Here is a 115,343-nt window from a genome sequence, read left to right on the forward strand (position 1 = left end):
TGTACAAGCCACAGATATATTTTTCGGCGCCCGGCTGAAGACTGGAATTCGCCCGGCACAGGGCGCCCGCCCTGGGGGCGGAAGACTTGCGCCAGGCGCGGTGTAAAAAAAGAAGCCGGGCATTTCTGCCCGGCTCCAAACTACAACCAGACGCCCTGAAAAATCTTAGTGTCCGTTCGTAGTGGCATATTCAGGAACGGATTTCACAGTCTTGATGATGCGGGCAGCGACTTTGTACGGGTCGGCTGCCGAGTTAGGTCTTCTGTCTTCCAGCCAGCCTTTCCAGCCGTTCTCCACGGTGGCGATAGGAATGCGGATAGACGCGCCGCGGTCAGAAACACCATACGAGAACTTGTCGATCGATTGTGTTTCGTGCTTGCCTGTCAGACGCAAGTGGTTGTCGGCGCCGTATACGGCGATGTGTTCTTTTACGACAGGAGAAAATGACTGACATACCTGGTCGTATACATCTTTCGAGCCGGCATTGCGCAGCAGCCCGTTTGAGAAGTTTGCGTGCATGCCTGAGCCGTTCCAGTCGGTGGCACCCAGCGGCTTGCAGTGCCAGTTAATCGCGATGCCATATTTTTCAGCCGTACGTTCCAGCAGGTAGCGTGCTACCCATACCTGGTCGCCGGCAGCTTTCGCGCCTTTGGAAAATACCTGGAACTCCCACTGGCCAGTAGCCACTTCGGAGTTTATACCTTCTACGTTGATGCCTGCTTCAATGCAGAAGTCGAGGTGTTCTTCTACGATCTCACGGCCGAAGGCGTTCTTTGCGCCGACAGAGCAATAGTATTGGCCTTGTGGTGCCGGATATCCGTGGGTAGGGAAGCCAAGCGGCTTGTCGGTTTCAGGATTCCACAGGAAGTATTCCTGCTCAAAGCCAAACCAAAAATCATTATCGTCATCGTCGATGAGCGCGCGGCCGTTGGAAGGGTGCGGCGTACCATCGGGGCTCAATACTTCGTTCATCACCAGGTATGCATTCTTACGAGCCGGGTCGGGGAAGATGGCAACAGGCTTGAGCAAGCAGTCAGAAGAACCACCGGGTGCCTGCTCGGTGGAGCTGCCGTCGAAACACCATACCGGGCAGCTTTCCAGCTTGCCGTCGAAATCACGAACGACCTTTGTTTTGCTGCGCAGGCTTTGCGTGGGAACATATCCGTCAAGCCAGATGTACTCTAATTTAGTTTTTGACATGGGCGTATTATTTAAAATTTAACAATTAGGTTCGGTTGTAGTTTAAAGGCGCTCCCGGCAACAGGGCAATTGCCGGGAGCACCAGATTAAAATTTATAAACAGCAGCCAGGTTAATTGAAGTCATCATATCCTTGCCTTCAAGATCTTTATCGCGGAATGAATCTTCTGAAGTTTTGTCGATCCGGATCTCCGGGATGAAAGTCAGGTCACCGACTTTATAGTTTGCTGACAGCGTTGCGGCAATAACGTTGCCATCGCCGTCATCATCCAGCTCGAAGGGGCTGATATAGCCGGCTTTCACAGCAAAGTATTCTGCGCGCACGCCGATCGAGAAAGCATCCGACAAGGTAAACTTCGGATACAGCGCCACGCCCATGAAACCACGGGAGTCAGCACCGTCAGCGTCAACGATGTCACCGCCGCCATCGACTACCTCTTTTACTTTTACGGTACGATAAGAAGCATTCCAGCCTAAGTAGAAAGCGTCCGTTACGCTAAAGCCACCGGTCAGGTCTGCCTGGAAAGTACCACCATCCGAGTAACCATCCGCATCGCCGTCGCCATCGCGGTCAATATCAAAGTCTTCCAGTTTGCCGTCTTGGTCACCATACAACAGGTTCAACCACACGCCACCGTTGTCGTTGACGTAGCCTATCTGGCCACCGTACGTGTAGGAGTTGAACGCATTGTACTCTACCAGGTCTGTCGGGTTCATGACTGCCAGCTTTGCAACGTATCCGCCACCCAAATCCATGTCTAGGCGTGCACCCGTGTGGCTGAAAGGGCCCCACGAGAACAGGTACGACGTAGAGTAGTGATAGTTAAGTGTAGGTGAGATCACCTCGTAGCCCACAAACGTGTTAAACTGGCCAATATTCAGTTTTACCTTGTCTGAGAATTTATAGAATGCATAGGCCTGGTTGACTATGCCCTGGCCGCTATACATGTTGGCAAACACGGCATCTTTACCCCGCGGACCGAACACGACGTCGGCCACGAAGCCCGCTTTCGAAGTTTCGTAGCTGGCAATGAAGTTTACCATGCCTATACCGAAACCGCGCATGTTAGCAAACGATGTAGATGGATTATACTCGGTAGCAGAGAGCGGGTTTGTGGTGCCGAGGGAAGAGTGAAAGTATGCGTCGACCGAACCCGAAAACGTAAACGTTTTCGTAGAGTCCGGCTCAGCAGTCTGACTATACGTGTTGAAAGAAACGGTAAATAAAGTTATCGCTACTAAAAGGAGTACTTTTATAGATTTCATATTTTGCAATGTGTTTTATTAAACAATAAGCTAGAGTTATCCCTGCGGGAGATCTCGTACATCTTCCCGGGGATGCTTTAGTGATGAAGAAGTGTATATACTGACCGGTTCCCGGACACGCCGGTATAAAGCCTTCCGGCGCGGAATATCAGTCAGTGCCTGGGCGCACTAAGGGCTGGCAATACGGGACGTGGCGTGCTGTTGCATAGGGATTTTGGTTTGGTTAGTAATAAAAAGCAGCTATCAGCTAATGGTTCATTCGAGTTTCTATAGAAGGCCGGGTGGTTAATCCGGCCTTCCGTATTCCAGCGTTATTGTGATTAGATGACTTTCTCTTTCAGCGAGCTGAAGTCCACCGGGTATAGGTTTTCGCCGTGCTGGCTGTAATCCTGACCGATTTTCTTGTCCTCAGCGCTGACAGTAAGCCCCATGAGCAAGTCTGTGATCTTCAGTAAGGCCATCGAGCCGACAAAGGTATAGCCGATGACCACGACCAGGGCTTTCATGTGTACGATGAACAGTGCAGTCTCGCCAAAGAACAGACCGTTGCCGGTGGTGTTGGCGCCGTTTACGGCGGTGTTTGCCAGCAAGGCTGTCATCACCATGCCTACTGCTCCACCCACACCGTGGCAAGGGAACACGTCAAGTGTATCTTCCAGGGAAGTCTTGGATTTCAATGATACGACGATGTTGGAGATGATGGCAGCGAATGTACCGATGAACAAGCTTGAAGGGATGGTTACGAAACCAGCGGCCGGCGTGATGGCCACGAGACCCACGACAGCACCGATACAGAAACCGAGTGCCGAAGGCTTCTTACCACGCACAGCGTCAAACAGGATCCAGGCAAGACCTGCAGCAGCCGAAGCCGTGTTGGTCGTAGCAAAAGCCGATGCAGCCAGGGCGTTGGCACCGACGGCGCTACCGGCGTTGAAGCCGAACCAACCGAACCACAGCAAACCGGTACCCAGCAGTACGAAAGGAATGTTTGCCGGTGTAACGTGTGCTTTCGTTTCTCCTTTGCTACGGATATAGATAGACGCTGCCAAGGCAGCGAAACCAGCCGACATGTGTACTACGGTACCACCGGCGAAATCCAGTACGCCCCATTTAAAGAGGAAGCCGTCCGGGTGCCAGGTCCAGTGTGCCAGCGGCGCATAGATCACCAGTGAGAAGAGTACCAGGAACAGCAGGTAAGACTTGAATTTGATACGCTCAGCAAAAGTACCGGTCACCAGGGCAGGGGTGATGATGGCGAACTTCAACTGGAAGAAGGCGAAAAGCACCAGGGGAATGGTGGGGGCAAGTGACCAGGGTTTACCGTCCAGCACGTTCTTGAACATAAAGAACGAAGATGGGTTGCCGATGAAACCACCGATGTCATCACCAAAGGCAAGGCTGAACCCTACCAGGATCCACAGCACGCTGATCACGCCCATGGCGATGAAGCTTTGCAACATCGTGGAGATAATGTTTTTGGTATCGATCATACCGCCATAGAAATAGGCGAGGCCGGGGGTCATGAGGAGCACCATGGCTGCGGCGGCCAACATCCAGGCGGTATCGCCGGTGTCAATGCCCTCCGTGACAATGGTGGTGGGCACCGATGGCTGAAAGACAGCCAGAATGCTCACCGCGATGAGTAAGACAAGAAAAATAACGGACTTTTTCATAGTTATTTAGTTTTAGGGTTTGATGACGTGCGTCTAGCGCCTTATTGGTATAAATTTTTTAACATTAGGGTAAAAAACAAACCTGTTTTCGTGAAATATTTCCGAAAACGTTGTAGTAAGGGTCTGTTTTAAGCCAAGTCACCTTGAAAATTATAATATTTTCAATAATCCTCGTTACGCAGAATGTTGTAGTGCGATTGTGTGGAATTGATCTACTTTTATTTTGTGTGCGTGTGTCATCATGGGGTAGGTTCAATTGCGTGCTTTCAAGCACACAATTGGAATAATTCAATCATAACCGTAGGGAGCCGGACGTAAGATCTGGGGGCATGTGCTCAAATGTGCAGGGGATAGTGGCTTGAATGCCTCCAACGGATGGCATGTCTCCGAGTATTCTCCGTATGGAGTGCGAGTATAGTCCGACATAAGCCCGTGCTAAAGGGCGGAGATAAGTAAGGCTCCAGACCCACGGAACACACGTGGAGTGCAGCTTATGACTGGACGGACACAAAAAAAGGCCAGGTGTTTCCACCTGACCCTACTAAACAACCAGACGCCAAAATAGTCCGTTAAACCCGGCGTGCACTGGCAACTCTTGAATGTCGCTTTAATCCCATCGCTGGTGCTAAGGGATTGAATGAATGCTAGTGCTCATTTATCCTCCATTCCTTCATTCAGATGCCGAATGCCGCGCGTTGTGGGAACAATCTTCTCACTTATTCGTTAAAAATAGAACTGTTTTTTAATAAAAATATCAGAAATCGTTGTAGTTACGTTAAAATATCAACCTTGTTTTAAATAATTGATATGTTTTTTAGTGAAGTGGGGTGTTTTTATAACCTCAACTCAGGGCTTTAGGGCGATTTTTCTTTTTCTTACCCTTAAACACTTTCTGGTGAAGCCCGATCGTGGCCTGTCCCGTCGCTTTTAGCACTACCTGCACGTCATTTTTGGTAACAATGATCTGTAGCGGCTTCACGTCCAGTGCCGCCACCTGCAAATTGATCTTATCGCCCGAGCGGCCGTTCTCCACACCTTTCTCAATAAGCCCTGGCAGTTGGTCAATCCACGATTGCGTGTGGATGGTAAGCTTTTCGTTGACGATCTCCAGCATGTTGTCGTGCAGCAGCCAGTCGGCGGAGTTCACCAGGCTGTTTTGGGAGTCTACGTCGAAGTTGAACTTCTGTACAAAGAACACGGCCTTTACTGTATCGTACGCCAACACACCGCGCATATATACCTGGCCGTCCACGTCGCCGCGCAATTGTAGCCGTATGGCTATACCTTCCTCGGTGCCGTAGACGTCGAGGTCTTTTAGGGTAGTGGAGTAACCCTGGGCGGTAAACGTATGGTTGCCCAGCTCTTTCTTCAACAGGCTGTTGATGGTTTGGAAGGGAAGCCTGGCCAGGACGTATAGCGTCAGGCTATCGGTGTCGGTCGTTTTGGCTTTATACGGTGGCAGTACAGTGTTGGTGGCCGGCATCTCCTGCGTTTCGAGCACGGTGCGTACGTAAGCCTTTAGCTCGGTCTCGAGCACAATAAAATTGCCGCGTTGTGTCACACGCGCCTGCAAGTCTTGCGCGGTGGGCTTCAGCCACACTTCGGTGCCCTTCTTGTTGATGCGGATAGGCTTCTGGATGTCGTTCCACAGCTTCTCGATCACTGTGCGTGTAGCGAGTCGGTCGTGTAAGACCTGATCCATTTTTCCGGAAAGTGCCTCCCGATTGGACAGGATGGTTTGTTCGACAATTTTTCGCAGATTGATCCGCACCATCGCGATCTTCAGAAAAGGATCCTTGATCCAGACAATCCGTTGCAGCTCCGTTTCCGTCAGTAAATTCCAGTCCTTGTTGATGAGAACGTTTGTGGCGAGATGCAAATCCATCTCCATGGCCACCGGCGTGGCATTCTTTACTTTGAAGCCGGCCACGTGCTTGATAAACTTCCCTTTTACACTGACCGGAAAGGCAAACGCGAGTTTCTCTTTCTTCCACCGAATAACGACGGGACGGGTACGCGCAATTTCGATGTACAAGCTGTCGCCGCGTTCATTCAGACGAATCCATTGCCGGATAAACGTCCCTTTCATTTTGCTGTTGAGCGTTGCCGCGAGGCTATCCAGGTGGTAATACACGGGCAGGTTAACCGTAGAGAGCGGCAACAGCAGCTCGGTGTCGCGTGTCGTGGCGGGTGGTGGCTCGGGCTTGATGCGTTCGCATCCGGCCAGGCAGCAGGCGAACAACCATAAAAAGGGAAATACGTTTTTCATGCAGGCAGGATGGAGCTTTGCTTCTACGTATTAAAGATGTATGCCGCCCCACCGCCGGCTGTTAATGATATTTCTTCCACCACGACTGGAAGACAATCAGGCCCCAAATGCGGGCATGAACGTCGCCAGGATTGTTGGAGAAGAGCTGCTTTATGAGCTTGTCTATTTCCGGGTAATGAAAGATGCCTTGCTGCGTGATAAAGGCTTCCGACAACAGATCGTCGGTAATAAGCGACCGCATCTCGCGCCGGAACCACTTCAGCAGCGGCACCTCAAATCCCTTCTTCGGCCGGTTGTACAACTGCTCGGGTAATACATCGCGGAATGCGTCCTGTAAGATGCGCTTGCGCAAACGGTGGTCAATTTTATAGGCTTCCGGCAGGCTAAAGATGAAGTTTACAACCTGGTAGTCGAGGAATGGCACCCGTACTTCCAATCCATTGGCCATGCTCATAAGGTCCACTTTTGTGAGCATATCGTTTGGCAAGACCACGTTCATGTCGGTCAGCAGAATGTCGTTGATGTTTTCGTGCGCGGGCAACGTGTGGAGCAAGGTATTACGGCGTGGCATAAACTCCTGTAACCCGGCCTCTGTGCGTAAGGCGGGATGCAACAACGCCAGGGCTTCGTCCTGGCTGGCGAAGGATGCCCACCGCCAGTATCGGTCCTGCGCCGACAACGACGCGCCTTCGCTAAAGCGCGCCAGCTGTCGTATTTTATTGGTAAGCGCGCTGTTACGCGATTTGGGTAATATTTTCCATAGTCCCTGCAGGCCGGTTACCGCATTTTCTTTCCAGCCCGGGTGCAGCATGCGGTACGCCGCCGCGTGTTTGTTGTAGCCGGCCAGCAGCTCGTCCGCACCATCTCCCGACAGGGCCACGGTAACGTGCTTACGCGTTTCTTTACTGAGAATATATACCGCCAGGGCCGAGGAGTCAGCAAAAGGTTCGTCGGTATACTCCAGTACGGTATGTACGTGCGCGAAGAGGTCGTCGTTGGTGAGGGAGAAAACGGTGTGCCGGGTATTTAATTTTTTCGCGACGGCACGGGCATAGTCGGTCTCATCAAAAAACTTTTCGTCGCGAAACCCAATCGAGAAGGTGTGCAGGTCTGGCTTGTGTCGCACCGCCAGTGCCGAGATGATAGAAGAATCAACGCCCCCGCTCAGGAAAGAGCCCAGTGGTACATCAGACACCAGTCGACGTTGTACAGCCTCCTCCAGTAATGTTTTTAGTTTCTCTTTTGCCTGATCATACGACAGTCCACTTGCATTTTCTTTTTCACGCTCGTAGGGAATCTGATAGTATGGCTGGATATCCAGTTGCTGCCGGCGCACCGTCATATAGTGACCGGGCATTAGCTTTTTGACCGGCGCGAAGATTGTGTCGGGTGCCGGTATATAATTCAGTTGCAAGAATGAATACAGCGAACTGTAGTCCAGCGTCTTTTCAATGCCGTATTGCAGCACCGCCTTCATCTCCGAGGCAAAGATGAACTTGTCTTCATCAAAGACGTAGAGCAGGGGTTTGATGCCATACCGATCGCGTGCTACAAAAAAGCTTTGCTCTTCCTTGTCATATACACAAAACGAGAAGAAGCCGTTGAGACGCGACAAACACTTTTCACGCTGGTCGATATAAAGCTTCAGCAGTACCTCGGTGTCGGAATGTGAAAAGAACGTATAGCCCTTGGCGATCAACTCGTCGCGCAGTTCCTGATAGTTAAAAATCTCGCCGTTAAAAACAATTCCGTAGCGTTTGCTTTCATCCCACATGGGCTGGTGTGCAATCGATGCGGTGTCGATGATCGAGAGGCGACGATGGCCGAGCGCAACCCAATCGTCGAGATAAATATCCTGAAAATCAGGGCCGCGCCGATTGAGCGACATCGTGGCATTTGTAACGTGGATCTTGTTGAACTTGCCGACGAGGTTAAAGGCAAAGATGCCGGTAATGCCACACATGGAGTTGATGGTGATTGTTGTCGGAAAGTTAGTAGATTGCCCGTTATCTTTTTTAATTTTTATCATGCCGGAAAACCATCTTATTGAATTGCCGTTTACCAGTAGCCAGCAAAGGCTGTCGCTGGGGGTGGAGCTCGAGCTGCAGGTGCTCGACCAGCAGACGCTGCAGCTTACACCGCGTGCTGCCGAAATTCTCCAACAGGCCAATTCCACAACATTCACGGAAGAGTTCTTTCAAAGTACACTGGAGGTTGTCACGGGTGTGTGTGCCAATGTACAGGCGGTTGAAAAAGACCTGACCACCGCGTTGGCGCACGCCCGCCAGGTCAGTGCCGGGCTCGGACTGGCCTTGTCCTCTACCGGCACGCATCCACTGGCAGATTATCGCGACCGCCTCATCACACCCTCGCCGCGCTACAACGAGCTGATCGATCGCAACCAATGGCTTATCCGCCGCATGGCCGTGTACGGCATGCACGTACACCTCGGCATGACATCGGGCGAAGAATGTATTCGCTACAATTATTTTTTTATGAGTTTCCTGCCGCACATTCTGGCATTGTCGGCCAGCTCGCCGTTTTGGCAGGGCATGTATACCGGTCTTTCGTCCTGTCGTCCGACCACGTACGAAGCGATGCCCACGGCGGGCATGCCGTACCTGGTGGGGAATTGGTCGGAGTTTGAGAAACTCTATAATTTCCTACTGCGCTCGAAGGCCATTCAAAGCATGAAAGACCTGTGGTGGGATGTACGCCCCAGCCCCAAGCTGGGTACGTTGGAGCTGCGCTTTTGTGACGAGCCCGCATCGCTGGCCGAGGCACTCGGCATCGTGGCGTTCATACACCTGCTGGCACATTGGTTTCACGAGCACCAGGAGGAGTGGGTCAGCGCGCGTACGCCACTCAAACATTGGATCTTTCGCGAGAATAAATGGCGTGCCATACGCTATGGACTCGATGCGGAAGTAGTGGTGACGCGCAACGGTAAGACCAAGCTGTTGCGGAAAGATATTGCCGATTGGCTGAAGACGCTTCGTCCGTATGCGGCAAAGATGGGCTATGAAAAATACTTGTCCGTGATTGATGATGTTTTGAAGCGGGGCACCAGTTCCGCGCGTCAGCACGACGTATTTGTCAAGAGTAACGATCTCGGTGCTGTTACCCGGCACAATGTACAGGAGTTTGTTACCGGCGTGCCGCAGTGGTCATAAAAAATGCCGGTGGCATTACGCTACCGGCATGTATGCTATATTATTTTAATAGCTATAATGTCTTAATGCGAATGTTCCGGAACCAGGCTTCGTGGTTATGATCCTGGAAGTCGATGTGGCCAGTCTTGGCCGTGCCGTAATTCTTGGCATCGTTCCACTTGCTTTTGGCTTTGCGCTTTTTCCAGTCGGCAGAGCCCAGCTCATATTCCACCACTTTGGCGCCATTCAGCCAGTGTTCTACATGGTTGCCGTTCACGACCAGTCGTGATTCATTCCACTCGCCCACCGGTTTAGCTTTTGCATCGGGAGCGGTATGCATGTCGTAGTTGGCGCCGGCAAATTGCTCCGGCTTCAGGTCGCCGGGATAACCTTCGTTGTCGATGAGCTGAAACTCGGGGCCTGACAGGTAGGGTTGATCATTTTCCTCCGTCACGCGGAACATCACACCACTATTGCCTTGCGCCGAGATCTTCCAGTCAAAGGCCAGCTCGAAGTTGGCGTATTCATCGACTGTCATGATGTCGGCGCGCTGGTTCTCACGGCCGTCTACAAAAGGCTTGCAGTGCAGTGTGCCGTCGACAACGTCCCAACTGTCGCTGGGTTTATCTTTGAAGTACTTCCAACCGTTGAGTGTCTGGCCGTCGAATATAAGTTTGTAGCCCGCTGCAGAATCTGCTTCTGATAGTTGTGTCGCCGGCGAAGGAGCGGGCGCCACTACTTCCGGTTTTGTAGCGGTAGTGTCGGTCGCGGGTGTTTCGGTTTTTTTGGTACTGCACGCCAGCAACGAGGCTAACAAACAGGCATAGGTCATTCTCTGGATCATGGTTGTGGAATTTGATTTTATGAAATATAGCAAGGAATGCCCACACGCACGGCCTTTTTTCCGTCAATGGTAGGACCTCGTTAAGGCACGGCGCGGAAGATCCATACCCGCGTGAATGCGCCGACGCCGACGGCCTTGTTGCTGTCGTCCTGGGTCAGGCGTGTGATGGAGGCTACTTTTAGATCCGTGACGGTGACAGTCCAACCTTCGAGTGATGTGCCGTCTTTTTCGGATTTCGTGCGCACGGCGGCTTCGTGGCGTACCAGGGACGGGTTGGTGATGTAGGCCAGGGCCAGGAAGATGATGACCAGGATGAGGCGGGTGATGAACTTGAATACTTTGAAGAGGAGGTAGAAGACGAGGGCGAGTGCTGCTACTGCCAGGATGGTGATGATGAGTTCCATGGCGGAAAAATACGAATTGCCGTCTTCAGCGCCAACTGACTCCACGGCAGTCTGAAGACGGGTACCAGGGTAGGCACAAGTCTCCGCCCCGGGGCGGGGCTAAGACTTGCGCCAGCAACCATTGGTGCTTAGAATATCTTTCCAGGGTTGAGTATACCCTTGGGATCGAATGCCAGTTTGATGCCGCGCATGACGGCGAGGTTGGCTTCGCGCATGGCGATGGACATATAGGGCTTCTTGGCAATGCCGATGCCGTGCTCGCCGGACAGTGTGCCGCCGAGGCTTACGGTGAGCTTGAAAATCTCGCCGATGCCATCGACGATTTTTGTATGCCAGTCTTCGTCGCTGATGTTCTCCTTCAGCACGTTTACGTGCAGGTTGCCGTCGCCGAGGTGGCCAAAGCATACCGAGTTGAAGCCGTATTGCTTGCCGATCTCTTTGATGCCGACGATCAGCCTGGGCAGGTTGGCGCGGGGCACGACAACGTCTTCCGACTTGGTGAGGGAGTATGCGTTCACCGCGGGGGAGATGTTCTTACGGATCTTCCACAGCTCGTCCTTTTGGGCGGCGGTATCGGCGAAGAGAATCTCTCCTACCTGGAACTGCTCGGCTACATTCATCACGCGTTCGGCGTCGCGCATCAATACTTCGTCGTCGTTGCCGTCCAGCTCGCAGAGCAGGTAGGCGTCCATGTTCTCGGGGAACGACGTGGTGACCTTGGCGGCATAGATTTTTTCACAGTAGTCGATGGTCTTCATCGCCGCTTCGCGTTCGAAGAACTCCATGCCGGAAGGTTGTACACCGGCGCGGAATATTTCGGCGATGGCGCGGCACGCTTCGGCGTTGGTGACGAAGGGCAGGAGCAGCAGCACGGACTTCTGCGGGAGGCCGCGGAGCTTAAACACGATCCTGGTAATGATACCAAGCGTGCCTTCGCTGCCACACATGAGTTGCGTCAGGTTATAGCCGGTAGAGTTCTTGAGCACGTTGGCGCCGGTCCAGATGACTTCGCCATTGGGCAGGACCACTTCCAGGTTGAGGACGTAGTCGCGTGTGACGCCGTACTTCACGGCCTTGGGACCGCCGCTGTTCTGCGACACGTTGCCGCCGATAAAGCAGGTGCCGCGGCTGGCGGGATCGGGCGGGTAGAAGAGGCCCTTCGCCTTGACGGCGTTTTGAAATACTTCGGTGATCACGCCGGGTTCTACCGTGGCTTGCAGGTTGAGCTCGTCGATTTCGAGAATCTTGTCAAAGCGCTCCATGGACACCACGACGCCCTTTTCAATGGGCAGTGCCGCGCCGGCCAGACCCGTGCCACCGCCGCGCGGGGTGACCGGTAGCGAATGCTCGTTGCAGAGACGCATGATGCGGCTTACCTCATCGGTCGTGCCGGGACGCAGCACCACGTCGGGTAGGAACGAGTAGTCCTCTGTCTCGTCGTGGGAATAGTTATAGCGCTTTTCAGGGTCCACGATCACATGTTCCGCGCCTACAATTTCTTCAAACAGGCCGATGATGTCGGTAGATACTTCTGCAAATGGCATGAATCTGGTATATTTGTTGTACTTTTTAAACTCGGTATGAAGCAATTTTTTGAACTCAAAATTAATCAAAAGCAACTGCTTCCGGTCGTCCTGACGGCAACACTTTTTCTTTTATTCTCCTGTAGCGCGCACAAACAAGCGCGTGTTAGGGATGATCGGACGGACCAGGTAATTGGCGCAGCGCGCAGCTTTATAGGCACACCGTACAAGTATGGCGGCACCTCGCGCGCAGGCATGGACTGCTCGGGCTTACTCATCAACTCCTTTCGTGTGATTGATGTCAGCCTGCCCCGCAGCTCCGAAGGGCAAAGCAAGATTGGCGAGGAAGTAGACATGAAAGATCTGCAACCCGGCGACCTGGTGTTCTTTGCCACGGGCAACCGTAAACGCAAAGTTACGCACGTAGGACTGGTGACAGAACGGAAGGGCAAAGACAACATCAAGTTCATTCATGCCTCCAGCACACTGGGCGTGGTGGAGACAAACCTCTTTGCCGAGTATTACCAGAAGCGCTTTCGCGGAGGCCGTCGCGTTATTAACAACTAACGCTGCGTTTTACCGCCGGCTTCTGCCGCGGCCAGCTTCTTTTGGTAGCGCTCTAACGGGCGGGTATACATGGCGAGCTCAATGGTCTGGCCGGAGAGCTGGACCTGCCATGCCAGTGTTTTTGCCTGTTTCAATTGTTTCAGCAGCGCAGGCGTTGCCTGTATATGCAGGCGGCTATAGTTTACGGGTACCAACGTTGCGTTCTCTTTCTTTCGTGTTGTGCTGGTAGAGGTTGTTAGCGGCGCGGAGTGAAAGATCGTCGAGTGTGACCCGTCGGGGTTCACGACGAGGGTCGTGGTGGTGTTCATCTTTTGCATCTGCTTTTTCCCTTCCGGACTCACTATCGAAGAAGTTTCATCGTTTGGTAATACAGTTTGCGAGCCGTTGGGATTTACCACCAACTTGGTGTCGCCTTGATAGTGTACGGTTGAATTTGTACCATCGGGATTTACCTGAAGCGTAGGTGACGACGTGCTGGTAGCACTGTGCGCGCTTTGCGCCGTGGTATAATCCAGCGACGAATTTTCATGATCCTTCTCTACTTCGAGCGTACGTTGTTCGGTAACGACTTCGGCTGGTACCGATACCGTTCGATCGCCGAGGGAGATGCGTACCGTATCATGCAAGGTTCCTTCTTGCGGGAGGGTATACAGACAAATCCACAGGTCGGCGGTACGCCGGGTATCATACTCCAGGGAGGCAATGCGATTTTCCAGAAAATTCTCCCGGTTAGAAACGCGGGTAATTTTCAGCTGCTCCGAGGCAGTGGACCTGGACTGGCTGGATTGCTGCTGGCTGTATGCCGACTGTGCCAACAGTGCGAGCGACAGGATCGATATGTTGATAGTTGCTTTCATAACCATCTGTGTTTAAAACGGAAGGTTCAAAAACCGCGCCGTCACTTTTCGAAAACCCAGCTTCGTGCTTTCCGTATGCTTCAAATGAAGTATGTTCGCATTCGTTTTTATTGACCTTACGCTATGTTAAAATCCATCCACCCTTATGATCAGGCCGTTATTGGGGAATTCCCGCTACTATCGGCTGCCGCTTTGCAAGACAAACTCGACCACTCTGCCAGGGCTTTTAAGCAATGGAAAAAGACATCGCTTTCGTACCGGTGCGAATTGATGTTGAAGGTGGCGGCGCTGCTGCGCCAAAATAAGGAAGAGTATGCCAGCACGATTACCTGGGAAATGGGCAAGATCCTGTCCGAGTCGCTGATCGAGGTTGAAAAGTCCGCCAAAGGTTGCGAGTACTACGCTGCCAACGCCGGCAAATTCCTGGCCGACGAGGTAATACAAACCGAGTCGCGTCGCGCCCTGGTGGCCTACCAGCCCATCGGCACCGTGCTGGCCGTCATGCCCTGGAACTTTCCTTTCTGGCAGGTGTTCCGCTTTGCTATTCCTGCCCTGCTGGCCGGCAACGTCGGTGTGCTGAAACATGCCGCCAACGTGACCAAGTGTGCCATCATCATTGAGGAGATCTTCCGGGAGGCCGGTTTTCCCGAAGGGGTGTTCCAGTCGCTGTTGATCGATAGCGACATGGTCCGTGCCGTGCTCGAATCCGATATTGTACAGGGTGTAGCGTTGACCGGTAGTGAGAAGGCCGGCTCGCAAGTCGCCGCGATCGCCGGTGCGAATATCAAGAAGTCGGTGTTGGAGCTGGGTGGCAGCGATCCTTTTATTGTATTGCCCGATGCCGACCTCGACCTGACGGTAAAGATTGCGACCCAATCGCGTATGCAGAATGCCGGCCAGTCGTGTATATCAGCCAAACGTTTTATCGTATTGGAGTCGGTCAAGGATGAATTTTTAGATCGCTTTCAAAAGAGCATAGCCGCCTTGAAACAGGGCAACCCGTTTAATGCGCAAATGACCACCGGGCCGCTGGCCCGGGTAGACCTGGCGGAAGCGCTGGCCCGACAGCTGGAAGGCTCGGTGAAACAGGGTGCGCGCCTGCTAACGGGTGGCACATACTCCGGCGCCAGCTTTCAGCCAGCGTTGCTCGATAACGTGAAACCCGGTATGCCGGCATTTGATGAAGAAACTTTCGGACCGCTGGCCGCTGTCATTACCGCCAAGACGGAAGACGAGGCCATCATGCTGGCCAACAGCAGCCGCTATGGACTGGGTGCGTCGATCTGGACGCGCGACCTGGAAAAAGGCGAGCGTCTGGCGCGCGAGGTAGAGTCGGGATCGGTGTTTATCAACGCTCTGATGAAATCCGACCCACGCCTGCCGTTTGGCGGCGTAAAAAAATCGGGCTATGGCCGGGAGCTGTCCGAGCTTGGCATACACGAATTCGTCAACGCCAAGAGCATATCGATTGCCTGATCGCAAGGCACGATTATTTTTAAGGCACGCATAGGGGATGCCCGTGAATTAGTTGTCCTGGCATCAAACAAAGACAACCATGGCAAAGTATTTACACCTATGCGTGCCCGCCTTTCTGCTGGCGCTGACATTTGTAACCACTTCCTGCGAACGCGAGGATCCGGGTCCCTTACAAGACTCTGAACGCGATTATACCGAAACTGACTTCGACCGGCTGGAAATGGGTAACGCATTTCGGGTGACGGTAGAAGAATCCAGTATCTATAGTATACACATCCGTGGCGACCGCCGTAACCTCGACGACCTGGATGTACACAAAAGCGGCTCGACATTGATCATTCGCTTTGACAAAGATGGCAGCCGCAAACACGACACGCATATAGACATCACCATGCCGAAGTTGCGCGCCGCTAATTTCTCGGGCGCATCGGTGCCGATTATCAAAGGATTTAACGAACCCGAAGACGCCCTGGACCTGTTCCTGTCGGGCGCTACCAAAGCACAGCTCGATGCCACCTATAATCGTGTGAAGACCGTGTTGTCGGGCGCGTCGGAGCTGATCATGACCGGCGAAGCCGATGCCCTCGATACCGAGCTTTCGGGCGCCTCCGTGCTGAGCGCTTTTTCCTTTCCCGTGCGTACGGCAACCCTGAATGCAGCCGGGGCAAGTTCAGGCCAGGTACGCGTATCGGAAGAACTGAATGCTGTCGCCAGTGGCTCCAGCTCGATTTTATACCGGGGCGATCCGGAGGTAAATGCCGATACATCGGGCAACAGTTCGGTCAACCAGGACTGATCGGTGTTATAACATAAAGACATTCTGCCAGGCTGCCGTGAACGGGCAGCCTTTTTCTTTTGCCGTTCACAAAAAAATAACCACACAGGGCAACCATTGTTATCACATTTTCGTGAACTTTGGTTCTATCCTTACAGGCACCTTAAACGTTATCGCCGATGTACACAGTCGCTTAACGCTGCTTACGTAGCAGCTTTTTTTGCACGACCTCTTCCTGAAGGTCCTGCCTCTTTTTTTTCCTATATTTTTTTGCGGTTTAATTTTACTAACACCTTTACTATGTCATTTTCTAAAAGGCTTAAATCCTTTTTTCGTCTTCTTTGGAAGGCAATAAAAGGCAGCGAGCAAGACTATACTTCTCTGAATCTGAATCGCGCCATTTTCTTATTGTCGGTGCCGATGATCCTGGAAATGTCGATGGAGTCGATCTTTGCCCTGGTCGATATTTTCTTTGTGAGCCGGTTGAATGACGTCGACGCATTGTCAACCATTGGGCTAACGGAGTCGGTATTGGCGCTGATCTACTCTGCGGCGATGGGGCTTAGCATGGGCGCTACCGCCATGGTGGCGCGTCGCGTGGGCGAAAAGGACATTGCGGGTGCCAGGGTAGCCGGCATGCAGGCTATTTATATAGGCATTGGTTTTTCGATAGTAGTCAGCCTGATCGGTTTATTTTTTTCCGACGACATTCTACGGCTCATGGGGGGCTCTGAAATTCTTATTCAGCGCAATGTGAGCTACACGCAATGGATGCTTGGCGGTAATATTACGATCGTGCTCTTGTTCCTGATCAACGGTGTGTTTCGCGGCGCGGGGGATGCTTCGATTGCCATGAAGTCACTGATTCTATCGAACGGTCTGAACATTCTGTTGGCACCGATCTGTGTCCTAGGCTTCGGGCAGATACCGGGACTCGGTATAAAGGGGGCAGCCATCGCGACGACGGTTAGCCGAGGTTGTGGCGTGCTCTTCCAATTATATCACCTATTGAATGGAAAGAGTGTCATGAAGCTAAATCGTGCCAACATGGTCCTGCGGCTTGATATCATTGGACGGCTGTTGAATTTATCCGTTGGCAGCATTGGCCAGTTCCTGATAGGGGCCACCAGCTGGATGTTTTTGTCACGTCTTGTCAATACGTTTGGTAGTGCGACGTTTGCAGGATATACGCTTGCCATGCGGGTAATCATATTTGCTATTTTGCCTGCCTGGGGTATGGCGAATGCCGCCGCCACGTTGGTGGGGCAGAACCTCGGGGCTGGTCGTCCTGACCGTGCCGAGCAGTCAGCCTGGCGGGCAGCATTTCTGAATATGATCTTTCTGGGCGTGGTGACGATCGTGTTTTTTATACTCGCCGATAACATTCTCGGTTTTTTCACCACCGATGTCGAAGTGTTGCGCAGTGGTATACTGTGTCTGAAGGTCGTGTCGCTGGGCTACATCTTTTACGCGTATGGCATGGTCATTAATCAATCTTTCAATGGGGCAGGCGACACCCGTACACCGATCATCATTAACCTGATAGGATTCTGGGCATTTCAAATTCCGTTTGCTTATGTGATGGCCAACGTGTTGCACACAGGGCCAATAGGTGTGTATTCAGCCATTTCGATTGCTGAATCGGCTATTGCCGTCGCGGCTATTTTGGTATTCCGGCGCGGACGGTGGAAGTCCGTGAAGATTTAAAGGCGGGACGAAATACAAAAGGCTTGCCGATGGGCAAGCCTTTCTTTTAGCTTTTCTTGTTGTTGTTAAAGGCGGCCTTAAAGGCGTTGCCCAGCTCGTCGCCGGCACGCTTCAAGCTTTGCTCCACGTCCTTCCAACGGTCGTTGCTCTCGGCTTCTTTCTTGAGCTTTTCCGCCGACACCCGCAGCTCTTCAAACTTCCCTTCAAATTCCTTTTTGAGTCTTTCACCGGCCTCTTCGAATTCGACCAGGAATTCATCTACGCGCTTGCCAAAATTCTTGAAGGCCTTTTCATTTTGGCCCTGGCCCTCTTGGTTATTTTCCGTCATACAGGTAGCAATTTTGTCCAACTTACTAAACAATAACGAAAACGATGGACGTTTGGACGGAGATTGCGGTTGATTTTCGGAATAACCCGCCGAATTTTCTATTTTTACATGTCAATCAAAAAGGGATTTATTTTGAGCATCAGACTATTGAAAGTAGCGATCCTCGTATCGGCGGTGGTTTTACTGGCCGACGGCTGCGCTTCGTCGCATAAGAACAAGAAATTGAAGCCTGGTAGACCCATTCCTTGTCCTCACAAAGACTGCTGATGAACTTACGAAAAATAGTCATTGCTATAGACGGATACTCTGCCTGTGGTAAAAGCACTACGGCTAAGCTGGTGGCCGCTATCCTGGGCTATAAGTATATCGACACCGGCGCCATGTACCGGGCCGTAACGGTCTATTTTCTCGAACACCATATCTCGCTTACCAACCCGAAAGAGATTGCCCGTGCGCTGGAGCAAATACATGTATCGTTCAAAGTCAACGCGCACAACGTGTCGGAGACTTACCTGAACGGACTGAGCGTGGAGAAAGAGATTCGAAAGATGAAGATCTCCAACAACGTAAGCCAGGTCAGCGCACTGAAAGAGGTGCGGACAGCCATGGTGGAGCAGCAACGCCGCATGGGCAAGGAACGTGGTGTGGTGATGGACGGTCGCGACATCGGCACGGTGGTGTTTCCGAATGCCGAGCTGAAGCTGTTTATGACCGCCGATATGCTGGTGCGTGCCACACGCCGCCAGCAGGAGCTGATGGAGAAAGGGCAACTGGTCGAGTTGGACAAAGTGATCGAAAACATCGAACAACGCGACCTGCTGGACACCACGCGCGCCGAAAGCCCGTTGCGTAAAGCAGACGATGCCACCGTGATCGATACCACGTATGTCAGCATCGACGAGCAGGTAGACGAAGCGGTGCGACTGGCGGTCACCAAAATTCTGACGCCGGTATCAACACACACGCACGCGAAGCAACTAGTCTAATACTCACGACAAACGCCCGGCGCTTTCACTTCCGCTCTCGCTCTCACACTGTTTCGGCTGGGCGGCCTCGTAATACTGTATCCATGGATAATACTTTTCGACGCATCATCCGCTACTTTTTCAGTGGGACGGTCTTTATTGTCCCGTTGGTGGCCACGGCCTATTTCATCTTTATATCTTTTAGCTGGCTCGACAGCCTGCTCATGCTGCCGTACCCCGGTCTCGGCTTTGCCATCATCCTCGTCGCCATTACCGGCTTTGGCTACCTCACGACCAACTTCGCCTTCAAGACCCTGAGCGATTGGCTTGACCACGGCATGAATAAGATTCCGCTGGTGAAACTTATTTACTCGGCGGTGAAAGATTTGCTGGGGGCGTTTGTGGGCGACAAGAAGAAATTTAATAAGCCGGTGCTCGTGCGGATCAATAAAGATAATAATTTGTATCAGATCGGGTTTATCACGCAAAACGATTTGAGCGAGTTGGGGTTAGATGACATGGTAGTGGTATATTTTCCACATTCGTATGCCTTTTCGGGGTATCATTACTTTGTACCCAGGGAGAATATCAAGCCGTTAAATATATCCGGACCCGTGGCGATGAAGTTTATTGTGTCGGGGGGCGTTAGCGGATTTAAGGATCATTAACCGGTTCTTACCAAAAGAAAAGGCCGTCCCTGGAAAGAGACGGCCTTTTTTATGTCGTGTACTTTAACCGTTGTATTACAGTTTCAGCGTTACACCCAGTACGAGCGGGGAGAGGCCGATGCCGAGCTCGCCGTAGCCGGCGAAGTTGGGAGCGAAGTAGTAACGTGCACCCGCGTGGATACCCGTGCGGAGGCCGCCGTCATAGTCGTCATCGTCGTAGCCAGCGCCATCATAGTCGTTGCTGGAGCTTACAAAGCCCAGGAATGCACCAGCATAAGGGTCGAAATTGGGGTTGGTCACACCAAAAAGCTTTGCGAAGTGATACGAGGCACGTGCGCCGATATCGATGAAATTATAACCGATGTCGTAGCGGTTGCCAGCATAGCCCCAGTCATTCTCCCAGTGGGTGTATGCAAAGTAGCCACCAATCCCGAGTTCAGGAGTAACTGAATATTCTGCATTTATGTTTAGTGATACACCACCGGCATAATAATAGCCGAAGCCAACACCTGCGTTCAGGAGGAGGTTGCCTTTGTCAAGTTCTGCTTGTGCGCTGGCTCCCTGGTACGAGAAGGAAGCTACTAATATGGCCAGTAGTGCCAGTAAACGAGTTTCTTTTTTCATAAAGTGAGTTTTGTTTCTTCGCGAAATTAGAAAAACGTGCCAATAAAGAAGTGTTCGCCACATGAAAATGTAGCGATTCTATCGAAATATTACCTGAAAGGGTGAGGCCGTTCTCACGGTTTTCCGGTAGATTGATCAATGGTGCAACCCTCTATAGCATCTTTGCGTTTATGCGTTTTTTATTACGCAAACGATACTTTACCTGCTACTCACGAGATGCTTATGCGTTGATAACGCCCGAGCCGATCAGCTCTTCGTCTTCATACCAGGCTACGAATTGACCCGGGGTAATGCTTTTTGTTGGTTTTTCAAAAATAACATACAGCCCTTCCGCACGCTTGTACAGGGTACACTTCGCCAGGGGCTGACGGTAACGTATACGCGCCATATAGTCGCGCGATTCGCCGACAGCCAATTGCAGATCGGGACGTATCCAATGCTCGTCGGCATTGGGTACAAAGAGTCCCTGGCGGTATAGACCGGGGTGATCTTCGCCCATGCCGGTATAGATAATATTTTTATCGGTGTCGGTGCCGATGACAAACAAAGGTTCGGGAAAGCCGCCGATGTTAAGCCCCTTGCGCTGGCCGATGGTATAATAATGCGCACCGTTGTGATCGCCCACCACGTTGCCGGCTTCGGGCGCCATGGTATACGGCGTGGTCAGGGCCACGAGGTCGTCGTGCGCATAGCCATTCCGGAAGGAGGTAGCCTCCGCCGGTATATTCACCACCTTGCCTTTCCTGGGCCCCAATCGTTGTTGCAGGAATTCGGGCAGGTGCACTTTACCCACAAAGCATAATCCTTGCGAGTCCTTTTTATCCGCCGTTACCAAACCGGCTTCTTTCGCCATGGCACGCACTTCGGGCTTCAGTAACTCGCCGATGGGAAAGAGCGAGCGCGACAGTTGTTCTTGTGTCAACTGACACAGAAAATAGCTTTGGTCTTTGTTCGGATCCTTTCCGGCCAGTAACTGGTACGTTGTATGGCCGTTTGCTTCGGCCACCCCGCGCCGGCAGTAGTGACCCGTGGCGACAAAGTCGGCGCCGAGCTTGAGCGCCGCGTTCAGGAATACGTCGAACTTGATCTCGCGGTTGCAAAGCACGTCCGGGTTGGGGGTGCGGCCGCGCTGGTATTCGTTGAACATATAGTCCACGATGCGGGCCTTGTATTGCTCGCTCAGGTCGATGGCCTGAAACGGTATGCCGAGATGCTGCGCCACGATCATGGCGTCGTTGCTGTCGTCAATCCAGGGACACTCGTCACTGATCGTGACGGAGTCGTCATGCCAGTTCTTCATGAACATGCCAATCACTTCATATCCCTGCTGCAGGAGCAAATACGCGGCAACACTGGAATCTACCCCACCCGACAAACCGACAACAACACGCTTTTTCATGGAAATAAAAGGATACGTCCCCGAAAGGACTATTACCTGGAAGAAGTCAAATTCTCGCGCAAAAGTTCATTCACTGTTTCATTAAACTTCTGAATGCCTTGCTCGTAATAAATGCCCGTGCCGGGACCGGAGTAGCCAGTATGGATCTTCTTTACCTTGCCGTCGCGGCCGATAAAGATCGTCGTTGGAAACGCCACGACCTTATTCAGCATCGGCAGTGTTTCGGCCGCTTTGACCTTATCGTTCGTACCGGCTATAGCAAAATCGTATTTCACATCATACTTCGCAATCATCTTTTTTACGCGATTGCTGGCATAGTCAAAATCCGGCTTGCGCTCATACGCCAGGCCGATGATCTCCACACCGCGCGGGTGATTTTCGTTATACCACGGCACGAGAAATTTTGTCTCGTCCATGCAGTTGGGACACCAGGTGCCAAACATTTGTAGAATGACGACTTTGTTTTTATACTTCTCGTCGTCGAGGCTGATCTTCTTGCCGTTCACGTCGGGGAAGCTGAATTCAATTTTTTCATAGCCCGGTTTCAGGAAGGTGAGCGACTCGGGATCGGGCAGTGCAGCCTGCTCATTCTTCTGCGCTTCCCAGCGTTCGTTCCACGTCTTACCGGAAATGTACTCGCCGTTTAGTGCGCCGTCTTCCTTCTTCGTGGCGCGGAAGATATAGGCGTGGTTGCCGTCGAAGGTGCTGAGCTGCAGTTGACCGTCCGCTACGTTGCCTTCCAGGTAGCGGTAGTCGCCCGTGGGGGTGAGGAAGGTGCCGGTGGCACTGTCGCCTTGCTGGTGAAATATACCTACGGCGAGGGTCGTGTCGGTGTCGTTTACAAACGTGACGCTATACTTGCCGCTAAAGTCGGGTACGTTGTTGGGGTCTTTGCCTTTCTCAAAACGATGCGTCTGCCCATAGACGGCCACGAACGGTACGCGCGAGTTCTTGTCGTAGTTTTTGACGAATTCGCCGCGCAGCGTGTCGCCTGTGATGCGGGCTTTGATGTTGGCATCGAAGATGTGCAGAGCGATGTCGACGGAGTCGTTCGCGACGGTGATTTCGTCCAGCAGTAAGCGCTCGTCAGCGTTGCGCAGATAGGCGTCGACGCCGCCTTTTTTGTTGCTTACTACCTCGAAGTTAAAGGGCAACTGCTGTCCTTGCAGCTCGAGCGTAGCGCGCCAGGCGCCGGTCTTGAGCGTAGCGGGTGAATGTGACGGTGGCGTGCAGGCGGCCAGGGAAACGAGCAATGGAGCGACGGCAAGGAGCTTTTTCATGGACGTGGTCATGCTTGGGAAAACACAAAAATGCTACAAATGATTTAGAATTCGCCAATAAGTGGGATTTTTGGATGCAAAATGGAGCACTCAAACGTATGTTTCAGGATCTAAAGATCGTCGAGCTGGCCTCCGTGCTGGCAGGCCCCAGCGTGGGTCAATTTTTTGCCGAGCTGGGCGCCACCGTCGTGAAAGTCGAAAATCCCCGCCAGGGCGGCGATGTGACCCGCACCTGGAAAGCCGCGGGTGAAGCGACTGACGACCGCTCCGCCTACTTCTGCTCCGCCAACTGGGGCAAACAGTCCGTCGCGCTCGACCTGACACAGGCCCGCGACCGGCAGGTGGTCGACGGCCTTCTGCGCGAAGCCGACATCGTGATCGCGAGCTACAAACCCGGCGATGCCGAAAAGCTCGGGGTGGATTATGCCACCTTGTCACAGCGCTATCCGCGATTGATCTACGGCCAGATCACCGGCTATGGTGCTACCGACCCGCGCGTAGGCTACGACGCTGTACTGCAAGCCGAAGCAGGCTTTATGTACATGAATGGTGAGCCCGGCGGCCCGTCGCTCAAGATGCCGGTAGCCCTCGTTGACGTGCTGGCCGCGCATCATCTCAAGGAAGGATTGCTGTTGGCCTTGTTGAACCGGTATCGCACCGGGCAGGGCGCGCTGGTAGAAGTATCGTTGTGGCAGGCGGCTGTGTCATCGCTGGTGAATCAGGCAACCAACTGGCTGGTAGCGGGCAAGCTGCCGCAGAAGCAGGGTTCAGCGCATCCCAACATTGCCCCGTACGGCGATGTGTATAAGACGGCCGACGGCGAAGAGATTTTAATGGCCGTGGGCAGCGACCGGCAGTTCCGCGACCTCTGCCAGGTGCTGGACATTGCTGCGCTGGCGGATGATTCGCGCTACCGTGACAATACCGCGCGTGTGCAGAACCGTTTGACCTTAAATTCTGTTTTGCAGGCACAAATAGGCTTGCGTACAGCGCAGGCACTGATGATGCAGATAAATCAATGGAAGATCCCTGCCGGATTTATTCACACGCTGCGGCAGGTCTTTGAAGTGCCCGCAGCACAGGAATTGCTCCTGCGGGAGGGAACACTGGCCGGCGTGCGGAATGTAGCCGCCACGCTATCGTTTGTAGACCGTAGCACCATCCGCATGACGGCCCCGCCGGCACTGGGGGAGCACACGGACAGGGTGTTGGAACGATTAAATTCAAACCGCTCGTGACGGATTATTCCCGCCATTATTCATTAAACGTTAATTTCGCGTACTATTCACACAATTGAAATGATAACAGAGACACTACCCGCAGCCGTGGTTGAGGCGCTTCCGAAAAAGGGATTTCTGAATATCCCCGTAGGAAAGGATGTGGACGTCGTAGCGGAGATAAACCGCTTGCGCAAGGAAAAGAATGCTGTGATCCTGGCCCACTACTACCAGGAGGGAGCCATTCAGGATATTGCAGACTATGTGGGCGACAGTCTCGGGCTTTCGCAGCAGGCTGCCGCCACCCAGGCAGATCTGATCGTCTTTGCCGGTGTGCATTTTATGGGTGAGACTGCCAAGATTCTGAACCCCAATAAGAAAGTAGTACTGCCCGATTTGAATGCGGGTTGCTCTCTGGCCGAGTCGGCAGAGCCCAATGCCTTTCGCGCTTTTCGCGCACAGCACCCCGACCACGTCGTGGTAACATATATCAACTGCTCTGCCGAGATCAAGGCCATGAGCGATATCATCTGTACATCGGCCAACGCGGAGAAGATCGTCAACTCCATTCCAAAAGATACCCCTATCATCTTCGCGCCCGACAAAAACCTGGGCCGTTACCTGATCAAGAAGACCGGCCGCGACATGTTGTTGTGGGAAGGTGCGTGCATCGTGCACGAGGCGTTCGCCATCGACAAGCTGCTGGACCTCGCCAAGCAACATCCGCACGCGCGCATTGTAGCACACCCGGAGTCGGAAGAGCACATTCTAAAGGTGGCCCACTATATCGGGTCGACCACCGGCATGATCAACTTCGTGAAGAACGACCCCGCACAGGAATTTATCATCGCCACCGAAGCGGGCATACTGCACCAGATGGCGAAGGAAGTGCCCGGCAAGGACCTGATCCCGGCGCCTAGCCATGAGGATAACACCTGCGCGTGCAGCGAGTGTGCGTTCATGCGCATGAATACCCTGGAGAAACTTTACCTCTGCCTGAAATACGAGCTGCCCGAAATACAGGTGCCGGAAGATATCCGGCTGAAGGCGTTGGTGCCCATCCAGCGCATGCTCGAAATCTCTAAAAGCTAACCATGCCTAAAACGGACGTACTTATTATCGGCTCCGGCATTGCCGGACTGTCTTTTGCTATCAAAACCGCCAAGCGTTTTCCCCAGCAAAACATAACTGTCATTACCAAGGCCGACGACAGCGAGTCGAATACCAAGTACGCCCAGGGCGGCATTGCCGTGGTGCTGGACGAGCTGACGGACTCGTTTGAAAAACACATTGAAGATACCATGCGTGCCGGCGACGGCCTCAGCAACCGCGAGGTGGTAGAGATGGTGGTAAAAGAAGGCCCCGACCGCCTGGAAGAGATCATGCAGTGGGGCATTGAGTTCGACCAGGATGCCTCGGGTAACCTGGCACTGGGGCGCGAAGGCGGACACACGGTCAATCGTATTATACACTTCAAGGACATTACCGGCTGGCAGATCGAACAAGGCCTGCTGCGCGCTGTTGCGCAGCAACCCAACATCACGCTGCTGTCGCACCACTTCTCGATCGACCTGATCACGGAACACCATTTCAGTCACAAGATCTCGCAGCCCGAGCCGGGCATTGCGTGCTATGGCGCCTACGTCATGGACCAGCGCACTGCCCGCGTCGAGAAATATGTATCCAAGGTTACGCTGCTTGCCACGGGCGGTGCCGGCCAAATATACCGCACCACCACGAACCCGATCATCGCCACCGGCGACGGGATCGCGATGGCGTATCGCGCCATGGCCAAGGTGAAGGACATGGAGTTTGTGCAGTTCCATCCCACTGCATTTTATGCGCAGGATGAAAATCCGTCTTTCCTCATTACCGAGGCAACGCGCGGCCACGGCGCATACCTGCGCACCAAAGACGGTGAGCGGTTTATGTTCAAATACGACGACCGGGGCGAGATGGCCTCACGCGATATTGTCGCCAAAGCCATCGACCACGAGCTGATTACCCGCGGCGACGAGTTTGTGTACCTGGATTGCACGCATTTTTCCATGGATGATTTTATGACCCACTTTCCCAACATTTACGAAAAGTGTCTGGCGAAAGGCATCGACATCACCCGGCAGATGATACCGGTGGTGCCGGCGGCGCACTACCTCTGTGGTGGTATAGAGGTAGACCTCTTTGGTCGTACGTCCATTACTAATTTGTACGCTTGCGGCGAGTGCTCGTGCACCGGCCTGCACGGTGCGAATCGGTTAGCTTCTAATTCACTGTTGGAAGCGTTGGTGTATGCGCACCGTTGTTTCCTTGACGTGTCGGAGAAGCTGGATGAGATACCGATGCACGAAAGCATTCCGGAGTGGAATGCAGAGGGTACGATTGTTCCGCGCGAGCAGATTCTGATCACCCACACACGCAAGGAGCTGCGCGACCTGATGAGCGATTACGTTGCTATTGTACGTTCGAATGTGCGGTTGGAGCGCGCGCGGAAGCGGCTTGATATTCTCTATCATGAGACGGAGCTGCTGTACGAAAAGGCTGTGTTGTCGCCTCAGCTATGCGAGCTGCGTAATTTAATCACGATCGGGTTTCTTATTACCAAGCAATCGCAGGAGCGGAAGGAGAACCGCGGTGGTTTTTATAATATGGATTTGGAGGCTTGATCTATAACATTCGTGTCTTCCCGTTAAGCTTTCCTGTCCTCCAGCAGTTTCTGAATGGCCATATACTCGTCGCGTAGCTTGGCAGCTTCGATGAACTCGAGCTCTTTTGCTGCTTTCTCCATGGCTTTGCGCGTACGGTCGGCCATCTTTGTCAATTCATCTTTGCTGAGGTATGCTACCACGGGGTCTGCTGCCAGGGTTGCTTCCTCGTCCTCCACGTAATAATTCCGCGTAGATTTTTTCGAGTCGGCCACTTTGGTTTGGCCGAGAATAGCCTCTTTTGATTTAATCACCGTCGTCGGCACAATGCCGTGGATTTTATTATACTCCTGCTGCTTCAAACGACGACGATTTGTCTCCTCAATCGCAAGCTGCATCGACTCCGTCACTTTATCGGCATACATGATTACGCGGCCGCCGGCGTTCCGCGCGGCGCGGCCGATGGTCTGTACCAGCGAGCGCTGGTTGCGGAGGAAGCCTTCTTTGTCGGCATCGAGAATGGCAACGAGTGAGACCTCGGGCAGGTCAAGACCTTCCCGCAACAGGTTGACGCCGACCAGTACATCGTACACTCCCAGGCGCAGCTCGCGGAGCAGCTCCACACGCTCGAGCGTGTGTACTTCGGAGTGGATATAGCGGCACTTGATGCCGACACGATCCATGTATTTGGTCAACTCCTCGGCCATGCGTTTGGTGAGTGTCGTTACCAGCACGCGCTCGTTTTTTTTCACGCGCTCGTCAATCTCTTCGAGGAGGTCGTCGATCTGGTTCTTGCTCGGGCGCACATCAATCTCCGGATCGAGCAGGCCCGTCGGACGAATGATCTGTTCCACCACCACGCCTTCTGATTTGCGTAGCTCATATTCGGCGGGCGTCGCGCTGACATACACCACCTGGTTCATGAGCGCCTCAAACTCGTTAAACGTCAGGGGACGGTTGTCGAGTGCCGACGGCAGGCGGAAGCCGTAGTCCACCAGGTTCACTTTGCGTGACCGGTCACCGCCCCACATGGCGCGAACCTGCGGTACGGTTACGTGACTTTCGTCAATTACCAGCAGGAAATCATCCGGGAAGTAATCGATCAGACAGAAGGGGCGTGCGCCCGGGGCACGACGGTCGAAGTAACGCGAGTAGTTCTCAATGCCTGAGCAGTAGCCCAGCTCGCGCATCATCTCGAGGTCGAACTCAGTGCGCTCTTTTAGGCGCTTGGACTCCAGGAAGCGCGTGTCTGTTTCAAACAGCTTTACCTGTGCTACCATGTCGTCTTGAATCTCGCGCATAGCCTGGTGCAGTACCGACTTGCCGGTCACGAACAGGTTGGCGGGGAAGATGGTAACGACAGGTTCGTCGGATAACTTTTTGCCGGTGTCGGGATCGATGCGCTGGATCGATTCGATCTCATCACCCCAGAAGTAAACGCGAATGGCATAATCGGCGTATGCCAGGAACACGTCCACGGTGTCGCCCTTCACGCGGAAGGTGCCGCGTTTAAACTCGGCCTCGGTGCGGTGGTATAAAATGTCGACAAGGCCAAACAGCAACTTGTTACGTGCGATGACTTCGCCTGCTTTGAGCTTGATGACGTTCTTCCCAAACTCATCGGGGTTTCCGATACCGTAAATGCACGACACCGACGCCACCACAATTACATCGCGCCGGCCGGTGAGTAGTGCTGACGTTGCGCTCAGGCGCAGCTTCTCAATCTCTTCGTTAATGGAGAGATCTTTTTCGATATACACATTGGACGAAGGAATAAACGCCTCCGGCTGATAATAATCGTAGTAGGAGATGAAGTACTCCACGGCGTTTTCCGGAAAGAACTGCTTGAACTCGCCGTACAACTGTGCCGCCAGTGTTTTGTTGTGGCTCAGCACCAGCGTGGGCCGGTTTGTTTGGGCAATGACATTCGCCATCGTAAACGTCTTACCAGATCCCGTCACTCCGAGGAGGGTCTGATGTGCCTCGCCTTCGTTTACGCCTTTAACCAACTGCTTGATAGCCCCCGGCTGATCGCCGGTAGGCACATATTGACTGGTGAGTTTGAAATCCATGCCGGAAGTTAATGTTTTCTGAAAATCCCTTTGTTGTTAATCGCATTGGAGGAGAAATAGTTTCATTGCGGACACACCGGCGCTTTGCGTCCGTTGTAAAGCTGAATAAAAAAAGCCCTTGCCGGTTGGACAAGGGCCTTTATATTCAGCGAGTATGCCAGATCAGTTATTCCAGATCGTCCAGGACTTTTCGGCCTGTATGTGCAGCATCTCCAGGCCATTCTTAATGGTGGCGTTGCGCATCTCTGCTTTTTGCAGAAACAACGTACGCGCCGGATTATAGATCAGGTCGTATACATAATGATCGGCTCCAATCTGTTCAAAATCAACGGGAGGCACAGCTTCTGTCTTCGGACTCATGCCCAGGGGTGTGGTATTGACGATCAACTTGGATTGTTGCAGGATGGACGGATCCTTTTGCAAGTCTTCATAGGTAATAACACCTTTCCGGGATTCGCGCGATACGACCTGGAAGGAAACCTTCAGCTTTTTCAGGGCTTCTTGTACAGCCTTGGAAGAACCGCCGGTGCCGAGGATCACGGCGTTAAATTGTTTATCGGTGGGCAGCCACTTTTCGATGGTTTCAAAGAATGCGTCAGAGTCCGTGTTAAAGCCTTTCAGCTTGCCGTCCTGGATCTTGATCACGTTTACGGCGCCAATCTGTTTGGCAAAGCCATCGACCTCGTCGAGGTACTTCATGACTTGCTCTTTGTACGGAATCGTTACATTCAGGCCGGTAAGGCCACGGGTATCTTTCAAAAGCGCCTCCAGGGCGTTGATGTCTTCGAGCGGAAACAATTCATAGTGATAATCGCGGAGGCCTTCGCGAAAAAATTTCTCGTCAAAATAAGATTTTGAGAATGAGTGGCTAACGGTGGCTCCGATTAGTCCGAATACTTTTTCCATGTTCAGATTGTTGTTTTTAGTCCTGCTGCAATTCTTTCAATTAAAACCATCATAAATACCCCCAAGGCCATCATCAACATAGCCTGGAACACCTGAGGGTCTTTACCGGTCGTTACCAGATAATTCCATGGTAAGATACTTCTGTCTGCAACGGGTATTTGCTCACCTTTGCCAGTGATAACATATTCTTGCACTTCGCGCCAGGGCCACACTTTATTGAGTGATCCCAGCATGAAGCCAGCAAGTAAAGCTACTGTAGTGCTGAGATAATTGTCTATTATCCAGCTTAAAAATCTTGCCACGCCCAGCAAACTGATGGCGCTGCCGGCGGCAAAAAGACTCAGCACGGGCAGGCTCATTTGGCCGAAGGCCCATACCATCAGCTGGTATTTACCGATGAGCACCAGAAAAAATCCACCCGACAGTCCGGGTAGTAACATGCCCATCGCACCGGCCAGGCCGGCTACAAAGGCCCATAAAAATGTATTCGAGGTATGAAGGGGCGGAAACAGCGTGAGGCCAAATGTCGCGGCCGCGCCAAACAGGAAAAAGAGCACCGTAGAAAGGCTCCATTTCCGGATACGGCGCAGGGCGAGTGGGGCGGCCATCAGGATCACGCCAAAAAAGAATGAAAAAAGCGGAATAGGGTAGCGGCCCAGCAAATGGATCATGCCGCGCGATAGGATCAACAGACCGAAAAAGACTGCGACAGCCCACGTGGCGAGGAAATTACCGTCGATCTTGGCCCAGCAGTCCGCAAAGCGTTTATGGCCGATCAGCTCGAAGGCTTCGCGATCGATGGCCCGCAGTGCACGGACCAGGCGCTCGTGTATGCCGCCCATGAACGCCACCGTGCCTCCGGATATTCCCGGAATGATGTCCACCGCCGCCATGGTTAATCCCTTACCAAACAGGATAATATAATCCAGGGGTTTCTTCAATACTCTCCGCTTAGTCGATTTCGAACGGCGGCGCCGTGTTGGTGTTTTTTTTCTCGATGCCGAGGAAATGGAGGAAGGTATCTCCGCGCAGGCCGAGGCGAATGGTTTCCAGCGGTATTACCTCTTCTGGCGCGATGTTGCCCAGGTTGACATTGGCACCCAGCAACTTGATGAACCAGACCTGTTGTGCCTTCTGGGGGGCTTCCCAAATGATCTTTTCGAAGGGAATTTTGGTGAGGATCTCTTGTACAAGGCCAGAGCGAACTTCACCGGTGGAGCGGAAAAGGCCTACGTTGCCGCCTTCGCGGGCTTCGCCAATTACTTTCCATGCGCCGGCATCGAGCTCCTTCTGCATGAGGTCGATCCACATATAGGGCGGGATGATCTTATCTGCGTCTTTCGAACCAACTTCGGACAAGACTGTCACTTGCTCGGAAAGTTTGGCGATGTAGTCGCATTTTTTGTCGTGGTCCAGGTCGATAGAACCATCGGAAACCTCGGCAAATGACATGTCGAATTTATCCAGCAGACGACGATAGTCGTCAAATTGGTCACGGATTACGAATGCTTCGAACAGTGTTCCCCCGAAATAGGTGGGAAGGCCGGCTTCCTTAAAAACTTTCAGTTTGTCTGTCAGGCGAGGTGTGACGAAGGAAGTAGCCCACCCGAGTTTCACGATATCTACGTGGTCGGCACACATACTGACAAAATCTTCGGCTTCACGGATACTCAGGCCTTTGTCCATGGCCATAGTAAAGCCGTATTGCCTGGGCTTTGTGGTACGCTCAGGCAGGTTTTTAAGGTCGTAATTCATTAATTGTTTTCTTTTCTAAACTGCTCGACGATCTTGTACAGCGCCTTTTGAGTTTCCAGTTTGGGGAAGAAGTCAAACAGCGCAGTGTGTCCATCGAAGTCCAAAATTAAGGCATTTTCCAAATAATTAAAGGCTTCCTTAAAACGGCCTGCTTCGATGAGGTACACCGTCATGCGGTAGAAAAGTTCGGCATCGGCCGGAATGTCGCCAAAACCGACTAATAATGTGTCGATAGCCTTGTTCAGGTCGCCCTGCTCAAAGTAAATAAACGACCAGTTTAGCCAGATCTCCTTGTCCTGGGGATCGAGCTTGGCAGACTCTTCGTAGGCGTCAATGCTCGAAACGGTATTGCCGACTTTAAATTCGGCGTGGGCAACGGACTTCCAGTATTCGGGATTTTCCGGGTGAATTTTGAGTGCTTTGTTGTAGAAATGCAGGGCCTGGTACCATTTTTCCTGTTTTTCCAGGCAGGCACCGGCGCCGAACCAGGCCTCGTCATACAAGGGGTCCAGCTTGGCAGCCTTCTGGAAGTACTTCAGGCCCAGGTCGTATTGCTCCAGGCTTTCGTAGGCGGCCGCCAGGCAGCAGTATACTTCGGGGCTGGGACCTTCCAGCTCGATGGTCTTGCGAAAGGCGTCCAGCGCCTTGGTGTACTCGCCCAGGTTCATATGGGTGTTACCCATGTTGAAATAGGCCGAGGCAAAGGCGTCGTCGATAGTGATGGCATAGTCGTAAGCATGCATCGCCTCCTGGTATTTTTCCAGCTTGTTATACACGATACCCAGGTTATACCAGGCGGGTGCCGAGTACGGGTCTTCGTCGATAAACTTCTGGTAATATTCAATGCTGCTTTCCAGCTGTCCCGTTACGTCGAGGCAGAAGGCCAGCTCGTATAGCGCGCCGTCGTGGTTGATGTTGAGCTCGATGGCTTTTTTATAGACCTCGATCGCCAGGGTATAATTTTCCATACTCTGGTAGGCAAGACCGATGTTATAGTATACTTCGTCTTTGTCGTCGGCAAACAACAGGGCCTGCTCGTAGTATTCAATCGCTTCATTGTGTTTTCCCTGTAGCGATAATACCGAGCCAATGGTCAAAAATATGTCTGGGTCGTTGGGTTGAAGGGCATGTGCCTCTTCCAGCAACTCCAGGGCTTCATCGTACTCTTCTAAGTTCGAGAGGATCTGAGCTTTGATCGTGATCAGCTCGGTTGAAAACGGATATTGACTAATGGCCTGGTTTACAGCTTGCAGAGCTTTGTTATGCTTGCCTCTGAACATGTAGAAGTCAATGATCTGTTCGTAGGCGTCCAAGTCGAAAAATGCTGCCTTTTTCTTACGGAGGTGTTCTTCAAATCGCCTAATGAGCTCATTTCCTTCTTCTTCTCGTTTGCGGTATTCTCTCGGCATGGACTAAAGGTTTGTCCTAAAGTAGATAATTTATGCGGTAAAGCTACGACCTTTCACCCGATTTTTTGCCCGCCGTTTTGGTCATGTAATATTGGCAGCACCATTGCAGACTGGCATCAATCGGTTGAAATTCAAACGACAAAGTTTTGCGAATCTTGTCATTCTCAAATAAAAATTTTGTGCCTGCTTTACGGGCTGTTTCGCGGGTAATGAGGGGCTCTGAGCCCGTCAGGAATGAACGGAAACCTTCCACCCATGCAACAACGTTTAACAGCGGTTTGTTCAGTTTGACAGAAGGTGCTTTTTTGTTAAAATTCGCCGCGATTTTTTGGAATAAATTTTCGAAAGAAATGTTTCCCGCGTTGGCAATAAAACGCTCTCCTTCGATGGGTTGGTGCAACAGTCCTACAGCAATAGCGGCTACATCCCGTACGTCGACATAATTTATATACCCGTCGGTATAGAATGGCTTTTGATCCCAGATATACTTAAACACCTTTGCGCTGCTCTTGTGCCAGTCGGCCGGTGCGAGTATGACGGAAGGGTTTACAATCACCGTGCTAAGACCTTCTTCCTGACCGCGAAAAATTTCCAGCTCGGCGTAATATTTGGATTCGGCATAGCGTGAGGAGGCCGCGTCGCTTACCCACTTGTTGGACTCGTCAATGCGGTCCTGTCCCTTCTGCCGGCCCAATGCCGCCACCGAGCTGATGTGTACCAGGCGGCGTATGCCCTGGTCGAGGCAGATATTCACTACGTTGCGCGTGCCTTCGATGTTGATGTCCATCATGTTTCGGGCAAAGCGCGGACTAAACGATACGATCGCCGCGGCGTGTATCACGTGTGTAACGCCCTGCAGGGCCTCGGCCAGCGCCACTTCGTCGCGCACGTCGGCTTCGCGCCAGGTGATCTTGTCCGCCACGTCGGCGAGCAGCGACCTGTCACTATCTTTTCGGGCGATGGCTACAAATGGTTCCTGTTGCGCCAGAAGCCTCCGCACAAGGAAACTACCCAGCAGTCCGTTTGCCCCGGTAACAGCGATCATGATTTTGAGGTTAGCTAAAGTGTATGATTGAGCAGCGGTAAAGATAAGGCTTTTTGAAAGTACTTCATGCCTTGTGCGTGCGCAATCAGCTGGGCGTGCTGCATATGGTGGCAATCGCTGCCCAGGAAATGAACCCACCCTTTGTCAATCAGGCGGTTGGCCGCCTGTTGTACGTCGCGGGAGTAATAGCCTGCGATGGAGCCTATGTTGACCTGGAACAAAATGCCCCGGTCGAGATAATCTTGTAATTTGGCCTCGTCGCGCAGCAGGTACATGTATCGCTCCGGATGCGCCAGCACCGGGCGATAGCCTTTGACGGAAGCTAGGAAAATGAATTCCTTCATGTTGAAAGGCTCCGTCAGGAAGTTGGTTTCGAAGAGCAGGTAATTTTTTCCCAGCGTCAGTAACGGCATGTTGTTCTCCAGCATGTGCATCAGCTGGGCGTCCAGGTAATACTCCGCGGCACTGTGCAGCTCGATCGTCACGCCACGTTCGTGCAGGTAGCGGCGCAACTCGTCCAGCCGGGCGAGGATGCCGTCGGTGGTATTGCGATAGCTGTCGCTCATGACGTGTGGCGACGTGATGAGCTTGGTATATCCCAGGCGTTGAAACTCGCGGATGATCTGCTCGGCCTGCTCAAAGGTCTGCACACCATCGTCCAACGCCGGCAGCAAATGCGAATGCAGGTCGGTGGTGAGTGGTGTTGCGGGCGGCGTGTCCTTTTTCTTAAACCAGCGAAGCACAGTGGTATGGGAAAAGTAGTGTATTAACGTTTGAAGAGCGTACGGATCATCTCCATCTTGCTGTCGCTCTCGTCCTCATAGTAGCCGTAGCCGTTGGTGTTCTCGCCGAGCATGGGCAAGGCATTGAGCAAGGTGGTTACGTTGGTGATATGGTTGATGGTAATGATACGTTGCAGGTTCTTGATGAAATCACGTTTCGAATAATCCGCCCGGAAAATATAGATCGACATATCGGCTTTTTTCATGGCCTGAATCCCGTCGGTCACCAGCCCCACCGGGGGCGTGTCGAGCAGAATGATATCGTAGTGCTTTTTGAGATCTTCCAGGATCGAAGAGAACTCGCCGTTCAGCAACAGCTCCGACGGGTTGGGGGGAATCGGTCCGGAGGGTATATAGTCAAAGTACTCGAGGTTTGTATGCAGCACGCAATCTTGCCACCGGTCCTTGCGGATCAGGACGGTGCTCATTCCTTTTGAAGGATCGGGGATCTCGATCGGCAGATTAGCCTTTGCCTTGCGCATGTCGAGATCGATCAGTACTACCTTCTTGCGCGAGATCGCAATCGCGCCACCCAGGTTCAGCGCGACAAACGATTTGCCTTCCCCCGAGATGGTAGACGAAAGGGCCACGACACGCTGCGGCGACTCTGTCCGGAAGAAATCCAGGTTGGTACGCAGCGTACGGATCGCTTCGCTGACCACGGATTTCGGATAATTTACTACGTGCAAATTTTGAATGCCCGTATGGCGCGAAGCGGGTATCACCCCCAGCACCGGTACACCCGGCAATTTTTCCAGCTCGTGCTGCGCGGTAATTTTGTTGTTGACCAGGTATAACACACCGATCACAAAGAGAATCAGCATTAGGCTGGCCACCAGGCCGATGCCCGCAATCATCGCGCGGTTGGGCGAGATGGGGGTAGTGGGAAGCGATGCCGGCGAAAGGATTTTAAAGTCAGGGGTGGTACCGGCCTGGGCAATTTCAAAGCCTGCCTTTGACTGCATCAGTGACAGGTAGAACTCTTCGTATAGTTTGTAGAAGCGTTGGTTCTTGGAGAACTGCGTGCTCTTATCGGGCAGGTTGGCAAATTCATTTTCGAGGCTGCTCTTGCGCCGGTTCAGCTCCTGTAACCGGATCACCCACTGGTTCTTCATTTCTTGTAGCTGCTGTGAAGCCTTGCGTGTGCGGGTGTCGATCTGTTGCTGCTGCTCGCGATAGGCAAACGTCACTTCGTTATACGACAGCTTCATACGCTCCATCTCCTGCGTTAGGTCCTGAATGTGGTCGAGATTTTCATATAGATAGTCGGGTAGGGCTTGCTTGAGCGTCGGTGATAAAAATATCTCGTGGGTCTGAATGCCGTCCAGCAGCCGGTTTATATCGCGGATGCGCGTGGTCAGGTCGTAGCGTTGTGAATCAACGGTGTTAATGGACTGGATCGTTTTGGCCAGGTCCTGATCCAGGTTGTTGGTTTTGTTCTGCAGCGTAAACTTCTTGAAGTAATCTTCAAAGCCTTCCATTTTCATTTCGATCTGCTGTAGCTCTTTGTTAAGCCAGTCGATCTTCTGTGTGTTGGTCAGATTCTTTTGCTGGTGGCTGTAGCGCAGATACATCGCGTCGACGGTGTGTACAATGGCCTGAGCTTTGGCGGGCTGATTGTCCTTGAATGCTACACGGATCGTTTTTGCCGAGTAGTTCAGCGGCTCGACAATCAGGTTTGCCGTGATATAATTCAAAAGCACATCGCGGCTGTTGATGACGAAAAACAGATCGATTTCGTCGGTCGTGGAAAAGCTTGTATTCTTGGTCAGCACCAGCTCGAAGTTAGTGGAGCGAACCGGTGTGTCGTAGGTGCCTTTTACTTTGTTACCTTCTTCGCCTACATGCAGATAAAATTCATCGTCGTTGATCTTTTCAAAAAAGATCTGCTGGTTATAGGCCGTGGTACGTTTGGGATTGTAATCTACCTGAATCGGAGTGGCGGTAAAAAGCTCGTGGTTGAGCACCTCGCCCTTGCTGAAATAACTTACGTCGAGGTTGAGCGAGTCCAGCACCTGGTTCAGGAAGAGCTTGGCGCGAATCAACTCGATCTCGCCCGAGATAGGGTCGGTGGCCAGCGGGTCGTCGGCCACAAAGGTTTCGATGCCGAGCGCAGTGGCTTCGTTCTTAATGTCGAGCTTGATCTCCGACGACGACTCGTACAGATCTTTGGTATACCGGATCATGATATAGGCCGCCGCATTTATGGCTACAAAGATCAGCAGCAACCACCACAGGTTGCTCAGCACAATGACCCGCAGCTTGTGAAAGTCGATACCTTCCTGGTGGCTGGTAGTGGGGGCGATATGGGGTTTGACCGGTTCCACAGGTGAAGGTTATAATCCGACGATCACGACCACCAACGTGGCGATGCTTGTTAAGATACTCAAGATAGGGCCATAGTCACGCACGCCCTCAATAAACGGCCGCCGGATGGGCTCGACGTAAATAATGTCGTTGGGCTGGATCACCATGTTGTTCTCTAAGTACCCGGCAAAGGTGCTCAGGTCGGCGATCATAACCGTTTCCCCCCGCAACACACGAATGTTATACGCTTTAGCATCGTTGCTGACACCTTTTGCCAGTGCCAGCACTTCCGTCAGGCGGATGTTCTCATTCGTCAGCGGAATTACCTGGCCGCCCGGCGCACCCAGTACGACCACACGCTTGTTCAGATACTTTAACCGGATATACATGCCGGCATAGAATTTTGTATAGGTCTGCTGCAACCGGTCTTCTGCCTGCAGCAGTGTAAGCCCTTCCAGGCGAATAGTATCGATCATAGGGAATTTCACCACGCCATCCTGGTTGACCAGGTAACTGCGTACTTCGTCAACGCCCACCGGAGTGGTTTGTACGGGACGGTCTTTGTCGAGAAAACGATCGGGGTCTACCAGGCGTTCGCCGTTCTTGGTATAGATCTCAATGGCCAGCTGATCATTTTTCTGAATACTGTAATTCTTCTCCGCAGCGTCGGCCTGCGCCTTGACGGCGTCTTTTTGGTCGACCTGGAACATGATGTTCTGCCGGTAAGAGGCACAGGAAGAGGCCAACACGCCCAGGATCGCCAGGACACACGCTGAACGAAAAAAGGAAGTTCGTTTCAAGTTAAAAAATGCGTTAATTTCAGCTTAATATCGTGAAATTACGGATTTTCTTAACAACTCTTCCAGTGTCGGAAGATGCTGGTCCTTTTCGGACAGAATAGGGTCGTTTATTTGCCAGTTAATATTCAGCTGGGGGTCGTTCCAGCGTACACCGATTTCAGACTCGCGGTGGTAATGATGCGTGCATTTGTAAAAGAAAACGGCGTCTTCCAGCGCCGAAAAGCCGTGGGCGAACCCTTCGGGCACCAGCAGCATGTTGTTGCGACGGGCCTCTAGCAGGCAATAATACACCTTGCCAAAGGTCGGGGAACCGGCGCGCAGGTCAATGGTCACATCCAGGATCGTGCCCTGAAATACCGACACCAGCTTCGTTTGGGCGTGTGGCGCTACCTGCATGTGCAAGCCCCGTACAACACCCTTTTTAGAGAACGATTTGTTCTCCTGGACAAACTTGTCTTGTATGCCGTGTTTGGCAAAGAGGTCTTCGCGGTAAAACTCGTAGAACCACCCGCGGCTGTCTTCTAGAACAGAAGGAAAAATTTCCACCAACCCTTCTATACCGGTTTGCTTTACTTCCATGAAAAATCAATGGCCAGTTACGATGCCTTTTTGAATTCGCTGATCGTCTGCAGGTACTTGTCGATGACAACGGACTCGCTGTACTCCGTTTCCATCTTCACCCGGCCATTTTCTCCAAAAAGCTTGAGGGTGGCACTTTCCATGTCGGCCATCTCCTTCATCTTTTCAGCCAGGTCGTCTGCATCTTTCAGCCTGCAAAGAAGGCCATTAAAATTGTTTTTCACAACATGGTTGCAGCCCGGCACATCCGTGGCGATAATGGGCTTAGACGAACTGGCGGCTTCCAGCAACGTGCGTGGCGTACCTTCGCGGTACGAGGGCAACACCACGCAGTCGGCCGCGTGAATGAACTGACGCACGTCATCGGTCGTACCCAGGTATTCGATGATGCCCTGGTCGATCCATTCCTGGATCACCTCGGTCTTGATGCCGCGCTTGTGCAATGGGTCCATTGCACCCAGTACCTGGAAGCGGGCGTTCACTCCGGCCGCGCGTAATTTCTTAACGGCTTCAATGTACTCCAGCACACCCTTGTCGGTAATGAGGCGGGAGATCATTAAAAATGTAAAAGTGTCATTGCGACGGAATGCCATTGGCTGGAACTTGCGCAGGTCAATGCCCGAACCGGGCACCAGGTCCACGGCACGCTCGGGCACAAGCTTGCGGGTCACAAATAGTGTTAAGTCGTCGGGGTTCTGGAAGAAGACCTTTCGCGCAAAGCGGAAACTGATCTTGTAGAGCGCGATCGCAATAGCCGACACCAGGTTATCCTTCAGGAACACCGTGCCCAGGCCACAGACGTTATTAACGACGGGAATTTTCAGCATGGATGCCGCCAGGGTACCGTACACATTCGGCTTGATAGTGTAGTGTAAAATGACGTCGGGGCGGATTTTTTTGTAAATCGTATACAGTTCGACAATTAGAGCGGAATCCTTCACGGGATTCGCTCCCCGGCTGTCCATCCGTACCTTGTGGTGCACGCAACCGGCGGCCACAAGGAGATTTGTGTACTCATCTTCGGGTGCCACGGTGTGCACCTCATGCCCTTCTTCAAGCAGGGCGCGAACAAAGTTCATCCGGAAATTGTAAATATTCCAGGACGTGTTGAGGACGATAGCAATTCTCATTTGGGCTCTGGTTGAGAAAATTGAAATTATCCTGAATCCGGTAAAGGGTAGAAAATTCAGCTGTACGTGGGGAAATTCCAGCTTGAATTCGGGTGTTGGTGTATCATCAAAAATAGGAAAAAGTAACCTAACCTTGCAACAACCTTAAAAAATAATACGTTAAGAATTGTTCACTTTTGCAAAAGATATGAAGGAAGCAGAAAATACAGCCGTTTTAGTAGCACTTAGCAGCACCCGCACCCAGGAGGAGACCCAGGAGCATCTTGACGAGCTGGCTTTTCTAGCAGAGACGTCGGGCATCAAGACCATCCACCAGGTCGTGCAGAATTTGCCGCACCCCGACTCGCGCACCTTTCTCGGAAAAGGTAAGTTGGCGGAGCTCAAGCAGTTCGTGATGCAGCACCAGGTACGTCACATTATCTTCGACGAAGACCTCACGCCGTCGCAGCTTCGCAACCTCGAGCGTGAGTTCAATCCTAAAGAGCAAGAAGATTTTACGGTGCGCATCTACGACCGCAGCTTGTTGATCCTGGATATTTTCCTGTGGCGCGCGCAGACCGCTCAGGCCAAGACGCAAGTAGAGCTTGCCATGAACCAATACCTGTTGCCCCGACTCACCCGGATGTGGACCCACTTGGAACGCCAGCGCGGTGGTACCGGTACCCGTGGTGGTGCGGGTGAAAAGGAAATCGAGACCGACCGTCGGAACATCCGTCAGCAGATCACCGTCTTAAAAGAGCGGCTCGAAAAGATCGAAAAACAACGCGCCACCCAGCGCAAGTCACGCGGCGGCGTTGTGCGTGTAGCCCTGGTGGGTTATACCAACGTCGGCAAGTCAACGCTCATGAATTTGTTGTCCGGCTCCGGCGTACTGGCCGAAGACAAGCTCTTCGCTACAGTCGACTCCACCGTACGCAAAGTAGTGTTTGGCAACATCCCGTTCCTGCTGTCCGACACCGTAGGGTTCATTCGCAAGCTGCCCCATCACCTGATCGAGTCGTTCAAATCCACCCTCGACGAAGTGCGCGAAGCCGACCTGCTGCTCCACGTCGTAGACCTGGCACATCCGTACCACGACAACCAGATTGAGGTCGTTACCAAGACCCTGGAAGAGATTGGCGCGGCCAATATTCCAACGGTTTTGATACTGAACAAAATCGACCTCTTCCGTGAAAAAAATCCTGACGTAAACCTCGAGGAAATGAGAGGTTTTTACCGCGAGAAAGGTTTTGAGCACGTGGTGTTTGTGTCGGCGACGGGCAATGAGAATATCAATGGGCTGAAGCAGTTGCTCTTTGAGAAGGTAAAGGAGAGACATATTCAGATCTTTCCGAACTTCTTTAAGGATGGTTACGAATTTTCTCCCTGGCCGATCGAGTCGGTGTAATGGTTCAGGATCTTATGGTGACTAGGCAATAATTTCTAAATTTCTATATTTGCGCCCTTGCTCAGCGACCATGGAGGCTGTTTGTGGCAGGAATGGCCCCATAGTTCAATGGATAGAATAGGAGTTTCCTAAACTTTTGATGCAGGTTCGATTCCTGTTGGGGCTACTACTAAAAAGCCTTCTAATTGTTAAAATTGGAAGGCTTTTTTATGCCTGACTGGAAGGGAATCGAACTGCGCTATAGTATCACTATCTTTCTGTTCGATGAGAACTTCAACTTCCTCGAAGCTGCCTGGATCAGATCGCCATTGATTACGAATAGGTCCTCTATGTCGCGGTGATAGACGCGTTTGAGTTTGGCCACCAAATTATTCTTAGCGAGAATCTTAATCATCATGTGGCTTTTACGCCTGTCTAGAGGAATCCACGTTAAAATCCTCACAAATAACTTCGACAACCGAATTAGTACTAAGAGAAATGATCTTATTTGGGATAAGGTGTTATGGAGATCGCCAAAGATCTCAAAGAGCGTGGCTAGTTAGATATCACGGAATGTTTTATAGACGGGACTTTTGAAAGTGCCAAAAAAGGGGGCTTCATATTGGTGGAAAAACTAAGCGAGGCAAGGACACCAAGATCATGGCAATCACAGACGCTTCTGGCCGTCCTATCTCCCTAGGGCCACAGGAGCCAGTACACACGGAAGTGAAGCCATGGATCTGGAGATTCAAAAAAAAGTCTTTGAATACTAACGGACTTTATCGAATACGGTCTTCCAGGAACGCTCGTCGCCGGATAAGGTTATTTTTGCATTGGCCTGAACAGAAATAGTCCTGCCATCATTGCTCAACTTCCAAACCTCTGTTACGTAAACAAATTGTTGTTTCTGAGTATTTATACTAAAAGGAACGGCAGTCATCAGGCGTACAATTGAGTTAACAGTCATAGTTTGTCCACCAGCCGACATCTTTACGGTAAACTTCTTTCCTCTTCCCCGGCCATGATTAATTTCGCTTTCCTTACCGTCGAAGGCCAGTTTCTCCTGGCTTGTAGCCAGCACTGCGCCAGGAGACGGGTTTGGTACTTCTATGGTTAGAAAATCTGCCTGTTCTGCTATTTTCATTGTTTTAGAGAGCATACGATCACCCTCGTCATATAAGCAGACAATATTTCCGCCCATACTTATCGACTCTTTGGATTTCCATTCGCCAGAAAAGTTAGTTTCGGAGTTGGTGCTATCTTTTTGCAGGCTTGTTTCGTTTTGTTCGTTACAGGAGGTGCAAAAAATAAATATAAAGAGCAAACCAGATGTGTATTTCATCATTTTATCATTTTAGTTTCAATTCCAACAAACCTACAAGTCTTTGTGCTCGGCTTTGTAAAGCGCTTGTAAAAAGATGTAAACGAAATGTAAAAGTTGCTTGGATGACAAAATGTGAATGCTAAATACTGACAATCCTGCATAATCATTAGTGATTCTTTGAAAGCAACTGTGTTTGAAAACAAGAGAGATTTGGGATTCGCCATCATCTGAATCATAAAAAATAGTGACAATTAGCTCGCCCATGTCAAAAGATACCGAAATTCAATTTTCGCCATATCCCGGAAGAAATTCCTTCCTTCAAGCCGCGTTTAAAGAGATAGCCTCGATTATGACGGAATGACAGATTGTCATTTTTTCAAGTCAGCAACCCTTAAGAAATCTTGGCTCAGCAAGCACCAATGCAACGCACTCCGGTCTACATTTTCGATTTAAGAGCAAACTTTTCGGAGTTTGCTTTTTTGTTTTCAGTATTTTCGATTTTTTACCTCTAAACCACAACAGTAATGTGTAAGAAGATGCTGTTTACCGCCTTGGCTGTAATGCTGAGCGTAAGCGTAGTTGTTTGTCAGGATTTGCTGGACGTCGATAAAGTTAAAGACTCAGAGTTATTTGTTGTTAAGAAGGGCTACGACGTTCAGCAACGGCTTAAAGAGATTGAGTCCATCGTCGGAAAAGACGTGACAGTATATGAGGTGTCGGGCAAGCAGAATAAAATAAAGGCCGTTTATACTGGAAAGGCTGAAATGGCCAGCCATCCGAAATTTTCAGACAGGGATAAAGCATCGTTGATAGTTGTTCGGACATTCGAAAATGGAGTAATGCGTGCATATTTTCCATTGACGAATAACAACAAGTACAGAATTTATTTAAAGGAGGCAGTGAAATGATCTACTGGACGAGATTCAATCGAACGGGCAATTCCTTGAATTTGGTAAAATTTCTATAATTTCGTTCGATAATCGTAGTTTACAGTCTACTACTAAAAAGCCTTCTAATTGTTGAAATTGGAAGGCTTTTTTGTGTCCGACTGAAGAGGAATTGAGATGCGCATACGATACAGCCTATGCCACATCTCATTGCAGTTAAATACTAGTATGCAAAGTGTCAGACTGCCTCTTTTGTAATACCCTAATTGTTTGAATGAAAATTTCTCTCAATCTGAAGTGAAAGGCAATCTGTCGCGCACGAGTCGAAAACGCAAAAGACTAAAAAGGGATATAGCAAAGTTTGTGCACCTGTGGCCTATTATTGGCTTTCGAATGAAGTTAGATCGGAATAAAACGCTAATCTATGAGTAAGTTCTCTGAAGGTAAAATTGTAGGATGGACACAATCAAAATACGAAGATATCTACATTTGGGAATCAGGAACATTGGCCTCCTTTCGGGGACGAATGAAGCTAGCGTTTGAACTCGCCGCTCATTTTGACGATGCTAACAGAGGTGATTTGCAAAATGCTGCGCGGCGGAACGCAGTAGTAAATATGGTGAGTTCATTAGAAGTTTATTTTAGAGATTTAATTGTTGCGAGGACTGGAGATTGGGAGATGGATGGTTTTTCCGAGCTATTGAAAGATAAAATGTCTTTAAATGACGCTTATGATTATTTTAAAGGTACGACCGTTACGAAAGAAGCGCTTGTGGCTAATCATTATTCCTTTCAAAGCATTGAATCAATAGCATTCGTATTTGATCGACTGACAGGATGTGATTTTTTAAAATGTATCGATAATGCGGAATACGTTGATTTTGTTGGAGACTCGCCGATAGGGTATTGTACCTTTCGTGGACATTTCCCTGAATGGAGAAAACTTCTTGCGGATGTGTTTAACACCCGGCATAAGATAGTTCATGAAGCTAAATTAGATTATACTCTAATAGAGGAAGATTGGATTGACTATCATGGTCTATTGAACACGCTTCCATATGCGGTTGAATGGGCACTCGGTGAATTATACACAGAACGTTGCTATAATAAATTCAGGCATGACACGGAAAACCCGGACGACCTGCCATTCTGATATGATTTCTTGAAAGCTATAAATTAGACTCAGTAATCCCGACATGCAGATTCCTAAAAATGGATACGGAGCTGCTTGCTAAATTCCAACTTCTCGTTAGGCTTCATAAAACATATCTCAATGCTTTCTCCTTTTCGCACTGGGGTGAAAAGGAGAAAGAAGCCATCAGAAGCAATTTCACGTATCATTCAACAAAAATTGAAGGCCTTACGCTGACTTACGGGGAGACAATAAAATTCTTGAAAGATAATATCGTAAGAACCGGAATGAAGATGAAGGACGTCTACGATCTCAAAAATCACCGTGATGTTCTTAATAAGATTTTTTCCGCTTTTGAAGAAACAAGCCTGAGCGAACAGACAATCAGAAGCCTTCATGGGGAACTGATGAAGGATGATGCGCAGTGGGAGGTTCAGGATGCTTTGCTTGCTCCGGCAGGCCATTATAAAACCGAAGATAATTTTACGTTGCGTCCCAATGGCCAGTATTACATGTACTTGGAGTACCAAAGGTACAAGGGGCTGTTCGAACGTTGGTGGAGGAGACTCAGCAGCAACTGAATGAACGACATGCGTGGGAAGCCGAGCAAGACTATTTCAAACATCCACTTTCGGTCACTGCCGGTTTTCACTACAGTTTTTTACAGATTCATCCGTTTTCCGATGGAAACGGACGGCTGACAACCCTTCTCCTATTAAAGCACCAGCTGCCTCCTTTTATCATCCGGGAGGAGGAAAGAGGGGTTTATTTTCAGGCACTCATCGATTCAGAAAATGATTCGCGGCATATGCCGATTATTGAATTTTTCGTAAACAAGGCGATCGATCTAATGAAACAGCGGATCGCATTAGCAGAACACCGTGATACCTCTGCACCTGATTTTCACGAACCGTCTGTTTAGCCCAAAAAGGCGGTTCATTTTAACAATTTATTATTTACCCGTATCGACTCACACCTCTCAGGAGTGATTCGGAGAATGGTTTGGTCTTTATTTCTGTCGGAATGGTGAGAGTTCGGCCGACTTTCGGAGATTAAGTTGATGGTTATAGTTTTATTACAAGCAGGCATCACCACGCTAGGTCTAATCCTGGCGGTCGCCGCCATCATCTATATCATCTATATCTTCTTCTCTTCCGGCCAGTCTATCCATCGTATGCCTGTTCGTACGAGGTTTCATTAGGGGATTGCAAATGATTTGGATATATTCGAATTACTGTCTTCCCTAAGCATATGAAGTTTCGTTTTTTGCTCAGCCTGTTCTGTTGTTTTTCGATTGTATTTGCCTTGCGCGCCCAGACCGCCAAGGTGAAGGAGATGCAGCAGGTTTTTGTAGCCGACTTCTGCGAATGCCTGGAGGAGAAACTTAGTCTCGATCCCAAAATAATTTTATACAACCAATCGGAAACGTGCATCCGTGGCATCCTCGCGAAGCGCGCGGAGTTGTTTATGGAGGCCCTCGTAAGCGATACCGTTGGCGCGGGATTGCCGGACTATGAACGAGGTCGTGCGTTTGGTAAATACCTCATCATAAATACAATTGAAGACCTGGTAGTGAAATGTGCCTATTACCGTCAGGCGATGCAGGAACTTAAAGTCATGCTGGCGCGGCAGGGCGGTGTCGAGCCAGGCACGGCAACGCGCGAGCGGGTGCAAAAGGCTGTAGCAGAATTGCATACCCGCGAAGTGGAAGTGCCTGACGTAAAGCAGCGCGCTATGATGTATTGTATTTTGGCCGTGGCCTGGGAATTTGCCGGCGATAAAATCGAAGCCATGGCGTGGTACGAAAAGTCGCTGAAGTTGCACCCAACCACCGCGGCAAAGGGGCTGCTAAAATTGTTGCAGATTAGCTGATACAGACTGCCCGAAACCTACTCACAGCTCACAACCGTCTTTGGAAGAACAGCACAGTTTTACGATGCGCTTCCCAAAATCAATTTGAACGTGTAGCCACACTTTCTGAACGATTACCTATCGTTCCGGCCGCTTCTTCACCACTACTTTTGATCCATCATCAAAACAAAGAAGAAGATTATGGCAAAGAATTATCTCATACAGATAGCGAACTACAATCATTGGGCGGATAATAAGATCATGGAATGGCTCCGTCAAATCAGTGACGAGCAATGGGAGCAAGTAATCGTCAGCAGTTTCAATAGTGTCAGTCAAACGGCAACTCATATCGTTAGTGCAGAGAAGTATTGGGTCGATCTTTGGACGCAGATTCCCGAGCCAATATTTTTATCTGCGCAATTCAATGGCACTAGAGATGGACTAATTGAGATTTGGAAAAAGTCCTCGGCCGATATCAGCACGCTTGTGAATAGTTTTCCAGAAGGGAATTATTCGCAAAGTATCATTTTCAAATACCCAAGGACCGGTCGTATAGGTCAAATGCCGTTTTGGGAAACAGTGGCACATGTCATTAACCATTCTACCTACCATCGGGGGCAATTGGTGACGCTTCTACGCCAGGCAGGCTATATAAACTTGTCTTCTATTGACATGGCCACTTATTTTCAAATGAATAAAATCTGAGATCAGCATCTGAGTACCATGTAGTTAGTAGTATTACAAACGTTTGCATGATTAGCGGGTGTTAAAATAAAATCATGGCCGCCTCGTCCTTTATAGTTGACAACCTAATCCTGAGGTGATGGACCCAATAAACGGCGACAACCAGTCAGTACGAACACATACATTTTCGGAGTTACTCATCATTCTAGGTCAACCCAGACAGATCGATGGACTTCAGGTGACTGTTACAGAGAACGAAAGAAAAGCAATTCCGATTTTCTATCCATTTCGATTCGACCAATATTTTTTAATGATGGTTAGCGCAGGAGAATTGTCATTAAAGCTGAATCTGGTAAATCATGTCATACGCGAAGGTGAATTTGTTTTAATTGAACCGGGAACGATTTGTCAATTCACCGGTTCTTCGGAATTTATCTCGAGTGCATGTATCTCTTTCTCAAACGACTTTTTATTGAAGGCAGGTATCTATCAGAAATATACTTCTGCCTTTAAGTTGCTGGGGCCGAATCTGAGCACCCACCTGGTGTTGGAAAAGGAAGAGATCGCATTGTTGTCGGGCGTTCTTAAAATGCTTTATGCCAATATCGTTACCCGCGAAAAGAATGAGTTCTCACAAGAGATTATTCAGCACAATTTTAGCCTTGTGATCTATGAATTGATAAATGTTTTCTATCATCATCATCGGGAATTAAAATCAAAACCTACGCGCAAACAGGATATTACTGCGAGCTTTATGAAGCTGCTAATAAAGCGTTACAAGGAAGAACGAAGTGTCCAGTTTTATGCCGGCCAGCTTGCGATCACTCCCCGATACTTAACACAAACGGTGAAGGAGGTGGCAGGCAAAACAGCGGGTGACTTAATTGACGAGATGGTTATCACGGAAGCGATGATTCTGCTCAATGATCCGGTTTGCTCCATCGGACAGGTTGCTGTTTTATTGCAGTTCAGTGATCAGTTTTTCTTCAGTAAGTTTTTTAAGAATAAGACGGGTCTTACACCATCCGAATATCGCAAGAGCAAACAACACACGTTTGTTATAAAGGAAGAATTGTCCGTCCCTTCTCAAGAACGAATACTTTCAGACATAACTTAAGTACATTTCAACATTCTTTACACGTTACGTGTACTCCATTTTTGTATTGCCATCCTGGGGGATGGCAATCACAATGGACAGGTCATCAAAAAACATTGTTTCAATCGTTGCAGGCCTTACGCAGCCCCTGGAGATTGCTATTATTCGGCAGTTACTTCAGCGTGATGCGCTGGTAATTGTTCCGGCATCCAATGCCGATACCATTCTTCAAATTAAAAGTGAAGTAGCTGATATTTCCACGGGTTCATTAGTGACACTGGTCACTGACCCGATGGACTATGAAAGATCAAAGGAGATCACGGATCACATTCAATCCAATTACGGAAGAATAGACCTGGTCATTATCCTATCCTGCACTACCTATCCTACCCTACCACTTACCGAGCTGGATTATGTCACATGGGACACGATGCAATGCGACAGCATGTCCTATTGGTTTATGTCCGCAAGACTTGTGCTCCCATTGATGAAACGTCATAGACGTGGCACCTTCATCCAGATCTGTAATGACCCCGTTCAAAAAATGGGTGCGCCATCACCCCTGGGCAGGATTGCAAGCCTGCTACAAATGGAGCTATCAAAGGAACTTGATCGTGAAGTAGGTGTATACGGCGTGTACTACTACCATATATTCTCGCATCCTGAAGATGAGGACGTAGACAGAGCGAAGGAAGCGGCCTACATTCTTGGACTCTATCAGGACAACGTTAACCAGACAAGGTCACTGTTTCATACAGCATCCAACCACCTACTCACGAACACTATATACTAAACCCTACATGGTTTAGTATCCATACCCAATTAAAAAAAACAAAACGACTAATTTTTATGAATGCACTTAAACAATTGTCCTTATTAAGCCTGGCAGTCATCCTGCTGGCAAGTTGTGCTAAAAAAGAGGACAACGAGGTAGCTGTTCCGACGTTGAAAGTCAGTACACGGCAATTAACAGCCAATGGAATTGCGGAGACACTTTCCTATAGTGGATCAATAGAAGCTGATAATTTGGTTGCACTGGGATTTCTGGTTCCCGGAAGAGTAACGGCTGTATATGTGGAAGAGGGGCAACACGTCAAGGAAGGACAATTGCTGGCTTCAATAGAAACCATCGAGTATCAAAACAACGTACTTCTCGCAGAAGCCTCACTTGAGCAAGCACAGGATAATTTCAACCGACTTGATGAGCTCTATGTAAAGGGGAGCTTGCCTGCCCGCGAGCATCTGACGGCCAAGGTTGCACTGTCACAAGCGAAAGCAAACAAGAGTATTGCTGCGAAGCGACTAACGGACACGAAACTGTACGCTCCATTCGCTGGCATTGTTACAGCAAAAGAAATTGAAAAGGGTGCTATCGCTTCCAGCGGTATCATGGCCTTCACAATTGTGAAGACCGATTTGGTCTATGCAAAAATCTCAGTCTCAGAAAGTGAAATCAGTAAGCTCGCGATCGGTACGGGGGCAACCGTCACCATTCCTGCTATCAACGATACAAGGAGTGGAAAAATCAGCATCCTCAACCCACAAGCGGATGCTTCTACACGAAGCTTTGAAGTGAAAGTGCGCCTGGCAAACGGGAACGGAAAACTTCTTCCCGGAATGTTGGCGAACATAAACATCTCAACTGATCACAAGCGCGACGTGTTGACCGTACCCGCTGATGCCGTAGTACGAGATCCGGAAGAGCTCACCTACGTTTTTATTGTAGACGATAAAAACAGGGCAATTAAAAAGAGAATTGTAATCGATGGCTTGTCGATGAATGAGATCATTGTTTCTGAAGGACTTCACATTGGCGACCGCGTAATCATCCGAGGGCAGAGCCAGCTGAAAGACGGCCAAACCGTAGCACTTTGAACTGCCTTGTATTTACAATGATTAGATAAGCAGATATAAATGAAAAAACGCAGAATAAATATTATTGAGGCTTCGATGAAGTATAGCCAGCTATCGTTGCTGATTGCCGGGTTACTGGTCGTTGTTGGTATCGTGGCATTGATCACCATGCCCCGAAGCGAAGATCCGCGAATTACCGTGCGACAAGGTATAGTCTTTGCACTTTATCCGGGTGCGGATGAGCTCCAGGTCGAAAAGCAAGTGACCGATAAAATAGAGCAATTCCTCTTCAGTTTTGAGGAAATCAAAAAAGCAAAGACACGCTCGGAAACCAAGGAAGGACAGGTCGTCATTATCGCAGAGTTAAACGATAATGTAAAAGATCCCAAGAAGTTTTGGAGTACGCTGCAGCATGGATTGAACAGTACCTTGCGTCCTACACTTCCGCCGGGTGTGCAAGGTCCGATTGTCAACAGTGAGTTCGGTGACGTGGTGGCACAAATGATCACCGTAAGTGCGCCTGGCAGAAGCTATGCTGAAATGGAAAGCTACCTGGACAAATTGGAGGACGGCATTAAGACTATTCCCGAGGTGTCCAAGATCAATCGATATGGCGGGCAACGTCAACAGATCTACATCGTTGTAGACGATGAAAAGATGCAGCAATATGGATTTGATTTTGCCTCGTTATCTGCCGTACTGCAAGCACAGAACGTGACGAACCATACCGGCGACATTACGCTCTCGGCCAGCAATGTTCCCATCTTTGCAAACAGTCGGTATAAAGATGAGGCCGCTATTGGTAACCAGATTATTTTCAGTACTCCGGACGGCAAAGTGGTTCGTCTGAAAGATGTAGCACGTATTGAAAGACGCTATGAAGAACTGAATAGTTTTATAAAAGTTGGGAGTGACAAGGTAATGATGCTGACAGTGCAGATGCAGCCGGGGAATAATATTGTTTATCTGGGAGATGATCTGAAAGAACGAATTGATGAAGTAAAGAAGACGTTACCCGCAGATGTCGGTATCAACACCATCGTTGATCAGCCGGAGGTAGTGCGGGAACGGGTAAGTCACTTTATGGTGGAATTTGGAATCGCCATCGCTGCTGTTATTGTGGTGGTCATGTTACTGCTCCCATTCCGCGTTGCTTCGATATCTGCGATTGCAGCACCGGTGTCTATTGCCATAACCTTTGCCATCCTTAATTTAGTGGGGATAGAAATCCACCAGGTATCACTGGCTGCGCTCATTGTTGTACTGGGCATGGTGGTGGATGATGCGATTGTAATCGTAGATAATTACATTGAAAAACTCGACGAGGGTGTTGCAAACTGGACGGCAGCATGGCAAAGCGCCACGCAGTTAATGGTGCCCGTGTTCACGGCAACCGCAGCTATAATTTTTGCCTTCATGCCTCTGGCCTTTGTGCTTCGAGGACTTCCCAAAGAGTTCATTGTGTCCCTACCAATCGCGGTGTCTATTGCGTTATTCGCTTCATTTTTAGTTGCCCTGTTGCTGACACCATACATGTGCTATGTCTTTTTGAAAAAGGGACTTAAGCATCATGTGGCAGACCGCCCTGTAAAGAAGAACGTACTGGATTATTTACAAGAGGGATTTAACCAGGCGGTAGAGTTCTGTTTCCGCTGGCCAAAGTTAACCATGTTCACGGGACTGTTCTCTGTCTTCCTTGCTATGGTTATTGGTGGAAACGTGCAAGAAGAGCTATTTCCGATGGCGGAGCGAAATCAATTTAATCTTGAGTTGTGGATGCAAAACGGAACTGACGTATCAGAAACAGCCAGGGCCGTAGAGAAGGTAGAAGCAGCAATAAAAGGTGATCCTCGCATTGTAACCACAGCCAGCTTTGTGGGGACTTCCTCTCCACGATTCCATGCTACGTATGCGCCGGAAACACCACGGGAGAATTTCGCGCAAATATTTATTAACACAACCAGTGAGCAAGCTACTGTTGACCTTATCGAAGAATACTTGCCGAAGTTCCAAAACTTTCTGCCCAACGGTTTCGTGCGGGTAAGACAGTTGTCAAATAAAGAAACTCCGGCCCCGGTTGAAATTCGTGTTGTAGGAGATAATCTTAAAGATCAGAAAAAAGTCGCTGCACAAGTAGCGGCCATTGTCGAGAAGGCAAAAGGAACCAATTGGATCCGCACCGATTATCAGGATGACTACTTTGGTGTGCGCGCCATTATTAAGGAAGATGCTGCGAGCCGCCTGGGTGTGAGCCATGCTGCGATTACACAAACATTAGGCGGTGAGATAAAAGGAAACATCGTATCCACATTATGGGAAGATGATAAATCCATCGACATCGTTCTGCGACTGGACGGGAAAAACCGGGACAGCTTGAACAAGCTTCAAAACATCTACGTCACTTCGCAATACAATACAAAGGTACCACTCAAAGATGTAGTAGAGCTTCAACCCGCATGGCATACGGGGGTTATTGCTCACCGTAATGGACTTCGCACACTCACGGTGCGATCCGAGGCACAGTTGGGAGTCACGGCAACTACGATTGTCAATGAAGTCAAGCCGAAAATTGCAGCCCTTACTTTGCCCGAAGGTATTTCGATCAACTACGGAGGTGAAGTGGAGTCTTCCGGAGAAACATCGCCCGATATGGGCAAGTCATTACTGATTAGTCTGATGCTTATTTTCCTTACGTTGTTATTTCAATTCAAAAGCATTGGTAAGGTGTTGATTGTGCTGGCCGCATTTCCGCTGAGCTTGCTGGGTGCCATGCTGGGACTTTTTTTAACAGGCAACCCGATGGGTTTCACTGCTTTTATTGGCATTATAAGTCTGATGGGAATTGTGGTGCGTAACGGAATCATCCTGGTTGATTATGCCGATGAATTGATTCGCGAACATGGATATGCGCTGAAGGCTGCAGCAATTGCATCCGCAAAACGAAGAATGAGACCAATTTTTCTAACCTCTTCTGCCGCGGCAATCGGCGTTGTTCCGATGATCTTAAGCAAATCTCCATTGTGGTCACCGCTGGGAAGTGTGTTGGCGTTAGGACTTGTCTTCTCTATGGTGATGACATTGTTTGTAGTACCCGTGCTTTACTTCTGGTTTATAAAACCCCAGACTGTCCACCAGGAAATCAACCAGCCCGATGCAGATGAACACATTCAGTATAAGCCGGAGGTCATTTGATCTTCCACTACACGGAAAGTATTCTCGTAAGTCTTAATCGAAATAATATCATAAACAACATCAAATGAAGTTGACATTCAAAGGGAGTCTTTCCGGATTCCTTATTATAGTATCGCTACTCACCTCTTCGTTAGCGGTAGCGCAGCGCAACATCACATTGGAGGAATTCAGACAGCTTGCCATTCGTCAGAATAACAATGTAAAAGCCGCGGATCAGAATATTCTGGTAGCGGAAGCCCAGAAAAAACAGGCTGACGCTAACGGAAAATTTACACTTGACGGTTCTGTTACGGGTTTCTACTTTGGTAAACCGCTGAATACGCTATTACCCGAATATGGAGTAAGTCCGGGAATTAATTTTAATCAGTCGATCTATTCGGGCGGCAAAAATCAATTGGGACGAAAAACAGCCGCGATCACTGTAAATATTCAAACAGAACGTAAGACCCAGACCACCTCCGATGTATTATACAATACAGAAGTAGCGTATTGGCAAGTGGTTTCGGCAAAAGAACAAATCAAGTTGGCAGAACAAAGTCATAAGCAACTAACCGCGCTGGTTACAGACATCAACAACCAATACATAGCGGGGCTGACGTATAAGAATGACCTCCTGCGTGCGCGCGTACAGCAAAATCAAAATGAATTGAGCTTGAGACAAGGGAACGACGCCCTGACGTTAGCGAAACTGAATTTAGCGCAACTTACCGGTCTTAGTGATAGCGTTGAGTTCACTGTGACCGATAGTATCACTGGAACGTTTGATTCGCTTCAAACGTCGGACCTGGCAATACGTGCACAAAGTCTTCGATCAGAAATCCTCATTCAGGAAAAGACGCTAGAATCGGCCCGACTCCAGGAACGGATTTACAAGGGTGATCTCTTACCCAGTGTATCCCTCGCGATAAGTGGCGTTAGCGCATTTGGCAAGCAAGGCGTAAACCCGGAAAACAACAGCAATTCAATGGCAAGTTATTATGGCTTGCTTACGGTCAACGTACCCATCTTCGGGTGGGGTAGGCGAACAGAAAAAGTGAAAGAACAACAATACCGCATTCAATCACAGGAATATTTACTGAAGGAGAGCAGACAAGTCATTTCCGTGCAGGTACAGCAATCCATCTTACAAGTGAATCAAAGTGCCCGAAGTGTTACGCTGGCGGAGCTCTCTTTACTACAAGCAGAGGAAAATTTGCGGCTTAGCAGAGATCGGTTGAAAGCGGGAACTATTGTAGGAAAAGACGTCCTGGATGCGCAAACCATCTGGCAACAAGCGTATAGCAACGTTATCGAATCGAAAGTGGGCTATAAAATTGCAGAGACAAATCTGAAGAGAACATTGGGAGAATTAGGCCGATAAGTGTCGCGTCTCAGAACGTTTTGAACCGCTCAGTCTATGTTTACGATTACACATTAGTAAATGAACTCACATAAACGTTAATGCGTCATATTCCAGCGTTTGATAGGTTGAGCATAGACCTATTGGTGACTAAGTTTGTAGCGTAATAATTATTAAACCCTTAAAAACGTTGAGCCTATGAAAAACACAAAACGATCAGGATTTGTGCTCAAATCCTCTGCTGCTGCACTATGCCTTGCGCTATTTGCCTTCTCCTGCGATCAGGAAAGTAGCGACCAGGAAGTCGTGCCAACGCTAACCGCGGAGACTACACTTGATAAGTACTACACATTCCTCGAAGAAGCTTCGGGTGTCGGACGTGGCGATATCGCCTACGACAAGTCGACCGATCAGTTTACAGTTAGCCATGACATGATCGTTGACCGTAACACGATCGATCAATACATTGACACAGACGAATCGGCCAATGGCAGAACAGAGCAACGCATGCACAACATTCTGTTGACAAATGCCCAGGCTATAAACTTTAAATACTACATACAGCCCGCGCTTACGCAAGGATGGCGTGATGCTGTAGTGGGAGCCATCGCACAATGGAATGGCGTAGGGGGCTCAAAGCTTCGCCTTGTACAGGTAGGTACACAGGCAGAGGCCAATATCAATGTATTCGTGGGCGCATATGACGCGGCAAACTGGGTGGCCCGGGCAACGCTGCCCTCCGGCAGCGGAAAGGGTACCCTCGAAATCAACCCACGCTTCAACGACATGGCCGCCAATCAAAAGCTGTTCGCCATGGCACACGAAATGGGGCATAATATAGGTTTCTGGCACACAGACCAAACCACCGGCACGATCGTACCCGGTACACCGGCAACTGATCCTAATTCAGTAATGAACTCATTTGTATTGCCCTGGAACGGCTTTACCAACTACGATCTTGTCGCTGTACGTTACATGTACCCCGCTACCAGTGGTTCCTTCACTACTACAATACAAGCCGAAAATTATTCAGCGATGGCTGGCATACAGGTGGAAGCGTGTACAGATTCGGGCGGAGGCTCAAATGTAGGGTATATAGAAACAGCAGACTGGCTGGCTTACAACAGCATCAACATACCCACATCCGGTACATATCGGGTTGAATACAGAGTAGCCAGCGCCAGCGGCGGCGGTCGCCTCTCGCTCGATCTCAATGCCGGCACTACGGTGCTGGGAGCAGTCAATATCCCTTCAACCGGTGGCTGGCAAACCTGGACAACCGTGTCACACAACGTAACCATCAATGCTGGCACATACAATTTCGGCATCTATGCCCAGGCCGGCGGTTGGAACATCAACTGGTTCCGCGTTACTAAAATCTAACCCGATCCGGCATACGGAGCATACCCCAACCCCACGTCTTCAAGGCGTGGGGTTAATTATATGTCCCCACGGCGAGCTTATTGCTTTAAACGCTAATTTCTGTCTCAGTCTCTCTGCCAGGAAAGGCTGGTTCGTGATTATTCTTTCAGTATTAAATAGTCAACGGGGACGTCTAAAAACTCTTGATAGCTCGCGCTATTTGCCGGGCCTTCATTTATTGGACTGTGTTCGGCTATTCTAATCGTAATGACCCCTTTGGTTTTTCCAGAGCTCACGACAACGTCACCGATTTTAAAGCATTTTTCAGCCACACCTACGACTCCTCCGACAGTTACCTGGGTACAATACTCTTTTACAAAAGTATAATCCTGCTTTTCTTTTGCGTCATCTTTGCAACCCCAGGTTACAAAGAGTAATGCTGTGATCGCTACTGTATTGACGGTTTTCACAATTCTGGGTTTTGTATCGTTAGACACAATTTAATCGAATGAAGTTGTAAGGGAAGTGAGAACCTTTTCAGAGCTGGTCTGTTGCATCCGTCTGGCTTGTAGCTTCGTCTATTCTGACTTCAAACTCTTTACAGGATTCATTAACGCTGTTCTAATCGACTGGTGGCTCACCGTGATCAACGTAACCGCCACCATCGCTGCCGTAGTAAAAACAAATGTCCACCACGAGATTTCAGCATGATATGTAAACTTCTGAAGCCATGCCGAAAGAAGATAGTACGCCAGGGGTGAGCCAATGAGGCAGGCGCCGAGGACCACCCACAGAAATTCCGTCGAAAGAAGTTGCCATACATGGATCACAGAAGCACCCAAAACTTTCCGGATGCCGATCTCTTTCGTTCGCTGCTCCGCTACAAAGGAAGCAAGTCCTAATAGGCCCAGACAACTGATAGCAATGGCGATTCCTGCAAAGATGCCGGCGAGATTTCCGATGCGTTCTTCCTTTCCGAATTTCATTGCGTATTCCGTGTCGGCGAAGGTATACTCGAACGGTGCCGATGGAATTATTTTTTTAAATACGGCTTCAATCTTCGGCAGTGCTTCTGACATGCTTACCTGGGGGTTTACACGCAGATTGATCCAATTCGGATTCCCATTGAATCCCTTCACGTAGAAAATCGTTGGCTCCGCCGGTGCATACGGAGATGCCATGACCATATCGCGTACAACGCCGATGATCTTATAATTCATCACACGACCATCGCGCCGCCACGTCCAGGTTACAGGTTCGCCGAGCGGGTGGGTGAGTTTCATCAATGCAAGCGCCGACTCATTGATTACGATCGCGGAGGAATCGCTGGCTGCCGCAATATCGAAATCACGACCCTGTAAAAATTGCCAGCCAACGGTTTGCCCGTGCATGTGTGATACAGGGAGTGTAGCAAAACTTTTGTCCACAGCGGGATCGTGGCCCTTCCAATCCCAGCCGTTATTTCCGGATGCTACCTCGGTCATGGAACCCATTGACTCTGAAATTTCCAGCACAGCGCCTGTATTCTTCAATTCATTACGAAGTACATCGTAGTTGTTGTTAAAGTCGGCTGATTTTTTCCGGATCATGATCAATCCTTCACGTTCGTATCCTACCGGCCGATCTTTTACAAATTGAATTTGCTGGTAGACAATCATCGTTCCGATGACGAGAATGACCGAGATCGAAAACTGAAATACAACCAGTACTCTTCGCGGCACCGCGTGAAACCTTCCGAGCTTGAATGAACCTTTCAACGCGCGCACAGGGTTGAAGGAAGAGAGATACATCGCGGGCCAGCTTCCCGCCAGTAAGCCGGTGATCAGGACAAAAGAAATTCCTCCAAACCAGAACCACAGCTTTGTCCAGGGTATTTGGATATTTTTTGCGGCAATCAGATTAAAGTAAGGCAAACAGAGCGTGGCGAGGATCAATGCCATCACAAATGCAAAGAATACAAGGAGCAATGACTCACTGAAGAATTGCTGGATGAGCTGTGTCCGCATCGAGCCGATGGTTTTGCGAATGCCGACCTCTTTTGCGCGTTTCTCCGAACGCGCGGTGCTCAGGTTCACAAAGTTAATGCACGCCAGTAAGAGGATAAAAACACCGACAGCCCCTACAAGCTTCAGCATGAAGATTGGCTCGTATTGCCCTTGCTTGACGTTGGTGGGATACAAATGCCAACGGCTCATCGGGTACAACTCCAGTCGTTGGTCTGACTTTTTTGCTTGCTCGGCATCTTCGGGCGCAAATTGAAGCGCTCGTTGTATGTTGTTGGCTGTTGCATCAAACGACGCCCCTTTCGGTAATTCAACATATATCTGTAGAAAATGGTTACGCCAGTCGGTGAGCGCACGTTCCTCTATCCATCTGTAGTCTGCGAGAAATAGTTCCCACGGCAGAAAGAATTGCGTCCCGGTCCATTTCGTGTTGTCGGGGAAATCTTCGAAGACACCGCCCACTTTTACATCCATTTTATTACTAATCGTGATCACCTTGTTGATCGGATCTTCTCCGGCAAACAAAGCATTGGCTAACGATGCTGATATGAGAACAGCCGTTGGATTTGTCAATGCGGCTCTATGGCCGGCAATCATTCTAAATGAAAACACCTCGGGGAACGATTGGTCTACATAAAATCCTTTAGCCGACAATTTAGTCTCGCCAGCGGCCAGAATATTGTCAATGCCCCAGGATACACGGGTTACCCGTTCGAAATGTTGTCCGTAAGTTGTTGTCAACTCCGTACCGAGCGGATATGTCATGGTATTTCCTGTCCAGCGGCCTCCGCGTTCTTCATCGATGCCGCTTTCTGTTACCTGCGCTACGTGCTTGTAGTTGTCAAAATACTTATTGTACGACAACTCATGCCAGATCCAAAGGCCATTGAGTATGGCAGCAGCCATGCCGATGGCAAGGCCTGAGATATTTATGATCGAATATCTTTTCTGATGTAACAGCGTGCGCCAGCCAATTTTAAAATAGCTCTTATACATACCGTAGGTGTTTACGTTTTGATATCCTTCGGCTGGACGAATAATGCCAGGACGAAAGAGGAAAATAATGTCGAGTAATAATTTTACAGCAGCAACGTGTTTACCCGATTGCTTCAATCGAATATTGTATACTTCTATCAAGTCGCCTTCGATGTGACGGTGAAGTCGCGGGTGACAGTACGCTTGAAAGAAACGCAATAAAATCTTCGGCGGCATTTTGTGTTCAGAGCGCATGGCATTCTATTTTATGTCGAGCGAAAATTTTGGTATGGCACGCCAGAGTTCATTACGTGTATCACGCGAATACTCCATGGCTTTTTTTCCTAACGCGGTAATCTGAAAATATTTCTTTGGTCTTCCCATGCGGTCATCGGTGGCTTCACCCTCGTGCGATCGAATGTAGCCTTTGTCTTCTAAGCGTACGAGCGCGGTGTGCATTGCGCCCATGCTGACATTTCGCGAAAGGCGCTCTTCTATTTCTGTTTTGATGGATACGCCGTAAGCATTTTTGTAGAGGATAGCGATCGTTAATATCACAATCTCTTCGAATTCTCCGAGCTGGAACTTTTTCACGGAAATACTATTTTCCTAAATGTAGGAATAAAAATGATGCCAGGATTAAAATGCTTTGAGGAATGGGTAAGCTATGCCTTATTAACTAGGCACATGGTCGGTTGTGAAACAAGAAGTGTCCGTTTTCGGGCTTGTTTTAATTTTTGCCCCATCCATAGGGGTTCGCAGCACGTTCGTTGTCATACTGGCAAATAGCAAGAATATGAAGAAGCATTTTACAATCATGCTGCTGTTAGCAGCAGCCGGGAATCTTTTTGCGCAGCAAGAGACGGCAGAACAGCAACCCCAGACAGTATTTTCTTTCAAGTCCATTCGGTCGTCCGGATTTTACGGCGCATTAACCAACGCCTCGACTTCAATAAACGGTGAATATGCAAACCTCGGCGGCCTTTACTTCGGTTATTTCATCAACCAAAAACTGCTTATCGGCGTAGGCGGCGCAGCGACCAACACCGCGCTACGTGTACCCGAGGCTAACAAAACTATATCCGGTGCGGACCTGCGTTACCAATACGGTCATTTCGGACTAATGACGGAATACGTCATGAATTCCAATAAAAAAGTACACTTCGCCTTTAACCTCCTGTCAGGCGCCGGCTTCACCGCGCAATACCTCGATAGTGATAGAGATGAAAAACGGTATAAAGACTACAGTCACGATACCGATTTCTTCGTGGTGCTGGAGCCCGGCGCGCAGGTTGAAATAAATCTCACCAAATGGATGCGCCTTAGCCCTGGTATATCATATCGCCAAACCATCGGCAGTGATGCAAAGGGCCTTGACGATAGCGACTTAAGTAACGTGTCAGGAAACGTCGCCCTGAAATTTGGTCGCTTCTAATGCAAATTGTGTAAATTTCAAGGTGCCTCGGCTGCCCCTTTGCATCGTGAAATCATGGAAAAAACAACGGTAGAAACCTTTTGCCCGACAAGTCATAAAGATTGGAGACAATGGCTGCGTAAGAACCATAAGACGAAAGAATCTGTCTGGCTTGTTCTCTATAAAAAGAAAGCGAATATGCCATCCATCGACTGGGATGACGCTGTGGAGCAGGCATTATGCTTTGGATGGATTGATGGGAAAAGACTTTCTGTATCCGATGACCAATTCAAGCAATTCTTCAGTAAAAGAAAAGCAAAGGGCACATGGTCTAAAATAAACAAAGAAAGAGTTGAACGGTTAATTCAACAGCGGCAAATGACAAAGGCCGGGCATGAGGCAATCGAAGTGTCCAAGAAGAATGGGGCTTGGACCATTTTAGATGATGTAGAGAAACTGGTCATTCCAAAGGACCTGGAAGAAGCTTTTAAGAAAACGCCTGAAGCGAAAAAGAACTTCCATTTATTGGCGAAATCGATAAAAAAGCTCATGCTAATGAATCTGAAATTTGCCAAACGTCCGCAGACGCGCACGGCTAGAATTGCTGAGATCATTGCTCGCTCCATGCAAAAAAAAACGAAGTAACGCTACGGGTTGTCATAGATCCGCAGGCGTTTGCGTCAGCAACGAAAAGATATCCGTCCTGGAGAGTGTCGACAGGTCGCCGTCCGCAGGCACCAGGTTCTTCCCAATGGCATCTTTAGCGTGCTTCAAGGTCATGATTTTTTCTTCGATCGTGTCCTTGCAGACGAGTCGTACGGCCACTACATTTTTTGTCTGGCCAATGCGGTAGAGCCGGTCGATCGCCTGGTTTTCCACGGCGGAATTCCACCACGGGTCAACGATAAAAACATAGTCGGCAGATGTTAAATTCAGACCGGTTCCTCCCGCCTTGAGGCTGATGAGGAATACCCGAATGGAGTCGTCTGTCTGAAAGTTGCTGATAATTTTTTCGCGCTTAACGCTTTTGCCGGTGAGCATTGTAGACGTAATGTTTTCCGTTTCCAACCTTTCCCGGATGAGGTCCAGCATTGAGACGAATTGCGAAAACACTAAGATCTTGTGGTTTTTATGGAGGCTCGAGATTCGCTCGATCAATGTATCAAGCTTGCCGGAGGTTTCTTCGGAGGCGCCTTCGTCTTTGGCCAGCGCCGGTGAATTGCAGAGCAGGCGCAGCCGTGTTAACCCTTTCAGGATGTTTAACGCATGCTTCGGAATGTCGTCGTCAGTGTACGCGGAAATTCTATCCCGAAACTTCCGTTCCTCCTGACTGTATAACGCCCGTTGTCCGGCGCTCATCGTACAGTAGAGTACCATCTCGGTTTTTTCCGGAAGCTCCTGCGAAACTTCTTGTTTGGTTCTCCGGAGAATGAACGGGGCTATTTTTTTACTGAGGGCATCGATGGCACGTTTACTTTTAAATTTGCCAATGGGAATCGCGAAAATATCGCGGAAGTATTGTCGGCTCCCCAGTAAGCCAGGACACGCAAACGCGAATTGGGCATAGAGGTCCCATACGTTGTTTTCGAAGGGCGTTCCTGATAGCGTGATCTTATTCCTCGCGTGGAGGAGCTGCGCCGCTTTAAAGCGTTGCGAGGAGGGGTTTTTAATGTTCTGGGACTCGTCCAGGAAAATATAGTCAAACGTAAAGGCTGTTAGCGAAACGATGTCCGATACCATGTTGCCATACGATGTCAGGATAATATCATAGGCGTCGAACGCTGTCGTTGAAATTTTAGAAGGGCCGTGTTGGATGTGCGTAGCGAGTGTAGGCGCGAATTTGGCGCATTCGTCTTTCCAGGCCACGAGCAGCGTGGTGGGCACGACGATCAAATGCGTCTGTTTACCTTTCTTCTTTTTCAGGAGAAGTATAAAGGCGATTACCTGGAGCGATTTTCCCAGGCCCATGTCGTCGGCAAGACAGCCGCCAAACCCCATGTCGTCCAGAAGATTCAACCACGACAAGCCGTGCGCCTGGTACGGCCGCAGCTCGGCCAGGAGCGCAGTCGGTGCGGCGACAGCCGTAATGGATGCCAGCTGCCTGAACTTTTCTTCTATGCCGGCTATTTCGTCTTTCACCGCCGGCATCAGCTCATGTGCATGGTAGAGCTCGTCGAGGGCGGTGTAGTTCACTTTGCTTAGCCGCAGGGTGTTATCATTTTCAATTTCGCTGATGCGGAAATAGTTTTTAAATTTTTCAACCCATTCTTCCGGAAGAATCCCCATTGTCCCATCATCCAGCGAAATGTAATGGCTCCTGTTTTTTAGCGCCCGTTGTACCTGGTGCAGCGATACCGTTGTATTGCCGAAACGAATATCGAACTGACTGTTGAACCAATGCAAGCCGCTGATCACATCCACGTGTACATGGATCCGGTGGGGCGTAAATTTGTTGCCGGTCAGCTCACGGAAACCAAAAACCTGGATGTTGCGCCGGGTCCACTCTTCCATCAGCGCGAGGAACCAGTGAAGGTCCAGAAAGGCGTGCCGTGACACATAGAAATATAAAAGAGGATTGTCGAACTGCTCCATGAAATGATTGCCTTGTCTGAGCAGCAGCCCCATAAATTCATCTTCCAAAGCACCGTCTCGTGCAATGTGTATTTCCTTTCCATTTTGGTCGCGCGTATAGACCTGCCTTTGTGAACGTATCGGTATTTCGGTGTCGCCGTATTGAATTACTGGAGTGATCGTGACGTATTGCTGCAGGTCGGAGAGGTAAATTTTCAGTTGCACCTCCAGCTTCGGTTGGAGCAGACCGGCAGGGGGTGTTGTTATGTGCTCATAGATAACGGGTAGATACAGGTCGATCTGTGCTAATACATGTTGTCGGAAGCTTTCAAAGTCAGGCCTGGCGATACGAATCACGGGACCATGCGTTTTAAAATAAGCCAATACGTTGACTACCTGCGGATCGCCCGGTAAATACCATTGGTTATCGACCACCACAAAGTAGTCAAATAGAATGGTGAGGGCTTCGATGTCGTACGCATGCTCGCCGACCGTGACGTCGCACGTTACCTTCGTCAACTGGCCCTCGTGCCGGACGACGACGGATGCCTTCAGGTTGACGTTCGTGACCTTCACGTGACGAAGCGATCGCGCCGTGATCTTTTCGGAAACCCGACTGTCGTGAAAATAGAGCTCGTACTGCGCGGGGTTCTGCACCAGTGCCTGGAGGCTTTCGAGATCGTGCGCTGACTTTTGGTATACGGTCTGGAACTTCGTGACCGCAAGGTAAAACCGGAGAAGGTCCGGGTTGGTTTCTTTCCAGGCGTGTTGCAGCGGATTGATCGGGACAAATGGACCTTTGAGGGTGGCACGCGACGTATTGGCGCAGCGGGTGAGTTGTACGTTGAAAAGATTGTAGTATTTGTGTTTGCCCAAGACCACGATGATTTGCCCCCCACCATTGTCCAGGTTGTCGGGCGGAAGCATGGTGACGGCACCGTTGGTATCGAAAGGAGGAAATGACATCGCGGCCTAAATTTTAGCCTTTTTTCTGACATTACCTGAGTTCCTTTTTAAGGACTTTTCCAGGTATCTTGCCGATGAATCAATTGCCCCGATCATGGTGGATTTTTTTGACATAAATTCATGCATCCGAAATTAAAAGAACATATTGAAAAGATCGTAGCGCTCACGGAGGACGAGTTCGCTTTCGTAAGCAAGCACTTCATTCGAAAAAGTTTCAAAAAGCATCAGTTCATGGTGCAACGAGGGGAGATGGTGCCGTATAATTATTTTCTTCTGTCAGGACTTACGAAACTGGTGTATACAGACGATGCTGAAAAGCAGCACATACTGGCATTCGCCATGGAGGATTGGTGGGACAGCGATTTTCAAGCCTACTACACCCAGACGAAGGCCACGTTGTCCATGGAATGTTTGGCGGATACAGAGGTACTTTGTTTGTCGCGTGATGATTATCGTGCGCTGTGTGCTGGCCTGCCCAAAATAGAACATTTTTTCCTGGAGAAGACGATCTTTGGATTCCTGGCGGCCCAGCGTCGCATTCTGTCGTTGATGACCGCCAGCACGCAGGAGCGATATGAGCAGTTGATCAGGCAACATCCGTCGCTGTTGCAACGCGTGCCCAAAACGCAGTTAGCGGCTTATTTAGGCGTTACGCGCGAGACGCTAAGTCGACTGAGCACACAGGCGTGATCTGTCGCACACCATAAACGTGCGGTAGATCACGGTCTCGATACACATGCTGTTTATAGCTTTGCAAAAGATAAACCATAGAGGAATATGGTTACATGAATCTAAAGCAAAAAACAAAATGGAAACGAGAGTAATCAATCCCTGGAAATGGCAAGACGAACGTCATTATGTTCAGGCCGTAGAAGTAAAACAAGCGCAAAGCACCTTATATTGTGCAGGGCAGGCAGCCGTACACGCAGACGGCACATCGAGCTCGGCAGACATGAAAACACAATTGCTGCTGGCCATCCAGAACCTGGAGCAAGTGATTAGCGAGGCAGGGTATGAATGTAAGAACATCGTTCGCCTGAATGTTTACACTACCTCGCACGAAGAATTTTTCCCTTGCTTTGATCTGTTTGGCGAATGGATTACTAAAAATAGAATCAAGCAAGCCGCTACCTTCTTTGAAGTGAAAACACTTTTTGAAACATTGAAAATAGAACTCGAAGCGACCGTTGTGAAGTAGAACGTTGCAGCTGTTGCCTATGGGAGGGAGATAGGATATTTCGTTACTATTTTAGTCAACTCCCAGGGACCCATATCTTCGATATTGTTGAGAAATCTAAACCATGGCGTCCATGTCCGCGTGGTTGTTGAAATGCTTGAGCCCGGGATATTTCTTTGCAAATCCTTTAATGCTGAATTTATAACAAGTCTATTATCTTTTTCGATGCTTCTGCGGAGGGCTATAATCAGTCCTTCTCTTAAAAAATCGATATTTTCATACTGATATAAGCGGATGTAAACATCCGGCGATGGCGTGCTCCCGTTAAACGTTGTCCAATCGGGAGCCCATATTTCGGTATTAAAGAAAGTCAGTTTTTTCCCGGGCACAGCATTTTTACGATGTTTGGTAGTCCACTTATGATTGTTCTCCTCGCTCCACTTCATTCGTCCGAATCCCAAAAGTCGATTCTCAGTCTCATAACTCTGAGCCGTCCGGATAAATGCGGGCTTCACGGATAGGTTGACAATGGCATCAACGAAAGGTAATAACGTCTTCCATTTTTCCCAGGTATATAGTAAAGCCTCCGATGGCGTGTTAATTACCCAAATCTGATATCTCCTGAAGAACATAGCGATGAGTTGACGGCAAAATAATGAAAATTTAAATACGTGACACCAGGGTTGCCCTAGTTCATGCTTCTAAATTCAATCGGTGTCTTCCCTGTTTTTTGCTTGAACAGCTTATTAAAATATTGAGGATACTCGAATCCCAAGGAGTAGGCTATTTCACCCACGGACTTATCGGTGCTTAACAGAATGCTTTTGGCTTCTTCCATCAAATAAAAATGAATATGGTCCTGAGCGTTTTTGCCAGTCTCCTTTTTAAGCAGGTCGCTTAGATAACTCGGCGATAGGTGCACTTGTTCGGCTAAGTACTTTACGGTCGGCAAGCCCAATTCATGGATGTCACTTTGTTTAAAATACTCACGTAACAATCTTTCTACCTGCGCCACAACGGAATTGTGCGTGCTTTTTCGGGTAATGAATTGTCTTCCATAAAACCGTGTGCAATAGTTCAGCAACAATTCAATAGTTGAGACTATGATATTCTGGCTGTGGGGGTCGATATTCTCTTGTAATTCGCTTTCAATTTTTAGGATACAATCGTATAGCGTAGCTTTTTCCTTCTCCGATAGATGAAGCGCTTCCGATACTTCGTACGAAAAGAAATTATAGTCCTTCATTTTGTCGTTCAACGAAGTAGCGCGGATCAAATCCGGGTGAAAAAACAAACCCCATCCACGCAGCTCGGGAGCCTCTTCCGTTTCGTTATCCATTTCCAGGGCCTGGTTGGGTGCCAGGCAGATTAAACTGCCGTCTTGAAAGTCAACCGGTTTGCGGCCGTACTTTACATTAGTGCGGTTATAGTTCTTACAGATCAGGGAATAAAAATCGGTGGAGACTTTTGTCGCACCGTATACTTGCTCGTTCACCTGGCTGAAATCAACCACGGCAATGAGGGGATGCAGGATAGGACGATCCAATTGAAAGAATTTGAATAGATCGGAGATCGTCTGCATGTGGATATAGACACTCATAAAAATGGGGCTAGATAAAAAGTATAGAGCCGTTGCATACGCGACGACTCTATACTTAAAGATAAATAACTTTCTTCCATGTAGTTTATCATGGGATGTTGGCCGTGAAATTAAAGTGCGAATTGCGTCTTGATGCCTTTAATAAACGATTCATCATCAGTTTGTTGGCGGCTGGCGATGATCGCTTTGGCATCTTCTCCCGCAGTATAACGCAGTTGACGGGTGCCATCGGTTGCGGCTTCATAGATAACCTCGGCCACCACGCTGGCGGGGGAGGCGTTGGCAAAGAACGCCGGCATGCCTGTGAGTACGTTTCCAACAATACGTTGATATTCCGTATGAGTTTCGTCGTGGCTGAAATCCAGGGAACGGCTGGAGAAATCAGTCGCGATTGCTCCGGGCTCAATGATCTTCACTTTGCCGCCAAACTCTTCCACTTCATAGCTCAAGGCTTCGGAGATACCTTCTACCGCGAACTTTGTTCCGTGGTACAATGCGCCCAGCGGGAAGGTCATCTTACCACCAATAGACGAAATGTTAATGATCACGCCACCTTTGTTTTGACGAAAATGGGGGAGCAATGCCTTGGTAACATCCAACAGCCCGATCACATTGGTATCAAACTGACGAACGATTTTCTCCCGGCTAAAAGATTCAATCGTACCAAAAGCACCATAGCCGGCGTTGTTTAACACCGCGTCGATTTTCCCAAACTTCTGGATGCCTGCAGCCACGGCGTTATGGATGGAATCCAGGTCCAGTACGTCAAGTTGGGCCAGCAACACATTCGGCAATCCCTTTAGTTCCGTATCGGCATCCGGCTTCCGCATCGTAGCGATGACATTCCATCCTTTTGATTGAAACAGTTGGGCCGTTGCTTTTCCAATACCACTGCTTGCACCGGTAATTAAGATTGTCTTGTTCATTTTCTTTTGCGATTAATGATAATGCAAAGTTGGCGTGCGTGTGCCACCTGCAGATAATACGAATTCGGGGAAGTTGTATGCTTTTTCCGGATTCCGGGAATAACCCGACAAAAGTCAGGTCAAAGGCTGAGCGGCGTCATGCGCAATCCGGCGTATGGATGGTTAATTTAAGTATTAAATCAATTCGCCATGAAAACGATTGTAGTTGCTACAGATTATTCCGCTACCGCCAATAATGCGCTTCAATTTGGAGCCAGCCTGGCCCGTGCATTTGGTGCTGAACTGGTGCTGTTGAATGTTTATCACCCCAATATTCATGTTAGTAACTCGCTCGCGCCACCCGATGCCATCGACCAGATCGTTCGAAATAATGAAAATCGTCTGCGTGAGTTGGCGCTGGTTACGGCATTCCAATACCAGGTACAGGTAAGCGGCGTGAGCAAAACGGCTGATACCGTCGAAGCATTGGAGGAATACGTGGCCAGCCGTCCCGTAGATTTAGTCGTCATGGGCATGGATAGCAGCCTCCTGGAATACAAACTGTTTGGAAACACCACCACCGCCGCGATCCGAAGCCTGAAGTTCCCATTGCTGGTCGTACCGAATGACATTCGGTTCCAGGGTATCAAAAGGATTCTGTATGCATGCGAGCACAGCTACCTGAGCGAGAACAGTCAGCTGGCGCTACTGAAAGAGATCACCCGGAAATTCGACGCCAAACTTCAGATACTTCACGTCGAGACGAAAAAAGAGCCCGCGTTGGCCGCGGTCGGCGATCAGATTCTGGCCGTGGACATGCTCCTGGAAGATGTAGGACATACATATAGTGTGATCGACAATCCCAGCGTCGGAAACGGCATCGTGCAAGGTATAAAGGCGTGGAACGCCGACTTGCTGGTGATGGTGCCCCATAAGGCAGGCTTCTGGGAATTGTTCCTGAAGGGTAGCGCTACGCGTGAGATGGCATTACGGACTCGTGTGCCGTTGCTGGTATTGCCAAACGTTAATTAAGACGTGCACTCACTGCTACGACCAATGCGTTATCGGATCGACCCTCGCTAATGTAAGCATGGGTGGTGCAGTTATACTGAAGTCAAGAGGCCCGAAGCGTAGTGTTGTGGATGGGCTTCATATTTATTGCCATACAATGGTCGCTTTCGGAAACGCCTTGATAATATTTTCTTTCACGGAATCCGGAAACTTGTTGTATTGCAGGTCGATAAACTCCAGGTTCTTCAGTTGAAAGAATTCCTCGGACAGCCAGGTAAGATGATTAAACGAAAGGTCGAGGTTTTTCAGTTTCTCCAATTTATATATATCCTGCAGCTCTTCAGGTTTCATACCCGGAGTAACAAGATATGAAAAGCGGCCATCAGGCTCTGCTTATTGGCAATTGGGGGAGTCTTGTTGCTTATAGAATTGTGCTCCTTTGTGCCGGAAGAATTTGGCCGTGCGTCTAAATACTTACTGATCGAAAGACGTAACCTGATGCCTTTGGCGGAGGTTTGATTTTATTACCTTTGCCAAATGACTACAGGCACGGTATCGAAAGGTGCAGGACTGCACGCGTCGGACTTAAACGTAAAGGGATTTAAAGTCTACAGGTTTTCCGGCGCCGGCAGCCCGCAGCAGTCTCATAGCCGACGTGATTTTTATAAGATCGTGTTCGTCACAGGCAGTATGACCATGTCCTACGGCGGCCAAACGATCGAGGTGAACGACACGTGCCTCATCCTCATCAACCCGCGGGTGCCTCATTCGGTCATTCACCACGCGGAGCGCAAAGGCTACGCCTGTGTTTTTTCCGAAACCTTTATGGTCGGCCGGGAACGCAAGCGATTATTACAAAGGTCACCGCTCATGCGCTTCGACGCCATGCCCGTGGTATACCTGAATGCCGAGCAGGCTGCGTTTATGACAAGCCTGTACCAACGCATGCTGACCGTCTACCGCGGCGACTATACACAAAAAGCAGAGTTGCTCAAGACCTGCATCGAGCTGATTGTACACGAGGCGCTAGCGATTCAGCCACTGCCAGCCGAACCCACGCAGGAAAATGCCGCTGCGCGCATCACCCATTTGTTTATGGAGCTGTTAGAACGGCAATTCCCGATTGAAAGCGCCGATGCCCCGCTCAGGCTACGCGCACCACAAGGTTTTGCCGAAAGCCTGTCCGTGCACGTCAACTACCTGAATCGCGCGGTCAAAGCAGTAACAGGCAAGCCGACCTCCGTAGTCATCGCCGAACGGATCATGGCAGAAGCCAGGGCGCTTTTACAACACACCGACTCCAGCATCGCCGACATTGCCTACAGCCTGGGCTTTGAATACCCCACCTATTTTAACAACTATTTCAAACGCATGACCGGCATCACGCCCAAAGGCTACCGTACCGGCAAGGTTTGAAAATCATACTTCTTGGTTTGATTGTCTTTACCGGTGATCCTTCTTTTCGTGAGAGCTTTGTACGCATAATCATTACTACAAAGAATATGAAGAAGAGAAAATTAAACGGGCTGGAAGTATCGGCCATTGGTTACGGCTGCATGGGTCTCAGCATGGGCTACGGCACCGCGCCGGATAAAGACGAGGCCATCCGCCTGATCCATCGCGTCTATGACCTGGGGTGCACATTCTTTGACACCGCCGAGCTATACGGCATGGGCGCCAATGAGCAGCTAGTGGGCGAGGCGCTGAAAGATCGTCGCGACAAGGTTGTGATTGCAACAAAATTCTTGCTGACAGAAAAAGGCACCGAATACAATACGACGGGACGATTGATGCAGGGATTGAGAAGTCGCCTGGAGAACTCGCTGAAGAGATTGGACACAGACCACGTCGCGTTGTATTATCAACACCGCGTAAACAAAGACATTCCCGTGGAAGACATCGCCTACTGCATGGGCGAGTTCATCAAAGAAGGAAAGATAGCGGGCTGGGGGCAGTCGCAGGCAACCGTGGAAGAAATACGACGCGCACATGCCATAACACCATTAACGGCTATACAAAGTGAGTACTCCATCATGGAACGCACGTTTGAAAAGGATGTACTGCCTGTATGTGAAGCGCTCGGCATCGGATTCGTACCGTTCTCGCCGTTGGCCAATGGATTTTTATCGGGTAAGGTCAATCCCGAAACAAATTATACCGGCATGGACGCCCGGCGCGTGATCACCCGGTTTGATAAGGACAATATGCTGGCAAATCAGCCGCTGCTGGATGTGATCCGTCAATTTGCTACGGCCAGGCATGCCACCCCGGCACAGATCTCGCTGGCGTGGATGCTGCACAAGAAAGATTTCATCGTGCCCATTCCCGGCTCACGAAATGCAGAACGTATCGAAGAGAATCTTGATGCAGCAGCCGTTACGTTGACGGACGCCGAATATACCGCCATCGAAGCGGAGCTGGCAAAGATCGAAGTTCACGGCAATCGAACCGATGAAGATATTGCCAGGCTGAGATCGCTCAAGTAAGGTTGTAGAGAGCATGAACCTATCGATAAAAAAAGCCCGGGGTCTTCACGATCCCGGGCTTCTATGCTTAAATAGATTTTTCTATTCCTTGTCAAACCATAACCGCGTGATCAATGCGTCCGTGCCCTGGGCATTCACCGCATCGCGATAACTGTTTCCGTTCAGCGATTGCTCGCTACCCGGGTAAATAAACCGCAATGGAATCTTTCCATTCAGTACACCGGCTGCCGCAGGCGTTAGCTGCGGATAATCCAGGCGGCGCCATTCGCTAAAAGCTTCGGGACCCTGGCCAAACAACGAAATCCACTTCTGCGTGCCGATAGATTCGCGGAAATTCGTCGCGTTGTATTGTACCGCCGGTTGAGCCAGGTAATCGGCAATGACGGTTGCGTCGGTAATACCGAACTGCTGTAGCGATGCGGTAATCGCTTTTTCATACAATGCTTCAGCATCGCCGGTGACAATTCCGCGTGCTACTGCTTCGGCCTGGTTGAACAATACTTCAGCATAGGTCAACACTACACCGGGTGCTTCCGGTCGTAAGAAATAGGCACCCGGCTTTGATGTTTTGGAAAAGCCAATGGCGCTGGCGTCTGAGGGCAACAAACCGTTCGGCAGACCGACATAGACTTCGTTTGTCACTTCTGCCGTCGGGGCGGCAAATACCGGCAAACGCGGATCGTTCAGCGTGCGCAGGGTCTCTACGATGGAGCGGCTGACGCGATAGTCGTCACGCGTTTCAAAGTTCGCGGCAATGGGGTTCTGGTTCGGAGAGCTGAGATATACCAGGCGGGCATGCTCAGCATTGCTGCTAATGATCGGTTCATCCTGCAGGTCGATGATCACCTCGTCTGCCTTGTCTTCCGCCTGATCGACGATGCGCAGGGCGTATCGCAGGCGCAAGGCATTGCCAAACTTAATCCAGTTGGTAATATTGTTACCGTATAGAATGTCACCCGCAATGGCGGGGCCATTCGGATCAAGCAGATCGACCGCAGTTTTCAGATCGTCCAGAATACCGGGGTACACAACGTCCTGGCCATCGTACGCCGGTGTGAGGGTAGACCCGATCTGCGCGGCCTGCCGGTATGGAACCGCGCCGTACAGGTCCGTGAGGTTGGCAAACAGCCACGAACGCAGGATCAGCGCCACGCCCTTGTAGTTAGTGTTACCCGACTGTTCCGCCACCCGGATAATCTCTGTCAGGTCCTGGATACCGACAGAGTAGTAGGTTTTCCAGGCCGTTTCAAAACTGGTGTTTGTGAACCGGTACCGATCCTCGTCCGTATACTGAACCTTGGCGAAATGCTGTACAAAAAGCAACGTGCTGTTTTCATTGTTTTCAACGCCCCAGTACGTGTCGACCGACGACTTGATCACGTTTGTCAGCAAGTAGTCGGGTTGGGCAGTCGATGCTTCGTTGGGATTGATATTGGTATCCTCCAGACTGTCGCCACACGCCACGGCGAGTGCCGCAACGATAACAAGGGATACAATTTTTTTGATATAGCGCGTATTCATAGTGAGCGTCAATTAAAAATTCAACGTAATGTTAAAGCCATAGCTGCGGGTAGTCGGCAGCGTTAGGGACTCCAGGCCCTGCGCATTGCCGGTGCTAAGCGCTGTTTCCGGATCGATGTGGGGCACGTCTTTGTGAATGATCCACAGGTTACGGCCCACGAGCGCCACCGTGGCCGACTGGAAGCCTATACGCCGCGTAAGCGAAGAAGGTATGGCATAGCCAAGCTTTATCTCGCGCAGCTTGACAAAAGTGGCATCAAAGGTATTGTGCTCGCCAATGTCAGACAGTGTTTTATAATATGTCGGCGCCGAGGCAATCGTTGTGTTGGGGCTGCCGTCGGCATTCACGCCGTTGAATAAGATCCCATCGTGATACACGGTGGAGCCATCGGGTGCAGAAGCATTGTGGTCGGGCAGCGGCGCAGTCCGGGTGACCTGGTTTCCATCTTTGTACAGGTAGTATGGAAGTCCGCCGTGATCAGCATCACGTCCTTCCAGTGTTTCGATCAATACACCGGTTTCGAGACCCGTCGAGCGTGTGCCGGAGTATATCTGGCCGCCCATGCGCACATCAATCAGGAAGCTCAGGCTAACACCTTTGTACGACACGGCATTGTTAATGCCGCCGATCCAATCCGGCGTAAACCGACCCAGAATCTTGTTACTGGGATCGCGCGCCGGCGTGCCATCCTCGTTCACCACGATCTGACCTTTGTCGTTCCGCAAGAAGGCCGATCCAAACAGCACACCGTAGGGCTCGCCTACACCGGCGCGTACTTCTACGCCGCCGGTGCCCAGAAGATACGATTTCAGTTCTCCCGCTTTATCCAGCTCTACCACCTTGCTCACGTTCTTCGCCCAGTTCGCGCTCACCTCCCAGCGGAAGCCGCCAGGTGTAAGGACCGGCACACCGGTAAGCTGTAATTCAACACCGCGGTTTTCAATCTCGCCCGCATTCACGAGCGCGGATGTATACCCGGTGCTGGGGCTCACGCCCACACTCAGGATTTGATTTTTACTACGTGTAAAATAATAGCTGGCATCTACACTGATACGGTCGTTGAGGAAGCTCGCTTCCACACCGGCTTCTGTGGAAGTGGTGGTCTCAGGCTTCAGGTTAGGGTTTAAGTAACTGTCGGAAGTCGTCAGGCGGGGATTGGCTATTGAATTGACAGTTAAGGGAGCACTAAACGGATAGGTGTTCACAAGTTTATACGGCTCGGCATCCTTTCCAACTTTAGACCAGCCGCCGCGTACTTTAACAAACGGCACCGCATTGCCGGCAAAACCCAGCGCTTCAGACAATACCACACTGGCGTTAACAGAAGGGTAGAAATACGAGTTGCTGCCCGAAGGCAACGTACTGGACCAGTCGTTGCGTGCTGTCAGGTTCAGGAAGGCATAGTTGCGGAATCCTACCTGACCGGAAGCAAACAAGCTATAGATTTTTTGACGACTCAGCGTATTGCTGGACTGCAGCGGGTCGCGTGAGTTGGTCAGTGTATACAAATCCCGCACCGCCAGTCGATTGGCCAACTGGTTGTTCTCTTCCTGGAATCGATATTGATAGTTGGCACCCCCTAACACGTCGATGTTAAAGTCCGGGGTAACGTCTTTCTTATAGTTCAGTGTAAACTGCGTGTTGTTTTCGTTTATCGTATAGCCGATCTCCTGGTACGAGCCAAACGGCGTGCCGTTGGTACCATAGGCTATTCTGATCTTACGCCGGTCATTGTAGTAGTCGTTTCCCGTGCGGAAGTTGGCTGTCAGGCCTTCCACAATCTTATAGCTCAGGTTTACGTTGCCAAAGAAACGATCACGGCGTTGGCTCGTTGTATTTTTGTAGGCGACCCAGTACGGATTGCTGTAAAAACTGTGGTTCCAGTTGATGTCGTTGCCATTTTCGTCTTCGTAATCTTTCAGACGTTTGGTGTCCACCTGGCGTCCAAACCAGGTAAACTGCAACATGGTGCTGCTGGCGCGTCTTCCGAAAGTACCCGGAAGATTGTCCGACTCTGTTCGTATAAAGTTAGCGCTGGTAGACAACACTACTTTCGGATGCAGGGTATAGGTAGTATTGATGCTGAATGAATTTTTTGTCTGGTCGCTGTTGGGAACAACACCCTTTTGCTTCGAGTTGTTATACGAGAAGCGGTAGTCGAAACCTTCTTTCGCACCAGAAATGGCAATGCCATTGTTGAGCGTGTGGCCCGTTACAAAGAAGTCCTTTACGTTATCCGGATGTGGCAGAAAAGGCACAGCCTCACCGTTGGAATAGAATTGTGGAATGAGTCTGCCGTCCATCTTCGGCCCCCAGCTTTCATCAACCCCGTCGTTGATGCCTCCGTTTCTTCCGTCGACATACGAGAACTCTCCACCCGCTCCCTGACCGTACACGTTCTGGTAATCGGGCAACACCAGCAGGTTCTCAAAGGTAGCACCCGACGTGACCTGGATACCCAGGCCATGTTTGCCGCCACGGCCTTTTTTGGTGTTGATAATAATAACACCGTTCGCCGCACGCGAGCCATAGAGGGCCGCAGCATTAGGACCTTTCAATACACTGATAGACTCGATGTCTTCCGTGTTGATGTCGGAGATGGCGTTGGGGAAATCGCGCGAAGCGTCAGACTTTGTCAGTTGCGAGTTGTCCACGGGCAGACCATCCACCACAAACAAAGGCTGGTTGTTACCGGCAATAGAAGTCTCGCCGCGAATCACAATGCGCGACGAGCCCATGTTGCCCTGGCTATTGGTAACGCGCACGCCAGCAACCTTACCCGACAGCGCGTTCACGAGATTGTTCTCGCGCGCCTCGCTCAGTTGGTTTGACTTTACTTCCTGCACCGTATACCCCAGGGACTTTTTCTCCTTGGTGATACCCAGCGCGGTGACAACAATTTCTTCGAGCTTACCCTCGTCGTCTTGTAGTGTGACGCTAAACGTGGTCTGATTCCCAACCGGCACTTCGATATTTTTGAAGCCGATATAGGTGATCAACAACACATCTGTCGATGCAGCTTGCAGAACGAACTTACCGTTGGCGTCTGTTTGCACACCACGGGTAGTACCCTTCACAATAACGTTAGCACCGGGCAACGGCGTGCCGTCGGTGCCAATAACAGTCCCTTCTACCGTCTTGTCTTGTGCCCAGGCGTAGGTCGTGACCAGTAAAAAAAAGACAATACAAATCCTTCGTACAAATTTTTCCATTGCACTTGCTTTAGTAATGAGTGTTAAGTTTTAAAAAATAGGTTAGGAGCCCAGGTGGTGGGTAAATGGGTGAGACAAAAGTATTACATTTCTAATGCCTACCAAACTTATGGATTAATAAATAAGGAGACATCATCTCCGGAGCATTGACAGTCAACGAGATGAATCATGAAAAAAAATATCAGACGTGCACGCGCACGAGTCAGAATATTATGGTTGGCGCGAGTCGATCTCCCCCAGAATGGAGTAGCTATCAGACTCGCGCCAGAGTATAGATTAAATTACCATCAACGATCCCATTCCTTCACTACTCGAATAGAATAATCTGACACGCACAACATACTCGCGTCCTTTAATCAGTCGTAAGTGAAGCTTGGAGTTTAAGTTTGTTCCGCTATCGTCGTCTCCTGCAATATAAACTTCTTCGCCTCCGGTCCGCTCGAACAGCACCATCACAGTATCCAGGGCACCAAACGTTTGGATTTTATACCTCCTGTTGACCGTGGGTTTAAAAATGAAGTTTTTCTGTTCACCGGGCTTGATATCGAGCGGTGCAGATTTGGCAACCGTCAACTTTGTATAGTCCGCCGGTGCCAGGGGTGGGTAAAACTTCCTGACGAACTCCTTATCCTTCGCAGACAGACCACCTGCCGGGAAAATTCCATTTTTGAAAGCAGCCGGTTCTTTGATCAGGCCCGCTCCAAACGGATAATGCATGACCGAGTTCGGATCGTGCGTAGACCCTTCCACTTCGTTCACCGGTAACTTTCGAATGATGTTGTGAAAGGTCGTTTCGCGGCTCCAGTTATTCGGCGGCGCTGCGAGGGCGGCATAGACCGCATCTTCGTCCCATACAATGCCGGCGTTGGGGTTTTGGTGTTCGTGCGGTGCGCCGAGGGTGTGACCAATTTCATGAATGGCGGTGTCAATGTCGTTGGCGATGCTCCAGCCAAAGTTCATGGTTCGCTCATTCGGCGAACCGGCCACGTCAATGATGTCGCGGCCCACATACGACCACGCGCCGTCGCCGCGCATAAAGCCGATTCGAATCTCCGCGTCTTCCTTGTTGCTCACCTCTTCGAACTCGAGGCCGATGCCTTGTTTCTTCCACGTAGCAAAGGCCTCTTTGACAACATTCTTTTGTGTCGCGTCGCCTTTCCACGATGCAGGCGAGCCATCGCTGCCGGTGAAGAAATAATACCGCAGCTTGGTGCCGTTGACCCATTTCCGATCCGACAGCAGGATCATCGCCGCCCGGAAACCGCTTACGTCCGCGTCAAATGTTCGCGGCGGTGTTGATACAAGTGTACAATACTTCGGATGCGAGACCGCGCTGCCATTACTGGCGGCTGCGCTCTTAACAGAGGAGGAGGGGGAGGAGGTTTTTTTGACCATATATGTAGGGGTTAAATAAAAAAGCCCATCCACCTGCCGGGGTTGGCAGATAGATGGGCTCGTCAATAAGTATATGAAACTCCGGAATTACCGTTGCAATTGCAAGCGGCCGCGAACGAAACGGGGTTTTTCCCGTACTATCTCTCGCGAAAAGTATAATTGTACACGTATGGTTTCTGCAGTTAACACCCTATCGGCACTTCAAAGACGATAAATCTTTCCACCATAATGCCCGTAGTATATGTCAGAACAACTTTCAGCGTAATACGACTGATGGAAACGCCACAGGGGAGACCCAGCGGGCCGTTACATTTCGCAGCGGACTCCACCCACGTATTTGTTTCACCACCAAAGGTAGCTTTGACAGCCTGTACAATTTCGTCACGTGTCACATCGGGAAATTGTTCAAAGTCTGCGTTGCTATACTCGGCTGTCTTAAAGCTTCCGTTTGCGATCTCTAATTTTTCCCAGTTGCCAACGTAGTGTTTCCACTCCATGAGCGTGATAACAGGACCTTCGCCGATCACAAAGAGACTGGTTTCATAATTTTGAAAGATCTCTACATGCTGAATAGAAGAGTCGGTTTTGATAGCATACGTCTGACCGGAGATCTGACGGGACAAGCCGAGTGCCACAACGATGGTGTCTTGATGGATCTCGTTAAAATAATCGTTGGTGTTGACAATCTTTTCGAACGCGGCGGTCATGGAGAAGTTCTCGAACTGCAATAGAATGGTCGTGCGCGGGGCGTCGGGCGCTGGAGCGCGCATGGCAACTAAATTGTCCGAATTCTGTGCAGATTGTTCGTTCATGCCCGTGGAGTCGCTTTGTTCGGTAACAACCGGTTCCCTGGTTTTTGTACAAGACGACAGGATCGCCACAAAGGCAAGCATATACGCGGATTTGAGTATATTATAAAATGCGCTGCAACGACGTGGTAGGGCATATACTGTAAATTTCATTATTCAAGAATAAGTAAAAAAAAATGTATAATGAAAGCCAAATAAGTTGGTAGCTACCAGGGAAAGGCGGAGGTATACATGCATCCGGGTCCTTTTCTTTTGGCGGAGTAGTTCATAGTCGGACAAACAATGTCCGTGACTGAACGATCATTACCCGGGTTATCGCCGTGTATCCAGCGAAACGGCATCTGGCGTTCGAGTCGGGCGATTGGTTAGGTATTTGTTATACAATTTTTACCGGGTTTGTAACCTTCCCACAAATTACCGGTCTAATCATTATGGAGAACAAATACATCGTCCTGAAGAACATGGCGCAGCTGGGTTGCTGCCTGTTGCTCATTTTTGTTAGTACGCGTGTTACGCTGGCCCACAATGGCGCCAACGCCCTGGTATATCCTCTAAAAAACATCCAGGTCGATGGCGACCTAAGCGACTGGATAGGAGTAAAGAGGCACATATTGGCCCTGGCACAATCTGACGTAAAGCCCCAGAACGCTGAAGACTTCTCCGGCTACTTTATGATCGGCTACAACCTGGGGGAAAAGACCCTCTATGTAGCGATCGAGATCACGGATAGTGATTATGTCGTCGATACTACCCGGCAGGTAGGCTGGAACACGCAGGATGGCGTGCAGGTATGCCTCGATGTTCGTCACCTCATAGAAGGCTCGGGTGTTACCGCGTATAGTTATTCCGAGACACGAAAATATGTCGATGCCAACAAATGGGATGCTGCTACAAAGCAAATCGTGTGGGACAAAGCAGACATAAAGATGGTCCGGAAAGGCAACAAGCGGATGTACGAATATAAGATCTATTTGGGCGAAGCGCTGCAGCCTGGGCGCTCTATGGGGTTTGACATGCTGGTGTTTGATAAAGATGCCGACGGTTTTGGCTGGAACGCCTGGGGTGATGGCGAAGGCAAATACCAGAACTCCCATGCACTCGGTGATATTGTTTTTATGAAGGAAAATGAAAAAGGGGGGACGCTGACCGGGCAGATGAAAATCGTAAATACCCACAAGATCAAAGTACCGGCACGGTTGCGGTTCACGGCTACCGCGTCGCCCCAGACGTGGATCGTCACCTCGGTCGACTCACTCGGAAACTACTCCACACAACTACCGGGCGGCAGCTATACCGTGGCACTTTCCGATAAGTATATTCCCGAAGAAGCCCACGTATACACCCTTGCGATGCCTTCACATCCCAACGTAAAAGTAAAGCCCAGCGGCCTCGTAAAGATTCCGGCATTTAGCGCCACCGTTACAGAAGCACCCGACCTGGTTCCCGACAAAGGTGTTATGCCAACGTTTGACAATCAGTCGCCGAGTACAATCGATAACTTTATCGAGACCTATCAACAATACTATAAAATCCCTGGCGTGTCGCTGGCCCTGATAAAAGACGGCAAGGTAATCTATCACAAAGTATACGGTGTCAAAAACAGCATGACCCAGGCGCCGCTAAGCGACAGCACCCTGTTCGAAGCGGCCTCCATTACCAAACCCGTCTTTGCCTACGCCGTACAACGCCTCGCCGAGCGTGGACTCATCGACCTCGACAAACCACTCTATCAATACCTGCCGTTCAAAGATATCGAGTACGACGACCGGTATAAGCTCATCACCGCGCGCCATGTAATCACCCATCGCACAGGCTTTCCCAATTGGCGCGACGGAAAACTGGTCATAAACTTTACCCCCGGTACGCAGTTCGGCTATTCCGGCGAAGGCTTTCAATACCTGCAGGCGGTCGTAAAAAGCATCACCGGCAAAAGCACCATACAGATGTTAACAGAAGAAGTACTGGACCCGCTGGACATGCACCACACCTTCTTCGCTAAGAACGCCCGCCTGATGAAGCTCGTATCCACCGGTCATTTTAACAACATCCCTTCTTCCGACGATCCGACGGAGGCACCCGGCATGGCGTTTAGCATGCATACCGAGGCACTCGAGTTCACGCACTTCATGCTTCAGCTCTTAAATCAAAAAGGCCTATCGCCTGCCACCTATACAAACATATTGAGCGAACGCTCGCCCTATCCTCAAAAGGATGGTGAAGAGAAGCCCAAATACAAAGTATACATGGGCGAAAGCCTGGAAGTCCGCGAATCACCGTTCGGCCAGGTCTTCGGCCACGGCGGCAACAACGGTGACTTCCGTTGTCAGTTCGAAGTGTATAAAGACGCCAGGATGGGGTATGTGATCTTTACTAATTCCAGCACGGCGTATCCGTTGATTGAAAAAATGCGGTTATTGCTGGTGGAAGGGAAGCAGTAACCTGGACAACTCTATAAGCAAATAACTGGCGCGAGGTTCTTCCGACCGACTGCATCTGGTTCAAGTCTTCCGACCGAAGGGAGGGCGACTTGGACCTACCATGGGGGGGAGTCTTCAGACTCCCAGCGGTAACGTCGTAACCTGCGCAACCATATAACCACCCTGGCTCACTTCCGCACAAAAACTGTTCAACTCCGAACAATCCTGAACACCCGACCGTCTTTCCAAGCGCCTGGAAGGCCATTTCCCAACTGGCACGATTATTATTCCTACATTTAGATAATATTAAACCCTTCCATGAAAAAGTATCAGCTAGGGGAATTCGAAGAAGTGGTCATACTCACCATTGCAGTCTTGAATAACGAGGCGTACAGCGTTGCTATCAAAGACGAGATCGAGTCGCGGATGTCACGCAGCGTTAGCATGGGCGCGCTCCACACTGCGTTGAAACGCATGGAAGAAAAAGGCTACTTACGCTCCTACGCCGGCGAGGGAACCGAAGAACGCGCCGGTCGCCCCAAGCGCTATTTCGAGATCACTGCGCTGGGCAAGCGCGCGGCACAATACGCCCGGGATACACGCGAGGAGCTCTGGCGTGCCATTCCCAAGTCAGTATGGCAAGTAAACCTGGGAGGGTAACACATGGAAAAGAAGACGACAACGCCACCCGTCCTGTTCCTGCGGTTCTTCCGCTGGTATTGCCACCCAGACCTGCTCGACTACATCGAAGGCGACCTGCTCGAAGTCTACGACAGGCGTGTAAAGAAACTAGGAAAGCGCAAAGCCGACTTGAAGTTTATAATAGATGTCTTGCTGCTTTTGCGGCCGGGCATTATCCGGTCACGAAGACGTCAACGAACAAACCCATACGGTATGTACAAAAGCTATTTTAAAATCGGGTGGCGAAACCTGCTTGGTAACAAAGCCTATACCCTCATCAACATGGCCGGGCTGGCGTTGAGCGTAGTGTGCGCCATTTTTATATTTTCGTTTGTACGGCAACACCTCGCCGTCGACAACTTCCACCGATATCCCGAGCGCACCTACCGCGTCGTTACCGAGCTTCACCGCGATGTGGTCGCGTATCAAAGCAACGTGCCTTCGCCACTCGGTGCGCACTTTCGCAACGACTATACCTATGCCGAGAAGATCGCCCGTGTCTATACCGAATCGGATGCGCTCATCACACTCCGAAAGGAGAAGGAGCTTGTAAAGTTTAAAGAAACGGGCGGCATCGCATTCACCGAGGCGTCATTTTTTGAGATCTTTCACTTTCCACTGCTAAAAGGCAAACCCGCTGCCGCCCTGACGGAGCCCAACACCGCCATACTCACCGAGCGCATGGCCCGAAAATTCTTCGGCGATAAAGACCCGATCGGTGAAGTGTTTTGGTTTCAAAACCGCTTTCCTTTTACAATCACCGGCATCCTCCAGAATCTACCCGCCAATACCGACATTCGCAGTGAGATCTTTGTATCATACCCATCGCTCCAAACATTCGACCCCTGGTTGGCCGACGACACAGACGGTTGGGGTGGTATCAGAGATGGTATGAAATGTTATGTTGTCTTGAAGCCCGGCGTTCCGACGGCACAGGTAGAAGGTGTATTGTCTGCCTATGTAAAGAAATTCCGCCCCACCAGCAAGAACGTGCATCACTATAAACTGCAGCCCTTGCACGATATACACTTTAATGCGCAGTACGGCGGTCCCGTGGCGAAAAGCAAGCTGTGGGTGATCCTGATCATTGGCGCCTTTTTGATCATTACCGCATGCGTTAACTTTATTAACCTGGCCACGGCACAGGTACTGCGACGGTCGAAAGATGTAGGCGTCCGAAAAACATTGGGTAGCTCCAAAGGCCAGCTCTTCGGACAGTTCATTGTTGAGACTGGACTGATCACCTTCGCGGCCATTGCCATGGCGGCAATGTTGGCCTATATACTCTTCCCGTACATCAATGCCTTTTTTCAAACACGCATACAGATCGATTTGTTCTCCGATCCAACGTTGCTACTCTTTATGTTGAGTGTAGGCGTCGGCATCACACTCCTGGCGGGCTATTACCCGGCGGCGGTGCTGGCGGGCTTTCAACCCGTTGCTGCTTTAAAGGGAAAGCTGTTGCAGCAACGCCGGGGTGGATTCAACACTCGACGTACACTGATCGTCGCGCAGTTTGTCATTGCTCAGGTATTGATAATCGGTATGCTGGTAATTATGAATCAAATGCGCTTCGCCCGGCAATCCGATCTTGGATTTGATAAAGAAGCGATTGTTATGGTTACCGTAGGCAGGGACTCCACGCGTACGATAGCCACGACGTTAAAAAATGAAATTGCCCGTATACCGGGTGTGGAAAAAATCACGCTTTGTTACGCGGCACCGTCGTCCAACATCGACTGGGGCAACTCGATCCGGTTTGAGGGCAGCACCGAAGAGGTTAACTTCCGCACGAGTATAAAATCGGCGGACGCCGATTATCTATCAACCTTTGGCCTCACCCTGGTAGCCGGTCGAAACCTCGTACCGTCCGACTCCGTCAGAGAAATGCTGGTGAACGAAGTTATGGTCCGCAAGCTCGGCCTGCCTTCCGCCGAAGAAGCGCTCGGCCGGCATATCGCCGCCAACGGCGGTCGGATGAAAGGCGCCATTGTCGGCGTACTGAAAGACTTCCACGACAAATCGTTTCACGAAGAGATCAGCGCGGTACTCATAACAACCTACACCGAAGACTATAGTAGCTATGCCGTTAAGATCGATCTGGCGAATGCACGCACTATTCTGGCCACTATAGAAGATAAATGGCTTCAACTACATCCCGATCAATTGTTCGAATACGAATTCCTCGACGACAGTATCGACGGATTCTACAAGGCCGAAGAAACAAGCCTGAGGCTGATCCAGACCTTTTCCTTCATTGCCATCTTTATCGGCTGCCTCGGACTTTACGGCCTCGTATCGTTTATGATCGCACAAAAAACAAAGGAGATCGGCATCCGCAAGGTGCTGGGAGGTACCGTGTCCCACATTACCTGGCTCTTCGGAAAAGAATTTATACAACTGATTGTTATTGCCTTTCTGATCGCGGCGCCCATCGGGTGGTGGAGCATGCGACAATGGCTGCAAGACTATAAATTCCAGGTACCCCTCGACGCAGCCACATTTTTCTGGGCGCTGGGCGGCTCCTGTTTCGTGGCGGCGTGTACCATTGGTTACCAGGTACTAAAAACTGCGGGCACCAATCCGGTAAAATCATTGCGGACGGAATAAAAACGTTAGCGGGTCGCTAAGCCTTATCTATTTGCGCCGGGAATCTCTTCGGTTAGCACCACGTTGTCGTGGCGATCGTAGTAGGTGCAGGTACGCAGATCCATGCGCACGATCCACTTGTTAACTCCCAGCGCCGCACACTGTGTACAAAAGGTAGGGAAGTCGGTTTTACCTTGCTGGTGTGCCCGAAGATCTGCTTCGAATTGTTGAGGATCGATGACATCGGCAATTACCTGAGCCGTATACCGTGCCGGTGCCGTCGTTTCGTATCCATCCGTACCGTGGTATACGGTGTGACCATCGGCGATCAATGTCTCATACCATGCTAGCCCGAAGGCTTTTAGGTTCTCGAAATACTGCGGAAAATCCGCGCCGCTTTTAACCTTCGCATGCGCGGCCCTGATCTGTTCCAGCGTAAACATAAATGCTTGATTTTTTACGATGTAAAGGTCGTTGCCGCGAAGGGCCCGGATTGTAAAAAATCGTTTTTCTCAGCGTGACTTCAAAAAGAATGTGTCAGGTGTTTCGCCCGTGATCTGCTCGTGCTTCCGCCAGCTGCTCTTCAAAGACCAGTAATTCCGAGCGAAGCATAAAGTTGTCGAGGGACACACTCTCGTCAAAAAGCTCATGCAGCGGCATGTTAAAAAATGGCGCGGCTCCGGCCTCTTTAAAATAGACCAGTACTGTGCCGGTATTTGCTACGTTGCGAAATACCCGTGGCGTTTCGTGCAGTCCCGTAACGCCCGCAGTAGACAAGGGATGTATATCGGCATCGTGAACACGCACCAACCGCCCGCGGTATTGAAAACCGACGACCAGGTTTGTGCCGGGTAATACCTTATACTCTTTCGTCTCTGCTTCTTCGGAGATTATAAAAGAAGCAACGTAGGGCTGTAACGCATCACACGGTATGTAGGTCGCAACAGGCAAATCGATGTGGGTTGTAGACAAAGATACAGCATTCTGGGTATTGTAACTTTGCGAAGGCGCCGGAACGGCATAACAATACACGCTGGGTTCCGGCTGCTTCGTGGCAACTTCTTTCGCTGTGTATACATACCGTACCTCCGGACCCCGGTAGCCTTGTCGTGATACGTCCGGAGCCTGGACAACATCTTCGACGATCACCTTATTCGCCAGTTGTGCTTTATGCTCTTCAGTTTCGTCACCATCGTTGCCATCACCAGAAGTTTTATCCTTCCCTTGCAATGCCATGATTTTGGCCGCGCCGAACCTTGGCACTTCCTTGATTTTTCCATTTTCCCGAAACGATCCATATTCGATCCCGATGGAGAGCATTAACGTCCAACGATCATCGGGTGGGAGCACATCCATGGCCAGTTCCAATGTTGTACTTTTCATGCCTTCCAATGAAGGGTTCCAATCCGTCGACGTCTCTATCGAATTGTATAACCGGCTATACCAATCGGGTGGCAGATACTCCCTGGAAGGTATATCAAACGTTACGTCCGGCACAATACCGAGCGTAACCGTCAGGCGAAACATGGCATGGTTGTTCTGCGGAAAGTAATTGATATCGCGCAGCAGCTCAGGAATATCAATGCGTGCCGAACGATTGGCGCGATCCATCGTATAATATACTGGCGCGCGCACAATGGAGTCGAAGCTAGGCGCTTTGCGAACTGTCGAAAAACCTTCCAGTAAGCGTGTATGTTCGGAGAGCGTGATGCGACGGCGCCCCCATTCGCCGGTGCCATCGCGCAGTTGTACCTGGCGCATCACACTGTTGATGTCGCTGCCGAAATTATAGTCTGATAGATGTCGGATTTGAAGCATGGCCATTCGTACATAGCTGCCGTGCCGTGAGCAGCCACCAAATTCCGACATGGTGCGGCGCGTGTTCGCAAAACTGGCGCCCGTTTTAATTTTTTCGCGGCTTGGGCCGCCTTTGCGTCGAACGACGATCTTGTCGACGCCGCGCATGCGATACGCGCTGAACATGTCCAACTTGCCGGTAAAGGCGAACGGTCCTTCGAGAAAAGGCATAATTGCTTGGTTTTAAGGTAACGAGAGGGTTTTAGACAACGGCCAAAATTCAACGGTGTCCGAATCGAATGTACAAAAAGACTGACATTTGCCTTTATGTTGGATAATTTAAATTTTAAGTAAAAGACTATTTATAAGGGATGTTCAATAGCAATATAACTATTCAATATCTATTAGATTAGACTTAATGAACTATTGGATATCTATTGAATATCCTGGAAGCTGAAAGACATAATACCGGATTTTTCGGGTTCTTTTGACGATACTGACGAAAAAATCTAAAAATTGTCTTGACCTACCGCCTGGCAACTGGCGCAAGCTCCATACCTACGCTACCGCCGGGCGCTCAAACCTTGCGCCGGCATGCAAGATTTACTGCCGTATAACGAGGTATATTGATGGATGATTGCCACAAAAGCTACAAACTAATTTTACATTCATTCCGCCCGACTGTATATTGGTTATAACTCCCGACCTATAATTTATCACTATGACCTTCAGGCCCCGCTTCGACTCTACTCTTATTCTTCGCGTTACACTCTTCATCATTCTCATTGCACATAGCATCCCCGGTATGTTTAACGGTGGCGTGCAATCTTTTGGTCAGGACTATCTGAATGCTATAGGCTTCGCGCCTGTGGGCGTACCATTGGCCTGGGCTATTAAGCTTTCGCATGTAGTATGTGCGGTGGCGTTGTTACTTCGTCGCTACGTTTGGGCCGCTGCTATTATTACGATCGCCATTCTGGTCATGGGGATTATCCTTGTACACTACCCGGAAGGTTGGTTTGTTGTCGGCGGCGGACGGAACGGGATGGAGTATAATGTGTTGTTAATTAGTGTTCTGGTCTACCTGATGTTGATTGAACGGAAATAATTCACGCCAGATACCACCCTGGACTTCTTCGTTCAACGCCAGCCGCCATGTGATTCCCTCCTTCCATCCTTTGCCTGGCAAAAAAAAGATAATTGTCGCCGGTGTCATATAAATTGCCCTGTTGGCCGACTAACAGACAAAATTGTATGGAAAAACACCTGCTTGAGCAATATCTGGCCGATCACCACCGCGAAGCCTACCTGTGGGCGCGGCAGTGCTGCCGGTATGACGACGAGCAGGCCAAGGACGTACTGCAGGCGACATACCTGAAGATCTGGGAGGGGCGTGCTCATTATAACAACCAATCCAGCTTCCGCACGTGGCTGTTCGCGGTGATCCGCTACACCGCTCTGGACAGCCTGCGGGAGAGGCATCCGACGATCGTTGACGAGCCTGGCGACCACCTGGGGCTACACGCCGCAGAGCCGCCGGACGAGTCCATCGACTACGAGGCGCTGTTGCAACAGCTGCCCGCGCGACAAGCCCAGGTACTGCTGCTGGCCTTTTACCACGACATGACACTGGAAGCCATCGCCACGGTGATGGATATCAGCCTCGGTACCGTACGCACACACTACGACCGCGGTAAAAAACAACTCAAGGAACTGCTTTCACGAACCAAGGTACAAGACCATGGAAGACGATAAAATACTCGAATCCTTTTTTGACGGCATGAAACAGGCCGACGCGCAACGCCCCGTGCCGCCGCTCGAAAAGCCTGTGCCCGTCAGGCGCTTGTGGCCATCGGCCATACGCTATGCTGTTGCTGCGGCGGTAACGATCCTGATGGTTGCTGTGCTATACACGGTGCGGCAAAAGGGACAGGAACAGACCGCACAAACGAAAGATGTCGTGATTGAGGTAGGGCAGGAGGGTACCAAAACCGGCTCCCTGGTGGATATGCCCGAACAAACCTTGTCGGAGTGGACATCCCCCACCGGCTATTTGGCAGAAGATTTTTAACAAGACTATAGATAAAAGAAGAAGTTATGAAAAAACAAACGCTCATTTTGCTCATGCTGCTGGCGGCGACTTACGTGGTACCGGCACAAGATATATTTCAACAGAAGCTTTATGCGCCCGAGCTGGTATTAAAGTATCGCGAAGAGACCGGGCTTTCAAACGACCAGGTCGAGAAGATCAAAACGTTGTACAGCAGCGAGCTGACGGTCTACAACAACAAAAAATGGGATCTCGACGCGGCCATGGTGAAGCTGGAGCAGATGATCTCGGGGCCCTCGGTAGACACCAAGGCTGCCAACGCCCAGCTGGAAAAGTGCCTGACGCTGGAAACAGAGATCAAGAAGATGAAGCTGTCGATGCTGATCACCATCAAAAATCTGCTGACACCGGCGCAGCAAACCAAGCTCGATGCACACAAAGACGAGCCCATGTCCGAGAGCTCCATCACCACATCGCTAAACGACAACCAACGCGTGGTGGTGCGGGTGCGCCAGGGTCCCGAGGCCGGTTCAAAGAAACCGTTGTATGTCATTGTAAACGGTGATACCAGAAAGACGGCCGATGATATGCCGGCCGATATAAATCCCGACAGTATCGAGAGCATCGAAGTGTTGAAAGGCGAGTCCGCTGCCTCGGTTTATGGCAAGTGGGGAGAAAACGGTGTGATCATTGTTAAGCTCAAAAAGAAATAACCGGATCACGGTTGGATAGTGGAGAAAGGCCGCCCTGCGAAGGCGGCCTTTCTTTTGCATGTCTTACGACAGCGGTACGGGCGAAGCTTTTGCCGCCATAACAGAATCTTTCTCGCCGATCTGCTGACGCCACATGGCATAGTATAATCCCTTTTCCTGTAGCAGGGCTTCGTGCCGGCCCGACTCGATGATGTTGCCGCGCTCGAGTACAAAGATCTTGTCGGCGTGCATGATCGTCGACAGACGGTGGGCGATCAGAATGGTGATGTGGTCGCGTACGGTAGAGACGTCGCGTATCGTCTCCGTAATTTCTTCTTCGGTGATCGAGTCCAGCGATGACGTTGCTTCGTCAAATACCAGGATGTCGGGTTGACGCAGCAGGGCGCGTGCAATGGAAAGGCGTTGCTTTTCGCCTCCGGAGACTTTTACGCCGCCTTCACCGATTACAGTATCCAGGCCTTTGTCGGCACGGGCCAGCAGCGACTGGCAAGCGGCTTTTTGCAATACGTCCATACACTCGGCGTCGGTTGCGCCCGGGCGCACAAACTGCAGGTTTTCGCGGATGGTGCCGGAGAACAGTTGTGTATCTTGCGTGACGAAGCCGATCTTCTCGCGCAAGGCATCTAAATTAATATCCTTGCCGGGCACGGTGTTGTACAGAATGGCTCCTTCCTTCGGCGGATAGAGGCCTACCAGCAATTTGACGAGCGTCGTTTTACCCGATCCCGATGGACCGACAAAGGCAATCGTCTCGCCGGCATGCGCCGTAAACGATATACCTTTCAACGCCGCCGTGCTGGCGGAAAGATGTTGGAAGCTTACGTTATCAAATCGAAGTGTGTTGATCGTACCTACTTCTATCGGATTCAGTGGCTTGGCTTCTTTCGGCAGCGTCAGGATGCGGTGGAAGTTTGCCATGGACACCTCCGCTTCGCGGTATGCCAGGATCACGTTGCCCAATTCCTGTAATGGGTTGAAAAGGAAGAACGAGTAAAACAGGAAGGTAAAATATTTACCGGCCGACAGCTCGTTGTCGAAGATCAGGATGAGCAGAATCACCACCATTACACTGCGCACAAAGTTTACCGTCGTGCCTTGCAGGAAGCTCATGCCGCGTACAAACTTCACTTTTTTAAGCTCCAACCCGAGGATCTTGTAGGTCGTGTTGTTGAGTCGCTCAATTTCCTGCTTGGCCAGTCCGAGGCTTTTCACAAGCTCGATGTTCCGCAGCGATTCCGTGGTAGAGCCGGCCAACGCGGTGGTCTCTTTCACAATGTCTTTCTGCACTACTTTGATTTTGCGGCTCAGCGCCCAGCTGGTGAGCGCGATAATGGGAATGGCGGCAAAATATACCAGCGTCACCTTCACACTCACGGTAAGCGAATAGATGATCACAAAGACCATGGCGACCATGGACGAGAATAAGACGTTGATAAACGAGGTGATAAATTTTTCCGAGTCGATACGCACCTTTTGGAGAATGCCCAGCGTCTCGCCACTGCGTTGATCTTCGAAGGTTTGGTAGGGCAGCTCCAGCGAATGCTTCAAGCCGTCGGCGTACATGCCGGCGCCCGACTTTTGTACGATGATGCTGGTGAAATAATCTTGCAGGTTTTTGGCAATGCGCGATACCATCGCGGCGCCCATCGCCAGGGCTACCAGGTAGAGCACGCCCCGGATAAATTCCGCCCGGCCCAGGGTGTCGCGACGCTCAATAAAGCGATCGACGATACGGCCCGTAATGTGAGGGTCGAGCAACGAAAAAACCTGGTTGACGGTGGCGAGAAGTAAAGCAATGGCAATCAGTCCCTTATAATTCCTAAGGTAGTGTAGCAGTAGTTTCATGGTGGTATGTAGGCCTAACGGGCAGACAACATGGGCAGAACGATAAAAATTTCCAAACCGAAGAAAAAAATTGCCTTTACGAGCCGGAAAAACACCACAGCAGGGCTCCTGGCTCTGAAAGCATCCAGCAAACGCTACCGACTTTTCAAAAAAAAACAGATGTTCCGTATGGAATCTGCCGCCGGGCTGCATCCTGGTATAAAAAAACGATATGAAAAACAGCGTTTCTTTATCCATCCCCCGGCCGTGCGCTGAGTCCTGGAACAGCTTCACCCCGACGCCCGAAGGCGGGTTTTGTGGCTCTTGCCAAAAGACCGTTATTGATTTTACCCGCATGAGCGACCGGCAGATTCTGGACTATCTGGCGAAGAAACAGGCCCATACCTGCGGCCGTTTCCGCGCAGATCAGCTGAAGACGTATACGTTCCCCGAGCCGAACAGCATCCGCCCGGGCTTTGCGTTATTGCGTGCTGGCATACTCGGCTTGTTATTAATATTTACCACTCGTCCCGCGGGCGCTAAGAATACTGTCCCGGTGACGCCTACCGTAGAAATGACGCAGCGCACATCGCACCCCGGTGTCGGGGTAGAGACGATGGCGCGTGCAGAACGATGGGTAAAAGGTGTTGTGCGTGACCAAACGGGAGAGCCCATGCCGGGTGTGTCGGTCATCCGGAAAGGAACAACCCAAGGTACGGCTACGGATGTCTACGGGCGATTCGACTTTCCCCACAAGCTTAAGGCTGGAGATGTGTTGACGTTTAGCTTTATCGGCTTTACCTCGATCGACTACGTCGTACCCGAAAATGCGCCCGGCGATGTTAAAGTTTCCCTGACGGTTGACATTTTACTGGAGATGGATGCTACGATCATGGGCGAGCTGGTGTCGGATGCGCCCTATAGCGACACGCCGGTATCCGTCGCCCCGAAACGCTAACGATATACTTTCATGCCGGTGTTGATGCGCATCTTATTCCTTGTGATATGCAGCCTGCTTGTGCCCGCGGCTCTGGTGGCACAGCAGGCGCATGTCACTCGGGTGCGGTGGGCCAGGGCCGACAGCGTCGCTGCGTGTTATCCGGGTCATGCGGTGACGGATCTAAAGGTTCTTTCCGATAAGCTAACCCTGCCGTTGTCGACGGATGCCGAGAAGTTTCGCGCTATTTATACCTGGGTTTGTACCAATATTGAATATGACTACACCCTGTTTAAAACCAATCAGCGTCAAACGTTTAAGCTGAGGGATAATCCGGCAGCATTGGCGGCGTGGTGGCGTCCGTTTAGCCAACGGGTGTTCCGCGTGCTGGTCCGCCACCATCGAACGGTATGTACGGGCTATGCCTATTTGCTGCGAGAGCTGGCGCATCATGCAGGCATCCGTTGTGTGATGGTACACGGGTATGGTCGCTCGGGGCAGGTGAACGTCCGTGGTGAGGGCCATGCAAATCACTCGTGGAATGCCGTGCAGCTAGGCGGGCAGTGGTACTTATGCGATGCCACGTGGTCCAGTGGTTCGATCGACACTTCCCTGGGTATTTTCATAAAAGACTATAACGACAGGTATTTTCTGGCCGAGCCAGCCTTGTTCGCCCGGAATCATTATCCCCTCGATACCGCTTACCTGAACCTGCGTGAGAAACCTTCACTGCATGACTTTCTCTATGCGCCAATTATCTATAGCAATATTTACGACTATAAGGCTATGCCGTTGATTCCATCGACCTTTGATGTCGAGGTTGTGAAGGGGGAGCCTGTTATGTTCGAGTTTAGAAAAGGAGAGGGTGCGGTAATGGATCGCGTCTCGGTGCGGAAGGGTACTTTGTCGGAAGATGTTACGGTGGTTCCTGTCGACGGTTCTGATGATCGTTATTGTTTTGATTATACTTTTAATACTCGTGGCCGGCAGGTTGTTCATATTCTGATTGATGAGCGGTATGCCTGGACGTATACCGTGCAGGTGCAATGACTTTCGGAAAAAAGAAGGGCTGTCTTTTTTTTAGACAGCCCGTTGATTTATAGTATTTATTACCTGGGAATGAACTCGTAGAATTTCTGCGGGTAGGTTATTCTGCTGGCCTGAACAGCACCCAGCCCGAGAAAGCCGCGGCCGTCAACCGTAAACGACGTTCCGCTCCACGGCATGCCCGGATGTGGCGGTGTAGTGGTGTGCCATTGTTTTGCGACAGTATTAAAAATATAGAGACGGTTGGACGGAGGTGTATCGACCCATGATGTTTGGCTGTCTGTGTGTGCCGATCCTCTTTCGAGGAAATAGCCGAGCTTGCCGATGGTGAACAAATACGAGAGCTCCTGGCTCGGAGCACCTGCCAGGGAAAGCGCAGGAAGGTTTTCGATCGTTTTAGTCGCAGGGTCGAACGAGATCATTTGAATTTCGTCATACTTGTCACCGCGTTTTATGGCGAGATAGGCCTTGCCGTCGGCTTCAAATCCGCCCATAAAGTAAAAGTACTCGTCTTCTGCATACATGGAATAGTGCACGAGCTCCCATGTATCGCCGGCCTCATTATATTTGATGATGTACAGGTAATTGCCATTGATGGCCGCCTGTGCATAATAGGTTTCTCCATCGATCATAAAACCATAATTGAAAGATCTAAGTGTAGGTCTTTCGATGGCGTTAAAGGTGTTTCCGAGTGGGTTGTAATAGTAGAGTTCCTGCGTCGGTTGGTCGAGGAAGATCAATCCATTTTTTGCGGGGGCAGTTTCGAATTGGATTTGGTTCAGTTTGTCTTGTGGCGATAGCGCTGTCCAGGTTCCGGTGGCCGGATCGAAGGAATGTACGTCGTCGTAATTTTTAGGATCGTACGTTACACTGAGTTGATTTCCACGGACTACATAGACCTTATGTTCGACGGTGAAGGCACGGGCGTCTACCCGGCCCGTGCCCGGAAAGGATGCCACTTCTGCCCATGTACCGTTTCCGGGGAATATGGCTATTTTGCCTACAGTGATGGAAAAATCGCCGAATGTGACTACCACCGTTGCGGAATCTCCCGTGATCTCCGGTATGGTGAACAGGATGTTGCTTTCTGTAACCCCACTGGTAGACGCCGCTGTGCCGTTCACGGTGACCGATGTCAATCCGCCTTTACAGATATGTTCGCCTTTCAGTGTCAGCGTCTGACCGGTATAAGCCCAGGTGTTTTCGAGCGTCAGGGTAATCGTTGAGGTATTGCAACCATTTTCGTCTTCGTTTGGATCTGCTTCGTCCGAGCAGGAAAAGGCAACGAGTAAGGCAAGGAGCCAGGGATAATAAATTTTCTTCATACGAAATAGATTAATGAAGGCCGAAGATAGGTCTCATCGGTCTGTTGAAACACGTCATTTTTCCGGTATCGCTGGTGCGTGTAAGAAAATGGACTAACGTAGTATAGTATATCTATGCCGTTGTAACAAGATTCAGGGTGAGCAGTATTCAGTCCGTTAGATCAGGCTATACCGTGGCCGGGCACGGAGGACGAGTGGGAGCGGGTGTGAGCGGAAATAAAAAAAGAGCGGAGAGTTACTCCGCTCTAAAGAGGTCTTTGGTACTATAGTAACCGTGTGTTACTGGCCGGACACGTTGGTATTCTTCATGTCGAGGGCGAAGTCTTTGGCGGTCTTGGCGGTCATGATGTCCATGAAGTTCAGGGCGCCGTTGGTGGTGGTGCCACCGCCGGTTTGGAACTGGGGTACGATCGCGCCGGTATATTTACTGAAGGCGTCGGCCCATACCTTTTGTACTTCTACCTGAGCTTTCAGTTTCATTTCAAGGGCACCGTCGGCGCGCATGATCCTGGCGCGGGCGTACGCCTGGGCGTCGGCCAGCTCTTTGATCTTTTTCGCTTCCAGGATGGAGGCATCGTAAGCAACCCGCTGTTGCAACTTTTCCTGCTCCGCTACTTTTACCTTGGTCTCAGCTTCTACTACCTGGCGGGTTTGTTCCTGCTTTTGCTGGTACTCGATTTCCACCAGGGCTTGCTCACCTTTTGCTTTCGCGGTCAGCGTTTGCTGCTGGGCGGTCATGAGCTCTTGCTTCGAGATGGACGACTTGGTTACGGCGTCGATGATCTTCTTCAGCTTTTCGTCCACCTGGTCTTCGTAGTCCACGTCGGTGATGGCGGCATCCGCTACAGTGATACCATACTCTTTGATCGACGACTGCTTACGCTTGGGCGCGGCAGTCTTTTTGTCGTATTGGATCTGCGTCTGGTATACGCGCTTCGGCTCTCTTTCCAGCGAGTCGTATACGATGTTCTCCTCTGTCTTCAGCAGGTAGACACCTTCTTTGAGCTGATCCATAAATTCCTGCGCCATTTGCGCGCGGCCACCACCGTAGTGCTTTTCACTGCTCATGAGCTGTGCAGACGACTGCAAGCACTCCTTGGTGTAGGGCGCCAGGCGTTTTACGACAAGCGACTGTGGTGTGCGGTGCGTGTTGTGGATCAGGATCATCTCCTTCTCGTCCGAAGGCAGAATGAACTGGGTGATGCCTTTCACGTTGGCCGTGGTGGCATCGCTGAAGCGGACCATGATTTGACCGACTTCAATGCCGTTGTCTGCGATATCGAGTTGGGCGTTTTGGTCCTGGTATGTTACCGAGATCTGGTTTGGCCATTCTTTTTCTTTGGCAAAGAAGCCGGCGTAGAAAATGCCGGGAGCAAACTGTACGATCTGCTCGCCCGTGGTGCGCTCGACAACGGTACGGTTACCAGCGTCGTTCCACGAGAATGGATTTAGGGTCAGGAAAAAGATGAGTGCCAGAATGGACACAACGCCGATAATAATGGCTCGTTTGGTAAAAGGATTCATGTTTGTTTGTTGTTAATGGTTGTTGTTAGGTTTGTTTTCGTTTTCTTTTTTGTTTTGGAAATGGTTTGTCAGCAGTAGGATCACAGCGTACCCTACCAGGCCGAACACAGCCAGAAAGCCGACTGCCAGCGCGAGTCTGATCATATAGTAAATTGATTTGTGAGGTGACAAGAATGTCGATGTGTGTTGACGATCCAACACGGTATGCCGGCTAGCGCCGGACGTAGAACGGTATGCTCCGGGAATTGCCTGCTAAAGTTGAAAATGGTATCAGTTTTGTTATCATCTAATGTTGTGTATATACTTCTATTCTATACACTCCCATAAACGTGTGGGGAGTGGTGCGGGATGCAGGTTTGTCGTACTATTTTTATTTTCAAGGCGTTGGTTACCTTATAGGGCTGTCCATGGGGCACGTTCGGGAGCGTACAGTTTGTTTCGCTTATGGACAAGAAAAGCCATGAAATGAGCTAATTGAGGCGTAGCCAGGTGGATAAAGCAAAAAGGCAGCTCCATGAGCTGCCTTTTTTTGTCTATATGCCGACTATTTACAGTCGTATCCGAATGTCTGGACGGGCACGCCGTTAAAGGTTCGGGTCTGCGGAAGGTCGTGGTTATTGTAGGTGTACAAAACCGTTATATCCTCATCATCGCCATCTTTATCTATGGCTCCATTCTACATCTTCACCATTCCCGTAGCCGTCCATCTGTGTAATGTTGTCATTGGTGTAGGTAAATACTGCGGAGTCAAGTCGTGCACCTTCCTCTCGCATGGAATGATAGCCCCAGCTGGTGATGCGGCCGCCGTCGAGGTGGTAGAGATAGTAGTGCTCAGCCTCAAAGTCGGTATATTGGGAGTAATACGTTTCGGTAAAGGTATTGGTACCGTAGGTAAAGATGGTATAGCTGACCATGTTGTCACCGATGAAATTATTTACACGGCTACGTTTGCTGTTGGCATACACGAACTCTGACCGGTCGTGTGTATCACGTTCTTCAACAAAATCCGGGTAGTTAACTGTCGCCACTAAGAAATCGTCTACGTAGGGACATATTTTGGGGATGAAAAATAATACCCTAAAGATGTCCCAAAGGGGCCGTGTTTTGCATGCAAAACACGGCTGTACCTTACATTCGTAGAGAAATAGTCTTTAAAGATCAATCACACACGTATTCGAAATTCAGCGTTTGAGCATCCTCCGTGAAGGTCAGGGGGAGATTGTTTCCGTTATACGTATAGCTATACTGCGATGTGTAATCGGAACCGTCGCTATGATATTCGATACTCTTGATATTGTTCTTGCTACGGCTGATGGGCAGAAAACCCATTCCGTGATAACCGCTCACATCGATCAATGCATGCGGGTTGATCTTGTCATCGTACGTATAGGTGTAATAATACTGGACCTCGTCGGTTGTTGCCCCGTAGCCGTCCACGCGGGTGATGTTGTCGTTCGTATAGGTGTAGCGGATGGAGTCATAGACTTCCGTGCCGTCGTTGATGTAGTCGACCGTCGCAATGATGCGATCATCTTCCAGGAAGTGGATGAAGTAGCGCGGCTGGCGTTCTATTTCGCCGTCAATCTCGTACACAAATTCGAGGGTTATGGTCGGATCAGGGTATTCGATGGTGTTGTATCCGATCAATTCCACGTCGTCGTTATACATGTTTACACGCGTGCGCTTGCCGTCTGCATAGATGTATCCCAGCATGAATCCCGGCGTACCACCGGTGGGGGGGGATGTTACCGTGTTTACGGTACCATCCGTGTTGTAGGTAATGTACAGGAGGCCTCCAGCCCCCGCTAACTCGGAGGGACGACAGTCTTGCTCGGGAGGAGGCGCTACGGTCACGGTCACCGTGTAGGTTTGCTGGCTGTCATCTTCTGCCGTCACGGTATACGTAATGGGGTTCGTAAAATCCTGCGCTGCACCAGAGGCGGGAGTTACCGTTGCTGTTTCCGCGACGGTTACGGTCGGTATCAGGGAGGTGACGTTGGTTCCGGCGGGTACGGTGGCTGTGATGGTTTTCGCAGTCTCGTCGATCGCCGCTATTACGGCAGGGTCAAGACCAGCAAAAGTAAAAGCAGTGATGCTTTTGTTGTCGTCTTTTGGGTCGGTGTTTTCGCCGTCGTCGTCCGAGCATTGGAAGCTGGTTGCGGCACATGCTGCCATGAGCAGGTAACATAAAATTCCCTGGATTCTTTTGTGCATGGAAAGGATGTTTAGGATAGACTCGAAAGGTACATCTTTTCCCGAATCGTTTATGGCAAAAAAGGGGTGCTACCTTACACGGGAAGCGTTCCTGGATACAATGGAGTTAATTAGTCACAAGTGTACGAAATGGTCTGTGTCGGATCTTCCAGGATGCCGCCCCAGGTTATCGCCCGTGTGATGGGGAGTCCATCGCTGTCATACGTGTAGGTGAAGTTGTCGTGGTCGGTGTGCTCGCCGAAGTGGAACTCCATGCGGGTGACGTTATTTTTGCTGATGTTGATGGGTTTGAAGTATTCGTCGTCTTCGTCGTTTAGCCCCGCCAGCTTGAAGGGGTTGGTTTTATCGTCGTATGTGTATAAGAAATAGTTTTCAATGTTCTCGCTGCTGCCATAGCTGTCCTTTCGGGTAATGTTTTCGCCGGTGTAGGTAAAGACGACCGAGTCGCGTCGTGCCAGTCCGTTGTACGGGTTGTGATCGGCCCACGCCGTGATCCGCGTGCCATTCAGGTAGTAGGTGATGCGGGAGTCTTCTTTAAATTGATTGGAGACTTTGGCAAAGTGGGATTCCGTGATGGTGCCACTGCCAGACGTAAACGTTTCATAAGCTTTTGTCGCGCCGCCCTGCATCGTGTTTATGCGTGTAATATTGCCGTTGGCATAGAGGTAGGACGACTGGTAGCCGGGGGTGTCGTCTTCGGTATAGTTTACGGTCGAGATTTTTTTGTCGGCGTTGTAGGAAATGGTTAGCGTCGATGTGTAGCCGGGTAACGTGGTCGGTAAGCAGGAGACTGTTTGCTGGCCCTGGTCATCATCCTGGGAACAACGAACGCTCGCAATGGCAGTGGTGGCCAGGAGCATGTAACAGGTGAATCGGTTTTTCATGGTAACGTGGTGAAGCAGGTCAGGATTTTTACAATGGTGCTGTAATGCAATTACGGGTTTCTTGGTGAGTATAACGGTGATTTATACAGAATAAATATAGGCGGGATATACTATATGTTAGTATGTATATTTTTGGTGTTCCGATTTATACAAATTGCTTCACTTGGTTCTACCTGCCGGCAGGGCTAACACCTGCGCCAGCAATCTTAATCCGACGCCTGCTTACATGGCGTTGGTACAGTAGTTCTTCCGGGTTTACCCGGTGTTGATGATGATCCTGAACGATCTTTGGAATGCACACACAGTCGAGCACCCGAGGTTGTTGTTCGGGTGGTAAGAAGTAAGTATGATGAAGGGGAAGAAAAAGCCTGCCTACCGGCAGGCCAGGGACTTGCTAGTTTTCAGCAAGCTCCTTGATTTTTTGCGTGGCGTTGTCACCAAATTCTTCGGAGGAGTCGAAGTAATCCTGCCCTTTGGACAGCACCTGGAAATCGCCAATGGTTACATGCAGCTCGGTTTGTCCACCTGTTTCTTGCAGGGTGTATGTATAGGCGATGTCGTAGGCCTCGGCCGGGTTCTCCCAATCGGAATTGTATAGGTTTAGTTTCAGGCGTTTGTGCGGTTCGAAATCGGTAACGGTCAGTACCACAGACTTATCTTTCATCGTCCATTTAATCTCGGTACCGCGTTGCAGCGGGGTATCTCCAAAGTCTTCGGGCAGGTCGTCCCAGCCGCGGATAAACACGGGGAGTGTCAGGATATCCCACACATCGGCCGCCGGTGCGTCGATGGTTATATCCCTTTCAACAATCAATTGTTTGCTCATGTATCGTTTTAGCGTTATCGCCCCCATTGGGCGGTTGCCCCTGGTCTGTGGCCTCGTAATGTTACGATACATTTTGAAAAAAACGTGTACGTATTTATGATTTACGCGTTTTTTTTCCGGCGGCCCAGAGGATGGCATTGCGAACCAGCACGTTATAGGCCGGGTTCCGAAACAGGTTGGGGTGGTGGCCCATCAGAATATAAATATTTCGCGCCTTCATGGCCGGGTTGGTCCAAATAACCGGGTGGTCGCCCATGGTCGTATCGGTCCTGGGGTTGTATGTCGATTCGTCTACGCTGGCCAGTACATGTACATTTGGCCGGGGGTTTTTGTCGTAGGTATACCACTCCTCCTTGTCGACCACAAACGTAGCCGGCAGGTCGTGCATGGCCGGGTGTTTTTTATCTTCTACCGTTACGCGCCCCGACACGAGCCTGGCCACATAGTTTTTCCACCGGATGCCGCCCATGAACCCGGAAAACCAATTCCACATGGGGTAGCCGTCAAACTCGCCCAGCAACGTGGCGTGGTGAAAGCCGACCCAGCCGCCACCGTTGCCTTCGGCAATATATTTTTCAAATGCCGCTGCCGCGGTTTCCGTCCAGGTATAGGGCGGGTAGTTCAGTTGGATGAAGACCTGGTATTGGGCCAGGTAGGCATCGTTGATCTTGTCGGTGTTATTGATGACGTCGAAGGTGAAGTGATGCACGGCGGCGAGAGAGTCGAGCCAGGCGAGGCCGGCGACGACGTAGGGCTCGTGAATGCCGCCGCGCTCTGTCAGGATGAGGGCGCGGAAGGTTTGGGCGTGGGAGAGGGTTGTGGCCAGGACGAGGAGGCAGGTGAGGTTACGGATCATGGTAACAAGAAAAACACAATCGACTACTATTGCCAGCCTCTTGTGTAAAAACGGTGGCCTAATCGCCACCGGGCACCGCGCCAGATTGAAGACGGGCACCATGACAGGCACAAGTCTCCGCCCGGGACGGGCTAAGACTTGCGCCAGATGTGCACTACGTTATAACCGATCTCCAATTCAGAGAATATAATCGGTGCTTAGGAAGTTGGACTCGTGGTTGCGGACGATGTCGTTGATGAGCTTTACGTTTGTGTCGGTCATTTTGGTGGCGACCAGGGAGCGGATCGAGAAGGAGCGGAGAGCGTCGTGTACGGAGAGGGTGCCTTCGGCGCTGTCTTTGCGGCCCGTGAACGGGAAGGCGTCGGGGCTCCGTTGGCTTTGGCTGTTGATGTTGACGCGGCTTACCTGGTTTACCAGCGGGTCGATGAGGCCGGCTACTTCTTTGGCATCGTTGCTAAAGATACTTACCTGCTGACCGTGGGGCGACTCGATGAGGTATTCAATGACTTCTTCGACGTCGTCGTACGGCACCACCGGAATGACGGGACCGAACTGTTCCTCGCGGTATAGCTTCATGTCTTTATTTACCGGGTATACGACGGCCGGGAACACAAACGACTGCGCGGTAGCGCCTCCGTTCTCGTTGACCACGCGGGCGCCAAGGGCTTCCGCATCGGCAATGACTTCCCGCAGGTAGTCCGGTTTGTTGGGCTCCGCTACGGGCGTGATGTTGACGCCTTTGGTCCACGGCAGGCCGATGGTCAATTTAGATACGGCGGTACTTAGCTGGGTCAGGAATTGATCGGCGATGGCGCGCTCTACGAAGACAATTTTGAGCGCCGTACAGCGCTGACCGTTGTAGGAAAGTGTGCCGGTGATGATTTCGCTCACGGACAAAGGCAGGTCTGCATGTTTCGTGACGATGGCGGCGTTCTTGGCGTCGAGGCTGAGCACGGCGCGCAGGCGGTTGATCTTCGGATGGCGCTTCTTGAGGTCGTTGGCTACTTTGCTGGAGCCGATGAAGGCGAGCACGTTGATCTTGCCACTGGCCATGAGCCCGGGTGTTACGTTGGCGCCGCGACCGTATACGGTGTTGACAACGCCTTTCGGGAACGACTCCTGGAATGCCTTCAGCAACGGATAGTGTACCAGCGTGCCGTGCTTCGGCGGCTTGAACAACAGCGTATTGCCCATGATGATGGCGGGAATGAGCGTGGTGAACGTTTCGTTGAGCGGGTAGTTGAAGGGACCCATGCACAACACCACGCCCAACGGCGAGCGTCGTACCTGCGCCACCACGCCTTCGCGGACCTCAAACTTCGACGACTGACGGTCGATATCTTTCAACTCCTCGATGGTGGCGTTGATATACTCCACCGTGCGATCAAACTCTTTTGCAGAATCGGCATGTGACTTGCCGATCTCCCACATGATGAGCTTCACCACCAGGGTGCGTTGCTCGCCCATCTTCTGTACAAACCGTTGCAGGCATTTAATGCGGTCGCTTACACTCATGGTGGGCCACTCGCCGCGACCGTTGTCGTAGGCCGCCAGGGCGGCTTCGAGCGCTTCGTTGGCTTCTTTTTCGCCGCCGATGGGATAGGTACCGATCAGCTTGCGCTGAAGACCCTCCGGGGTGGAAATGTATACCGGCGAATATACCTCGCTGACGGGGCCGTCCCACGGTATAAGCTCACCACCACGGAGGTACTCGCGCTGGTGGATCGGTTCCAGGCGGAACTCCTCGGGTATCTGCTCTTCTTTTACAAAGAGCGCCCCGATCTGTTGTTCAAAATTCATACGTTGGGGTTTATATCACGGGCAAATAACTGCCATTTCTCCTGCATTAGTTCCGGGCGAGTTGATTTTCATAATTTTTTGTTTGAATTGTGCTATAAATTTCGACCCCTGTGGACGCTCAGGCATACATGGCGTCGACCTTTTCCAGGTATTCTGCCAGCGGCATGCTGTTGCGCATCGCGGTCATGGCGGCGGTATCTTGCCCTACGGGTGTACGGAATTCCTGGTTGGCGCCTGTGGCCACGGCATAGATTTGTTCTACAATGTCCTGCGGTTGCGTGAGGGGAAATTTTTTGTTTTTGACGGCGTCAAAGACTTTGTTCAGGCGTGCGTTCACGACGTCGTAATCGCGGATGGTATCGCTTGTGGGCAGGTTGATTTTGTTCGTGAAGTCGGAAGCAAAGCCACCGGGTTGCACCAGGCGTAGGTGTATGTTGAAGGGCTTCAGCTCATAATACAATCCTTCGGTGAGACCTTCCAGTGCAAACTTCGACATATTATACAGTGAGCCCAGCGGTACGGCCGAGAGAAACCCCATGTATGAGCTGATGTTGATAAACATACCACCGTTGTTCGCCCGGAAGTGCGGCAGGAAGGCACGAATGACGTTGATCACGCCGCGTACGTTGACGGCATATTGATGATCGATCGATTCTTCTGATACCAGCTCCAGCGCGCCATATATACCGTGGCCGGCATTGTTCAGGACGACGTCGATCTTGCCAAAGGCCCCGATGGCGGTAGCGGCGGCCCGTTGTGCCTGGGCGGGGTCGGTGACGTCCAGCGAAATCACGCGGATATTGGGATTCTTTTGCAGCTCGGTTTCTTTTTCGGGAGAACGCATGGTGGCGGCTACCTGCCAGCCCTGGTTTGCAAAATGAAGTGCCGCGGCGCGGCCCAGGCCCGTGCTGGTGCCGGTGATGAATACTGTTTTCATGTTATTTTTCTGTTTTTGTCAGACGAAGGTATGGCGCAATTGGTATACATTTGTAACCGGTATACTGTTGTATACCGGTAGAAACTTTTTTGAACGATGCCGCGTACACTGCCGAAACACGCCACTGCCGAGGATATGAAATATGTACAGGATACACTGTACGTGATCAGCGGCAAATGGAAAATGATGATCATCCTGGCTATCTGCGCCGGGAATAATCGATTTAAAGAAATTCAACGGGCGATTCCGGATATCACGCCGCGGATGTTGTCGAAAGAGCTAAAAGAGCTTGAGCAGAATAAGCTCGTGGTTCGTAGGGTGTATGATGAGTCGCCGGTGTTGATTGAATATAGTACGACGCCGTATTGTAAGAGTTTTGGAGCGATTATTCATGAGATGATCCGGTGGGGAAGGGAACATAGACGGGTTGTTAAGGCTTCGCTCGCGAACGATTAACATTACGATATTTATACTATATTGGTGGCTTAATTGTTCTGTAATGGCCGCTATGGATTCTGTCTTTCTGCGGGAGAAGCTGGTTCGTTTGGGTGATGAGCGTATTCTGAAATTGCTTACGTTGAAGCATGTGAAGAATCCGGTGTTTCCGTTGGCTGTGGAGGAAGCGCGGAGGCGGAATCTCGATGTTTCTGGATTGGATCTTTCGGCGATGGTGCCGGTAGATGAGCCGCGTACAACGGATGGGTTGGAGAAATGGAATTGGGCGGCGTTATTTTTAGCGCCGTTATGGACATTGGTTTATCGGTTGGACCGAAAATGGACGATACTTTGCTGGTTGGTTCCTGTGAATATTTTTGTTGTGTTTTACCTGGGGGCTAATGGCAACAGGCTTGCTTTTGAGAAAAGCGATATCAGGAATGCGGCGGATTTTATGAAGGTGCAGGAGATTTGGGTGCGGTATTTGATTGTAGGAATTTCTATTGGTTTATTGATGGAGGTGATATCTCATTTTCGGGCGCTGTAAATGCTACAACGTACTCTGCGAATTTTTTAGGAAAATCTTAAAAGTAGTCCCTTGTCCCGGGGTGCTTTCTACTTCGATTTTGCCGCCCATGGAGCTTACCTGGGAGCGGACGAGGTAGAGGCCCAGGCCTTTGCCGTCGATTTTGCGGTGGAAGCGTTTGTATAAATTAAAGATGTCTTTGCCGTGTTTTTGTAAGTCGACGCCGAGGCCGTTGTCTGCTACGGTAAGTACGATCATGTCGTCTTGATGTACGGCGCGGAGGTGGATGGCGGGGGTGCGTTCGGGAGACCGGTATTTGATGGCGTTGCTGACGAGGTTGAATAGGATGCTGTCGATATAGGGGGCGACGGCGTATAGCTGGGGCGCGGCGGTGAAGTCGTAGACAAGGCGGGCCTGAGTTTGCTCGAGCTCGCGGGCAAGCATTTTTTCGGCGCGGTCGAGGGAGGTGTGGAGGTCTATGAGCGAGAAGTTGCCGGTGTTACGCCGGAGCTCGAGGATGACGTTGAGGTCTTTGATGACTTCGTCCAGGTCGTTGGCGGAAGTCAGGATCTGCTCGCGCAGGGCGTTTTGCTCTTCTTTGTCATCGGTTATTTCGAGGAGCATGGCGATGCCCATGATGCGGGCGAGCGGGGCGCGCAGGTTGTGGGCGGCGATGAAAGAGAATTGCTCGAGCTGGTGATTCTGGTCGATGAGCTCGCGGTTGTTTTGCTCGAGCGCGTGTGTACGCGTGCGGACTTCGTCTTCCAGGCGGTCGCGGTGCGTGGCGATCTCTTCGCTTTGCGCGATAATCTCTTCGTTCTGTGCGGCCAGCTCGCGTGTGCGCACCATCACCTGGCGTTCCAGCATCATGTTCTGGTCTACCAGCATGGCGTTACGGGAGGCTTCGGTCTCGCGTAGCTTTTCTCCCAGCATAAACGATTGTATTGTGCGCCAGGCCGTGTACAGCAATGTGGGAACGCAAAGTATAAATAGCAAAATCTGTAGTCGCAGGTTACGTGTCAGCGCCGCTTCGTAGCGATTGTGCTCGCGCGTGTGCACCAGGTCGGCAAAGGCTTCGATATTTTTTTCACATTGCTCGTATTGAAACCACAGCGTGGCACCACGGTCCTCGAGAAACAATTTTGTGAACTCGTCGCGCCGGCCTTCGTCTACCAATTGGCGCATGTAGAAGGTAAAGGCGACATAGGCGTTGATGGAGTCGCGCAGCGTATGGAACTGCGCCATATCGTAGTGCATTTTTTTCAGCGGTACCTCTACATTATCGAAAATGCTGTCTTTCCAGGCAAGGGCGTGGCTCATGGGCGCGCCCAGCCGATCTTCGGGCACCAATGCGTAGCCGCGCAACCCGAGGTCTGTTGCCTGAATGACCATCCGGCCGATGTGATCGTAATAGAGCTTGACGTGCTCGGTTTCGGCCTGCAGCGCGAGGGACTCGTGTAAAATGGTGTTATTGTGTTGCGTGAACGTGATGTCCAGCACCAGCAGCAGTGCAATGGCGGCCACTGCCAGATATATCCTCGTGTTAACTCCCATCGGACAGGTCTTTCCAATAAACGTATTTTAAGTTACGAGATTTTGGGAAAGTACCATGCGGAGATTTTAGCCTCCGACCCGGGTGGCGACAAAAGATGTGCTAATTGGCGGAGGATCAAGCTTCTACATTCAGGAAGAACGGATATAAATAGCCAGCGCGGATCAAGGTTTTACAATAAACGAGGAGGGCGCCTCGGAGATCCACTTGCTTTCTTGTTCTACGGCGGTCGTCCAGCTATCGAGGCTGATCACGAGCAGGTCGCAGGAGGCCATAAATTCTTTGCTCAACGCGCTGTCGTCGTACACCGCGATGTGATTTGGCGCGGTTTGCTCGATGAGCCGGATCGTTTCGCGCAGCTCGTGGTGTTGTTTGACGAGTCCTTGTTTGTCGAGAATGACGACCGAGGCATCGCTGTTGTGGATAAACTTCTGGGCATAAAAGATCAGGAAGCTGTCCGATGTGGTAAAGATGGGGATCAATACTTTGCTGATCTTTTCAAAGCCTTTGTCTACGAAGATGCCCACGGGCAATTTGCTGGCGCGCAGGATGCGGCGGTTGCGTTCCTCGAGGATAGCCTTTTCAAAAAATCGCTCGCGGCCGGCCAGCGTACCGATGAGCCGCTCGGGGTTGATGATGCGCGTGGTGAAGCCAAAGACGGTACCCAGGAAGCTGCCTTCGAAAACGGAATGGCTGATGCCGATGATGAGCAGGTCGAAGTTGCCGAGGTTGGCGGTGTCGACGATCTCGCGGTCGATGTCGGCGGTGGGCTTGAACCAGGTGATGACGGGCATGTTCAACTTGCCGGCTTCGGCGTTGATGGGCTGGAAGCTTTCCTGTTCATATTCCTCGACGTTGTATTGGTTCAGCTCGTTGGCGGGCGAAAGGTGCAGCGCCGTGACGGATGCGTTCGAGACCGAGCGTTTGATCAACCCATGCACCAGGCGCAGCATGGACGCGCCGCGGTGTGGATTGCCAAACGATAGCAGGATTTTATACTTACCGGCTTTGTCGGTGCTGCCGGGTATGGGTGGTGTCGGATCGGGATAGAATTTGTTGATGAGATCCAGCGCCGGGCCCGTCATGCAGGTGGTGACCAGCGCCATGATGACCAGCATGGCAAATACTTCCGGTGTGAGGATGCCGAGGTCGTAGCCGATATTGAGCACGACCAGCTCCATGAGTCCGCGTGTGTTCATGAGCGCGCCGATGCCGAGGCTGTCGCGCCACGACTGGCCTACAAATTTGGCGGCCAGTGTGCTGCCCAGGAACTTCCCGACTACGGCCAGCAGAATGATGATGCCACAGAGCTGCCAGGCGGCAGCATCGTTGAGCAGGCCGATCTGCGTACGCAACCCGGTGAAGACGAAAAACAGCGGCAGTAACAATACGAGCGCCACGTCTTCGACCTTTTCGATGAAGATCGTGCGGAAGTTGAGGTTCGGCGGCATGATCACGCCGGCCAGGAAAGCGCCGAACAGGGCGTGGATGCCGATGATCTCTGCCACGTAGGCCGATAACAGCAATGTTAGAAAGAATACGGCTACGATGGGTTTGCTCAATCCCTCTTTGGTCGAGTATACATCGCCGATCTTTTTGAGGAACGGCCGTACGAGCTTGAGCATGGCGATGACATAAACCACTGAAATGAGCAAGGTATAGACGGTGCCAATGAAGTTGCCCGCCTTTACGATGGCGATAACGGTTGCCAGGATACACCAGGCGGTTACGTCGTCGGCCGCGGCGCAGGTGATGGCGAGCGAGCCGAGCTTGGTTTTACTCAACGATCGTTCCTGTATGATCCGTGCCAACACCGGGAAGGCCGTAATGCTCATGGCAATGCCCATGAACAACGCAAACGAGACGAACGGTATCCCTTCCGGCGCATAGCCTGTATAGATAAAATAGGCCAGGCCCAGCCCGAGTGTGAAAGGCAAAATGATGCTGGTGTGGCTGACGACGACGGCTTCGTGCGCTTTATTTTTCAATACGTCTACGTCGAGCTCCATACCGATCACAAACATAAACAGGATCAGACCGATCTGGCTGAGGAATTGCAGGTTGGGCAGCGACTGCGCGGGAAAAAGAAGGGCAGAAACTTCGGGGTAATACATACCTACCACCGAAGGTCCGAGAAAGATACCGGCGGCAATTTCGCCGATCACCATGGGCTGTCCGATCTTTTTACAGATATACCCAAAGAGGCGTGCTGTCAGAATGATGGTAATGATCTGCAAAAGCAGAATGGCCAGGGGATGGGTGATGTTATGATGTCCGGCGTCGAGAAATTGTTGCCAGCCTGACGGCGCCGGCGTGGTGACTTCGGTCTTGACAATGGAGGCGGGCTCTTGTTTTTTGCCCTCTTCCATGACGATGTACAGAAACGCCGAGAAGGCACCTGTGATGAATACGTAGAAGATGATGTTGCGTAAATTCTTCATGGCGCCAAAAGTACGCGCGTTGCCAGGCATGAGCACCGGGGGGAGTGGAGAAATGTAATGACAGAGGCGAAATTTGTAACCACCCGGCAGGAGACAGCGAGTGTGAGCGCGAGAGCGGGATGTGTGTGCGGGGAAAATCTGGTATTGCGCAATGGGCGGGCACGATATTAGGAACGGAAAGGGTATGAATTACATGCCAAAAGATGATGCTGTTTTTCCTGAGAAAACTGCCGACGACCTGCCGAAAGGTGCTGATTTGCGGAGTCTGCAAGGCGAAGAGCTGACGTGGGAGGAGACGCCCGAGGAAGAGGACCTCGACGCCAGCGAGACTGACGATGATGAGAATGAAGGTGTTGGCGATGGCAAGTTGGGCAAGACCTCGCCGGATCTATTGGAAAAATAGTTAGCCGCCGGTGCGGCGCAGGAAACCTGGGCGAAAGTTTTCTGATAGGGAAAAGCGTCGCGGTTTGCCGTGGGAATCCGTCAGCGTAGTCGTGATCTCGTCGTGCGTAAAGAACTGTACGAGCTTGGTGGCGATGATCTCTTTTTTGTTGATCTGGCAAAAGCCCGCCTCGGGGAGTGCCTGTAATAATTTTTCAAACGACATGTTTTTGATCAGCATTTCCTCGCCGGTGTCGAGTAGTACCAGCTTGTCGCGTTTGTCCAATCCCGTGGTGATGTATTGCACCTGATCGAAGAATAACAAACCTTTGCCTTTGCTGGTGTTGAGTGAGATGTATTGGCGCCCGGGGGTATGGTTGGCGACCTGCGTCTGGGCTTTGGCGATGGCCTTGGCGAAGCGGTCTTGCTGGATGGGCTTGCGCAGGTAGTCGATGGCGTCGAGGTCAAACGCTTCGGCGGCATACTCGCGGTAGGCGGTGGTGAAGATCACGAGCTTACCCGTGAGCCGGCGGGCGACGTCCAGGCCGTTCAGGCCGGGCATTTCGATGTCGAGAATACAAAGGTCGAAGGTGAGGTTGGTACTTTCCTGTAAGAATTTTAGCGGGTCGTTAAAGGCGCGTACGACTTCGACGTCGGGCACCTGCCCGCAGAGCACGCGCAGATAGGCGAGCGCGGGCAGCTCATCATCCAACAGTATGCATCGCAGCTTTGTGGGCACGCAGGTCTATTTTCAGGTGAGCAATATAGACATCGTTCTCTACAAACTGGTCGAGTGTAAAGTGTGTGCCGTACAAGATCTCCAGTCGCTTTTGCAGGGCTTCTTTGCCAAAACCGCCGCGCGTCTGGCGCAAGGGTGGTTTCGGGCTGATCTTGTTGGAGACGGTCAGGAGGAACTGGTGGTCGCGCAGCTCGAAGACAATGGCGATGAACGCATCTTCGCGTTGCAGGTCGGCATGCTTAAAAGCGTTTTCGATCAGGTCGACGGTGATGAGCGGGGCGACGAGCTTTTGTTCGTATACCGGGTCGGTGGTGTCGATCGATTGTTTTACGCGCAGGTCGAACAGGGGGCTGAGCTTAAGCCGGTTGATGTCGATGAGGCTGCTGGCAAAGTTGAGCTCTTCTTTGAGCGAGACAAAACGCTGGCCGCTGTCGTAGAGAATATAGTCGAGAACGTTGGCCAGTTTGTCCAGGGCAAAGTAGGTCTGGTATGCGTGCGACTGAATGGTGTTGAGGGTATTCTTAAACAGGTGGGGGTTGAGCTTGTACTGCAGAGAGCCGAGCTCGAGCTCGCGCAGCTTGGCTTCCATTTGCTGGTGGCGTAGCGCGAGGTCTTCGGGACTCGGGGCTTCCCGGTGCAGCCGGGAGGATAACCGGTATACCGTCAGTCCCAGCACGGCCACCACCGCGAGCAGGAGTACGAGGACTCCATACAATACCCCTGGTGATATGGCCGTGCCGGTGTCCATGACGGTGGGTGCGCTAGCTGTGCGCACGTTGTTTTACTTCGTAGCCTTTCCAGCCGTAGTATGCGATAAAGAGATATGCCGCGATTGGGAAGACGAAGGCATGCTGGTAGCCGATGGCACCGATGATGATGCCCATGACCGGGGTCATCACGGCACCGCCTACGATGGCCATGATGAGCAGCGACGAGCCCTGGCTGGTATATTTACCGAGGTCTTTGATGGCCAGGGTAAAGATGGTCGGGAACATGATGGAGTTGAAGAGGCCGATGGCCAGCACGGACCACATCGCTACCTGCGCGCCGCTGAAGATCGTTAACAGCAGCAGGCCTACCACAAACAAGGAGAACACCAGCAGTGTGCGGGCGGGTGCCGAACGGCCGATGAGGAATGCCACGCAGTTTCCTACGATCAGGCCGAGGGCAATAAAGGTGACAGTGAGGTCTTCTCTCCAAAAATATACCGCTGCTACGGCGAGAATGGTCACCAGGCCCATGAAGCTAAGCTTCTGGCTGGTGGGGCGATCGGTAAGCGACACAGCGCCGATGAAGCGGCCCACCATGGCGCCACCCCAATAGAACGATACAAACGGACCGGCTACTGCTTCGCCATAGCCCATCAGCTCGCCAAAGTATTTGATCAGGTAACTACCAATGGCCACTTCGCCGCCTACGTACAGGAAGATGCCGATTACGCCGAGGTTGAGGTGTCTGAATTTTAACACGCCCAAACCTTTCTCGATGGTCTCGCCGGTGAATTTCGGCAGCTTCGAGAAGGCGATCAGCACGGCAATGGCCAGGAGGGTGCCCGCCAGAAAGAGGTAAGGCGTTTTTACGGCGTCGGCCGTCATGTGTTCTTTACCGCCCATGCTTTCAAAGATCAGCTTGGTGCCGATGATGGGGGCGATGGTTGTGCCGAACGAGTTGAATGCCTGGGTGAGGTTCAGGCGGCTGGACGATGTAGCGGCGGTGCCGAGCAGTGCCACGTAGGGGTTAGCCGCCATTTGCAGGATGGTGATGCCGCTGGCCAGTACGAAGAGTGCCAGGAGGAAAACACCATAGAGCTTTGATTCGGCCGCCGGGTAGAACAGCGCACAGCCTACGGCCGCGGTGACCAGGCCCATGATGATACCGTTTTTATACCCGATGCGCGCGAGCGGGTCGCCCAGGTTTACGGAGATGAGGAAGTATGCGAGCGAGATAAAGAAGTAGGCACCAAAGAATGCCGACTGGATGAATCCGGCCTGCGCGGGCGTGAGCTTGAAGATGCCTTGCAGGTAGGGGATAAGAATGTCGTTCATGCACGTGATAAATCCCCACATAAAGAACAGCGTGGTGAGGATGATCAGCGGAATGGTGAAGTTGCCTTTGTTGTCGGAAAGCGTCGTCGTGGAGGTCGGTGCGATAGATGCCATAGTATTAAATCGTGTTCGGAATCGATAATCCGGCGGTCAATTTGCACTTTCTCCCGGTTTAAAAAAAATGACGGAGTGCTTCGGGCGGGTGAAAAGGTCCATCTGAAAGGGCTGCTAAACCGATTAACGACCCTACCTATATTATGGGCGCGGTCGGCGACGGTTGGGCGAGCAGCGGGCCGGTTAATTGGCTGACACGCTGTATATTCGGTTATTCAATTGGCCCTGGGAACGTCTTCCCGAACGGCTGTGGCCGGTCACCTGACGTTGTGGTATTTATGCGATGGAAGGAAGCGGCCGGAAATTTTTTTTTGATTGTGCGCGCGCCTGCCTGTGTGTTTGGCGTGGTTTGGTACTGCCGGAATGCGTGTGCGCATACACGGCATAATAAGCGACAAAATCGTTAGGTAGGTTTAGTGAAAAAGGCTGGTGCGCACGGTGCGCATCAGCTCTTTTTTTGCCTTGGGAGAGAGGGATGAACGGAAAATAGTTGATTTGGGCTCTTTGCTAAATCGATTTATCAATTATTTTTGTAGTCCCTGCTTAATAACCCAAACCAGTAAACGAACGAAACGTGAAAAACATCAAAACGGTGAACGTAGAAAGAGCAGCCATCTTCCAGGAAGTGAACAAGTACCTGGAAAAGTCGGGCTTCAAGGTAGTAACAGAAGATCAAAGCCGGCCCTGGGGCGGTTTTTTTGTGATCGATGAAACACAGGCAGAATCATTCCGGCAGCTGTTTTTCCCGGAGGTAAACCTGCAGGACCTGATCATCAGCGGTAAGCTGAGCCCGAAAATTTTGCTGGTGGAGCCGCACAAGCGCCTCTCGTGGCAGTATCATTTCCGCCGCGCCGAGATCTGGACGGTAGTCGCCGGTACAGTGGGTGTCGTGACGAGCGAGACCGACGAAGAAAAAGAAAATCAGAGCTTGCCGACGGGATCGATGATCCGCCTGAAGCAAGGCCAGCGTCACCGCCTGATCGGCCTGGATGGTTGGGGCATTATTGCCGAGATCTGGCAACATACAGATGCCGCCAATCCTTCGGACGAGCAGGATATCGTGCGTTTACAAGATGACTTTGGCCGCTAAGCGCGGGTAGTCCATTCCTGTAACCACCGATCAAGACACAACGCATGAATATTTTCAACGACGATAGAATCGTACTGACGCTGGATGCCGGCGGAACCAATTTTGTGTTCTCGGCCATGCAGCGTGGCCAGGAGATCGTATCACCGATCACCCGGCCTTCGCAGGCACATGACCTCGACCTTTGCCTGAAGAATATACTCGAGGGCTTTCAAGCTATCAAAGATCAACTGCCTGCCGACCCGGTGGCGATCAGCTTTTCCTTTCCCGGTCCGGCTGACTATAAAAACGGGGTCATTGGCAGCCTGCCCAACCTGCCTGCCTTCCGCCAGGCGGGCGGCGTAGCGCTGGGCCCGATGCTCGAAGACTATTTTCAGTTGCCGACCTTTATTGCCAACGACGGCGACCTCTTTACCTATGGCGAGTCGATAGCCGGTATTTTACCGCGTATCAATGGCATGTTACAACAAAAAGGCGTGGCCAAAACCTATAGCAATTTGCTGGGTGTGACGCTCGGCACCGGCTTTGGTGGCGGGGTTGTGGTGAACGGCCAGCTGTGCCAGGGCGACAACTCTTCGGGCGGCGAGATCTGGTTGACGCGCAACTTTCGCGACACGCGGTTGATTGCGGAAGAGGGTGCTTGTATTCGTGGGCTCGTGCGTTTTTATTCAGATTTGACGGGTGCGCCCACCAAGCTATCGCCAAAAGATATTTACGAGGTGGCCCAGGGGCAGCAGGAGGGTAACCAGACCGCTGCACTACAGGCGTTTGACAACATGGCGGCAGTTATTGCCGAGTCGCTGTGCAACGCGATCACGCTCATTGACGGGATTATTGTGATCGGTGGCGGTCTTTCGGGGGCTTACCCGCTGCTGGCGCCGCGCATTGTATCGTATATGAGTGGCACGATCGCCATGGCCGACGGGACGGTATTGCCCCGGCTGGTGTCGAAGGTTTACGACCTGGAAAATCCGGAGTCGCTTGCGGCTTTTCTGGATTATTCGAAGAATGAGGTGACGGTACCCTTCTCGGGCCGCAAGGTTCACCACAATCTGGATAAACGTATCGCAATCGGTACCACCCATGTGGGGACAAATACGGCGATTGCCTTGGGGGCATATGCCATTGCTCTTAAAAATTTATCGACAAATTCTGAGCAGAATATTTTGCTAAATCGATTTATTTAGGTTATTTCGAGCATTGGGTTAATTGATTGGTATGCCGGCAGTCATTTTTTAAATGATTGCCGGTTTTTTTTAGGTCTTACGTGCGCGGCCACGCTATTTTCCTCTCGACCGTACTGGCTTGTTGCTCTTGCTCTCTTCGTTGTGACGATTCACGTTGCAACCACCATCCTATAAATAATACTTACAACGTGCTGCCTGCTGGTAGCAAGCTGACGCTTCTCCAGGCGCAGGAGCGTCTTGCCCCGGCGTATTCATGCATTACACGAGCCATTTAACGCTTCCACTACCCGCCACCGGACGGGACGCAGCCATTGCCCGGCCTGGTGCGTGTAGACGGACAGGTATATCTGAAAATAACGATCAGGGTTTGCGCGCCGACGAGTCGCGTATGAGCAGCTGTGTCGGGAGAAATACACCGGTGGGCTCTGTACCTACCGGTGGCTCACCCGAGGCGATGCGCTCGAGCAGGGTGGTAATGATCTGCTCGGAGATCTTTTCGATGGGTTGGCTGATGGCAGTGATGGAGGGCGAGTTCACGCGAAACAGGTCGTTGTCGTCGAACGATACAACGGCCAGGTCATGTGGTATTTTCTTGCCCATTTTGGAAATAGCTTCCAATCCGCGTACACCCAGGTAGTTGGCGCCGAAAAGAACGGCGTCCAGTCCGTTTTCCTGCGCCAGGTATTCTTTTACACGGTCTACCAGAATGTCGTAATCTTTATGGAACGGTATAAAGTGCACGTGCTCTTGCAAGCCGTGCTCTTCCGTAGCCCGCAGGTATCCGCGCAGGCGGCCTTGCATTTGGGGCTGCTCGGATGCCAGGGTAATAAACGCGATGTTGCGATAGCCCTGGGAGACCAGGTGCGACGTGCCGTTGTAGGTACCCCCTTCGTTGTCAACCATGACAAACCCGGTGGGGATGTTGGCAAAATAACGGTCGAACAAAATGATCTGTGCTTCCTGGTTTACCAGTGCCTGGATGTCTTCTTCGATGCCGCTGGGGGGTGTGATGATATAACCGTCGACACCCAGGTTGTGGAACATTTTCAGAAACTCGCGTGCGCGTTTTTTGCTGTTTTCGGTGCTGCAGTATATGATCTTACAACCGTGCTCATAGGCTTTGTCTTCGATGTGTTTGGCGATGGTGGCGAAAAAGGGGTTGGAGATATCTTCGACCATCAGTCCCAGAATGCGGGTTTTGCCGGTGCGCAGGCTTTGGGCAAACTGGTTTGGAATATAGCCGACTTCGTCTACGAATTTTAGCACGGATTGCACGAGCTGGTCGCTGATGCGCTTTTCCTTTGCTTTGCCATTGAGGATAAACGACACGGTAGTCTTCGAAATGCCCAACTGGGTGGCGATATCGTTGATCGAAATCTTATTCTTTTTCATGAAATGTAAACGGTTGTCGGTCGGTAAAAAACGTCGTGCCGGGGCACGACGTCCTATATACATAGTTCGTGAAAAGATACACAATTAAAAAGTTCGGTGGGTGGTAATGCGGTTGGGGGCTTTAAAGACGGCCTTTCTTCGTTATTTAAACTATTTTTAGGTAGATCTACGTTACTATAGCATGAACTGGTCAGACGTACTCAACTATGCCACCAAAGGCAACCTTACCCCCGACCGGCGGGTAGAGAAAACCAATGAAGAATGGAAAAAGCTGCTCACGCCCGAGCAGTTCCGCATTACGCGGCAGAAAGGAACCGAGTTTGCCTTTACGGGCGAATATTGCGAGGCGCACGATCCGGGCCTGTACGCCTGCCGTTGCTGTGGCACCCCGCTGTTCGACTCGCGGCGCAAGTTCGAGTCGGGTACCGGCTGGCCGAGCTTTGACGAGCCAGTGAAAGACAATGTCATCAAATACGAGGCTGACCGCAGCCATAGTATGGTGCGCGTGGAAGTGATGTGCAACGTCTGTGACGGCCACCTGGGCCATGTTTTTCCCGACGGCCCGCCGCCGACCGGCCTGCGCTTCTGCATCAACTCGGCTTCCGTCAAGCTGGTGGAGGAGTAGTATTAGTAGAATAAGTGTTGACGGTGCGTTGTGTAGCCTGTATATTGTACGGACTAAACAACGCACTATGAAACTCTTTCTCTCCGGCGTAGCCATGATCCTCATCCTGGGCGCTTTTATGTCTGTTCAGAAAAAACAACGTGTCATTTTTTTTGGTGACTCTATCACGCAAGCGGGCGTTCAGCCCGGCGGCTATGTTACCCGTATTGGCCAACTGGCCACCCAGGCGGGCAGTGCGGCAGCTTTTGATTTTGTGGGCGCCGGTATTGGCGGTAATAAGGTATATGATCTTTACCTGCGGCTCGAGGATGATGTGCTGGCGAAGACGCCGGACGTGGTGGTGATCTATGTGGGAGTGAACGATGTTTGGCATAAGCGTTCTTATGGCACGGGCACCGATCCGGATAAGTTTGTGAGATTCTATGAGGCGCTGATTAAGAAGATCCAGGCAAAGGGGGCTAAGATCGTGCTGTGTACGCCGGCGGTTATTGGTGAGCGGACTGATTTTAGTAATGAGCTGGATGGTGATTTGAATTTGTACAGCCAGATGATTCGCGATTTGGCGAGTAAGAATGGGTTGCCGTTGGTGGATTTGCGGAAATCTTTTTTGGAGTATAATAAGCAGAATAATGCAGGGAATAAGGA

General features: G+C 50.8%; 102 protein-coding genes and 1 tRNA gene (1 of these 103 running past the window's edge). 48 read left to right on the forward strand and 55 right to left on the reverse strand.

The annotated features are described in order from the left end of the window. Positions 1-165: 165 nt before the first annotated feature. The 5 genes from KK062_RS18555 to asnB all read right to left on the reverse strand — a co-directional run bounded on the left by KK062_RS18555 (position 166) and on the right by asnB (position 8,370). Positions 166-1,200: a glutamine synthetase beta-grasp domain-containing protein gene (locus KK062_RS18555; protein WP_254085838.1), complete on the reverse strand. Its 1,035-nt coding sequence runs from the start codon at positions 1,198-1,200 to the stop codon at positions 166-168. A gap of 86 nt (positions 1,201-1,286) precedes the next feature. Next, a complete protein-coding gene (locus KK062_RS18560; RefSeq protein ID WP_254085839.1) occupies positions 1,287-2,465 on the reverse strand; it encodes an outer membrane beta-barrel protein in 1,179 nt (392 codons plus the stop codon). 320 nt (positions 2,466-2,785) lie between these two features. Beyond that, positions 2,786-4,138: an ammonium transporter gene (locus tag KK062_RS18565; protein ID WP_254085840.1), complete on the reverse strand. Its 1,353-nt coding sequence runs from the start codon at positions 4,136-4,138 to the stop codon at positions 2,786-2,788. Positions 4,139-4,979: 841 nt separating this feature from the next. Next, positions 4,980-6,407, reverse strand: coding sequence for a DUF4403 family protein (locus tag KK062_RS18570; protein ID WP_254085841.1), 1,428 nt, complete (start codon positions 6,405-6,407; stop codon positions 4,980-4,982). A gap of 61 nt (positions 6,408-6,468) precedes the next feature. After that, the gene (gene asnB, locus KK062_RS18575; protein WP_254085945.1) at positions 6,469-8,370 is read right to left on the reverse strand and encodes an asparagine synthase (glutamine-hydrolyzing); all 1,902 of its coding nucleotides are present in this window, start codon (positions 8,368-8,370) and stop codon (positions 6,469-6,471) included. Positions 8,371-8,434: 64 nt separating this feature from the next. On the opposite strand from asnB, the gene KK062_RS18580 reads away from it, so the two are divergent. After that, positions 8,435-9,580 (forward strand): carboxylate-amine ligase, encoded by a 1,146-nt coding sequence (locus KK062_RS18580; protein ID WP_254085842.1) that lies wholly within the window; start codon positions 8,435-8,437, stop codon positions 9,578-9,580. 52 nt (positions 9,581-9,632) lie between these two features. Here KK062_RS18580 and KK062_RS18585 read toward each other — a convergent pair whose 3' ends face one another. The 3 genes from KK062_RS18585 to KK062_RS18595 form a co-directional block, all read right to left on the reverse strand. Continuing rightward, positions 9,633-10,403: a 3-keto-disaccharide hydrolase gene (locus KK062_RS18585; RefSeq protein ID WP_254085843.1), complete on the reverse strand. Its 771-nt coding sequence runs from the start codon at positions 10,401-10,403 to the stop codon at positions 9,633-9,635. Positions 10,404-10,483: 80 nt separating this feature from the next. Next, positions 10,484-10,807 carry a hypothetical protein gene (locus KK062_RS18590; RefSeq protein ID WP_254085844.1) on the reverse strand — a complete coding sequence of 108 codons (324 nt, stop codon included), beginning with the start codon at positions 10,805-10,807 and terminating at the stop codon, positions 10,484-10,486. 128 nt (positions 10,808-10,935) lie between these two features. Then, positions 10,936-12,351, reverse strand: coding sequence for an FAD-binding oxidoreductase (locus KK062_RS18595; RefSeq protein ID WP_254085845.1), 1,416 nt, complete (start codon positions 12,349-12,351; stop codon positions 10,936-10,938). 36 nt (positions 12,352-12,387) lie between these two features. On the opposite strand from KK062_RS18595, the gene KK062_RS18600 reads away from it, so the two are divergent. Then, complete coding sequence (locus KK062_RS18600; RefSeq protein ID WP_254085846.1) at positions 12,388-12,897, forward strand: C40 family peptidase; 510 nt, start codon at positions 12,388-12,390, stop codon at positions 12,895-12,897. Here the strand turns inward: KK062_RS18600 and KK062_RS18605 are convergent. Beyond that, positions 12,894-13,754 (reverse strand): hypothetical protein, encoded by an 861-nt coding sequence (locus KK062_RS18605; protein ID WP_254085847.1) that lies wholly within the window; start codon positions 13,752-13,754, stop codon positions 12,894-12,896. The genes KK062_RS18600 and KK062_RS18605 overlap by 4 nt on opposite strands. A gap of 123 nt (positions 13,755-13,877) precedes the next feature. Here KK062_RS18605 and KK062_RS18610 point away from each other — a divergent pair, with 123 nt between their 5' ends. From KK062_RS18610 to KK062_RS18620, 3 genes are all read left to right on the forward strand, one after another. Then, complete coding sequence (locus KK062_RS18610; RefSeq protein WP_254085848.1) at positions 13,878-15,230, forward strand: NAD-dependent succinate-semialdehyde dehydrogenase; 1,353 nt, start codon at positions 13,878-13,880, stop codon at positions 15,228-15,230. A 79-nt stretch (positions 15,231-15,309) separates the two neighbouring features. After that, a complete protein-coding gene (locus KK062_RS18615; protein ID WP_254085849.1) occupies positions 15,310-16,026 on the forward strand; it encodes a head GIN domain-containing protein in 717 nt (238 codons plus the stop codon). 279 nt (positions 16,027-16,305) lie between these two features. After that, positions 16,306-17,712: an MATE family efflux transporter gene (locus tag KK062_RS18620; protein WP_254085850.1), complete on the forward strand. Its 1,407-nt coding sequence runs from the start codon at positions 16,306-16,308 to the stop codon at positions 17,710-17,712. 46 nt (positions 17,713-17,758) lie between these two features. On the opposite strand, the gene KK062_RS18625 is transcribed toward KK062_RS18620, so the two are convergent. Beyond that, on the reverse strand, positions 17,759-18,040 hold the full coding sequence (locus KK062_RS18625; protein ID WP_254085851.1) for a hypothetical protein: 282 nt from the start codon (positions 18,038-18,040) through the stop codon (positions 17,759-17,761). Between the two features lie 44 nt (positions 18,041-18,084). Here KK062_RS18625 and KK062_RS18630 point away from each other — a divergent pair, with 44 nt between their 5' ends. The 3 genes from KK062_RS18630 (at position 18,085) to KK062_RS18640 (ending at position 19,673) form a co-directional block, all read left to right on the forward strand. Then, complete coding sequence (locus KK062_RS18630; RefSeq protein ID WP_254085852.1) at positions 18,085-18,252, forward strand: hypothetical protein; 168 nt, start codon at positions 18,085-18,087, stop codon at positions 18,250-18,252. Positions 18,253-18,306: 54 nt separating this feature from the next. Beyond that, positions 18,307-19,026: a (d)CMP kinase gene (gene cmk / locus KK062_RS18635; RefSeq protein ID WP_254085853.1), complete on the forward strand. Its 720-nt coding sequence runs from the start codon at positions 18,307-18,309 to the stop codon at positions 19,024-19,026. Positions 19,027-19,109: 83 nt separating this feature from the next. Beyond that, a complete protein-coding gene (locus KK062_RS18640; RefSeq protein ID WP_254085854.1) occupies positions 19,110-19,673 on the forward strand; it encodes a DUF502 domain-containing protein in 564 nt (187 codons plus the stop codon). A 75-nt stretch (positions 19,674-19,748) separates the two neighbouring features. Here KK062_RS18640 and KK062_RS18645 read toward each other — a convergent pair whose 3' ends face one another. The 3 genes from KK062_RS18645 to KK062_RS18655 form a co-directional block, all read right to left on the reverse strand. Continuing rightward, on the reverse strand, positions 19,749-20,297 hold the full coding sequence (locus tag KK062_RS18645; RefSeq protein ID WP_254085855.1) for an outer membrane beta-barrel protein: 549 nt from the start codon (positions 20,295-20,297) through the stop codon (positions 19,749-19,751). A gap of 220 nt (positions 20,298-20,517) precedes the next feature. Next, positions 20,518-21,702, reverse strand: a complete 1,185-nt coding sequence (gene mnmA / locus KK062_RS18650; RefSeq protein WP_317195794.1) for a tRNA 2-thiouridine(34) synthase MnmA — start codon at positions 21,700-21,702, stop codon at positions 20,518-20,520. Positions 21,703-21,728: 26 nt separating this feature from the next. Then, on the reverse strand, positions 21,729-22,976 hold the full coding sequence (locus tag KK062_RS18655) for a TlpA disulfide reductase family protein (protein WP_254085857.1): 1,248 nt from the start codon (positions 22,974-22,976) through the stop codon (positions 21,729-21,731). Positions 22,977-23,074: 98 nt separating this feature from the next. Between KK062_RS18655 and KK062_RS18660 the strand changes: the two genes are divergently transcribed. The 3 genes from KK062_RS18660 to nadB are packed head-to-tail and all read left to right on the forward strand — an operon-like array spanning position 23,075 to position 26,856. Next, entirely contained in the window at positions 23,075-24,214 is a 1,140-nt protein-coding gene (locus KK062_RS18660) for a CaiB/BaiF CoA transferase family protein (RefSeq protein WP_254085858.1), read from the forward strand. A gap of 60 nt (positions 24,215-24,274) precedes the next feature. Beyond that, complete coding sequence (nadA, locus tag KK062_RS18665) at positions 24,275-25,285, forward strand: quinolinate synthase NadA (RefSeq protein ID WP_254085859.1); 1,011 nt, start codon at positions 24,275-24,277, stop codon at positions 25,283-25,285. Positions 25,286-25,287: 2 nt separating this feature from the next. Then, positions 25,288-26,856, forward strand: coding sequence for an L-aspartate oxidase (gene nadB, locus KK062_RS18670; protein WP_254085860.1), 1,569 nt, complete (start codon positions 25,288-25,290; stop codon positions 26,854-26,856). 23 nt (positions 26,857-26,879) lie between these two features. Here the strand turns inward: nadB and uvrB are convergent, their stop codons facing one another. The 11 genes from uvrB to KK062_RS18725 all read right to left on the reverse strand — a co-directional run bounded on the left by uvrB (position 26,880) and on the right by KK062_RS18725 (position 39,620). Further along, positions 26,880-28,907: an excinuclease ABC subunit UvrB gene (uvrB, locus tag KK062_RS18675; RefSeq protein ID WP_254085861.1), complete on the reverse strand. Its 2,028-nt coding sequence runs from the start codon at positions 28,905-28,907 to the stop codon at positions 26,880-26,882. 162 nt (positions 28,908-29,069) lie between these two features. Further along, entirely contained in the window at positions 29,070-29,813 is a 744-nt protein-coding gene (locus KK062_RS18680) for a shikimate dehydrogenase family protein (protein WP_254085862.1), read from the reverse strand. A 2-nt stretch (positions 29,814-29,815) separates the two neighbouring features. After that, positions 29,816-30,754 (reverse strand): DUF368 domain-containing protein, encoded by a 939-nt coding sequence (locus KK062_RS18685; protein WP_254085863.1) that lies wholly within the window; start codon positions 30,752-30,754, stop codon positions 29,816-29,818. Between the two features lie 10 nt (positions 30,755-30,764). Continuing rightward, on the reverse strand, positions 30,765-31,568 hold the full coding sequence (locus KK062_RS18690; protein WP_254085864.1) for a phosphosulfolactate synthase: 804 nt from the start codon (positions 31,566-31,568) through the stop codon (positions 30,765-30,767). Then, positions 31,568-32,977, reverse strand: coding sequence for a tetratricopeptide repeat protein (locus tag KK062_RS18695; RefSeq protein ID WP_254085865.1), 1,410 nt, complete (start codon positions 32,975-32,977; stop codon positions 31,568-31,570). Before KK062_RS18695 ends, KK062_RS18690 begins: the two co-directional genes overlap by 1 nt. Before the next feature lie 43 nt (positions 32,978-33,020). Beyond that, on the reverse strand, positions 33,021-34,022 hold the full coding sequence (locus tag KK062_RS18700; protein ID WP_254085866.1) for an NAD-dependent epimerase/dehydratase family protein: 1,002 nt from the start codon (positions 34,020-34,022) through the stop codon (positions 33,021-33,023). A gap of 14 nt (positions 34,023-34,036) precedes the next feature. After that, the gene (locus tag KK062_RS18705; protein ID WP_254085867.1) at positions 34,037-34,765 is read right to left on the reverse strand and encodes a tyrosine-protein phosphatase; all 729 of its coding nucleotides are present in this window, start codon (positions 34,763-34,765) and stop codon (positions 34,037-34,039) included. A 23-nt stretch (positions 34,766-34,788) separates the two neighbouring features. After that, positions 34,789-37,131 (reverse strand): GumC family protein, encoded by a 2,343-nt coding sequence (locus tag KK062_RS30955; protein ID WP_254085868.1) that lies wholly within the window; start codon positions 37,129-37,131, stop codon positions 34,789-34,791. Positions 37,132-37,140: 9 nt separating this feature from the next. After that, positions 37,141-37,911: a polysaccharide biosynthesis/export family protein gene (locus KK062_RS18715; RefSeq protein ID WP_254085869.1), complete on the reverse strand. Its 771-nt coding sequence runs from the start codon at positions 37,909-37,911 to the stop codon at positions 37,141-37,143. 24 nt (positions 37,912-37,935) lie between these two features. Continuing rightward, positions 37,936-38,490: a dTDP-4-dehydrorhamnose 3,5-epimerase gene (rfbC, locus tag KK062_RS18720; protein WP_254085870.1), complete on the reverse strand. Its 555-nt coding sequence runs from the start codon at positions 38,488-38,490 to the stop codon at positions 37,936-37,938. 17 nt (positions 38,491-38,507) lie between these two features. Further along, entirely contained in the window at positions 38,508-39,620 is a 1,113-nt protein-coding gene (locus KK062_RS18725) for a glycosyltransferase family 4 protein (RefSeq protein ID WP_254085871.1), read from the reverse strand. A 187-nt stretch (positions 39,621-39,807) separates the two neighbouring features. Here KK062_RS18725 and hflX point away from each other — a divergent pair, with 187 nt between their 5' ends. After that, positions 39,808-41,007 (forward strand): GTPase HflX, encoded by a 1,200-nt coding sequence (gene hflX, locus KK062_RS18730; RefSeq protein ID WP_254085872.1) that lies wholly within the window; start codon positions 39,808-39,810, stop codon positions 41,005-41,007. A 94-nt stretch (positions 41,008-41,101) separates the two neighbouring features. Continuing rightward, positions 41,102-41,173 (forward strand) — tRNA-Arg (locus KK062_RS18735). 582 nt (positions 41,174-41,755) lie between these two features. Here KK062_RS18735 and KK062_RS18740 read toward each other — a convergent pair. Further along, positions 41,756-42,331 (reverse strand): hypothetical protein, encoded by a 576-nt coding sequence (locus tag KK062_RS18740; protein ID WP_254085873.1) that lies wholly within the window; start codon positions 42,329-42,331, stop codon positions 41,756-41,758. A gap of 503 nt (positions 42,332-42,834) precedes the next feature. Between KK062_RS18740 and KK062_RS18745 the strand changes: the two genes are divergently transcribed. From KK062_RS18745 to KK062_RS18800, 12 genes are all read left to right on the forward strand, one after another. After that, positions 42,835-43,218, forward strand: a complete 384-nt coding sequence (locus tag KK062_RS18745; RefSeq protein WP_254085874.1) for a hypothetical protein — start codon at positions 42,835-42,837, stop codon at positions 43,216-43,218. 403 nt (positions 43,219-43,621) lie between these two features. Continuing rightward, a complete protein-coding gene (locus KK062_RS18750) occupies positions 43,622-44,350 on the forward strand; it encodes a HEPN domain-containing protein (protein ID WP_254085875.1) in 729 nt (242 codons plus the stop codon). Between the two features lie 59 nt (positions 44,351-44,409). After that, entirely contained in the window at positions 44,410-44,910 is a 501-nt protein-coding gene (locus KK062_RS18755) for a Fic family protein (RefSeq protein WP_254085876.1), read from the forward strand. After that, entirely contained in the window at positions 44,886-45,251 is a 366-nt protein-coding gene (locus KK062_RS18760; RefSeq protein WP_254085877.1) for a Fic family protein, read from the forward strand. The genes KK062_RS18755 and KK062_RS18760 overlap by 25 nt, the downstream gene beginning before the upstream one ends. 329 nt (positions 45,252-45,580) lie before the next feature. Then, the gene (locus tag KK062_RS18765) at positions 45,581-46,201 is read left to right on the forward strand and encodes a hypothetical protein (RefSeq protein WP_254085878.1); all 621 of its coding nucleotides are present in this window, start codon (positions 45,581-45,583) and stop codon (positions 46,199-46,201) included. A gap of 180 nt (positions 46,202-46,381) precedes the next feature. Then, a complete protein-coding gene (locus KK062_RS18770) occupies positions 46,382-46,885 on the forward strand; it encodes a DinB family protein (protein ID WP_254085879.1) in 504 nt (167 codons plus the stop codon). A gap of 118 nt (positions 46,886-47,003) precedes the next feature. Next, complete coding sequence (locus tag KK062_RS18775) at positions 47,004-47,981, forward strand: helix-turn-helix domain-containing protein (RefSeq protein WP_254085880.1); 978 nt, start codon at positions 47,004-47,006, stop codon at positions 47,979-47,981. A gap of 61 nt (positions 47,982-48,042) precedes the next feature. Next, positions 48,043-48,753: an SDR family NAD(P)-dependent oxidoreductase gene (locus KK062_RS18780; protein ID WP_254085881.1), complete on the forward strand. Its 711-nt coding sequence runs from the start codon at positions 48,043-48,045 to the stop codon at positions 48,751-48,753. A 56-nt stretch (positions 48,754-48,809) separates the two neighbouring features. Next, entirely contained in the window at positions 48,810-49,835 is a 1,026-nt protein-coding gene (locus KK062_RS18785; RefSeq protein ID WP_254085882.1) for an efflux RND transporter periplasmic adaptor subunit, read from the forward strand. A 39-nt stretch (positions 49,836-49,874) separates the two neighbouring features. Continuing rightward, complete coding sequence (locus KK062_RS18790; protein WP_254085883.1) at positions 49,875-53,006, forward strand: efflux RND transporter permease subunit; 3,132 nt, start codon at positions 49,875-49,877, stop codon at positions 53,004-53,006. Positions 53,007-53,070: 64 nt separating this feature from the next. Further along, on the forward strand, positions 53,071-54,366 hold the full coding sequence (locus KK062_RS18795; RefSeq protein ID WP_254085884.1) for a TolC family protein: 1,296 nt from the start codon (positions 53,071-53,073) through the stop codon (positions 54,364-54,366). 177 nt (positions 54,367-54,543) lie between these two features. Beyond that, the gene (locus tag KK062_RS18800; protein ID WP_254085885.1) at positions 54,544-55,728 is read left to right on the forward strand and encodes a M57 family metalloprotease; all 1,185 of its coding nucleotides are present in this window, start codon (positions 54,544-54,546) and stop codon (positions 55,726-55,728) included. A gap of 137 nt (positions 55,729-55,865) precedes the next feature. On the opposite strand, the gene KK062_RS18805 is transcribed toward KK062_RS18800, so the two are convergent. The 3 genes from KK062_RS18805 to KK062_RS18815 all read right to left on the reverse strand — a co-directional run bounded on the left by KK062_RS18805 (position 55,866) and on the right by KK062_RS18815 (position 59,279). Then, positions 55,866-56,177 (reverse strand): hypothetical protein, encoded by a 312-nt coding sequence (locus KK062_RS18805; protein ID WP_254085886.1) that lies wholly within the window; start codon positions 56,175-56,177, stop codon positions 55,866-55,868. 108 nt (positions 56,178-56,285) lie between these two features. Next, positions 56,286-58,940 (reverse strand): ABC transporter permease, encoded by a 2,655-nt coding sequence (locus tag KK062_RS18810; RefSeq protein WP_254085887.1) that lies wholly within the window; start codon positions 58,938-58,940, stop codon positions 56,286-56,288. Positions 58,941-58,946: 6 nt separating this feature from the next. Continuing rightward, on the reverse strand, positions 58,947-59,279 hold the full coding sequence (locus tag KK062_RS18815) for a PadR family transcriptional regulator (protein WP_254085888.1): 333 nt from the start codon (positions 59,277-59,279) through the stop codon (positions 58,947-58,949). 202 nt (positions 59,280-59,481) lie between these two features. Between KK062_RS18815 and KK062_RS18820 the strand changes: the two genes are divergently transcribed. Both KK062_RS18820 and KK062_RS18825 read left to right on the forward strand, forming a co-directional pair. Then, positions 59,482-60,120, forward strand: coding sequence for a hypothetical protein (locus tag KK062_RS18820; protein ID WP_254085889.1), 639 nt, complete (start codon positions 59,482-59,484; stop codon positions 60,118-60,120). 54 nt (positions 60,121-60,174) lie between these two features. Then, a complete protein-coding gene (locus KK062_RS18825; RefSeq protein WP_254085890.1) occupies positions 60,175-60,744 on the forward strand; it encodes a YdeI/OmpD-associated family protein in 570 nt (189 codons plus the stop codon). Positions 60,745-60,756: 12 nt separating this feature from the next. Here KK062_RS18825 and KK062_RS18830 read toward each other — a convergent pair whose 3' ends face one another. Further along, a complete protein-coding gene (locus tag KK062_RS18830) occupies positions 60,757-63,636 on the reverse strand; it encodes a DEAD/DEAH box helicase (protein ID WP_254085891.1) in 2,880 nt (959 codons plus the stop codon). Positions 63,637-63,756: 120 nt separating this feature from the next. Between KK062_RS18830 and KK062_RS18835 the strand changes: the two genes are divergently transcribed. Both KK062_RS18835 and KK062_RS18840 read left to right on the forward strand, forming a co-directional pair. Further along, the gene (locus KK062_RS18835) at positions 63,757-64,326 is read left to right on the forward strand and encodes a Crp/Fnr family transcriptional regulator (protein ID WP_254085892.1); all 570 of its coding nucleotides are present in this window, start codon (positions 63,757-63,759) and stop codon (positions 64,324-64,326) included. Positions 64,327-64,444: 118 nt separating this feature from the next. After that, the gene (locus KK062_RS18840) at positions 64,445-64,834 is read left to right on the forward strand and encodes a RidA family protein (RefSeq protein WP_254085893.1); all 390 of its coding nucleotides are present in this window, start codon (positions 64,445-64,447) and stop codon (positions 64,832-64,834) included. Between the two features lie 667 nt (positions 64,835-65,501). Here the strand turns inward: KK062_RS18840 and KK062_RS18845 are convergent. After that, a complete protein-coding gene (locus KK062_RS18845; protein ID WP_254085894.1) occupies positions 65,502-66,413 on the reverse strand; it encodes a helix-turn-helix domain-containing protein in 912 nt (303 codons plus the stop codon). 110 nt (positions 66,414-66,523) lie between these two features. After that, on the reverse strand, positions 66,524-67,339 hold the full coding sequence (locus tag KK062_RS18850; RefSeq protein WP_254085895.1) for an SDR family oxidoreductase: 816 nt from the start codon (positions 67,337-67,339) through the stop codon (positions 66,524-66,526). Between the two features lie 189 nt (positions 67,340-67,528). On the opposite strand from KK062_RS18850, the gene KK062_RS18855 reads away from it, so the two are divergent. Further along, positions 67,529-68,350, forward strand: coding sequence for a universal stress protein (locus KK062_RS18855; RefSeq protein ID WP_254085896.1), 822 nt, complete (start codon positions 67,529-67,531; stop codon positions 68,348-68,350). Between the two features lie 123 nt (positions 68,351-68,473). On the opposite strand, the gene KK062_RS18860 is transcribed toward KK062_RS18855, so the two are convergent. Continuing rightward, positions 68,474-68,680, reverse strand: a complete 207-nt coding sequence (locus KK062_RS18860; protein ID WP_254085897.1) for a leucine-rich repeat domain-containing protein — start codon at positions 68,678-68,680, stop codon at positions 68,474-68,476. Between the two features lie 186 nt (positions 68,681-68,866). On the opposite strand from KK062_RS18860, the gene KK062_RS18865 reads away from it, so the two are divergent. Continuing rightward, positions 68,867-69,745 (forward strand): AraC family transcriptional regulator, encoded by an 879-nt coding sequence (locus tag KK062_RS18865; protein WP_254085898.1) that lies wholly within the window; start codon positions 68,867-68,869, stop codon positions 69,743-69,745. A gap of 86 nt (positions 69,746-69,831) precedes the next feature. Further along, entirely contained in the window at positions 69,832-70,815 is a 984-nt protein-coding gene (locus tag KK062_RS18870) for an aldo/keto reductase (protein ID WP_254085899.1), read from the forward strand. 81 nt (positions 70,816-70,896) lie between these two features. Here the strand turns inward: KK062_RS18870 and KK062_RS18875 are convergent, their stop codons facing one another. The 4 genes from KK062_RS18875 to KK062_RS18890 form a co-directional block, all read right to left on the reverse strand. Next, positions 70,897-72,336, reverse strand: coding sequence for a SusD/RagB family nutrient-binding outer membrane lipoprotein (locus KK062_RS18875; RefSeq protein ID WP_254085900.1), 1,440 nt, complete (start codon positions 72,334-72,336; stop codon positions 70,897-70,899). Between the two features lie 12 nt (positions 72,337-72,348). After that, on the reverse strand, positions 72,349-75,549 hold the full coding sequence (locus KK062_RS18880) for a SusC/RagA family TonB-linked outer membrane protein (protein WP_254085901.1): 3,201 nt from the start codon (positions 75,547-75,549) through the stop codon (positions 72,349-72,351). A gap of 276 nt (positions 75,550-75,825) precedes the next feature. Then, the gene (locus KK062_RS18885; RefSeq protein WP_254085902.1) at positions 75,826-76,944 is read right to left on the reverse strand and encodes a M12 family metallopeptidase; all 1,119 of its coding nucleotides are present in this window, start codon (positions 76,942-76,944) and stop codon (positions 75,826-75,828) included. 182 nt (positions 76,945-77,126) lie between these two features. Next, positions 77,127-77,837: a hypothetical protein gene (locus KK062_RS18890; protein WP_254085903.1), complete on the reverse strand. Its 711-nt coding sequence runs from the start codon at positions 77,835-77,837 to the stop codon at positions 77,127-77,129. A gap of 347 nt (positions 77,838-78,184) precedes the next feature. Here KK062_RS18890 and KK062_RS18895 point away from each other — a divergent pair, with 347 nt between their 5' ends. The 3 genes from KK062_RS18895 (at position 78,185) to KK062_RS18905 (ending at position 83,461) form a co-directional block, all read left to right on the forward strand. Then, positions 78,185-80,191, forward strand: coding sequence for a serine hydrolase (locus KK062_RS18895; protein ID WP_254085904.1), 2,007 nt, complete (start codon positions 78,185-78,187; stop codon positions 80,189-80,191). Between the two features lie 297 nt (positions 80,192-80,488). Continuing rightward, positions 80,489-80,830 (forward strand): PadR family transcriptional regulator, encoded by a 342-nt coding sequence (locus KK062_RS18900; protein ID WP_254085905.1) that lies wholly within the window; start codon positions 80,489-80,491, stop codon positions 80,828-80,830. A gap of 3 nt (positions 80,831-80,833) precedes the next feature. Next, positions 80,834-83,461 carry an ABC transporter permease gene (locus KK062_RS18905; RefSeq protein ID WP_254085906.1) on the forward strand — a complete coding sequence of 876 codons (2,628 nt, stop codon included), beginning with the start codon at positions 80,834-80,836 and terminating at the stop codon, positions 83,459-83,461. Positions 83,462-83,484: 23 nt separating this feature from the next. Here the strand turns inward: KK062_RS18905 and KK062_RS18910 are convergent, their stop codons facing one another. Continuing rightward, a complete protein-coding gene (locus KK062_RS18910; protein ID WP_254085907.1) occupies positions 83,485-83,883 on the reverse strand; it encodes a DUF1398 domain-containing protein in 399 nt (132 codons plus the stop codon). Between the two features lie 94 nt (positions 83,884-83,977). Next, positions 83,978-85,468 (reverse strand): DUF6597 domain-containing transcriptional factor, encoded by a 1,491-nt coding sequence (locus KK062_RS18915; protein ID WP_254085908.1) that lies wholly within the window; start codon positions 85,466-85,468, stop codon positions 83,978-83,980. A gap of 490 nt (positions 85,469-85,958) precedes the next feature. Here KK062_RS18915 and KK062_RS18920 point away from each other — a divergent pair, with 490 nt between their 5' ends. The 4 genes from KK062_RS18920 (at position 85,959) to KK062_RS18935 (ending at position 88,000) form a co-directional block, all read left to right on the forward strand. Next, positions 85,959-86,345 (forward strand): DoxX family protein, encoded by a 387-nt coding sequence (locus KK062_RS18920; RefSeq protein WP_254085909.1) that lies wholly within the window; start codon positions 85,959-85,961, stop codon positions 86,343-86,345. Positions 86,346-86,491: 146 nt separating this feature from the next. After that, a complete protein-coding gene (locus KK062_RS18925; protein WP_254085910.1) occupies positions 86,492-86,992 on the forward strand; it encodes an RNA polymerase sigma factor in 501 nt (166 codons plus the stop codon). Continuing rightward, on the forward strand, positions 86,979-87,308 hold the full coding sequence (locus KK062_RS18930) for a hypothetical protein (protein ID WP_254085911.1): 330 nt from the start codon (positions 86,979-86,981) through the stop codon (positions 87,306-87,308). Before KK062_RS18925 ends, KK062_RS18930 begins: the two co-directional genes overlap by 14 nt. Positions 87,309-87,334: 26 nt before the next feature. Then, complete coding sequence (locus KK062_RS18935; RefSeq protein ID WP_254085912.1) at positions 87,335-88,000, forward strand: Spy/CpxP family protein refolding chaperone; 666 nt, start codon at positions 87,335-87,337, stop codon at positions 87,998-88,000. 63 nt (positions 88,001-88,063) lie between these two features. Here the strand turns inward: KK062_RS18935 and KK062_RS18940 are convergent, their stop codons facing one another. Continuing rightward, complete coding sequence (locus KK062_RS18940) at positions 88,064-89,845, reverse strand: ABC transporter ATP-binding protein (protein ID WP_254085913.1); 1,782 nt, start codon at positions 89,843-89,845, stop codon at positions 88,064-88,066. A gap of 211 nt (positions 89,846-90,056) precedes the next feature. Here KK062_RS18940 and KK062_RS18945 point away from each other — a divergent pair, with 211 nt between their 5' ends. Beyond that, entirely contained in the window at positions 90,057-90,782 is a 726-nt protein-coding gene (locus KK062_RS18945) for a carboxypeptidase-like regulatory domain-containing protein (RefSeq protein WP_254085914.1), read from the forward strand. 24 nt (positions 90,783-90,806) lie between these two features. After that, positions 90,807-91,811 carry a transglutaminase domain-containing protein gene (locus KK062_RS18950; RefSeq protein ID WP_254085915.1) on the forward strand — a complete coding sequence of 335 codons (1,005 nt, stop codon included), beginning with the start codon at positions 90,807-90,809 and terminating at the stop codon, positions 91,809-91,811. A 59-nt stretch (positions 91,812-91,870) separates the two neighbouring features. Here KK062_RS18950 and KK062_RS18955 read toward each other — a convergent pair whose 3' ends face one another. The 10 genes from KK062_RS18955 to KK062_RS18995 form a co-directional block, all read right to left on the reverse strand. Further along, complete coding sequence (locus tag KK062_RS18955) at positions 91,871-93,133, reverse strand: hypothetical protein (RefSeq protein ID WP_254085916.1); 1,263 nt, start codon at positions 93,131-93,133, stop codon at positions 91,871-91,873. Between the two features lie 279 nt (positions 93,134-93,412). Beyond that, positions 93,413-94,657 (reverse strand): flotillin family protein, encoded by a 1,245-nt coding sequence (locus KK062_RS18960; RefSeq protein WP_254085917.1) that lies wholly within the window; start codon positions 94,655-94,657, stop codon positions 93,413-93,415. A 12-nt stretch (positions 94,658-94,669) separates the two neighbouring features. Continuing rightward, positions 94,670-94,801 carry a hypothetical protein gene (locus KK062_RS30775; protein ID WP_262899258.1) on the reverse strand — a complete coding sequence of 44 codons (132 nt, stop codon included), beginning with the start codon at positions 94,799-94,801 and terminating at the stop codon, positions 94,670-94,672. Positions 94,802-95,316: 515 nt separating this feature from the next. Next, a complete protein-coding gene (locus KK062_RS18965; protein ID WP_254085918.1) occupies positions 95,317-95,685 on the reverse strand; it encodes a hypothetical protein in 369 nt (122 codons plus the stop codon). A gap of 130 nt (positions 95,686-95,815) precedes the next feature. Beyond that, positions 95,816-96,871 carry an SGBP N-terminal domain-containing protein gene (locus tag KK062_RS18970; protein ID WP_254085919.1) on the reverse strand — a complete coding sequence of 352 codons (1,056 nt, stop codon included), beginning with the start codon at positions 96,869-96,871 and terminating at the stop codon, positions 95,816-95,818. 110 nt (positions 96,872-96,981) lie between these two features. Further along, a complete protein-coding gene (locus KK062_RS18975) occupies positions 96,982-97,755 on the reverse strand; it encodes a hypothetical protein (protein WP_254085920.1) in 774 nt (257 codons plus the stop codon). A 394-nt stretch (positions 97,756-98,149) separates the two neighbouring features. Next, a complete protein-coding gene (locus KK062_RS18980) occupies positions 98,150-98,581 on the reverse strand; it encodes an SRPBCC family protein (protein WP_254085921.1) in 432 nt (143 codons plus the stop codon). Between the two features lie 94 nt (positions 98,582-98,675). After that, on the reverse strand, positions 98,676-99,437 hold the full coding sequence (locus tag KK062_RS18985) for a ThuA domain-containing protein (protein WP_254085922.1): 762 nt from the start codon (positions 99,435-99,437) through the stop codon (positions 98,676-98,678). A gap of 177 nt (positions 99,438-99,614) precedes the next feature. Then, positions 99,615-101,237 carry an NADP-dependent glyceraldehyde-3-phosphate dehydrogenase gene (locus tag KK062_RS18990; protein ID WP_254085923.1) on the reverse strand — a complete coding sequence of 541 codons (1,623 nt, stop codon included), beginning with the start codon at positions 101,235-101,237 and terminating at the stop codon, positions 99,615-99,617. Positions 101,238-101,355: 118 nt separating this feature from the next. Beyond that, positions 101,356-102,174, reverse strand: coding sequence for an SDR family oxidoreductase (locus KK062_RS18995; protein ID WP_254085924.1), 819 nt, complete (start codon positions 102,172-102,174; stop codon positions 101,356-101,358). A gap of 96 nt (positions 102,175-102,270) precedes the next feature. Between KK062_RS18995 and KK062_RS19000 the strand changes: the two genes are divergently transcribed. Further along, positions 102,271-102,630 carry a winged helix-turn-helix transcriptional regulator gene (locus KK062_RS19000; RefSeq protein WP_254085925.1) on the forward strand — a complete coding sequence of 120 codons (360 nt, stop codon included), beginning with the start codon at positions 102,271-102,273 and terminating at the stop codon, positions 102,628-102,630. A 52-nt stretch (positions 102,631-102,682) separates the two neighbouring features. Further along, a complete protein-coding gene (locus tag KK062_RS19005; protein ID WP_254085926.1) occupies positions 102,683-103,156 on the forward strand; it encodes a hypothetical protein in 474 nt (157 codons plus the stop codon). 3 nt (positions 103,157-103,159) lie between these two features. Here KK062_RS19005 and KK062_RS19010 read toward each other — a convergent pair whose 3' ends face one another. Together KK062_RS19010 and KK062_RS19015 are read right to left on the reverse strand one after the other, a co-directional pair. Next, a complete protein-coding gene (locus KK062_RS19010; protein WP_254085927.1) occupies positions 103,160-104,689 on the reverse strand; it encodes a sensor histidine kinase in 1,530 nt (509 codons plus the stop codon). Between the two features lie 162 nt (positions 104,690-104,851). Next, positions 104,852-107,128 carry a cation:proton antiporter domain-containing protein gene (locus KK062_RS19015; RefSeq protein WP_254085928.1) on the reverse strand — a complete coding sequence of 759 codons (2,277 nt, stop codon included), beginning with the start codon at positions 107,126-107,128 and terminating at the stop codon, positions 104,852-104,854. Between the two features lie 184 nt (positions 107,129-107,312). Here KK062_RS19015 and KK062_RS19020 point away from each other — a divergent pair, with 184 nt between their 5' ends. Then, positions 107,313-107,531 carry a hypothetical protein gene (locus tag KK062_RS19020; protein WP_254085929.1) on the forward strand — a complete coding sequence of 73 codons (219 nt, stop codon included), beginning with the start codon at positions 107,313-107,315 and terminating at the stop codon, positions 107,529-107,531. Here the strand turns inward: KK062_RS19020 and KK062_RS19025 are convergent, their stop codons facing one another. The 3 genes from KK062_RS19025 to KK062_RS19035 are packed head-to-tail and all read right to left on the reverse strand — an operon-like array spanning position 107,532 to position 110,407. Beyond that, positions 107,532-108,248 (reverse strand): LytR/AlgR family response regulator transcription factor, encoded by a 717-nt coding sequence (locus KK062_RS19025; protein ID WP_254085930.1) that lies wholly within the window; start codon positions 108,246-108,248, stop codon positions 107,532-107,534. It lies immediately after the preceding gene. Then, a complete protein-coding gene (locus KK062_RS19030; protein ID WP_254085931.1) occupies positions 108,214-109,023 on the reverse strand; it encodes a sensor histidine kinase in 810 nt (269 codons plus the stop codon). The genes KK062_RS19025 and KK062_RS19030 overlap by 35 nt, the downstream gene beginning before the upstream one ends. Next, positions 109,010-110,407, reverse strand: coding sequence for a sugar MFS transporter (locus KK062_RS19035; protein ID WP_254085932.1), 1,398 nt, complete (start codon positions 110,405-110,407; stop codon positions 109,010-109,012). The genes KK062_RS19030 and KK062_RS19035 overlap by 14 nt, the downstream gene beginning before the upstream one ends. Positions 110,408-110,990: 583 nt before the next feature. Between KK062_RS19035 and KK062_RS19040 the strand changes: the two genes are divergently transcribed. Both KK062_RS19040 and KK062_RS19045 read left to right on the forward strand, forming a co-directional pair. Further along, a complete protein-coding gene (locus tag KK062_RS19040; RefSeq protein ID WP_438836213.1) occupies positions 110,991-111,497 on the forward strand; it encodes a cupin domain-containing protein in 507 nt (168 codons plus the stop codon). A 44-nt stretch (positions 111,498-111,541) separates the two neighbouring features. Continuing rightward, positions 111,542-112,681, forward strand: a complete 1,140-nt coding sequence (locus KK062_RS19045) for an ROK family protein (RefSeq protein ID WP_254085934.1) — start codon at positions 111,542-111,544, stop codon at positions 112,679-112,681. A gap of 360 nt (positions 112,682-113,041) precedes the next feature. Here KK062_RS19045 and KK062_RS19050 read toward each other — a convergent pair whose 3' ends face one another. Then, the gene (locus tag KK062_RS19050; RefSeq protein WP_254085935.1) at positions 113,042-114,073 is read right to left on the reverse strand and encodes a LacI family DNA-binding transcriptional regulator; all 1,032 of its coding nucleotides are present in this window, start codon (positions 114,071-114,073) and stop codon (positions 113,042-113,044) included. A gap of 181 nt (positions 114,074-114,254) precedes the next feature. On the opposite strand from KK062_RS19050, the gene msrB reads away from it, so the two are divergent. Then, entirely contained in the window at positions 114,255-114,698 is a 444-nt protein-coding gene (gene msrB / locus KK062_RS19055) for a peptide-methionine (R)-S-oxide reductase MsrB (protein ID WP_254085936.1), read from the forward strand. A gap of 67 nt (positions 114,699-114,765) precedes the next feature. Continuing rightward, positions 114,766-115,343 carry the 5' portion of an SGNH/GDSL hydrolase family protein gene (locus tag KK062_RS19060; protein WP_254085937.1) on the forward strand. 94 nt of this gene lie beyond the right edge of the window, so only the first 578 of its 672 coding nucleotides appear in the window; its start codon is at positions 114,766-114,768; its stop codon lies beyond the right edge, outside the window.

Source organism: Dawidia cretensis (assembly GCF_018598175.1).
Classification (GTDB): domain Bacteria; phylum Bacteroidota; class Bacteroidia; order Cytophagales; family Cyclobacteriaceae; genus Ohtaekwangia; species Ohtaekwangia cretensis.

What these genes read in the sequence shown, in the direction of transcription:
- KK062_RS18950 (WP_254085915.1), top strand. Translation starts at nt 90,807, where the DNA reads ATGCGCATCTTATTCCTTGTGATATGCAGCCTGCTTGTGCCCGCGGCT.
- KK062_RS19035 (WP_254085932.1), bottom strand. Translation starts at nt 110,407, where the DNA reads ATGGCATCTATCGCACCGACCTCCACGACGACGCTTTCCGACAACAAA.
- KK062_RS18745 (WP_254085874.1), top strand. Translation starts at nt 42,835, where the DNA reads ATGTGTAAGAAGATGCTGTTTACCGCCTTGGCTGTAATGCTGAGCGTA.
- KK062_RS19020 (WP_254085929.1), top strand. Translation starts at nt 107,313, where the DNA reads ATGAATTACATGCCAAAAGATGATGCTGTTTTTCCTGAGAAAACTGCC.
- KK062_RS18570 (WP_254085841.1), bottom strand. Translation starts at nt 6,407, where the DNA reads ATGAAAAACGTATTTCCCTTTTTATGGTTGTTCGCCTGCTGCCTGGCC.
- KK062_RS18980 (WP_254085921.1), bottom strand. Translation starts at nt 98,581, where the DNA reads ATGAGCAAACAATTGATTGTTGAAAGGGATATAACCATCGACGCACCG.
- KK062_RS18910 (WP_254085907.1), bottom strand. Translation starts at nt 83,883, where the DNA reads ATGTTTACGCTGGAACAGATCAGGGCCGCGCATGCGAAGGTTAAAAGC.
- KK062_RS18870 (WP_254085899.1), top strand. Translation starts at nt 69,832, where the DNA reads ATGAAGAAGAGAAAATTAAACGGGCTGGAAGTATCGGCCATTGGTTAC.
- KK062_RS18630 (WP_254085852.1), top strand. Translation starts at nt 18,085, where the DNA reads ATGGACGTTTGGACGGAGATTGCGGTTGATTTTCGGAATAACCCGCCG.
- KK062_RS18565 (WP_254085840.1), bottom strand. Translation starts at nt 4,138, where the DNA reads ATGAAAAAGTCCGTTATTTTTCTTGTCTTACTCATCGCGGTGAGCATT.
- KK062_RS19005 (WP_254085926.1), top strand. Translation starts at nt 102,683, where the DNA reads ATGGATTCTGTCTTTCTGCGGGAGAAGCTGGTTCGTTTGGGTGATGAG.
- KK062_RS18990 (WP_254085923.1), bottom strand. Translation starts at nt 101,237, where the DNA reads ATGAATTTTGAACAACAGATCGGGGCGCTCTTTGTAAAAGAAGAGCAG.
- KK062_RS18985 (WP_254085922.1), bottom strand. Translation starts at nt 99,437, where the DNA reads ATGATCCGTAACCTCACCTGCCTCCTCGTCCTGGCCACAACCCTCTCC.
- KK062_RS18885 (WP_254085902.1), bottom strand. Translation starts at nt 76,944, where the DNA reads ATGGTCAAAAAAACCTCCTCCCCCTCCTCCTCTGTTAAGAGCGCAGCC.
- KK062_RS18625 (WP_254085851.1), bottom strand. Translation starts at nt 18,040, where the DNA reads ATGACGGAAAATAACCAAGAGGGCCAGGGCCAAAATGAAAAGGCCTTC.
- uvrB (WP_254085861.1), bottom strand. Translation starts at nt 28,907, where the DNA reads ATGGATTTCAAACTCACCAGTCAATATGTGCCTACCGGCGATCAGCCG.
- KK062_RS18725 (WP_254085871.1), bottom strand. Translation starts at nt 39,620, where the DNA reads ATGAGAATTGCTATCGTCCTCAACACGTCCTGGAATATTTACAATTTC.
- KK062_RS19015 (WP_254085928.1), bottom strand. Translation starts at nt 107,128, where the DNA reads ATGAAGAATTTACGCAACATCATCTTCTACGTATTCATCACAGGTGCC.
- KK062_RS18560 (WP_254085839.1), bottom strand. Translation starts at nt 2,465, where the DNA reads ATGAAATCTATAAAAGTACTCCTTTTAGTAGCGATAACTTTATTTACC.
- KK062_RS18865 (WP_254085898.1), top strand. Translation starts at nt 68,867, where the DNA reads ATGACTACAGGCACGGTATCGAAAGGTGCAGGACTGCACGCGTCGGAC.
- KK062_RS18895 (WP_254085904.1), top strand. Translation starts at nt 78,185, where the DNA reads ATGGAGAACAAATACATCGTCCTGAAGAACATGGCGCAGCTGGGTTGC.
- nadB (WP_254085860.1), top strand. Translation starts at nt 25,288, where the DNA reads ATGCCTAAAACGGACGTACTTATTATCGGCTCCGGCATTGCCGGACTG.
- KK062_RS18700 (WP_254085866.1), bottom strand. Translation starts at nt 34,022, where the DNA reads ATGATCGCTGTTACCGGGGCAAACGGACTGCTGGGTAGTTTCCTTGTG.
- KK062_RS19010 (WP_254085927.1), bottom strand. Translation starts at nt 104,689, where the DNA reads ATGGGAGTTAACACGAGGATATATCTGGCAGTGGCCGCCATTGCACTG.
- KK062_RS18905 (WP_254085906.1), top strand. Translation starts at nt 80,834, where the DNA reads ATGGAAAAGAAGACGACAACGCCACCCGTCCTGTTCCTGCGGTTCTTC.
- KK062_RS18690 (WP_254085864.1), bottom strand. Translation starts at nt 31,568, where the DNA reads ATGAATTACGACCTTAAAAACCTGCCTGAGCGTACCACAAAGCCCAGG.
- KK062_RS18875 (WP_254085900.1), bottom strand. Translation starts at nt 72,336, where the DNA reads ATGAATACGCGCTATATCAAAAAAATTGTATCCCTTGTTATCGTTGCG.
- KK062_RS18740 (WP_254085873.1), bottom strand. Translation starts at nt 42,331, where the DNA reads ATGATGAAATACACATCTGGTTTGCTCTTTATATTTATTTTTTGCACC.
- KK062_RS18930 (WP_254085911.1), top strand. Translation starts at nt 86,979, where the DNA reads ATGGAAGACGATAAAATACTCGAATCCTTTTTTGACGGCATGAAACAG.
- KK062_RS18680 (WP_254085862.1), bottom strand. Translation starts at nt 29,813, where the DNA reads ATGGAAAAAGTATTCGGACTAATCGGAGCCACCGTTAGCCACTCATTC.
- KK062_RS18820 (WP_254085889.1), top strand. Translation starts at nt 59,482, where the DNA reads ATGAAGAAGCATTTTACAATCATGCTGCTGTTAGCAGCAGCCGGGAAT.
- KK062_RS18605 (WP_254085847.1), bottom strand. Translation starts at nt 13,754, where the DNA reads ATGAAAGCAACTATCAACATATCGATCCTGTCGCTCGCACTGTTGGCA.
- KK062_RS18935 (WP_254085912.1), top strand. Translation starts at nt 87,335, where the DNA reads ATGAAAAAACAAACGCTCATTTTGCTCATGCTGCTGGCGGCGACTTAC.
- KK062_RS30775 (WP_262899258.1), bottom strand. Translation starts at nt 94,801, where the DNA reads ATGATCAGACTCGCGCTGGCAGTCGGCTTTCTGGCTGTGTTCGGCCTG.
- msrB (WP_254085936.1), top strand. Translation starts at nt 114,255, where the DNA reads ATGAACTGGTCAGACGTACTCAACTATGCCACCAAAGGCAACCTTACC.
- KK062_RS18810 (WP_254085887.1), bottom strand. Translation starts at nt 58,940, where the DNA reads ATGCGCTCTGAACACAAAATGCCGCCGAAGATTTTATTGCGTTTCTTT.
- KK062_RS18790 (WP_254085883.1), top strand. Translation starts at nt 49,875, where the DNA reads ATGAAAAAACGCAGAATAAATATTATTGAGGCTTCGATGAAGTATAGC.
- KK062_RS19045 (WP_254085934.1), top strand. Translation starts at nt 111,542, where the DNA reads ATGAATATTTTCAACGACGATAGAATCGTACTGACGCTGGATGCCGGC.
- KK062_RS18755 (WP_254085876.1), top strand. Translation starts at nt 44,410, where the DNA reads ATGGATACGGAGCTGCTTGCTAAATTCCAACTTCTCGTTAGGCTTCAT.
- KK062_RS18940 (WP_254085913.1), bottom strand. Translation starts at nt 89,845, where the DNA reads ATGAAACTACTGCTACACTACCTTAGGAATTATAAGGGACTGATTGCC.
- KK062_RS18645 (WP_254085855.1), bottom strand. Translation starts at nt 20,297, where the DNA reads ATGAAAAAAGAAACTCGTTTACTGGCACTACTGGCCATATTAGTAGCT.
- KK062_RS18590 (WP_254085844.1), bottom strand. Translation starts at nt 10,807, where the DNA reads ATGGAACTCATCATCACCATCCTGGCAGTAGCAGCACTCGCCCTCGTC.
- KK062_RS18925 (WP_254085910.1), top strand. Translation starts at nt 86,492, where the DNA reads ATGGAAAAACACCTGCTTGAGCAATATCTGGCCGATCACCACCGCGAA.
- KK062_RS18840 (WP_254085893.1), top strand. Translation starts at nt 64,445, where the DNA reads ATGGAAACGAGAGTAATCAATCCCTGGAAATGGCAAGACGAACGTCAT.
- KK062_RS19000 (WP_254085925.1), top strand. Translation starts at nt 102,271, where the DNA reads ATGCCGCGTACACTGCCGAAACACGCCACTGCCGAGGATATGAAATAT.
- KK062_RS18880 (WP_254085901.1), bottom strand. Translation starts at nt 75,549, where the DNA reads ATGGAAAAATTTGTACGAAGGATTTGTATTGTCTTTTTTTTACTGGTC.
- rfbC (WP_254085870.1), bottom strand. Translation starts at nt 38,490, where the DNA reads ATGGAAGTAAAGCAAACCGGTATAGAAGGGTTGGTGGAAATTTTTCCT.
- KK062_RS18585 (WP_254085843.1), bottom strand. Translation starts at nt 10,403, where the DNA reads ATGATCCAGAGAATGACCTATGCCTGTTTGTTAGCCTCGTTGCTGGCG.
- KK062_RS18830 (WP_254085891.1), bottom strand. Translation starts at nt 63,636, where the DNA reads ATGTCATTTCCTCCTTTCGATACCAACGGTGCCGTCACCATGCTTCCG.
- KK062_RS18945 (WP_254085914.1), top strand. Translation starts at nt 90,057, where the DNA reads ATGAAAAACAGCGTTTCTTTATCCATCCCCCGGCCGTGCGCTGAGTCC.
- KK062_RS18600 (WP_254085846.1), top strand. Translation starts at nt 12,388, where the DNA reads ATGAAGCAATTTTTTGAACTCAAAATTAATCAAAAGCAACTGCTTCCG.
- KK062_RS18620 (WP_254085850.1), top strand. Translation starts at nt 16,306, where the DNA reads ATGTCATTTTCTAAAAGGCTTAAATCCTTTTTTCGTCTTCTTTGGAAG.
- KK062_RS18765 (WP_254085878.1), top strand. Translation starts at nt 45,581, where the DNA reads ATGAAGTTTCGTTTTTTGCTCAGCCTGTTCTGTTGTTTTTCGATTGTA.
- KK062_RS18970 (WP_254085919.1), bottom strand. Translation starts at nt 96,871, where the DNA reads ATGCACAAAAGAATCCAGGGAATTTTATGTTACCTGCTCATGGCAGCA.
- KK062_RS18855 (WP_254085896.1), top strand. Translation starts at nt 67,529, where the DNA reads ATGAAAACGATTGTAGTTGCTACAGATTATTCCGCTACCGCCAATAAT.
- KK062_RS18660 (WP_254085858.1), top strand. Translation starts at nt 23,075, where the DNA reads ATGTTTCAGGATCTAAAGATCGTCGAGCTGGCCTCCGTGCTGGCAGGC.
- KK062_RS18775 (WP_254085880.1), top strand. Translation starts at nt 47,004, where the DNA reads ATGGACCCAATAAACGGCGACAACCAGTCAGTACGAACACATACATTT.
- KK062_RS18960 (WP_254085917.1), bottom strand. Translation starts at nt 94,657, where the DNA reads ATGAATCCTTTTACCAAACGAGCCATTATTATCGGCGTTGTGTCCATT.
- KK062_RS19050 (WP_254085935.1), bottom strand. Translation starts at nt 114,073, where the DNA reads ATGAAAAAGAATAAGATTTCGATCAACGATATCGCCACCCAGTTGGGC.
- KK062_RS18750 (WP_254085875.1), top strand. Translation starts at nt 43,622, where the DNA reads ATGAGTAAGTTCTCTGAAGGTAAAATTGTAGGATGGACACAATCAAAA.
- KK062_RS18555 (WP_254085838.1), bottom strand. Translation starts at nt 1,200, where the DNA reads ATGTCAAAAACTAAATTAGAGTACATCTGGCTTGACGGATATGTTCCC.
- KK062_RS18835 (WP_254085892.1), top strand. Translation starts at nt 63,757, where the DNA reads ATGCATCCGAAATTAAAAGAACATATTGAAAAGATCGTAGCGCTCACG.
- KK062_RS18770 (WP_254085879.1), top strand. Translation starts at nt 46,382, where the DNA reads ATGGCAAAGAATTATCTCATACAGATAGCGAACTACAATCATTGGGCG.
- KK062_RS18850 (WP_254085895.1), bottom strand. Translation starts at nt 67,339, where the DNA reads ATGAACAAGACAATCTTAATTACCGGTGCAAGCAGTGGTATTGGAAAA.
- cmk (WP_254085853.1), top strand. Translation starts at nt 18,307, where the DNA reads ATGAACTTACGAAAAATAGTCATTGCTATAGACGGATACTCTGCCTGT.
- KK062_RS18795 (WP_254085884.1), top strand. Translation starts at nt 53,071, where the DNA reads ATGAAGTTGACATTCAAAGGGAGTCTTTCCGGATTCCTTATTATAGTA.
- KK062_RS18975 (WP_254085920.1), bottom strand. Translation starts at nt 97,755, where the DNA reads ATGAAAAACCGATTCACCTGTTACATGCTCCTGGCCACCACTGCCATT.
- KK062_RS18845 (WP_254085894.1), bottom strand. Translation starts at nt 66,413, where the DNA reads ATGAGTGTCTATATCCACATGCAGACGATCTCCGATCTATTCAAATTC.
- KK062_RS18610 (WP_254085848.1), top strand. Translation starts at nt 13,878, where the DNA reads ATGTTAAAATCCATCCACCCTTATGATCAGGCCGTTATTGGGGAATTC.
- KK062_RS18615 (WP_254085849.1), top strand. Translation starts at nt 15,310, where the DNA reads ATGGCAAAGTATTTACACCTATGCGTGCCCGCCTTTCTGCTGGCGCTG.
- KK062_RS18655 (WP_254085857.1), bottom strand. Translation starts at nt 22,976, where the DNA reads ATGAAAAAGCTCCTTGCCGTCGCTCCATTGCTCGTTTCCCTGGCCGCC.
- KK062_RS18640 (WP_254085854.1), top strand. Translation starts at nt 19,110, where the DNA reads ATGGATAATACTTTTCGACGCATCATCCGCTACTTTTTCAGTGGGACG.
- KK062_RS18595 (WP_254085845.1), bottom strand. Translation starts at nt 12,351, where the DNA reads ATGCCATTTGCAGAAGTATCTACCGACATCATCGGCCTGTTTGAAGAA.
- KK062_RS18955 (WP_254085916.1), bottom strand. Translation starts at nt 93,133, where the DNA reads ATGAAGAAAATTTATTATCCCTGGCTCCTTGCCTTACTCGTTGCCTTT.
- KK062_RS18860 (WP_254085897.1), bottom strand. Translation starts at nt 68,680, where the DNA reads ATGAAACCTGAAGAGCTGCAGGATATATATAAATTGGAGAAACTGAAA.
- KK062_RS18825 (WP_254085890.1), top strand. Translation starts at nt 60,175, where the DNA reads ATGGAAAAAACAACGGTAGAAACCTTTTGCCCGACAAGTCATAAAGAT.
- asnB (WP_254085945.1), bottom strand. Translation starts at nt 8,370, where the DNA reads ATGTGTGGCATTACCGGCATCTTTGCCTTTAACCTCGTCGGCAAGTTC.
- KK062_RS18900 (WP_254085905.1), top strand. Translation starts at nt 80,489, where the DNA reads ATGAAAAAGTATCAGCTAGGGGAATTCGAAGAAGTGGTCATACTCACC.
- hflX (WP_254085872.1), top strand. Translation starts at nt 39,808, where the DNA reads ATGAAGGAAGCAGAAAATACAGCCGTTTTAGTAGCACTTAGCAGCACC.
- KK062_RS18695 (WP_254085865.1), bottom strand. Translation starts at nt 32,977, where the DNA reads ATGCCGAGAGAATACCGCAAACGAGAAGAAGAAGGAAATGAGCTCATT.
- nadA (WP_254085859.1), top strand. Translation starts at nt 24,275, where the DNA reads ATGATAACAGAGACACTACCCGCAGCCGTGGTTGAGGCGCTTCCGAAA.
- KK062_RS18785 (WP_254085882.1), top strand. Translation starts at nt 48,810, where the DNA reads ATGAATGCACTTAAACAATTGTCCTTATTAAGCCTGGCAGTCATCCTG.
- KK062_RS18915 (WP_254085908.1), bottom strand. Translation starts at nt 85,468, where the DNA reads ATGCCTTTTCTCGAAGGACCGTTCGCCTTTACCGGCAAGTTGGACATG.
- KK062_RS18995 (WP_254085924.1), bottom strand. Translation starts at nt 102,174, where the DNA reads ATGAAAACAGTATTCATCACCGGCACCAGCACGGGCCTGGGCCGCGCC.
- KK062_RS18920 (WP_254085909.1), top strand. Translation starts at nt 85,959, where the DNA reads ATGACCTTCAGGCCCCGCTTCGACTCTACTCTTATTCTTCGCGTTACA.
- KK062_RS18800 (WP_254085885.1), top strand. Translation starts at nt 54,544, where the DNA reads ATGAAAAACACAAAACGATCAGGATTTGTGCTCAAATCCTCTGCTGCT.
- KK062_RS18780 (WP_254085881.1), top strand. Translation starts at nt 48,043, where the DNA reads ATGGCAATCACAATGGACAGGTCATCAAAAAACATTGTTTCAATCGTT.
- KK062_RS18890 (WP_254085903.1), bottom strand. Translation starts at nt 77,837, where the DNA reads ATGCTTGCCTTTGTGGCGATCCTGTCGTCTTGTACAAAAACCAGGGAA.
- KK062_RS18580 (WP_254085842.1), top strand. Translation starts at nt 8,435, where the DNA reads ATGCCGGAAAACCATCTTATTGAATTGCCGTTTACCAGTAGCCAGCAA.